The following is a 114,985-nucleotide window of genomic DNA, read 5'->3' on the forward strand; positions in this document are numbered from 1 at the left end:
CCTGAAAATGGGCATTGGCCGCGCGTATAAAGCACCGAGCCTTTACCAGACCAACCCGAACTACATTCTCTACAGCAAGGGCCAGGGGTGCTACGCCAGCGGCAACGGCGTCGGTTGTTACATGATGGGTAATGACGATCTGAAAGCGGAGACCAGCATCAATAAAGAGATCGGTCTTGAGTTCAAACATGACGACTGGCTGGCCGGTGTGACCTGGTTCCGTAACGATTACCGCAATAAGATTGAAGCGGGTTACTCACCGATGGCGCAAACGGCGGCGGGCGCGACCAAAACCGATATTTACCAGTGGGAAAATGTGCCGAAAGCAGTGGTTGAAGGGCTGGAAGGTACGCTGAACGTGCCGGTTTCTGAAACGGTGGCCTGGAGCAACAACTTCACCTATATGCTGCAAAGCAAGAACAAAACCACCGGCGAGCGGCTCTCCATCATTCCGGAATATACGCTGAACTCAACGCTGAGCTGGCAGGTGACGCAGGATCTCTCTTTGCAATCGACCTTTACCTGGTACGGCAAGCAGCAGCCGAAGAAGTATGACTACAAAGGCCAGCGCGTGACCGGCTCTGCGACGAACGAAGTGAGCCCCTACAGCATTATGGGACTCAGCGGCACCTGGGACGTGAACAAAAACGTCAGCCTGACGGCCGGTGTCGATAATGTGTTTGATAAACGCCACTGGCGCGCGGGCAATGCCCAGAGCACCGGCGGCACTACCGGCTATATGTATGGCGCGGGCGCAGAGACCTATAACGAATCGGGCCGTACCTGGTTTATGGGTATCAACACCCATTTCTGATGAGAGCCTGACCTGCTAAAAAGAAAAGGCCCCGTCATTGCTGGCGGGGCCTTTTATTACTGATTACCTGGGTGTTGAATATCTAAAACTGTTATACCCCGCCCGGCGCTTATCTCCGGCACTCACTCTAAGGTGGTGTTAGCTCTTTGCTGGGGTGAATTCACAATAAGCCATCGGAAAATTCCTAACAAGAGGAAAATAATACCTGTACGTGAATATATGATTTCGATCATACTTTCTTGCTGCTGTTCATCTCCTGGCGTGATGAGCGTCACGATTATTTTTCACCCAGTCGTCAACCTTTTTAAAGGCGTAAAAATGGTGGGCCGGTTAAACAGACACTCTGCCCATCTCTCAGCACGATCGCCGCAAGTGTGCTTATTTTTTGCTTTAGTTGCCTGGAAATGCAGCAGCAGATATTATTTTGCACTGCGGAATTTGACTTAAATTCTGCGGAAGTTTACAAAAGATACCGCCTTTCCCCTATCCGACTTGCGTCTTTGCGGTTTTCGTCCAGGCTTCCCTTTCAGGCGCTGGAAAATTAGCAAGGAGCCGCCCGGTTCAGGTTTGCGCGCCACCGACGTTTCTATAATTTGCAGGCATCTGTGAGTGGAGTATCGAATGTTCTCTTTTGTCGCCCGCCAGGCGATTTTTGATGCAAATATGAACACAGTCGGCTACGAGTTGCTGTTCAGGGACAGTATGACCAACCGGTTTCCTGACGTCACACCGGAGTACGCCACTGCGCAAATTATTGTTGAACAGTTTCTTGGCGCACCGCTGGGGCGGTTAAAAGAGTACAGTGCGATTTTCGTTAACTTCCCGTATGAACTGCTGGTGCAGGGAATGGCGGAAACGCTGCCGAAAGATCGGGTGATTGTTGAGATCCTCGAAACCGCCGAGCCGACGCCGCTGCTGCTGGACAGTATCAAAAAACTCTCCGCGCAGGGTTTTCGCATTGCGCTGGATGATTTCGCACTCGGTGATACGTGGAATGAGTTCCTGCCCTTTATCCACATTATTAAATTCGACGTGCGCAATAATACGCCGGAGGAGATCGGCGGTTATATTCAGGGAAAAGCACATTTGTTGCGTGACACGCTTTTTCTCGCTGAAAAGGTGGAGACACAGCAGGAGTATGAGTGCTACCGAAATCTCGGCTGCACGCTATTTCAGGGCCACTTCTTCAGCCGCCCGGTGATCCATGCAGCCAACAAGCTGATCCAGAACCAGGCGATTACCTTAAGGCTGATGAAAGAGGTGAATGCCGATAAGCCCGATTTCACCCGCATCGAGGCGCTGTTAAAACAGGATCTTGCCCTCTCCTTCAAGCTGATGCGCTATGCGCAAAATATTGTCTTTAACGCGCGCGGGATTAAAAACGTCCGCAGCCAGTCGTTAAAAGATATTATTTTTTACCTCGGTGCCAATGAGCTGCGCCGCTTCGTGCTGGTCTCCTGCCTGACCTCGGTAAATAAAGAGGAGATTGGCGAGATTTATCAGCAGAGCCTGATCCGCGCTAAGTTCTGCGAGCTTGCGTCATCCCACTCCATTACGCGCCACTCGGCGGATGATGCCTTTATCGTTGGTCTTTTTTCGCAACTCGACAGCATTTTTGAAATGCCAATGGCCGATCTGATAGGCCAGATTGATATTTCCGACAATGTGATGATGGCGCTGAAAGCACAAAAAGGGCCGCTCTATCCCTATTTGCACCTGATTGAGCTGTATGAAAGCCATCAGTGGGAAGAGGTCAGCGCGCTGGGCCATCGCCTCGGTTTTCATCGCGGCACGGTGGCGGAGCTGGTCAAAACCGCAACCGAGTGGACGCAGGCGATCCCCTCAACCCGCCGCTGATTTTAGTTTCTTCGTCAAAAGGCCGATGTAATTAGCAGAACGCATCCCTTTGGACGAACACGATGGAATCACTCTCGATATATGGCTACCGCCTCGGCAACGATCATGAGGTGGAATATCTGCCGTTTAAAAAGCGCCTGATTAACCACGCTTCGCCAGGCCAGGCCGACTATTTACGCGCCACCATGGCAAACCTGCTCCACTTTCTGCTCACGCACGCCGTCGGTCGCGTGGTGGCAGACAGAACGCTGCAAACGCAGGTGTGGGAAAATAACGGCCTGAGCTGCTCCAGCCAGCGGCTGTGGCAGGTGATGAATAACCTGAAGCGTAAACTGGCAGCGTTTGATCTGCCCGAGGATTTTATTCTGCGCGTCGAGGGCAGAGGCTATCTGATCCCCGAAGAGAGAGTGCTGCAACTCTACTGCCGCCGAACCTTTTTTACCGCCTGCGAACACGCCTCGCGGGCGTGATGCGTTAATAGCCGACGATGCCCCCTATTTTTATCCGCCTTATCCGGCCATTTATGCTAACGTTGTGCCGCCGCAGGCGATGCGGCACCCTCCACTCCCCCTGCTGGCAAAATTGAATGAGGCTTTATGAGAATTGGTATCGCGTTTCCCGTGCTGGTATTTATTGTCGCCGTGGTATTTCTGACCTGGTTTATTGCGGGCGGCTACGCCACACCGGGCGTTTAATATTAAGAGCTCTCCCGGCAGCGTTATTCAATACGCCACATTACTTGCCGCTCACCCACGTTAATTTGTGATCCTGCTCGCCTTTTGACGGGTGTAGAATGCCGGGCACGCAAGTTCACCGGAGCGGTTAATGAATATCATCGAAATCATCATGTCGGCGGGTCGGGTATCCGTAGATGTCGCCCTCTATACCCTGCTGCCAATCATGGTGGTGATGCTCATCATTATGAAATACCTCGAGGAGAAGGGCGTGCTGGACGCGATTGTCCGCCTTACCTCCCCGGCTCTTAAACCTTTTGGCATCAGCGGGATGGGCATTTTTGCCCTTATTCAGCTTAACTTTGTCAGCTTTGCTGCTCCGCTCGCCGCGCTGGCGATTATGGAGCGACGTGGAACCTCCGATCGTCATCTCGCCGCCACGCTGGCTATGGTCTTTGCCATGGGCCAGGCAAACGTCTTCTACCCTCTTACCCCCTTTGGTCTGCACTGGGGCGCGGCGATTGGCATTTCGCTGATTGGCGGGCTGGCGGCCTCGTCGTTTACCTATTACCTTGCCGGGCGCAGGCTCTCCAGCGCCACGCTGCGTGACGAAGAGGGTGAGCTGGCGCAGGAGAAGCCGCGCGCCGGGTTAATCGCGGTGATTAACGGCGCGGGTGCGGATGCGATCCGCTTATCGCTCGGCTCACTGCCGATGCTGCTGCTGTCGCTGACGGTGGTCGGGATATTAAAAGCGGCGGGCGTGGTGGAAGCGCTGACTTCGCTACTGACGCCGCTGATGTCTTTCTTTCACATCTCGACGGTCTACGTGTTGCTGACGCTGACCAAATGTCTGGCTGGCGGTACCGCTTACTTTGGCGTTGCATCCGAGATGGCACAGCACGGGCAGTTGACGGCGGCGCAGATTAACGCCTCGGCGGGCTTTCTGATACAAACCCTCGATCTGCCGGGGATCGGGATTTTTCTCGGTATCGCCAGCCGTTTTGTACGCCTCTTCCGCTTCGCGCTCGCGGGCGCGATTGTGGGCATTCTGCTGCGTACGCTGCTGCACGCGCTGCTGTTTTAAACCTCACCTGGCCGTTAAAACTTCGACCTTCTCCCCTTACCGTCAGGCTGGCTACAAATGAAGCAGGTTGTGCTATTTTTGGGAGGGGCAAGAGGGGAGGACAGGGTATGAAGTTCAATGATGAGCTCACGGGACTCATTGGATTAGCCATTGGTGCAGCGGTGATTGGCCTGGTTGCGGCGCGCGAGTCTCTCAGTCGGGACAATATTGTGCGTGAAATTGAGCGGCAAGGACGGGACCGGGGAGATGGCGTTGAGGAAGAGGTGTTTCTCAAAGCCGCGGAGCTGGTCAGTAAAGGCGTGTAGCCACGCCCTTTAATCACAACAGGCGAGTTTGTCACAGCGGCAAACTCGCCTGTTTGTTTCTATTTCACCGTCCCTTTAACACCGTGCGGCTCAGCGCGCTGATACTGCGGGGCAATATTGACGGCACCGCCCAGTTTTGCGGCAGCGTGCCACGGCCAGCGCGGGTCATAAAGCATGCCGCGTGCCAGCGCCACCAGATCCGCCTCGCCTTGTTGCAGAACCGTTTCTGCCTGCTCTGCTTCGGTGATCAGCCCTACGGCAATAACCGGCATCTTTGTCCTTTCGCGCAGCGCTTTGGCAAACGGCACCTGATAACCCGCTTTTACGCTGATCTGCTGTAGCGGAGAGAGCCCGCCGCTGGAGACGTGCACATAGTCGCCGCCGGCCGCTTCAATCTGTTCGGTGAGCGCTGCGGATTGTTCGATATCCCAGCCCCCCTCCACCCAGTCGGTAGCCGACAGGCGGAGCCCGACCACAACGGAAGCCGGAACCGCTTCACGCACTGCGCGGAACACTTCCACGGTGTAACGCAGGCGGTTTTCAAGGCTGCCGCCATATTCATCGTCGCGTTCATTAGAGAGCGGCGAGAGGAATTGATGCAGCAAGTAGCCATGCGCCGCATGGATCTCAATGACCTCAACGCCAAGCTTCACCGCGCGCAGGGCGCTGTCGACAAAACGCTGCTTCACGCGTGCCAGATCCGCTTTGCTCATCGCATGCGGAGGTCGCTCTGTTTCGTCATAAGCCTGAGCTGAGGCAGAGAGTGTTTCCCATCCGCCCTCCTCCAGCGATAGCTGGTTACCGCCCAGCCACGGCGCGCTGGTCGAGGCTTTACGCCCGGCGTGACCGAGCTGAATACCGATTTTGATCGGTGAGTAGCGGCGAATATCCTCCAGCACCACGCGCAGCGCCTCTTCGGTGGCATCGTCCCACAACCCAAGATCCTCTGGCGAAATGCGCCCTTCCGGCTCAACGGCGGTTGCTTCAATAATCAGTAGCCCCGCCCCGGAGAGCGCAAGGTTGCCGAGATGAATGCGATGCCAGGCGGTCGCTTTACCTTCGTCAGCCGAATACTGACACATCGGTGCGATCACAATACGGTTATCCAGCGTCACACGCCCAAGAGTCACTTCTGAAAATAATTTGCTCATATCTCATCCTTTTCCGGCTTCGTTTACTGCACAACTGCAAGCATTTGCGCGCAGTAAAGAGAAGAAACTGTCAGCCAATTACCATAGCTTGTCTTTGGCGGGATGTGCCGTTAGTGGCAGGCTGAACGATATTCAGGCAATCAATGGTTTGGTTAACTTTATGAAAGCTAAGTTGAAAATAATTTTCTGTTTTTGAGATAAAACCGCATATATCGCGACACACAAGGGGACAATATCCTGCCGCTGAGGGGGTTATTATTGCGCTGAGTCGTTTTTTAACCGCCAGCGCAAGGCAAAAGATGCCTGAATTTTTTTCAGCATCAGCGCAATCATATAGCGATCTTTATTGCAATGGTGATTAAAAGGCGGCGAGCAAATATCTTCAGCCAGGCAGTACGAAGTATTAACACTGACTATTGCACATTAACCTGAGCCGTTCCCAGCGAAGAAAGATCTGAAAGTGAGATTTTGCCGCTAACTGAGAATATTCTCAGTTAGGATGGATATAAGTGAAACTTTCTGTCGCTTATTGCGACGTTGTTGAACAAAGCACATACGCAATGTTTAAGTAATCCTACAGTGTTGCTGAAATCGCTTCCCTTCTAACCTATAAGCTATTTTCTTAATACCACTTAAGTTTCAACCAGGGCTTAACTTAAAAATAACCCTTAAATGACCCTGCCTTTATCGCGGTCCGATCTTACTAAATTTCTTAAGGCAACATAGCTACCCAACATCAAGGGTTGCAATTTCCTCACGCTATTTGATAAAACACATAATCCTAAGTTGATTTTTATCTCTTTATCACTAAAAATTAATTCCGATCGATTTTCATTTACCCGCACACGGAGTGACATCATGTCAGAAGCACTTAAATCGTTAAATAACATTCGCACTCTGCGAGTTCAGGCGCGTGAAGTTACGCTCGAAACGCTGGAAGAAATGCTGGAAAAATTGTCCGTGGTTGTAGAAGAGCGCCGCGAAGAAGAATCTTCTTTACGTAAAGAGCAGGAAGAGAAAGAAGCTAAACTGGCGGCATTCCGTCAGAAGTTGCTGGATGAAGGTATCGACCCAACCGAACTTTTATCCTCTTTGAAAGGTCAGGCGACTAAAACCAAATCCGTTCGCGCACCGCGTCCTGCTAAATATAAGTATATTGACGAAGACGGCACCGAAAAAAGCTGGACCGGCCAGGGCCGTACGCCGAAAGTCATCGCGAAGGCGCTGGAAGAAGGCAAAAAGCTGGAAGACTTCTCCATCTAAAAGGCAGGGCGATAATAATATCGCCCTCTTTTTTATCTGCTCTGCAACGTCCTCATTTCCTTTGCAAATACGGCATTACACCTGTTTTTATCAGGGTTTTAGTAAATAGTGCCTGCGCAGATCTCCCTCTTTCCCTGTCGCCAAAAATTTATACTGCTAATGCAGGACTTCGCTCACCGCTACGCGAGCGCGGTTTTTCGCTGGCATCTAATGTGCGCCAGGCTTCGCTATTCGTAATGATGACAGGCGTTACCGTGTCATAACCTTCCGCGGCGATAGCCAGCAGGTCGAATGTCATTAATAGTTGTCCCTGTTTTACCGCCTCTCCCGTTTGTACCTCGACACAAAAATAGTTCCCGCCCAGCTGCACAGTATTAATCCCGACGTGAATCAGGATCTCTGCCCCGGCGTTAGAGCAGATGCGTATTGCATGCCTGCTGGCATATGTGGTGGCGATATAACCATCCACCGGCGAATAAACGCGTCCTTCATCCGGAATAATCGCAAAACCCGGCCCAACGCTGCCTGCAGAAAAGACGCCATCATTGACCTGGGCAAGTGAGATCACCTCGCCTGAAACCGGGGCGATAATTTGCTCTGTAATATCAGAAACCGGTTTCGGAGAAGGCGGAAGACGCCTTACTGCTATATTTTCTCCGCCTGAAGATTCCACCTGGCTCACCGGCAGCGAACTCTCTTCAACCCATGTCAGCAGGATTAATCCCAGGCTGCCTACAAATGCGAGGCTGCACGCAAGAATAAAGGTGATAAACCCTTCGCCATAAAAAACCGGGAATGTCAGTAGCCCGGGCATTGCCATAGTGATAGCAAAACTTTTGCCGTAGCCAACCATTGCACCGCCAAATGCCGTGACCACCAGCACGCATATAAACATTTTCTTACGTTTTAACGTTACGCCATAAATAGCCGGTTCGCTGAGACCAAAAAGCGAAGGAATAATTGCGCTGCGGGTCAATGCTTTCAATTTAGTGTTACGGGTACGCAGATTGACCGCCAGCAACATAGCGGAGCAGGCAAATATTGCCGGGCCGCACGCCGCCAGCAAAAAACTCTGCCCCATCACCGAAATATCATTAATAAAAAGCACAATAAATGCCTGATGAATACCGAACATCACCAGCAGCGGCCAGGCGGCCGCCATTAGCACGCAGGTAAAAATGGGGCTGAAGCTATAAAGCGCACTAAATAGTGCGCTAATTGCCTGGCTTATACTCACCCCCACCGGAAAGAGGAGCAGTAAGATTAAGGGCACGACAATAAGAATCAGGAAACAGGGCGTCACTGTGGCGCTTTTTGCCGCGTCAACATAGTGATCGATCACCCGCTCAACGCGCGCTATTAACCAGACACTGGCAATGACCGGGATCACCGCGCCGCTACTGTTCATTATCCTGAAGGGTAGTCCCGGAAAAGCCTCTTGTTGCCCGCCTGCCGAAAGCCCGATGCCCAGCGGCGAGAGAGAAGCGCCCGCCATCGCGACGGCAATAAACAGATTGGCCTTAAATTTACGTGCGCAGAGGATTGCGAGAAAAATGGGCAGAAAGTTGAAAGGGCTTTCGGCAATGGCAAACAGAGTAGCGGCACTTTGTCTGCCAGGGTTCAGCCATCCGGCATCGACACAGATGATGAGAATACCTTTCAGGATCCCTGCGGCCATCATGATGCCCAGAAGCGGCATCGTTATATCGGCCAGACCATCGAGCCACCTCACCAGCTGCGCGCAGCCCGCCCCTTCATACTGCCCGCTCTTTTTTTCAGTGCCGATTAAACCGCAGCGCACGCTCAGAGCGTGGAACACTTTCGCCACGCGATTGCCAATAACGACCTGTAACCGATCGCCCTCACTTACAACGGTGAGCACGCCATCCAGCGCCCTGAGCTCCGCCAGTTTCACTTTACGATTATCGATAACGGTGATGCGTAAGCGCGTTGCGCAATGGATTACCGTTACGACGTTACTTTCGCCCCCCACCATCCGCAGAATATTGTCTGCCAGAACCGTGCAATTCATTCTTCTTCTTCCGTTTTATCAAACAACCTGAAACGTCGTTTGTCGCCGCTGTCCTTTGACGAGTGAGCAAAAGGGCCATCGCAGTGCAGCGATGACCGTTTGTAGCGTAACAAGGGATACCTGACTAAATCGGCTCGCTCAGCGTGGCACCGTTGCTATGGATCACATCGCGATACCAGTAAAAGCTTTTCTTGCGCTGACGCGTCAGGCTGCCGTTACCGCCATCGTCGCGATCGACGTAGATAAAGCCGTAACGTTTTGACATCTGCCCCGTTCCGGCGCTCACCAGATCGATCGGCCCCCAGCTGGTGTAACCAAGCAGTTCAACGCCATCTTCAATCGCCTCGCGAACCTCCACCAGGTGGGAGTGAAGATAGTGAATGCGATAGTCATCCCGAATCGAACCATCCAGCTCCGGTACATCTTTCGCTCCAAGGCCGTTTTCCACGATAAAGAGCGGCTTACGGTAGCGATCGTAGAGTTCGTTGAGCAGAAAACGCAGGCCCTTAGGGTCGATCTGCCATCCCCACTCCGACGCAGAGAGAAAGGGGTTGGGGATCATATTGAGGAGCGTGCCGTGGCCGCGCTGATAGAGGTCGGGCCGTGCTGCCGCACAGCCGCTCATGTAATAGCTGAAGGAGACAAAATCGACGGTCTCTTTGAGATCGTCCCTGTCCTGTGGTGTCACACACAACGCAACGTTATTTTCGCGAAAATAGCGCGCAATCCAAGCCGGGTACTCCCCTCGCACCTGAACATCGCCGAAGAAAAGCCACTCGCGGTTCTCCTGCTGCGCTTGCAAAAGATCCTCCGGTTTACAGCTGATCGGGTAGCGTACCGCCCCCAATAGCATGCAGCCGATCTTCACATCCTCAATGATTTCATGGCACGCTTTGACGGCCCGCGCACTGGCGACCAGCTGATGATGAAGCGCCTGATAAATCTCCTGTTTACTGCGCTCACCCATCAAGCCTGCGCCGGTAAAAGGGGCGTGCAGCGCCATATTGATCTCGTTAAAGGTGAGCCAATATTTCACTTTATGGCGGTAACGGGTAAACACCGTGCGCGCGTAACGTTCAAAAAGATCGATAACCTGCCGGCTGCTCCAGCCGTCATACTTTTTCACCAGACCAAAGGGCATTTCATAATGTGAAAGGGTGATCAGCGGCTGAATTCCGTGCTGCGCCATTTCATCGAAAAGCCGATCGTAGAACGCCAGCCCCTCCTCGTTTGGCTCCGTTTCATCACCGTTCGGGTATATTCGCGCCCAGGCAATCGAGGTGCGCAGGATGGTAAATCCCATTTCAGCGAAGAGTTTTATGTCCTGCGGGTAGCGGTGGTAAAAATCAATGGCGATATCTTTGAGATTGCCATTTGTGCCCGGGCGCACGGCAATCTCGCTATCGATTCCCCCGGGTTGCAGATCGGCGGTTGAGACGCCTTTTCCCCCCTTATTCCATGCGCCCTCGATCTGGTTGGCAGCGACCGCTCCCCCCCATAAAAACCCGTCGGGAAATACCATTTTCATCGCTTCTCTCTCCTTGTTGTCATAGCGCCTCGACGCGGAACGTCGAACGACAGGCGAAAAAAAACCTGATTCCCTTAATGCCAGGCAGGCATTAAGGGGATCAGGTTTCGCTCGGTTTATTGATGGCGATCCGGGTGGACTTTTATAACGAATCCCATTATTTGGCTCAAGCGCTCAAAACGGGAAATGTGATGATAATCAAGGATGAGAGGGAGAGTAAAATAACGATAAATTGATGAAGACGCCCATTCGGGCTGCTTCATCAATGCGGGGGTAAAGCGTTAATCTGCTTCTAACGCATCCTGGATAGCATCGGCAAGCGTAGCGACTTCTTGCGAGACATTACGTAAATCCATCTGGCTGCGAATACCAGAATTTGCCGTGGTTGCAGAGACGGCCGCTTTCGAAATTTCCAGTGCTGCCTGTACGGCCAGTAACCGTTTTCTGTTTTCCAGCGCGTCATTGCCGGTCGCGCCATCGAGATCAAAATATCCTTCTAACACTGTTTGCTCCTCAAATTTCATTTCCAGTGGTCGGATATAACACCATCAGGTGCAGCAGGATGCAATCACATCCCTTTAAGATGTGAATAAAAACACCGCCTGGCAGGTAAAGGGGTAAAAAAAAAGCCGCTCGGGCAGAGCGGCGCAGAAACATTATCAGGGTTAATAGGGGTTAATGATGATAGCTAGTCAAATCATAGCGTTATATTAAAACCCTGGCACAATATTGAGATTTATCCTGGAGGCGTCTGAGAGCTAAATTATTAATAAAGATAATGATATCGAGCTATGCGCAGCAGAATCGTGTATGGTTGCCGGCCATTCATCAGGAAAAAATCTATGTCACAACGCAAAGATGCCAAAAGCCGCCGTAACTACCTCGTAAAATGTTCCTGCCCTCACTGCTCACAACATTCCGAACACAGTTTCTCCCGCGTCCAGAAAGGGGCAATGTTAATGTGCCCGCACTGCAGCAAAATTTTCCATCAAGATAAAAACGCCCTCGCTCAGGCGACAAGCTGAGTCTTCTCTCACCTTGGGTGAGAGAAATAAGGCCCGCACGGGCGGGCCTTAAAACATGTGATTTAAGAAAAAAACGTCACGATTATGCCTGGTGCTCAATCACCTTCTGGCTATTCTCAATAGCGATTTTGCGGGGTTTTTCACTCTCCGGGATCTCCTGGTAAATGGAGACCTCCAGAATGCCGCTCTCTAATTTCGCGTTGCTCACTTTGGCATGATCGGGCAGCGAAAAGCTAAGGCGGAAATCCGCACGCCGTATGCCTTTATAGATCCAGCCCTGCTCCTCCTCGGAAGCCTCTTCACTGCGCTTACCGGAAATATGCAGGTTGCCCCCTACCGTCTCGATTTCCAGCTCCTCCTCCTTCCAGCCAGGCACGCTGACGTGCAGCAGGTAGTTATTGGCATCGACTTTTTTCAGATCGTAGGCAGGCGTCGCCGCCACAGGCGTGTTGCCGGTGAGCTGGCTAAAAAGCGAATCAATACGATTAAAACGATCGGCAAAAAGCGAATCTGAAAAGCCAGGGAGTGCTGACAAGGTTCTGAGTGCCATAAGTTAACCTCCTGAATAATCAATTCAAAAGCTCAAGTTAAAGGCAAGCCTTGCTTGTCCGCTAATAAAAATAATGCCATCGGAACGTTTTTCAAGAGTGGGTAAAAATTTTTTTTGCGGCTGTGCAATGTGCAGAAAAAGCAGTGGGGGAAAACCGTACGCGGTCCCGGGAGCGGCGGGAAGATGGTACGCCCTACAGGGTTCGAACCTGTGACCTACGGCTTAGAAGGCCGTTGCTCTATCCAGCTGAGCTAAGGGCGCATTACGCGAATGCCACCACCTTTACGGTGGAAACGCCTGGAATTATACGGTGAGCACCAGGTGAGTCAATGTATTTTAGGCTGGTTGCCTGCGAAGTGAACGCGCCTGCGCGTTTTCCCGGCAATCCGCCAGTTTATGCGACGTTACGCCTACGTCCCCGCCTTAACCCTGCCTTACTTCTTGGGAAATGTCTCAGGAAGCTTTAAGTATCTGTACCTGTTTCTGCATGAATCAGATTGTAAAAATGTTGATCTTAACAGGGCATAAAACAGGACATGCAGTGTGTGTTTGCTGCTGGCAAAGCCTGAATGGACAGGGCGTTTTAGCCGAAGAATAAAATACGTTGGCGAGGGAAAAATGCGAAAACGTATCCGTAGAGAAAAACATCGCAGCGATAAACCGACACATCGGGTTCTACCTTACCGGGGCGCAACGCCTCCCCTTTTTGATACGCTGGAACAACTCGTCCAGCAACTCAATTTCGCACTGCCGGAATATATGATTAGCCAGACGCTAATCTCCACCGATCACTATTTGAGTTATGCCTGGCGCAGTTGCCTCTTCTCCGGTAAACGAAATGCAGTCTTTCCATCGCTTGAGATGGCAAACCACCAGCTTTGCGAACCCTATCTGTCGCACTTAATTGTGGATATGGAGACCCTGACCACCTCCCGGCTGGAGGCGCTGGAAACCCTGCGGCAGCCCAACTTATGTAATCGCGGTTTGCATATCTATCTCTTAACCTCAAAAGACGATCCGGCACAAATGAGCTTTCTGCGCGCAGCAGGCCCTTTTCATGTCATTGCCCGCGATCTCTCCGTTGTTCCGTTCCGCCAGGCACTGCTGGTGCCCCCTGAAAGAAGTATTCACGCTCCGCTCTTTCCGGCCACAGAGTGGAAAATTCTCTCTTCTCTGGCGCGAGGACTAACCATGAAACGCATCGCAAGACAACTTAACCTCCCTTACCATCGCGTTGTTTACCGACTCAATACCCAACTTAAGCTGCTTGGCCTCCCCGATCGACAAAGTCTTATTCATCTCCTGCATCGTCTGACCCTCAACAGGCATCACCCGACGCTATGAATGAAGCCTCTCCTCAGCTTGTCTTATGGGTAAAAGAGAGAAGAAAGCGCACCTGGTCAGATCTTTTTTAACAAAAAGATCACAATTAAAACTAATCCTGGGACCGGAGAAAGCACCTGCCTTTCTCTGGTATCCGCTCTCCACAATGCTTTGCTCACGCCAGCTGCGAATAATATGCCGCTCATCTTCTTAACAGGTTGAAAACAATTAGATTGTTATTTTGTTTTGCTCGCCGTAAAAATCATAATTCCCTAAAACAAGAAAAATTGATAACAGATAGATTCAAATATCTTTTATGCTCTTTTATTCCTCAGGATTTCCTGTCGGCAAATAACTCACGCTAACTCATAAGACCTCTCCATACATACTTACCAGGTATAATTGATCTAGCGCATTAACTCGCATGCCATTTCTCTTGCGTTAATCCGGAATAGATTATTTTTCCCCTTCGCAGTCTGCGAGGGAAAATAGTCTGGCAGACACAAGGATGCTACCGGTTTTCCCATGAAAATTATCTTCGTCACAGAAAACGTCAACGGCAATTACTCCTCTTAACGTCTGTGGCACACCTGCGTAGACGAGGCATAAAAAAACAATCAGAGGCTAAAAAAGATGAAACCGGCTTCCGTCATTATTATGGATGAACATCCTATCGTCAGGATGTCGATAGAAGTTCTGTTGCAGAAAAGCCAGAATGTGAACGTCGTTCTGAAAACAGATGACAGCCGCAGTGCGCTTGATTTTATTCGCGCCAATAAGGTGGATCTGGTTATTCTTGACATTGAATTACCGAAGACTGATGGTTTTACTTTATTAAGAAAAATCAAAGCAGTAAGAGAAGATGTCAACGTGCTTTTTCTCTCTTCAAAATCAGAGTCGTTTTATGCCGCACGTGCAATCCGCGCAGGCGCGAATGGTTTCGTCAGCAAAAGAAAAGATCTCAACGATATTTATAATGCGGTAAAGATGATTCTTGCCGGGTACTCTTTCTTTCCTTCTGAAACGCTTAATTACATTAATCATCCCGGCAAACGAAAAGGGGAAACACGGGATATGCCGCTCTCTAATCGCGAAGTCACGGTATTACGCTACCTGGCTAACGGTTTTTCGAACAAAGAGATTGCGGAGCAATTGATACTTAGCAACAAAACTATTAGCGCTCATAAATCAAATATCTTCTCTAAGCTTGGCGTTCATACCATCGTTGAGTTGATTGATTATGCCAAGGCGCACGAGCTGTTATAAAAAAGGCCGCAACAGATGCGGCCTTTTCTATACGCTCTTTTAAAAAGAAAGCTTAATAATAATTAATGGTAAACGTGGCATCTGATTTAGCAATACCAGGCGTGGGATTATTCACCAGCGCAATGTAATTGGCAAAAAACTGCAAAAGCGAATTGCCATTACGATCCACGATAATTGCCTGGCTGGGTACCTCAAGATCTAAAGGCGACAGATCGTGGTCACGCAATTGGATCGCTACCTGATGCGCCAACTTACCGTCGCTGAGAGCTAACCATGCAGGATTGCTGGCGGCTTTTCCCGAAAATGTTATCGAAACACTTCCCGGCGGGCACCCTTTCAATTTCACCGAAAAAGCCACCGGCGTGGTGATATTTCCAGCCATCCGCAGTTGCCTGATCGGCCAGCGTCCTAACGAGACCGTTTTTTGGCTATCGCTGCTTTCCACCGCGCATCCGGCGTTAATAACTCTGGCGCGCAACTCAATGTTGGTTTGCGCAGCGGCGGCATTCAGCCCGTAGCCGAGTAGCAAGACAAAGTGTAAAAACCGGGGCATTACGGCTCCTTAATTATATTCCACGTGTAAAAACCCGCGCGCGCTGAAAGGCCCCTCTGCCGGTTTCTTGCCGGTAACGCTGACGGGCCAGGCTCGAATGCCGACCCGTGCCGCAGCGTTCTTATCAAGCTGAAGCGGGATCACACTGAAAATACTATTGGGCGTAAAGGGCTGGCCCGATTCATTGGCGACCACAAAACCGAGATCCGGATTATCGGAGAGCAGAATGTGATTGGCCGACTTCTCCGCTTCGAGCCGCACCGAGATATTTGCCTGGGCTTTAACATTCGTACAGTTGATGGAAACGGTGCGACTTTGCGGTGTCACACCGCGCGGGCGATTCCCTGCTCCGGCCTCGCTAAACAGCGCGGCACGAATATCGCCAAAATCAAACTCCACTACCTGCCCGGCATTCACCTCGCAGCGCTGCGGGACTTCCACCACGCCGCCCAGGCTAATGGTGTAGACCGGCGTGATCAGCGGATCGTTGACGCCGGTGGTGACATACACAGTAAAGAGGGTCTGCTGCGGGATAGTCACCCGGTTCATAAAGCGTTCGGTCACCCGAAGCTTGAGCAACAACTGTGAATCCATCACGCCAAATGGGCGCTGCTTCGCCACATTCGGCTCCTGCCCCATGCGGATATAGTTATCCGGCGGATAAAACTCACCGGCGTAGCTGTCGTGAATGCGCATTGCCGCCTGCAAATGGGGAGAAATTTGCAGATAGCGGTAACCGTGCGCAGTAAATTCCACCGGGAAACGCGTCACGTAACTGCGGTAGGTATGGGTTTGTCGGGTTCCCGCCGGGCAGATTGCCCGTACGCCGATCCACGCTGATTTCTCCGATCGCGTAACCACTTTATTTAGCTGGTTATTGCTGCTATCGAAGCTGTTCGACAAATCGTAAGTAATATCGGTAGGTGTGCCTTTGGCATTGTAACAACTGGCGGCGAAAGCCTGCGTTGTCGCAAGCCATAACACGCCCGCAAAAATAGATCGCATCGCGTTATCCTTTACTGACACAGTCTGCACTGGCAAGGGTGATGGGCTGCTGAAGGCTGGCTTCTGGTAAGGCGTACGGGGCGAAACAGTGTTCATGAGCGCGCTCCCCCCACTGCACCAGCAGCTCTCCACGCAGCGGTAATCCACTTAAAAAAACCTGTCCCTCCTCGCCCACCATGCTGCTGACGCCGCTGTCGCGCTCCGTGACCAGCGAGCCAAAGGGTACCGCGCGATCGCCAAGCATGACGGTCAGCAGCGCACGCACGCCGATGCGGGTGGTGAAACTGGCGCGCACTAATGCGCCCTGGGTGGGGACCACACTGCCGACATTACTCTCAATATCGGTGTGATCGCTGAGCGTAGCCGTATCGAGCGCCACGCGGTTATGGCGATAAACGGTGGCATAAGGAACGACGGCGTAACCGCGCCAGTCGGTCGTGATTGCGGGCTGATTCTCAATACGTACCCCCTGCGCGCCCGGCGCTTTTATCAGCACATTGGTGTCGCCAAGCGGCTGAGCAAAGGTGAGGCCATCGGCATGAGCTACCGCGCCGCCAGCGAACTGCCAGTTATAGTCGCGCTGCTGTTTATCGTAGTTGTAGCCGAGGTTGAGCCTGCCCCATGCTGCCTGCCAGTGCGCGTTGGCACTGCCGTTATAACCGCGGGAATTACTGCTCCCCTGATTAAGGTTGTAGCTGAGGTTGCTACCGTCGAGCAGTGTCCCGCCGATGCCGGTCTGCCAGCTGGACTGCCCGCTGCTGCTGCGGTTGAAGTTGGCGCTGGCGTAGACGTTTCGCGCCGCACCGCCGCCCGATCCAAGCCCCAGGGCGCTAAAGGGAACAGAGATATTGAGCGCTGCAATTCGTTCCGCCCGCTTGTCGCCGGAAGCGTAGCTCCACGACCACGACAGGGCATAGCTTACTCCTCGCCAGCCGTCGGCATAGCCAAGCTGCAACCAGCGCTGGCTACTCGATTTATCCCAGTATGTCTGCTGCATGCCGGAGAGATAGAGAGATCCGTAATCAGTAAAGCTATGGGTGATATTGGCCTGCACGCGCCGTTTTTTGTTCGCGCTCTCTTCTCCCGATGGCCTCATTTCGCCGCCCGCAGTTTTGCTGGCCGGATAAGCCACCTCGTCCAGGGTGTGAAAACCGCGCGTGGAGTAGCGCCACGCCAGAAACTGAAAGTGCGTACCGAGTTGATTGAGAGATTTGGCATACATAAAGCGCAGCGACTCGCCCTGCTCTTTACGGTTGTTGGCAAGGCGGCTGCGCGCATGGGTCAGATCGAGTGAGAGTGCACCCAGCTCGCCCAGATTCACGCCTGCACCGCTGGCGAACGCAGCGTAATCGCCGGCAAGCTGCGTCCCCCCGTAAAGGGTATAGCCATCTGCCAGACCCGCAACGATTGTCCCTTGAGTAAAAAAGGGTGAAGCGTACTGACGATTACCGCTGCGATAACGCCCGGCCACCACATCATATTTGATGCGTCCTTCACGCTGCAGCAGCGGTAGCGTCGAATAGGGCACGCTATAACGCTGTTGGCTGCCATCTTTCTCCTCCAGCACAACGTCAAGATCGCCGCTGGAGGAGGTTGGATTGAGATCGGTGATGGTAAAAGGCCCGGCGGCAACCGTGCTTTGATAGATGACATAGCCATTCTGGCGAATGGTGAGCCGCGCAGGCGTTCGCGCAATGCCGCGTACGGTGGGCGCATAGCCCTGCTGGCTATCAGGGTACATGGCGTCTGCCGAAAAGAGGCGCAGCCCGCGAAAACCAATACTGTCAAACAGCGCATTCTGCGTGTTGCTGTCACCCATCACCAGCTCGCCTTTCAGCGGTACAACTGTCCGCTGTAACCAGCTGGCGATATTTTCCCAGCGCCTGCTTCCAGCGCCTGCGCTGCGCCAGGCTCCATTATTACGCAGCCGCCAGGGGCCATAATTCAGCCCGCTCTGCAGGGCAAAAAAATAGCTGTCACTCTGCGTGCCGTGGTTGCCGCTAAAGCTGTAATTAAACAATGCAGCGGGAATGCCTTCATCCCAGGATTCCGGTGGAATGTAGTCGCGGGCGCGAAGATGCATTGAGGCCTGCGGCAGGCCGATATCGAGCCGCATAGTTGAAAAGGTAAAGGCGGTTTGTGCCCCCGGGATAGCCTGGCTTATGTCAATACAGTCGCGATCCTGCTGTAGCTTCATCGCAGGAAATGCAGCCATATTGACGCCGATCCGCTCTAACAGCGCTGCTGAAAAACAGGGCATTAACCCGCCCGATGCACCGCCTGCAGCGCTGTTCGCCCTGCGCTCAAAGCGGATATCCTGGGTGGCAATAAATTCATCGTTACGCCAGATATCGACGCGGTAACTGCCCGGGCGCTGATACCCTTTTTCCAGCAGCGACAAATCAGCGACCGAGCCGGGATCGTCAGATAAGAAAGCCGGATTGAAGTAACGTTCAGCATAGAGATCCAGCGGACATAGCGCGGCCAGCACCGAGAGCGCGAACCGCCGCGGAGGAGATTTTATGGTCATAAAGGTTTACCACTCGCCCGTCTAACGCAGGCTAACTGTTCTGACTGGCGTAACGGCACCGTAGTCATTGACTGTCTGAAAAGTGAGATCGCCCCGCGCATCGGGCGGCAGCGCCACCTGCGTACTCTTTTTTGGCGCGACCATGACGTTGTTTACCTTCCGCTGGTTGATATGCATATTCACCAGCGAAAGATAATAGGACGAGGCATTGGCGATCTTCAGGGTGTTCCCCTCGAGCGCAAAGCTCAGCGCCTCCGGTGCCTCTTGCACCAGATCGGTGAGCGTTGAGGGGCGCACAAAGAGCTTAATGCGTGACAAAATCGCCAGATGCAGCACGTTTTTGCCCGCCAGACTCTCTTTTTCCACCGAGGGAATCGCTTTGACATTGAGCCAGAACAGTGATTCGCGGTCGCCGGGAAGCGGTGGACCGACATAAATAATTCGTAACGTATTTTCACTGTTTGGTTCACTGACAAATAATGGTGGGGTAACAGCAAATGTTTTTACTTTCTGCCCCTGCTCATCTTCAATCCATGAATTAATCAAAAACCGGGAATTGTTATCACTATTATTCACCGCGAGCGAAGTCTGTTTCGCCTCGGCCGGATATATAACTCGGGTAGCACCTAAAGAAATACCACCTTCTGCATTTACGGCACTGGAAATAAGAAAAACAGCCGCAATACTCATTCGTAATAAATTCTGCATGGTCAACTTTCTTGTAATAAGAATATTCAAGACAAAATAAACAGATGTCCACAAGAACTCATCCCTGAGAGTGTAGCCTCCTGTCCCCCATTTCTTATTCGTATTTCATAATAAACATCGTGTCAGCATTGGCCGAACCTGGCGTCACCTCTGCCGCAGTCGCTTTATAACGGGCGGCGAATTGCAACGTATTGCTTCCACTCGCCAGGTTTTGCGCAGCCGAGAAAGTTGCGCCGTCGGGCTTCAGCGTTTGGGAATTACTGTCGAGGATCTCGATAGCCACCCCTTTCGCACTGGTGCCGCTGTCGCCCGCAGTGAGCGCCAGCAACGTCGGATCGACATTATCAACCCTTCCTGCAAACGCGACAGAGGCCTGCGTGGCAACGCTGCGATCGCAATCATTCACCGTCAGGGTAAACGGCACCAGAGGCGTCGTATCACCGACATTGCTAAACAAGGTCGTGTGATATTGGCCCATGGCAACGGTTTGGCTGTTCGACTGCACGCTAATCGCGCAGGCAATCTGTACCAGTTCACCTTCAAAATGAATATTGCCTCCCGGAATAACAACCGGCCCGCGGGCTGGCGCTAAACCAGAAAACATCATCATGCTCGCTGCAAGCGAAATAACTATGGGTCTGGTTTTCATTTCATATCCTTATAATTCGTCCAGCGATCTTCATCATCCTGACAAATTTCGCTGATGACTGAAGGCATTTAATGCCCGAAAGATATTCTCCTCCATGAAAATACATACGAAATAGTCCTTATTTCGCGTTTCCACCTGGTCAAGTAAAATGAAGTCAAGGTATTTAATTATCATAATTACTTGCTGCTCTAATAAATTAGCCTTGTCGCAAATTTTAAAATAGACACAAATGCTGCATTTCCCCTAAGTGGTTTCTTAAGAAGATATAAGAAACAGCCCTGCCATATTTTATTTATGTCATCTGAAATAGGGGTGAATACCGCATAGACGCAGGCTTAACCTTACCTTTCTTAGGGGTGATGAGTTGTTTCGTTTTTGTTAAATCAAGCCAAAAACCTCGCCCCTGCTGCTGCTTAGCCAGTGAAATCCACAAACGGTAACTGACAGCGCGGCGTGCTTCTGACAGAATAGCGCGCATCCCCTTTAGTCAATTTAACAGATGGATTTTCTCCCTGATGGCAGCAAAAATTATTGATGGTAAAACGATTGCGCAGCAGGTGCGCTCTGAGGTTGCTGAAAAAGTTCGTGCCCGCGTTGCCGCCGGTTTTCGCGCTCCGGGCCTGGCCGTCGTTCTGGTTGGCAGCAATCCGGCATCGCAAATTTATGTCGGCAGTAAACGCAAAGCGTGCGAAGAGGTGGGATTTGTCTCCCGCTCTTACGATCTGCCGGAAACCACCAGCGAAGCGGAACTGCTGGGTCTGATTGATAAGCTCAACGCCGATAGCGCAATCGATGGCATTCTGGTGCAGCTGCCGCTGCCTGCGGGTATCGACAACGTTAAAGTGCTGGAGCGTATCGCGCCTGATAAAGACGTGGACGGCTTTCACCCCTACAATGTCGGACGTCTGTGTCAGCGTGCGCCGCGTCTGCGTCCCTGCACGCCGCGCGGGATCGTCACCCTGCTTGAGCGTTACAACATCGACACCTTCGGCCTGAACGCCGTGGTGATTGGCGCGTCGAACATTGTTGGCCGCCCGATGAGCATGGAGCTGCTACTGGCCGGCTGTACGACCACCGTAACGCACCGCTTTACTAAAAATCTGCGCCAGCATGTGGAAAACGCCGATCTGCTGATTGTCGCGGTGGGCAAACCGGGCTTTATTCCCGGCGAGTGGATTAAAGAGGGCGCGATTGTCGTGGATGTCGGCATCAATAGGCTGGAAAATGGCAAAGTGGTCGGGGATGTGGTGTTTGAAGAGGCCGCTGCGCGTGCCTCTTACATTACGCCAGTGCCCGGCGGCGTAGGTCCGATGACCGTGGCAACCCTGATCCAGAACACGCTGCAGGCGTGTGAAGAATATCACGATGTAAAAGGCAATTAAGATGGCAACATTTTCCCTTGGTAAACACCCGCACGTTGAGCTGTGCGATCTGCTGAAACTGGAAGGCTGGAGCGAGAGCGGCGCGCAGGCGAAGATCGTTATCGCCGACGGTTATGTGAAGGTCGACGGCGTGGTTGAAACGCGTAAGCGTTGCAAAATTGTCGCCGGGCAAACCGTGACCTTTGACGGACAGAGCGTCACCGTCACCGCGTAACCCTCCTGTGCCCGATGGCGCTTTGCTTATCGGGCCTACGCTTTCCCCGCTTGCATCCTGCGGCAATTCTGCCCGATGGCGCTGCGCTTATCGGGCCTACAATTTCCCTGCTTGCATCCTGCGGTGATTCTGCCCGATGGCACTTTGCTTATCGGGCCTACAATTTCCCTGCTTGCATCCTGCGGTGATTCTGCCCGATGGCGCTTTGCTTATCGGGCCTACAATTTCCCTGCTTGCATCCTGCGGTGATTCTGCCCGATGGCGCTGCGCTTATCGGGCCTACTCTTTCCCCGCTTGCATCCTGCGGCAATTCTGCCCGATGGCGCTGCGCTTATCGAGCCTACGATCTCTGCATGGTGATTCGATCTGCGTAGGCCGGATAAGGTGCAGCCGCCATCCGGCAATGCCCATCCAATGCCCATCCAACGCCCATCCAACGCCCATCCAATACCCCTCATCGATAACGGTCAATTACCGATCAACCTCAAAGAATCACCAATTCCTCTGGCTGAACACCAAATTTCTGTTGCGGCGTTTTAAGAGTTATCTCACGATAAGTAGAACGTTCTACTAAAACGTTCTACTAACAAAAATAACGCGCAAAACGCGCAACTTCGGGGGAAGTCAGCATGAGTCTGATATCTGGATTTGTTAAATCGCTCTCTAAATTGTCGATGATTGGTCGCGCCTTAATGCTGCCCATCTCGCTGCTACCCGCTGCGGGTCTGTTACTGGCCTTCGGCGATAAATTCCACCTGCCGTTAATGATGAATGCCGGTGGCGTCATCTTTGACAACCTGCCCATGCTCTTCGCCATTGGCTCTGCGGTCGGCCTGGCCTCGGAATCGGGTATTGCTGCGCTTTCGGCGGCGGTCTCGGTCTTCATCACCAATATCACCATCGGCACCATGCTCGGCATTACGCCCGAGATGGCCTCGCAGGGCGGCAAATATGCGATGGTGGTCGGCATCCCGACTTTACAGATGGGCGTCTTTGGCGGTCTTATCTGCGGTATTCTCGCTGCCTGGTGCTACAACCGTTTCCATACTTTGCAGTTGCCGGAGTTTCTCGGCTTCTTCTCCGGTAAGCGTTTTGTCGCTATCGCCACCGCCTTTCTGTCGTTCTTGCTCGGCCTGCTGCTGCCCTATGTCTGGCAACATATTCAGGCCGGTATTGATGCGCTGTCGGTGGTGGTCAACGGTGATAACCAGGCGGCATCGACCTTTATTTTTGGCCTGGTCGAACGCGCGCTGATCCCGCTGGGCCTGCACCACATCTGGTACCCTTCTTTCTGGTATTCATTTGGCGATTACACCACTCAGGCAGGCCAGGTGATCCACGGCGATCAGACGATCTGGTTCAAAATGCTGGAAGAGGGTGTGAAATCCTTTAGCAGCGACAGCTACCACGACGCCGGTAAGTTTATGCAGGGCGAGTTCCCGCTGATGCTGTTTGCGCTGCCAGCGGCCTGTCTGGCGATGTACCACGAAGCGCATACGCGTAACAAAAAGATCGCCTTCGGTATTCTCTTCTCCGCCGCGCTGACCTGCTTCCTGACGGGCATCACCGAGCCGGTTGAGTTCACCTTTATCTTTGTGGCACCAATCCTCTACGTCTTTAACGCCATCATGGCGGGCCTGGCCTATATGTCGATGTACCTGCTGCATGCGCATATCGCCAAATCCTTCTCCGCAGGCTTTATCGACTACCTGTCGTTCGGCATTCTGCCGTCGTTTAACGGCTATCAAACTAACTACCTGAATGCGGTGATTGTCGGTATCCCGATGGCGGTGATCTACTACTTCACCTTCCGCTTTGTGATCCGTCGTTTTGATGTCAAAACCCCGGGGCGCACGGACGTAACGGCGACAGCAGATGATAAAACCGACAACGAACTGGCGGGCGAAATTATTGGCCTGCTGGGTGGCGCGCACAATATCGCTTCTGTCGGCTCCTGCATCACCCGTCTGCGTCTGGAAGTAGCAGATAGCCAGAAAGTGGATAAAGATGGGCTGAATAATCTTGGCGCGCGCGGCGTGGTGTTTGTCGGCGACAGCGGCATCCAGGTCATTTTTGGCGCAAGGGCACAATTTATCGCCCAGAGCATGTCCACGCAGATCGGCAAAGCATAAGATAACGGCCTGGCACGCACCGGCGTGTCAGGCCCGGCTGAGCAACATTAACGACAGGGAGCAGCGTTGAAGAAAGTCAGCATTATTGATGTGGCAAAGCACGCGGGCGTCTCCGTTTCCACGGTCTCGCTGGTGCTGCGCCAGAAAGGGAAAATCTCCGACGCGACCATCGAAAAAGTGCAGGTAGCGATTGCCGCACTCGGGTATGTGCATAACGTCGCGGCGGCGAACCTGCGCGCCAACACCTCAAATCTTATCGGTCTTATCCTCCGCGACTTCAGCGACAGCTTCTCAATCAAAGTAATGGCCAGCATCGTGCAGGAGCTGGAAAAGCACGGCTTTATGGTCTTTCTCGGCCAGCCGCTGAATGATGGCGAGCACCTCGAGCGCAGCCTGCTCTCCTTTAAACAGCAGGGCGTGGCGGGCGTGATTTACCTCTCGTGTGATACGCGGTCACTCACTCTGCCCGCACAACTGCAACAGTGCGCGCTGCCGCTGGTGGTGGTCTCGCAATCGCTGCTGGAAGAGCCCTGCGATCTGGTGATGCGTGATAACCGCCAGGCCGCCGCGCTGGCGACCCGCTATCTGATTGAACGCGGTCATCGCAATATTGCCTATATTGGCGGTATTGAAGGGGATGTGATCCGCCAGCAGCGGCTGCTCGGTTTTCGCCACGCCATGGCGCAGCACGGCCTGGTACTGCGCGACGGCGCGACGCCCGCCTGCCACGGCGACACGGAAGCCGCCAGCCGCGCAACTCGTCAGCTACTGGAACAGCACAACACCATTACCGCCCTGCTCTGCCACTCACCCGATGCGATGATTGGCTCGATAAGCGGCATCCATCACACCGGGCGCACCGTCGGGAAAGATCTCTTTTTAACCCAGCAGGTGGCGCTGGTCGGCTTTGAAGATATGCTGCACATCAATCTCACTTCGCCAGCGTTTACCTACGTCTCCTCCGCCAGTGAAGAGAGCGGACGCCAGGCCGCCGGGCTAATGATGCGCAAGCTCAAGGAGCCGCAGTTACAGACGCAGCGCATAACCCTCTCCGGGCAGCTTATCGTGCGTGAATCTGCCTGACGCGCAAATCAGGCGTGAAGAGGGCGCGTTTTGGCTATAATCCCTTTTTTCTCAGCGAGATGCTTTATGCCAACTATCGTCACTCACGCTGCTGTCCCGCTCTGTCTCGGGCTTGGGCTCGGCAGTAAAGTCATCCCTCGGGGGTTGCTGCTGGCAGGAATGGGACTTGCGATGCTGCCGGACGCCGATGTGCTGGCGTTTAAATTCGGCGTCGCTTACGGCGATGTTCTCGGCCACCGCGGTTTTACCCACTCCCTGCTCTTCGCCTTTGTCGTTCCGCTACTGGTGGCCTGGCTTGGGCATAAGCGCTTTAAGGCAAGCCTCGCGCGCTGTTGGGCATTTTTAACCCTCTCCCTGCTGTCGCACAGCCTGCTGGACTCCATTACTACCGGCGGGAAAGGGGTTGGCTGGCTCTGGCCCTGGTCTGATGAACGCTTTTTCGCACCGTGGCAGGTGATCAAAGTCGCGCCGTTCGCCCTGTCACGATATACCACGCCCTACGGGCATCAGGTGATCCTATCTGAACTGATGTGGGTATGGCTGCCGGGCGTGGTGGTGATGGGATTATTGTGGTGGCGCAGACGGTAAGGTCTGTAGAAAGAAAAAGCCGCCATCCGGCACAGTGCGGATGGCGGCTTCGATAAGCGGACAGCGCGAGCGGCTGTCCGTTTTGCGGGATTACTTACGGCGCCAGGTGGTGCCCTGCGGGCCATCTTCCAGCACGATGCCCATCTCGTTCAGGCGATCGCGCGCGGCATCGGCCGCTGCCCAGTCTTTCGCTTTACGCGCGTCCAGGCGCTGCTGAATAAGCTGCTCAATCTCTGCAACTTCGCCGTCATCCGCCTGCGCGCCGCTCTGCAGGAAGAGATCCGGGTTCTGCTCCAGCAGACCCAGCACGCCCGCAAGCTTACGCATATGTGACGCCAGCGCGTTTGCTGAATGAGCATCTTCCGTTTTCAGGCGGTTCACTTCACGCGCCATATCAAACAGCACCGAGTAGGCTTCCGGCGTGTTGAAGTCATCATCCATCGCTTCAATAAAGCGCGCTTCAAAAGCTTCACCGCCCTCAGCCGCGACTGACGCATCGGTTCCGCGCAGCGCAGTGTAGAGACGCTCCAGCGCCGAGCGGGCCTGCTTGAGGTTCTCTTCGCTGTAGTTAAGCTGGCTGCGGTAGTGGCCGGACATCAGGAAGTAGCGAATGGTTTCCGCATCGTAATATTTCAGCACGTCGCGCACGGTAAAGAAGTTGCCCAGCGATTTTGACATCTTCTCGCGGTCAACCATCACCATACCGGAGTGCATCCAGTAGTTAACGTACTCGCCATCGTGCGCACAGGTCGACTGGGCGATTTCGTTTTCATGGTGCGGGAACATCAGATCCGATCCACCGCCGTGAATATCAAAATGCGCCCCCAGCTGTTTGCAGTTCATCGCCGAGCACTCAATGTGCCAGCCCGGACGCCCTTCGCCCCACGGCGACGGCCAGCTCGGCTCGCCCGGCTTGGACATCTTCCACAGCACAAAATCCATTGGGTTGCGTTTGATATCCGCCACTTCGACGCGTGCGCCTGCTTGCAGTTGATCAAGATCCTGACGCGAAAGCTGGCCGTAGTTCGGATCGCTCGGCACGGAGAACATCACATCGCCATTATCCGCCACATAGGCGTGGCCGCGCGCCAGCAGCCTCTCGGTGATCTCAATGATTTCGTGAATATGGTGCGTCGCACGCGGTTCGTTATCCGGGCGCAGAATATTGAGCGCATCAAAATCGGTGTGCATCTCGGCGATCATACGATCGACCAGCGCCACGAAATCTTCGCCGTTCTCATTGGCACGTTTGATGATCTTGTCGTCGATATCGGTGATATTGCGCACATACTTCAGCTTATAGCCGAGGAAGCGCAGGTAGCGCGCGACGACGTCAAAAGCGACGAAGGTACGGCCATGACCAATGTGACAGAGATCGTAAACAGTGATACCACACACGTACATGCCGACTTCCCCGGCATGGATAGGTTTGAATTCCTCTTTTTGGCGCGTCAGTGTATTAAAAATTTTTAACATCGAAGATTCCATGTAGACGTGTGTGTGCGTGAAAACCGTATATATTACCTGTAATTCAAACCCGAAGCAGCTCACTTTGCAAGGTGATCCAGCCTCGCGGTTATGCTATAACAAGCCACTATCTCTGACCCAAACGCGGGTCTACGCACCACACTATCAGAACAGGATGCAATAATGGTTACTTTCCACACTAATCACGGCGATATCGTAATCAAAACCTTTGATGACAAAGCGCCTGAAACAGTTAAAAACTTCCTGGACTACTGCCGTGAAGGTTTCTACAACAACACGATTTTCCACCGTGTGATCAACGGCTTTATGATTCAGGGCGGCGGTTTTGAACCGGGCATGAACCAGAAAGTCACGAAAGACGCGATCAAAAACGAAGCTAACAACGGTCTGAAAAACACCCGTGGCACGCTGGCAATGGCGCGTACCCAGGCTCCGCACTCCGCAACCGCACAGTTCTTCATCAACGTCGCGGACAACGACTTCCTGAACTTCAGCGGTGAAAACCTGCAGGGTTGGGGCTACTGCGTTTTCGCAGAAGTGGTTGAAGGTATGGACGTGGTCGACAAGATCAAAGCGGTCTCTACCGGTCGCAGCGGCATGCACCAGGACGTTCCGAAAGAAGATGTGATCATCGAAAGCGTGGACGTCAGCGAGTAATTCGTGGCAACACTCTTTATCGCAGATCTCCATCTGCACACTGAAGAACCGGCGATCACCGCCGGTTTTCTCCATTTTTTAGACGGCGTTGCCCGTGAGGCCGACGCGCTCTACATTCTGGGCGATCTGTTCGAAGCCTGGATTGGTGATGACGATCCCAACCCGCTGCACCAGCGCGTCGCAGCCGCCATCCGCGCCCTTGTCGACAGCGGCGTCCCCTGCTATTTCATCCACGGCAACCGCGATTTTCTACTCGGCAAACGCTTTGCTCGCCAAAGCGGCATGCAGCTTCTTCCGCAGGAAAAAGTGCTCAACCTCTATGGTCGTAACGTGCTGATTATGCACGGCGACACGCTTTGCACCGACGATGCTGGCTACCAGGCTTTCCGCGCCAAAGTGCACCAGCCGTGGCTACAAACGCTGTTTCTCGCCCTGCCGCTGTTTATTCGCCACCGCGTGGCGGCAAAAATGCGTGCTGGCAGCCGTGCAGCCAACAGCAGCAAATCGCTGGCGATCATGGATGTCAACCAGCAGGCCGTTATCGAGGCGATGGAGAAACATCGCGTCCAGTGGCTGATCCACGGTCACACCCACCGCCCGGCCGTTCATCAACTGGCCGCAAATGATGCGCCCGCCTGGCGCGCTGTACTGGGTGCCTGGCACAGCGAAGGCTCAATGATTCGCGTCAGCGAAAGCGACGTAGAACTCGTGCAATTCCCCTTCTGACATACGAACTGGCTTACCGATAAATCAAGCAAACTTCATTGCGCAACCGTTTTCCTTGCCTTTTTTCCATGCTATTCTCTCTGCCCTCTGAAGTAGTCTGAAGCACACCCACAGGAGTTTTGAGACGCATGTCTTTAAGCAACCAACCGGCGCGCATCGCCATTGTTATGGGTTCTAAAAGCGATTGGGCCACCATGCAATTCGCCGCAGAAATCCTCGATACCCTGAATGTCCCGCACCACGTTGAAATCGTCTCTGCCCACCGTACGCCCGATAAACTTTTCAGCTTTGCCGAACAGGCTGAGCAAAACGGCTTTCAGGTGATTATCGCTGGTGCCGGCGGCGCGGCGCATCTGCCGGGCATGATTGCTGCCAAAACGCTGGTGCCGGTGCTGGGTGTGCCGGTACAGACCGCAGCATTAAGCGGCGTCGACAGCCTCTACTCCATCGTGCAGATGCCGCGCGGTATTCCCGTCGGTACGCTGGCGATTGGTAAAGCGGGCGCGTCAAACGCGGCGCTGCTGGCAGCGCAGATCCTCGCCCAGCATGATGCAGAGCTGCATCAGCGCCTGGCCGACTGGCGTCAGGGGCAAACCGATGAAGTGCTGGATAACCCGGATCCACGGGGTGCGGTATGAAGCAGGTCTGCATATTAGGCAACGGTCAGCTTGGGCGCATGCTGCGCCAGGCAGGTGAGCCGTTAAGCATTGCCGTCTGGCCGGTCGGTCTGGACGACGCGCCGGAAGCGGTGCCGTTTCAGCAGAGCGTGATTACCGCCGAGATTGAGCGCTGGCCGGAAACCGCATTAACCCGCGAGCTGGCGCGCCACCCGGCGTTTGTGAACCGCGACGTGTTCCCGGTTATCGCCGATCGCTTCACGCAAAAGCAGCTGTTCGACAAACTTAACCTCGCTACCGCGCCGTGGCAGCTGCTGGCCGATAAAAGCGAGTGGCCAGGCGTGTTCGAGCGCCTGGGCGAACTCGCCATCGTGAAGCGCCGCGTTGGCGGTTATGACGGTCGCGGCCAGTGGCGTTTACGCGCAGCCGATACCGAGCAGTTGCCCGATGAGTGCTACGGCGAGTGCATCGTTGAGCAGGGGATCAACTTCTCCGGCGAAGTGTCGCTGGTCGGTGCCCGCGCCCACGATGGCAGCACCGTTTTTTATCCGCTGACCCACAACCTGCATCAGGACGGGATCCTGCGCACCAGCGTGGTCTTCCCGCAGCCAAATGCTAAACAGCAGCAGCAGGCAGAAGCGATGCTGTCGGCGATCATGCATGAGCTGAACTATGTCGGCGTGATGGCGATGGAGTGTTTCGTTACCCCTGGCGGGCTGCTGATCAATGAGCTGGCACCGCGCGTGCACAACAGCGGTCACTGGACGCAAAACGGTGCTTCGATCAGCCAGTTTGAGCTGCATCTGCGCGCGATAGTCGATTTACCCCTGCCGCCGCCGGTGGTCAACAGCCCGTCGGTGATGATCAACCTGATCGGCAGCGATCTCAACTACGACTGGCTGAAGCTGCCGCTGGTGCATCTGCACTGGTATGACAAAGAGGTGCGCGCCGGGCGTAAAGTGGGCCATCTCAACCTGAACGACAGCGACACCGGCCGCCTGAGCGCGACGCTGGAAGCGCTGGTACCGTTATTGCCACCCGAGTACGCCAGCGGCATTGCCTGGGCGCAGTCGAAGCTGTAAGGGTAACAAGTGCCGGATGGCGGCTCACGCCTTATCCGGCCTACATTACGTGATGCCGATGGTTTTTGTAGGCCTGATAAGCGAAGCGCCATCAGGCATTTGCCGCACCGCACTTGATTGCCGGATGGCGGCTTACGCCTTATCCGGCCTACATTGCATGGTGCCGATGGTTTTTGTAGGCCTGATAAGCGAAGCGCCATCAGGCATTTGCCGCATCGCACTCGATTGCCGGATGGCGGCTCACGCCTTATCCGGCCTACATTCCGTAATGCCAATGGTTTTGTAGGCCGGATAAGCGTTAGCGCCATCCGGCAAAATTCCCCCACGCTCGCCACATTCCGGCGTAAAATCGGCCCCAGTTTTTGCAGAAGGACGCCCGATGAACGACGCCACCGATTATCTCGCCATCCTGCGGGATAACACGCCCCTTATTGATCTCCGCGCCCCGGTTGAATTTGCCAAAGGCGCGATGCCCGCCGCCATCAACCTGCCGCTGATGAACGACAGCGAACGCGCTGCCGTCGGCACCTGCTATAAACGCGACGGTGCAGAAGCCGCGTTGCGGCTCGGCCACAAACTGGTTAATGGCGATACCCGCGAGCAGCGAATTGCGGCATGGGTCGAAGCCCATAAAACCTCGCCACAAGCCCTGCTCTGCTGCGCGCGCGGCGGCCAGCGCTCGCATATTGTGCAGCAGTGGCTGCGCGAGCGACAGATTGATCTACCGCTGGTCGCAGGCGGCTATAAAGCATTACGCCAGGCGGCAATTGATGCGACGCAGGTGCGCATTCAGCGCCCGCTACTGCTGGTGGGCGGCTGTACCGGCAGCGGCAAAACCCTGCTGGTGCGCGAGCACCCTAACGGAATCGATCTGGAGGGGCTTGCCCACCATCGCGGTTCATCGTTTGGCCGCACGGCTAAGGCGCAGCACGCGCAGGCGACGTTTGAAAACCACCTGGCGGCCGCGCTGCTAAAAGTGTCGCCGCCGTTCTGGCTGCTGGAAGATGAAGGCCGGGCGATTGGCGCAAACCATCTGCCCGAAGCTCTGCGCGAGCGTATGGCGCAATCGCCGCTGGTGATTGTCGACGATCCGTTTGAGTTGCGCCTTGAGCGGCTGCGCGAGGAGTATTTTGTGCAGACCCTGCAGGCTTTTATTGACCGTGACGGTGAAGAGGCAGGATGGGAGACTTACGCGGAGTATCTGCGCCACGGGCTGTTTGCCATTCGCCGCCGGCTCGGGTTACAGCGTTATGAGCAGCTGACTGTGCATCTGGAAGCGGCGCTGGCTGAGCAGCGAAGCCGCGGCACCACAGAGGCGCATTTCGCCTGGCTCGCCCCGTTGCTGGAGGTCTATTACGATCCGATGTATCGCTACCAGCTGGAGAAACGCGCGCCGATTGTCCATTTTCGCGGCACATTCAAAGAGGTATCTGCCTGGCTGGCAGCACAGTGAAAAGCGCCGGATGGCGCTAACGCTTATCCGGCCTACATACCGTGATGCCAATGGGTTCGTAGGCCTGATAAGCGAAGCGCCATCAGGCATGTGCCGCACCGCACTCAATTGCCGGATGGCGGCGGTGCCTTATCCGGCCTACATATCGTGATGCCAATAGGTTTTGTAGGCCTGATAAGCGAAGCGCCATCAGGCATGTGCTGCACAGCACTCAATTGCCGGATGGCGGCGGTGCCTTATCCGGCCTACATACCGTGATGCCAATGGGTTTGTAGGCCTGATAAGCGAAGCGCCATCAGGCACATCCCATTTGGGTCTAATGTCGGTCGCGTTTATCGGCCCGTTTCGCCAGCCAGTCGCCGACGACCTGCACAATCTGCACCAGAATAATCAGCGCCACGACGGTGACAATCATCACCTGGGTTTCATACCGGTAATAGCCGAAACGAATCGCAAGGTCGCCGACCCCGCCGCCGCCGACAATCCCCGCCATCGCGGAATAGCCAATCAGGCTGACCAGCGTAATGGTTAAGCCGCGTAACAGCCCGGCGCTCGCTTCCGGCAGCAGCACGGTGCAGATAATGCGCAGCGGGCTGGCACCAAAAGCTTCCGCCGCCTCAATAATCCCCTTGTCCACTTCGCGCAGCGCGCTGTCCACCAGCCGCGCATAAAAGGCGATAGCCGCCACCGATAATGGCACCGACGCCGCGATAGGCCCAATGGTGTTACCGAGCAGCCACTGCGTCAGCGGCAGGAGCAGCACCAGCAGGATGACAAACGGCACCGAGCGGATAATGTTCACCAGAATCGAGCTCAACAGGTAGACGGCGCGGTTTTGCCAGAACAGATGCCTGTCGGTGACGAAAATCAGGAAACCGAGCGGCAGGCCGCCGACAATCGCCAGCACCGTTGAGATGCTGAGCATCTGGAATGTTTCGCCAAAGGCGAGGCTCAAATCAGCCATTAAATCATCCACGGATCACCTCCACCTGCGCCGTCCGGCTGTGTATGTACGCCACGGCATCGCTGACTGCCTGCGGGTTCTCCGCCGTCAGTTGCACCACTAAAATGCCCAACGCGCGCTCACCGATATACTCGATTTTGCCGTGCAGAATATTGACCGCCACGCCGAATTTCACCGCCGCGTCCGAAAGCACCGGCTGCTCGGCGGAGTCGCCAATAAACAGCACCTTCAGCAGCTGGCCGGGAAGATGTTCATGCAGACGCGCGGGCAGCGTCAGGTTCAGGGTGTGCGACACCAGTTGCTGCGTAAACGGGTGCTGCGGATGGGCAAAAATATCGAACACCTCGCCCTCTTCCACCACTTTGCCCGCCGACATCACCGCCACGCGATCGCAGATGGTTTTGATGACATTCATCTCATGGGTGATCAGCACAATGGTGATCCCCATCTGCGCGTTAATCTCTTTAAGCAGCGCCAGAATGGTGGCAGAAGTTTCCAGATCCAGCGCGGAAGTCGGCTCATCGCAGAGCAGCACGTCCGGGTGGTTGGCGATGGCGCGCGCAATACCGACACGCTGCTTCTGCCCGCCGCTAAGCTGCACCGGGTAGCGATTCGCTTTATCGCTTAAGCCTACCAGTGCGAGGATCTCCGCCACGCGTGGCGCAATTTTACCCCGCTCCCACCCCGCAGCCTTCAGGCTGAAGGCGACGTTCTGCGCCACCGTGCGGGTATGCATCAGGTTGAAGTGCTGGAAAATCATGCCAATGCGCTGGCGCGCCTGGCGCAGCGTCACGCCCTCTAAATCAGAAATGGTGACGCCGTTAATATTGACTCGCCCTTCGCTTGGGCGTTGCAGAGCATTAAGCGTGCGCAGCAGGGTACTTTTGCCAGCGCCGCTGGTGCCAACAATGCCGAAAATCTCTCCGGCAGCAATGCGCAGCGAGACCGCCTCGACGGCACGCGTCGCGCCGCTGCCACCGCGCCCGGCCGGAAAATCGACGCAAACGTTATCTAGTTCAATCATGCCAACCTCAAACGGCAAAAAACAAAAGGCAGGCCGCAGCCTGCCTGGTCATCAATCCGCTGTTATTGTTTATCCGCGCTCTGCATCCAGTCGGGTTTCTGGAAAGCGGCAAAGATATTTTTCGGATCGTCGATCACCGCGCGGTAAGCCGGGGATTTCACCGCCGTCACGATATCTTTCGCGAAGGGCTTGTCGGCATCTTCACTGCGCACAGCAATGATGTTTTTCAGGTTCTCGTCGAGCTTCTCCTGCTTGATCGCCGACGAGAGATCCATCCCGGCGGCGACCGCAAAGTTGCCGTTTACCAACGAAGCGGTGACGCCATCGAGCGTACGCGGCAGCTGCGCGGCTTCCAGCGGTTTAAACACCAGCCCTTTCGGGTTGCTGGCGATATCGCGCTCGGAGGCTTTGGTCGGATCGATAGACTCTTTGATGGTAATCAGCCCCAGCGATTGCAGGAAGCGTAGCCCGCGCGCCAGGTTGGTAGGGTCGTTTGAGAGGGTGATGATGTCGCCCTTCTTCAGCTCATCGAGGCTTTTGATTTTGTGCGAGTAAAAGCCCATCCCGGCGGTCGGCACGGCGATCAGCTTGCTGAGCTTGAGGCCTTTATCGGCGGTGAATTTGTCGAAATAGAGGCTGTGCTGGAAGAGGTTGGCATCGATGCTGCCGTTAGCCAGCGCCATGTTTGGCTGCACGTAATCGCTGAATTCGCGCACCACAACTTTGTAGCCCTTCTCTTTCAGCGAAGGGGCAATCGCCTGTTTCACCATATCGCCATACGGACCCGGCGCGACGCCGAAAACGATGGTGTGTGGATCGCTATTGGCCTGCGCGAAAGGCAGACCGCAAACCAGAAGTAGTGCGCCAAAAAGCGCGCGTAAACCGAGACGAGGTCCCATACATTCTCCCTGATGGTAATGATGTGCTGTGTGACGCGGCGTGCAGTGCGTCGCGTTCGGTGTGTGCCTTGTTGATAAGGCCGGGGAATAAGATGGCACAAAGCCAGCGCAGCGGTAATTGAAAAAAATTCAACTTGTCAGGGAGAGAGAGGAGAAATGCCGGATGGCGGCGATGCCTTATCCGGCCTACGTAGGTGCAGCGCTCTGCTATGCGTAGCCTGATAAGCAAAGCGCCATCAGGCATTTGCGGCAACCCTGCACAATGCCAGACCGATTGCCGGATGGCGGCGATGCCTTATCCGGCCTACGCTGGTACATTTACGTAGGCCTGATAAGCGAAGCGCCATCAGGCAGTTGCGGCCTGCGTATCAGGCAGGCCGCACAGGTGTCGATTAGAAATCGTAACGCAGACGAACCAGGTTCATATCGCCCAGGTTGTCGGTGCTGGAGGTAAATACGTGTTCATAATCAACACGGAAACCATAATCCAGCTGCACGGTTACACCCACGCCATTATCAATACGCTGATAATTACGGCCGTTGGCGAACTCCAGGCGGTCACCCATCACGTACGGCTGAATGTATTTCACCGCGTACTGTGCGATCGGGAATTTATACCCGGCAAAATACTCAACGCCCCACGCATCGCCCGCGAAGTAGTTATGCACATCCTTCTTCTTGGTCAGCATGAAGTTTTGATACCAGCCGCCGCCCAGCGAGAAGGTCCAGTTATCCGGGGTCCAGCTCAGCGCGGTGCCAAGGATGTTCTGATCGTAGGTTTTGCTGTCGCCGGTAGAAGGCTGACGCATATCCGCACGGGTGTAGTTCCACGCCGCGCCCCAGGTCAGATCGTCGGTCAGGTGATAATCCAGCCCCAGTGAACCGCCGCTCTTACGTTTGTAACGGTTGCCGTCGGTCGCCAGGTAATCATCGCTGAACAGATAAGAAGCATAGATATCCGCCTCACCGACGGTTTTCTTATATTTCAGCATTTTGCGTGAACGATAAGAGCCGTCGTAATCGCCTTTGATGCCGTTACCCGGTGCCTGCGCCAGCATGTCGTAGTCCCAGATATCGGTTTTCGCGCCGACCACATCGTAATAAACGCTGTTCTGCTGACCGAATGTCAGCGTACCCCAGGTCTGGCTTTTCAGACCGGTGTAGAGCATACGACGGGTGGTGTTGTGCGCGGTTTCCGCGTAGTGGTTATCCCAGTCGAACAGTTTCGGGATATCAACGCCCAGCTCGTAGTAGCTGACCCAACTGATGTCATCGAACAGGTAGTAATCCGCTGCGAAACGGAAGCGGGAGCCGCCGTCAAAACCGTTACGTTTATAGGCGTTTTTGCCATCGTTACCGGTCATATTCTGGAACTGCGGACGAATCGATCCGCCGACGGTGAAGTTCAGGCGGCTAAGGGGATCGCCGGCCTGCGGGTTTTGTTTCAGAACAGTAATTTCTGCTTGTGCTGTGAAAGACGCCAACGCCACTGCTGCGCCAATGGCTGTCGCCAGGGCGCTTGTTTTTATTTTCATTGTTTTTCCTTGGGAATAGATACAACTAACTGTTAATTAGCGCGCGCATCATAGCTTTTATAAGATTCTGGTGGGCGAAGTTTTTTTAATGTTTTGTGCTACTAAACAACTATCGTTTAATTGTTTACACGTTGAAATAGTGCGACACCGATTGAATTATCGGTGCCGCTTTTTCAGGCAGGATTAACCACTAAATTGACGGAACAGCGCTTTGCCCTTTAACAAGCGGCTGCCTAACCACCCGCCGCACAGGGAGAGCAGCAGCGCCCCGCAGAGCGGCAGCGTGATCCACAGCCGCCAGTCGGGCTGCCACGGGAAGTCAAACACACGGGTTTGCAGCAGCGCCAGCGCCGTTTCCGCGCCGATGGCGGCGACCAGCCCGGAGACCAGCCCCAGCAGCGCAAACTCACACCACAAGGTGGTGCGCAGCAGCCGTTTGCCCGCTCCCAGCGTGCGGTAGACCACCAGCTCCTGATGACGCTGACGCATGCCGACCTGCACCTGCGCCAGTAGCAGTAACACGCCGCAGGCGGTAACCAGCACCACCATCACTTCCAGCGCCCGGCTCACCTGCTCCAGCACCTGGCTGACCTGTTTTAAAATCGCGCCAATATCAAGCAGGCTGATGGTCGGGAAGGCGCGGTTAAGCTGCGTTAACATGCCGTTGTTCCCCTCCAGCCGGAAGCTGGTGAGCCAACTATGCGGCTGCCCGTCGAGCGCACCCGGCGGGAAGATAAAGAAGAAGTTGGGCCGCAGGCTCTCCCAGTCCACCTTACGCAGGCTGGAGATTTTTGCGCTGAACGCCTGGGTATCGCCGGTAAAAGTCACCGTGTCGCCCAGCTTCAGACCAAGCCGCTCGGCAAGCCCCTCCTCCACCGAGACTTCACCCGCTTTTGGCGGCCAGCTGCCTGCGGTCAGCGGGTTGTGATCCGGCCGCTGCTGCTGCCAGGTGAGGTTAAGTTCGCGGTTCAGCGCCTCGTCGGCGTTGCCCTCCGTCGACTGGCCGTTAATCTGCGTCATTCTCGCCCGCACAATCGGGTAGAACGCCGCCGGGATCACCTGATGCTCAGCCAGGAAGGTTTTCAGCGGCGCGATCTGCTCCGGGGCGATGTTAATCAGAAAGTAGTTCGGGCTTTCGGCCGGTAACTGCTGCTGCCAGCGATCGAGCAGATCGCCGCGCAGCACCAGCAGCATCGCCAGCAACATAAACGAGAGGGAGAAGGCCGACAGCTGGCTCAGGGTCGACCACGGCTGGCGCAGCAGGCGATTCACCGCCAGACGCAGCGGCAGTGCTTTCAGAGTCAGGCGCTTCAGCACATTAAGCAGCAGCCAGCCGACCACGCCGCAGAGCATTGCCAGCACCACCGCCCCCGCCAGCACCGCCCACAGCAGCATGCTGCCGCCCATCAGCCAGGCGAGGAGCAGCACGGTGATAATCGCTACTGCCGGAAGATAGATCTTAAGCGGCCAGACATTCGCTACCGCGTCGCGCCGTAACACTCGCAGCGGCTGCGTCGCCAGCAGCAGACGATAGGGACGCAGCCCCACCAGCAGCGAGATCACCACGATTGCACCGATGGCCCACAGCCACGGCCAGTAGCTTGCGGGCGGCAGCGCAGCGGGCAACACCGGCTTGAGAAGGAGCATCAGCACCTTTTCAAACAGCAGCCCCAGCGCGCCGCCGGTGATCACCGCCAGCCCAAGCAGCAGCGCCCACTGGCCGACAATCAGCTTTTGCAACTGTGCGCGACCGGCACCGAGGGTTTTCAGAATCGCCACCAGATCGTAGCGGCTGCGGCAGTAGTGGCTCATCGCCACCGCAACGGCGGCGACCGCCAGCAGTAGCGTCAGCAGTGCCGATAGCAGCAAGAACTGCTGCGAACGCTGTAAGGATTTGCCCAGCGCGCCGTCATCCTGCTCCAGCCCATACCAGCGCTGATCCGCGCCAAGCTGCGGCAGCAGCCACGTCTCATACTTTTCTAACTGCGCGGGTGTGCCGGCAAACTTCACCCGCCAGCTGACGCGGCTGCCCGGCAAGACGGCCCCGGTTTTTGCCACATCGGCGCTGTTCATCAGCAGGCGCGGGGCCATCTGGAAGGGGTTAAAACCGGAATCGGGCTCCTGCGTCACTTCGCCAGCGATGCGCAGCGTGGCATCGCCCACCTCAATCGTGTCGCCCGGTTTCACATTCAGCAGCGCCATCAGGCGCGGAGCGAGCAGCGCCGTGCCCGGCTGCGGCTTCAGCCCGGCGGGCTGCGTCTCCAGCTCGCCATAGAGCGGGTAGCGATTATCCACCGCTTTAACACTTGCCAGCTGCGGCGTGTCGCCAGCAAACGTCATGGTGCTGAAGCTCACCTGCTCACTCACTTGCAGACCGCTTTTACGCGCCTCTTCAAGCCAGCCAGGCGGAATTTCACGCGAGCTGCGCAGGGCGCGGTCGCCCGCCATAAAATCGCGGCTCTGCTGGCTTAAGCCCTTCTCCATGCGATCGCCGATGGTGCCGAGCGCCAGCACGCAGGCGACCGCGAGGCTCAGCGCCATCCAGACAATCAGCAGCGACGGCGAGCGCCACTCGCGCCAGAACCAGCGGGCAATCATGCTTCCTCCCGCAGTTCGCCGTTGACCAGCCGCAGACGTCTGTCACAACGCGCCGCCAGCTGTGCATCATGGGTCACCAGTAGCAGCGTAGTGCCGTAGTGTTGGTTCATTGAGAAAAGCAGGTCAGCGATTTTGTCGCCCGTTTGTCGATCGAGATTGCCGGTCGGCTCATCGGCGAAGAGCACCGCCGGGCGACCATTGAAGGCGCGGGCCAGCGCTACGCGTTGCTGCTCGCCGCCGGAGAGCTGTGCCGGAAGGTGGTCGAGGCGTTTGCCAAGGCCCAACTCCTCGAGTAAAGCTTTAGCGCTGCTGCGGCTTTCGCTGCTCTTCTCGCCGCGCAACAGCGCAGGCAGTTCCACGTTTTCCAGCGCGTTAAGGGTCGGGATCAGCATGAAGGATTGAAAAACAAACCCGACATTTTGCGCACGTAACTGCGCGCGCGCCTCTTCGTCCATTTTGTGTAAGGGTTTGCCGAGCAGATGCACTTCGCCGCTGCTGCCATCATCCAGCCCGGCGAGAATGGCGAGCAGCGTCGACTTCCCGGAACCGGACTCGCCAATCAGCGCAATGGTTTCAGCTGGTTTGACAACCAGCTCAACTCCGGTAAGGATTGAAAGCTCCTGCTCCCCCTGACCGACGGACTTCTTAAGATGATGAACTTCAACAATGTTTTCCGCTGGCATTTGCCCTTCCTGTTTTTGCTTTTGTTAACCTTTCGCGCCGCGGCGGCGGACACGCTACTGATTCTTGGCGACAGCCTGAGTGCGGGCTATCGGATGGCGGCAACGGCGGCCTGGCCTGCGCTGCTCAATAACAAGTGGCAGCAGCAGCCTGTGGTGGTGAACGCCAGCATTAGCGGCGACACCTCGCAGCAGGGCCTTGCGCGCCTGCCCGCGCTGTTAAAAGAGCATAAACCGCGCTGGGTGCTGGTCGAACTCGGCGGCAATGACGGCCTGCGCGGTTTCCCGCCGCAGCAAACGGAACAGACGCTGCGCCAGATTATCCAGACGGTAAAGAGCGCCGATGCGAAGCCGCTGCTGATGCAAATACGGCTGCCCGCCAACTACGGTCGTCGTTATACTGAGGCCTTTGGTGCCATTTACCCGAAGCTTTCCAGCGAGCTGGATGTTCCTCTGCTGCCCTTTTTTATGGAAGAAGTCTATCTGAAACCGCAGTGGATGCAGGATGATGGTATTCACCCCAATCGCGATGCCCAGCCGTTTATTGCCGACTGGATGGCCACGCGACTGGCTCCTTTAGTTAATCACGCCTCCTGAATATTCAGGCGCGTCCCCAGGTAAAGTTATGCAAAAAACGGTCTTAATAACAGGATGTTCCAGCGGTATTGGGCTGGAGAGCGCGCGCGAGCTAAAGCGTCAGGGGTTTCGCGTGCTGGCGGCCTGCCGTAAAGCCGACGATGTGGCGCGGATGGATCAGGAGGGATTCACCGGCGTGTTGCTCGATCTTGATGACGCGGCGAGCGTAGATCGCGCGGCAGACGAGGTGATCGCCCTGACCGGCAATCGCCTCTATGGCCTCTTCAATAACGCCGGTTACGGCGTCTATGGTTCCCTTGACGCCATCAGCCGTGAACAGCTGGAGCAGCAGTTTTCCAGCAACTTTTTCGGCACTCACCAGCTCACGCTGCGCCTGCTCCCGGCCATGTTGCCGCACGGCGAAGGGCGCATTGTGATGACTTCGTCGGTGATGGGCCTGATCTCCACGCCCGGTCGCGGTGCCTATGCCGCGAGTAAATATGCGCTGGAAGCCTGGTCCGACGCGCTGCGTATGGAGCTGCGCCACACCGGCATTAAAGTGAGCCTGATTGAGCCTGGCCCCATCCGCACGCGTTTTACCGATAACGTCAACCAGACGCAGCGCGATAAACCGGTAGAAAACCCCGGCATCGCCGCACGCTTTACCCTCGGCCCGGAGGCGGTGGTCGCCAAAGTGCGCCATGCTTTTGAGAGTAAACGGCCGAAATTGCGCTACCCCGTCACGCTGGTAACCTGGGCGGTCAGCCTGCTGAAACGGCTGCTTCCCGCGCGCATGATGGATAAAATTTTGCACGGATGAGTTGAAGGCGCGTGTCGCGTCCCCATCTCATTCTTACTTGTTTAAACAGAGAAATTGCCATGTCCGTACAGAATATCGTCAATATTACCGAAGCGAACCTGCAACAGGTGCTGGAACAGTCCGTTGCGACCCCGGTGCTGTTCTATTTCTGGTCCGAGCGCAGCCAACACTGTCTGCAATTGACGCCGGTCCTGGAAACGCTGGCCGCGCAGTACAACGGGCAGTTTATTCTGGCGAAAGTGGATTGCGATGCCGAGCAGATGGTCGCTTCGCAGTTTGGCCTGCGCGCCATTCCAACGGTCTATCTCTTCCAGAACGGCCAGCCGGTCGATGGTTTCCAGGGCCCGCAGCCGGAAGAGGCGATCCGCGCCCTGCTCGACAAAGTGCTGCCGCGTGAAGAGGAGCTGAAAGCGCAGCAGGCGATGGAATTGATGCAGGCAGGCAACCACACAGAAGCGCTGCCGCTGCTGAAAGAGGCGTGGCAGCTCTCTAACCAGCAGAGCGAAATCGGCTTCCTGCTGGCGGAAACGCTGATTGTGTTAAACCGCGCAGACGAAGCGGAAACGGTGCTGAAAGCCGTCCCGTTGCAGGATCAGGACACCCGCTATCAGGGGCTGATCGCGCAGATCGATCTGCTGCGCAAAGCGGCCGATACGCCGGAAATCCAGCAACTGCAACAGCAGGTTGCTGACAACCCGGAGGATGCGGCGCTGGCAACCCAGCTGGCTTTGCAACTGCATCAGGTCGGGCGTAACGAAGAGGCGCTGGAGCTGCTGTTTAACCACCTGCGTAAAGATCTGGGTGCGGCGAACGGTGACGCGCGCAAAACGCTGCAAGAGATCCTCGCCGCGCTCGGCACCGGCGATGCGCTGGCGTCAAAATACCGTCGTCAGCTCTACTCGCTGCTTTACTGATCACCCTGCTAAATTTGGCGATCGGGCTGCTTTCGTCGCCAATTCGGGCTAAGATGGCATCAAATTAAACAGGAGGTTTTTTTTGATGCCAATCGTCATTATCGTTCTTATCGTCGTCGCGCTGGTTATTGTCTTTTCCGGTGTAAAAATTGTCCCCCAGGGCTTCCAGTGGACCGTGGAACGCTTTGGCCGCTTTACCCGCACACTGCAACCGGGTCTTAGCCTTGTCGTGCCGTTTATGGATCGCATTGGTCGTAAGATCAATATGATGGAGCAGGTGCTCGACATCCCTTCCCAGGAGATCATCTCCAAAGATAACGCCAACGTCACCATTGACGCCGTCTGCTTTATTCAGGTTATCGACGCGCCGCGCGCCGCCTATGAGGTGAGCAATCTGGAGCTGGCGATCGTCAACCTGACCATGACCAACATCCGTACCGTGCTCGGCTCAATGGAGCTGGATGAGATGCTCTCCCAGCGTGACAGCATCAACACCCGCCTGCTGCACATTGTCGATGAAGCCACCAACCCGTGGGGCATCAAGGTAACGCGTATCGAGATCCGCGATGTGCGCCCGCCGGCGGAGCTGGTCTCCTCGATGAACGCGCAGATGAAAGCGGAGCGTACTAAACGCGCTTATATCCTGGAAGCCGAAGGGATCCGCCAGGCGGAGATCCTGAAAGCCGAAGGGGATAAACAGTCGCAGATCCTGAAAGCTGAAGGTGAACGTCAGTCTGCCTTCCTGCAGGCGGAAGCGCGTGAGCGTTCGGCGGAAGCGGAAGCCCGCGCCACGCAGATGGTTTCTGAAGCGATCGCCTCCGGCGATATCCAGGCGGTGAACTACTTTGTGGCGCAGAAATATACCGAAGCGCTGCAACAGATTGGCTCTGCCAACAACAGCAAAGTGGTGATGATGCCGCTGGATGCCAGCAGCCTGCTGGGTGCCATTGGCGGTATTGCTGAGCTGGTGAAAGATAGCGCCAACGAGCGTAAAAAATGATCGCCGAACTGCTGCTTGAACATACCTATCTCGCCTGGCTAACGCTGGGTGGGCTGCTGCTCGCCGCCGAAATGCTCGGCGGTAACGGCTATCTGTTATGGAGCGGCATTGCGGCGGTTGCCACCGGTTTGCTGGCGTGGGTCATCCCGTTTAGCTGGGAGTGGCAAGGGGTGCTCTTCGCCCTGCTGACGCTGCTGGCCGCCTGGCTCTGGTGGCTGTGGTTGTCAAAACGCGTAAAACAGCAAAACCCCGCCGACGCCTCGCTCAACCTGCGCGGGCAACAGCTGCTCGGTCGCCGTTTCACGCTCGATAATGCGCTGGTCAACAGTCGCGGACATATGCGCGTGGGCGACAGCTCATGGCCGGTCTGCGCCGATACCGATCTCGCCGCCGGTACGCGCGTCGAGATTATCGCCATTGAAGGTATTACGCTGCGGATCACCCCCGTAAGCGACTAACTTAACCCAAGGATCCCGGCTATGGGCCCGCAAAAACAGCTCGCGCTGGGCATCCTGCTCGCGCTTGGCGCCAGCGCATCCGCGCTGGCCTCTTCCGATATTGATGATTGCACGTGGGGCAGCCCCGGCTGCTACCTCTCCACGCCCCCGGTTATCGCTATCCACACCGATACCCGCGACAACCTGCTGCGCCTGCTGGGCGACAGCAAAGGCCTCTATCCGCTGCGCCAGCCGATGCCAGCAGATGTTACCCGCAGCCGCAACGTCTACTTCGGTGTGCATCACGATGACGCGCCGCCTGCCGCCGCGACAGAAGCCTCAAGGCTTGCCGCCACGCTGCGCCAACAGATGAACGCGCTGGGCGTCGCGAGCGACAACACGCTGCCGCCCGCCCTGCTGCGCCTGATTGCCGACGGCAATGACGCGCAAACCGCAACAGCGGTGGATGACGCGGGCAGCGACGGTGAAACCCGTTTTGTCTCACAAAATAACGAGACGCTCTCCGCCTTCTTCGCCGCCCTGCTTGAGGATAAATCCCTGACCGCGCCACAGCGCCAGGCGCTGGCGACTGCGCGCATCGCGGCTAATGAATCTTCGCAGAGTATAGAGGCGATCAGCGCCCTCTCCTTCCCGGAGAATTCCGCCGCGGCGGGTTTTCGCACCTATCTTCAGGCTGCTAACAGCTTCTATGCCGGTGATTATGCCGCCGCCGAGCCGCTTTTCGCTTCGTTGACAAAGAGCGCGCAGCCGTGGCTTGCCGAAACGGCGAGTTACATGCTGATGCGTAATGCGCTTAACGCCAGCAGCGAAAATGCCAACGGCGAATATGGCGATTTTGACGTTGCGAAAATTGATAAGCCCCACGCTGAGCAGGCGCGAAGCGCGGCGGAAAGTTATCTCAAGCAGTGGCCGCAGGGGCGCTATGCCGCTTCGACGCAGGGGATGCTGCGCCGTATTGACTGGTATCTTCAGCAGTGGGACAGCCTCGCAATGCGTTATGAAAACGCGCTCTCAGCCGCCACCAGCGGCGATGCGCTGGTGACGCTTATCAACGAGAGCGACAACAAGCTGCTGAGTAAGGATGTTAGCTGGGGAGGCGATGCGTTTGTCAGCGCGCCGAATGCCTCGCTGATGACCTTTATTGCCGCCCTGCGCTGGATGCGCGAATCGCCCTGCCGTGAAAACACGCCCTGTATCGATAAGGCCTGGCTTGAGAGCCATAAAGCGGAGTTCGACAACAACCAGCGCAGCGCGTTATGGAACTATCTCCGTCTGCAACTGGCTTACAGCACGCAGGATTACGCTGCGGTGGTCAGCGGTATCACCCCGGCAAAAGCGCTGGCGGAGCATGACGTACTCGCCTTCAGCGAACAGGTGCTGTATGGCGATGCGCTGATGGCGCAAAAAACCTGGCCGGAGGCGCAAAGCCACTGGCTGCACCTGCTCGATTTAAGCCATGACGTCGAACAGCAGCAGTTGTTGCAGGCCAAACTGGCGGCCACGCTGGTGGCGAGTGAGAAGGTCGATGAGATTTTCGCAGCGAATAGCCGGGTCACTAACCTGCGCTTTCGCTCGCTGGTGCTGAAAACCAAAGCCTCGCGCCCGCTGCTGCTTGCGCAGGCACAACACGGGCCGAACAGCGAAGAGCGCACGATCGCCCTGCACACCTTGCTGATGCGCGATTTGACCGCCGGAAACTATGCCGACTGGTTACAGGATAAAAAGCTGATCGCCGCCATTACACCGCCGGTAAAAGACGAGGCCTTCTCGGATGTCGATCTCAACGTCTTTAACTGGCAAGGCAGCGATGAGGCGAGCCGCTACACCTGTGCTCCGCTGGAGAAGACCGTCACTATGCTGAGCAAAACACCAACGGACGGGCATGCGCTGAACTGCCTCGGCGAATTTTTCCGCACTACGCAGGCGAGAGTCTCGTTGGGCGCCGAACTCGGCGGCAATGATGCCCTCGACGGTGCCACCACCACTAAAGCGCTGCCCGGCGTGCCGCAGCGGCTGACCGCCTATCAGCAGGTAATTAACGACCCGAAAGCGGAGCCGGAAGATAAGAGTTACGCCCTCTACCGCGCGGTGATGTGTTACGCCCCGTCGGGCTATAACGATTGCGGCGGCGAGGACGTAGATAAATCGGTGCGCAAAGCCTGGTTCCAGCAACTGAAGAGCCGTTACCCCGGAAGCGTATGGGCCAACGAACTCCGCTACTACTGGTAATCGCGCTTGCTGCCCTGCTCGCTTCATTAAGCCCGGCGAAGGGGCAGGAGCAGGCGTTCTGGCTCTGGTCCGGCGTGCGCCCCGGCGAGGCGCTGCGCCAGGCCGATGTGGTCTACCTCCATCAGGGCGAAGTGGTGATCCACGGCGGTAAAACGGTGTTTGAGCGCAAAGGGCTGCCCGTTAACCGGCTGGTCTTTCCGCGCATCTGGTTAACGGTGCGCTTTGCCACCCTCGACGTGCCGGATACGCTGCTGCTGCGCCTCAACAGCCTGCTGGCGCGCTGGCAGGCGGCGGGAAACGAGGTTATTGGCTTGCAGATTGATTTCGATGCCGCCACCTGGCGGCTGGATGAGTACGCCCGCTTTCTGCAACGGCTGCGGCACACGCTGCCCGCGCACTATGCGCTGGGGGTAACCGGTCTGCTGGACTGGGCGAAAACCGGCAGCGTCGCCACGCTGAATGCCTTGCCGGTGGATGAACTGGTGGTGCAGAGCTATCAGGGACGCCGCACGGTGGCGAACTTTACCGATTATCTGCCAGCGCTCGCTGGCCTGCGCATTCCGTTTAAACTGGGCGTCGTGCCGGGCGGGATTTGCGATGAGCAAGAGATTGCGAAGCTTGCCGCCTCGCGCTGGTATCGCGGTACGGTGACCTTTCTGCTTAACCCTTCGCGCGGTGATGACAGCAGCCGGAAAGGTTGTCCATAATCGGGCAATCAGATCCCTCGTCGCCGGGGCAGGCTTCCGCCAGCGTCAGCAACTGGGTGCGCATCGCCTGCAATTCGCTGATATGGCGCTCGATCTCGTCCACTTTCTGTAACGTGCGGGCTTTTACATCGGCGCTGTGGCGAGCGGGATCGTTAAACAGATTCACCAGTTCGCCACACTCTTCGAGGTTAAACCCTACCTGGCGCGCCTGGCGCAGCAGCGTCAGCTCATTGAGATGCTGCTGGTTGTAGCTGCGATAGCCGTTTTCCCCGCGCAGCGGCGGCGTCACCAGCCCTTTCTGCTCATAAAAACGGATCGCTTTACTGGTTAAACCGGTCTTTTTTGCCACATCGCTGATATTCATCATCTTCCCCATTATTTACACACGGCAAATAGTGCGACGCCTGTTATGAGGCTGGAGAATGATATTAATCCTTGCGGTACCGCAAAACAAATATATACATGTTGCAAATATTTCTATTTGCCGATCCGCCGCTTCGCTATACCATAGCGCGGGATTTTCAAATAATGATAAAAGTTCGACACACAGGAGTTGTTTATGAGTGATATGGCTTTTTGCCGCGGTTGCGGAAAGGAGATACATAAAGAAGCGGTTGCATGTCCGAGCTGCGGCGCGCCGCAGAGCACTGCTGGCAAGAAAAGCCGCATCTCCGCTGCGCTGTTCGCCTTCTTCCTTGGCGGCTTCGGCGCACACAAATTCTATTTAGGTAAACCGGGCCAGGGCATTCTTTATCTGCTGTTCTTCTGGACCTGTATTCCGGCAATCATATCCTTTATCGAATTTATTATTTACCTGTGTAATTCCGACGAAGAATTCGCGCGTAAATATGGCTGAGTATTAACCGCCAAATGATGCCAGACCCCGCTCAATGCGGGGTTTTTTATTTCTGGCGGCGTTTTTTTGCCGCGTGAGCTATTTTGTGCCGCCCTGAACTTGACCTTCCCCTCGCGGGAAGGTTTAAGCTTGTTACTGTTATCAAACGTCTCATCCCTGAGGAGAACGCGTATGTCTCATACCATAGAGCTAAACCTGGATGGCCTCTCCTGCGGCCATTGCGTTAAACGTGTAAAAGAGAGCCTGGAAAAACGCCCCGACGTTGAGGCGGCCGATGTCACCATCGAGCATGCCCAGGTGACGGGCAGCGCCAGCGCCGAAGCGCTTATCGCAACCGTTGAAGAGGCCGGGTACGGCGCGAGCGTCAGCCACCCAAAGGCTAAACCGCTGGCAGAGTCATCACTCCCGTCGGAAGCACTGACAGCGGCCACTCCAGAGCTTCCGGCAGCACACGATCTTGATGACAGCCAGCAGCTGTTGATCAATGGCATGAGCTGCGCCAGCTGTGTCTCCCGGGTACAAAAAGCCTTACAGGAGGTTCCGGGCGTCACGCAGGCACGGGTAAACCTGGCGGAGCGCACTGCGCTGGTGATGGGCAGCGCGCCCGCCGCAGAATTAGTCAGTGCCGTTGAGCAGGCAGGCTACGGCGCGGAAGCGATTGAAGATGATATTAAGCGGCGCGAGCGCCAGCAGGAGACGGCGCTCGCCACCCTGAAGCGCTTTCGCTGGCAGGCGATTGTCGCCCTGCTGGTCGGCGTACCGATCATGCTTTGGGGGATGCTCGGCGACAATATGATGGTCACCGAGGCCAACCGCTCGCTGTGGCTCGGCATCGGCGTGCTCACGCTGGCAGTAATGGTGTTTGCCGGTGGGCACTTCTACACCAGCGCGTGGAAAAGCCTGCGTAACGGCACCGCGACGATGGACACGCTGGTTGCCCTTGGCACTGGCGCGGCCTGGCTCTACTCGATGAGCGTCAATATCTGGCCGCAGTGGTTTCCGATGGAAGCCCGCCACCTCTATTACGAAGCCAGCGCGATGATTATCGGTCTGATTAACCTCGGCCATATGCTGGAAGCGCGCGCCCGCCAGCGCTCATCAAAAGCGCTGGAGCGGCTGCTCGACTTAACCCCGCCAACGGCGCGGGTCGTTACCCCTGAGGGTGAAAAAAACCTCCCGCTGGCCGAAGTGCAGCCGGGCATGACGCTGCGCCTGACCACCGGCGATCGCGTGCCGGTGGATGGCGAGATCCGCGACGGCGAGGGATGGTTTGATGAAGCGATGCTGACCGGCGAGCCGGTGCCGCAGCAAAAAGGCGCGGGCGAGACGATCCACGCCGGCACCGTGGTGCAGGATGGTAGCGTCCTGTTTACCGCCAGCGCCGTGGGCAGCCACACCACGCTGTCGCGCATTATCCGCATGGTGCGCCAGGCGCAGAGCAGTAAACCGGAGATTGGCCAGCTCGCTGACCGTATTTCAGCGGTGTTCGTTCCGGTGGTCGTCGCCATCGCCCTGCTGAGCGGTGCCATCTGGTATCTCTTCGGCCCGGCACCGCAGATTGTCTATACGCTGGTGATCGCTACAACCGTGCTGATTATCGCCTGCCCCTGCGCCCTCGGGCTGGCGACGCCGATGTCGATTATCTCCGGCGTCGGCCGTGCGGCGGAGTTTGGCGTGCTGGTGCGCGATGCCGATGCGCTGCAACGCGCCAGCACACTCGATACGCTGGTGTTTGATAAAACCGGCACCCTGACGCGCGGCAAGCCGGAAGTGGTGAGCATCACCGCGCTGGAGGGGGATGAAATGAGCGCCCTGCGCCTGGCGGCGGCGCTTGAGCAGGGTTCCAGCCACCCGCTGGCGCACGCGATTGTGGAAAAAGCCGCAACTGAGGCGCTGGCGGAAGTGAAGCAGTTCCGCACTCTGCGCGGGCTGGGGGTCAGCGGCGAGATTGACGGGCAGCGCGTGCTGCTCGGCAACCAGGCGCTGCTGGCGGAACAGCAGATCGATACGCGCGCGCTCGATGAGGAGATTGCCGCGCATGCAAGCCGTGGCGCGACGCCGGTGCTGCTGGCAGTAGAGGGCAAAGCGCGGGCGCTGTTCGCCATTCGCGATCCGCTGCGTGACGACAGCGTGCAGGCACTGCAACGCCTGCACCGCGCCGGTTACCGTCTGGTGATGCTGACCGGCGATAACCCGACCACCGCAAATGCCATTGCCAAAGAGGCGGGCATTGATGAGGTGATTGCCGGAGTATTGCCGGATGGCAAAGCCGAGGCGATCAAACAGCTCCAGCAGCAGGGCCGCCAGGTGGCGATGATTGGTGATGGCATCAACGATGCTCCGGCGCTGGCGCAGGCCGATGTCGGTATTGCGATGGGCGGCGGCAGCGATGTGGCGATTGAAACGGCGGCCATTACGCTGATGCGCCATAGCCTGATGGGTGTGGCCGATGCGCTGGCGATTGCCAACGCCACGCTGCGCAATATGAAGCAGAACCTGCTCGGGGCGTTTATTTATAACTCCCTTGGCATCCCGATTGCCGCCGGAATTCTCTGGCCGCTGACCGGCACGCTGCTCAACCCGGTGGTGGCCGGAGCGGCAATGGCGCTCTCCTCGATTACGGTGGTGAGTAACGCCAACCGGCTGCTGCGCTTTACCCCGCGCGACTAAGCCCCGCCCCGCCGCCACCTGCGGCGGGGTTTACACCCTCCCGCTTCGCGCGTTAGCATGCCTTTTTACTCTCAGGAAGCGCGTATGAGCCTGTTTCAACGATTGAAAGCTTTTCTTTTCGCGCTTCGTCAGCGCCGCTACCCCTGGCCTGCATTAGACGTTGAGTTGCCCGGCGACCGGCACCTTCACCTGGTCGGCAGCATTCATATGGGCACCCACGGCATGGCGCCGCTGCCCGCCGCGCTGCTGCAAAAGGTGCGCGAGGCCGATGCGCTGATTGTCGAGGCGGATATCGCCGGTTCCGACTCACCGTTTGCTAACCTTCCTGACGCCGACCCGCTCGACACCCGCCTCAGCCCGGCGCTGCTCGCTTCGTTAGAGAGCACGCTGGAGAGCCTGTCGTTAAGCCGTGCGGCATTTGAGACGCGCCCGGCCTGGCACATCGCGCTGGTGTTACAGGCAACGCAGGCGCAGCGGCTCGGGCTACGTTCCGACTACGGCATCGACTACCAGTTGCTCCAGGCCGCACAGCGTTTCAACGTGGCGATCATGGAGCTGGAGGGCACCACCAGCCAGCTCGATATTTTGCGCCAGCTGCCGGACGAGGGTAGCGAACTGTTGCAGGACACCCTCACCCACTGGCATGAGAATGCGCGCCTGTTACAGGTGATGATGAGCTGGTGGCTGGAGAGCCCGCCGCGCGACGAGAACCTGAGTCTCCCCTCAACCTTTAGCCAGCCGCTGCACGATGTGCTGATGCATCAGCGTAACCGCGCATGGTGTGACTATCTGTTCCGCCTGCCGCCGGGGCGCTATGTGGTGGCCGCAGGCGCGCTGCATCTCTATGGCGACGGCAATCTTCCCGCGCTGTTAGCGGAAAAAATGGCCCATTAGCGCAAGATGCTACTATTTTCCCCGGTGGGTGCAGGCGTATGCTTACGGCGTGAAAACGCTTAATAAGAAGGATTATTATGACGCCCGCCGTAAAGTTACTGGAAAAAAATGGCATCGCTTTTCAACTCCACAGCTACGATCACGACCCTAACGAGACCAACTTCGGCGATGAAGTGGTGCGCAAGCTGGGGCTGGATGCCGACAGGGTTTATAAAACGTTGCTGGTGGCGGTCAATGGCGATATGAAGCAGCTGGCCGTGGCGGTGACGCCGGTTGCCGGTATGCTCGATTTGAAGAAGGTTGCTAAAGCGCTGGGCGCGAAAAAAGTCGATATGGCGGATCCGATGGTAGCGCAGCGCACCACCGGCTATCTGGTAGGCGGCATCAGCCCGCTCGGGCAGAAAAAACGCCTGCCGACGCTGATCGATGCGCCCGCACAAACCTTCGACACCATCTATATCTCTGGCGGCAAGCGCGGGCTGGATATTGAACTGGCGGCGAGCGATCTGGCGAAACTGCTGGGTGCGCAATTTGCCGATATCGCCCGCCGCGAGTGAGGCGTTACTGCCAGCTTACTTCGCCTTTCGGTTCGTAAGCATTCACATCCAGCGGTGAGTTGTTCTGGATGAACTCTTTCAGCACTTCAGCATCGATAAAGCCGGTGTTCACATATCCGGCTTTATCATCCAGCCGCGGATAACCATCGCCGCCGGTGGCGTTGAAGCTCAGCGTTGCCAGACGGTAGCTTTTCGCCTCATCCAGCGGTTCGCCTTTGATCTTCACATCGCTCAGTTGGCCGCCTTTCGCCACAAAACTGACGTTGGCAAACTGCGGGTAAGCGCCGGAATCGGGCTTCATCTGCGCCACCGCTGTCAGGTAATCAAGCAGCTCTTTACCACTGAGATTAACGTAAGCGACGGTGTTGCCGAACGGCTGCACTTTCAGCACATCTTTATAGGTGATATCGCCCGCTTCGATGCTGTCACGTACACCACCGCCGCTCATCACTGCCAGATCCGCGCCGGTGCGCGCCATCTGCGCGGCGAGAAGAACCCGCGCCAGGTTGGTCTGCACAAAGCGCACTTTGCTGCGATCCCCTTCAAGACGGCCGGTGGTACTGCCAATCTTTACGCCCAGCTGCGCTTTGCCTTTGTTCTGGAACGGCGTCAGCAGCGAGAGCATCTGCGCGTTTTCGGCAATTTCCGGCGTGTAGAGCACGCGTTCGCTCTTGCCGTTGTCGTAAGTCACTTTCTTCTTCAGGTTGACCGGAATGAGCTGGTAGCGCACCAGTTTCATCTCGCCGTTACGGAACTGGAAATCCGCGCGACCAACATATTTACCCCACTCATGGGCCTGCACAATCCAGGTGCCGTTTTGCTGATCCGGTGCGCACGGCGTGCCGGGCACATAGTCGACCTGTTTTTTATTCTCGGAGGCCATGCAGACCGGATCCTGTGAGTGACCGCCCACAATCAGCGCCAGCGCCCCTTTCGGCAGGCTGCGCGCCATTTCGACGTCGCCCGGCGCGTTGGAACCATGCTCGCCGTTGTCGTAGTGCCCCATATGGGTGGTGGCGATAATCACATCCGGTTTTTCATTTTGATTCAGTTCATCAATCACCAGCTTCGCTTCGGCAGCCGGTTTGCGGAACTCGATATCGGTGAAGTACTCCGGATTGCCGATTTTGGCCGTGTCGTCGGTAGTCAGGCCGATGACGGCAATTTTCAGCCCTTCACGGTTGAAGATCATCCACGGCTTAAAGAGGCGCTGATTGGTGCTCTTCTGGTAGATATTGGCGGAGAGGAAGGGGAACTTCGCCCACTTCTCCTGCTGGCGCAGGACGCTCATCGGGTTGTCGAACTCGTGGTTGCCGACCGCCATTGCGTCATAACCAATAAGGTTCATACCGCGGAAATCGGGTTCGGCGTCCTGCAAATCGGACTCCGGGACGCCGGTATTGATGTCACCGCCTGAAAGCAGCAGCACGCTGCCGCCCTGCGCCGCCACCTCTTTGCGAATACCGTCCACCAGCGTCTTCTGCGCCGAGAGGCCATATTCGCCATACTCGCTGCGCCAGAAGTGACCGTGGTGGTCGTTCGTGTGCAGGATGGTGATGTTATAGGTTTTATCCTGCTCGTAAGCCTGCGCCGGCAGGCTTAATGCGCCCATCGCCGCCAGCAGGCTCAGCGTAATGCTCTTTTTTAACACGCTCATGCTTCTCTCCCTGACCCCATTGGTGAAAGGAGAAAATACAGCGCTCGTCAATAATAGACAAATAAGTTCTGGTGACTTTGATGGGCAACTTTTTTTGCGCGTTATTTTCTATTTCCCGCCAGCGTCTTCACTCTTCGCAAAAATGGCGTAACCCGAATCTTGCAGAGGCGTGAGCGCAATAAGCGTAGCGATGCGCGGTTGCATTGAATGACCAGGCAGAAAGCGCATCTTCCCCTGTTTGCACAGGATGATCACCATATTCGCTCACCATCACCCTGACTTCCCTGCCTTTCTGCATGGGGAAAGCCCTGGTTTCATAAGCCGCCTAACCTTTAAATCTGCGTCAGTGACCTTAATTATGTTATGACAGAGCCGGTTGGACATTTTTTTCATCCAGATTGCTGTTTTCTTCATAATTCAACAATTATTAACAAACGCGACCGGCAAAATTGTCATAAACTGTTACTTAGCTATCGGTCGACGACCGTGGGATCCACGCATCAACGAAAGGAGACGGAATGCATCACGCCACACCGCTTATTACCACCATTGTCGGCGGGCTTGTGCTCGCTTTTATCCTCGGCATGATTGCCAACAAACTGCGCATTTCCCCTCTGGTGGGCTACTTATTAGCGGGCGTGTTATCGGGGCCGTTTACGCCAGGTTTTGTGGCGGACACCAAACTGGCACCTGAACTCGCAGAGCTGGGCGTGATCCTGCTGATGTTCGGCGTCGGCCTGCACTTCTCCCTGAAGGATTTGATGGCGGTAAAGGCCATCGCCATTCCCGGCGCGATCGCACAGATAGCCGTGGCGACGCTGCTGGGTATGGCGCTCTCTGCCGGGCTTGGCTGGTCGCTGATGACCGGCATCGTCTTTGGTCTCTGTCTCTCAACCGCCAGTACCGTTGTGCTGCTGCGCGCCCTTGAGGAGCGACAGCTGGTAGATAGCCAGCGCGGGCAGATTGCCATCGGCTGGCTGATCGTTGAAGACCTGGTGATGGTGTTAACGCTGGTGCTGTTGCCAGCGGTGGCGGGCATGATGGAAAAAGGTAACGTCGGCCTCGCCTCGCTGGCGGTAGATATGGGCATCACCATCGGTAAAGTGGTGGCCTTTATCGCCATTATGATGCTCGTTGGCCGCCGCCTGGTGCCGTGGATCATGGCACGCAGTGCCGCGACCGGCTCCCGAGAACTCTTTACTCTTTCGGTGCTGGCGCTGGCGCTCGGTATCGCTTTCGGCGCGGTCGAGCTGTTTGATGTCTCCTTCGCTCTCGGCGCTTTCTTCGCTGGCATGGTGCTTAATGAGTCCGAGTTGAGCCACCGCGCGGCCCACGACACCCTGCCGCTGCGCGACGCTTTTGCCGTGCTCTTCTTCGTATCCGTCGGCATGCTCTTCGATCCGATGATCCTGGTCGATCAGCCGCTGGCGGTGCTGGCAACCCTGGCAATCATTGTCTTTGGTAAATCGGCGGCGGCTTTTCTGCTGGTGCGCATGTTTGGCCACTCGCCGCGCACCGCATTAACCATCGCCGCCAGCCTCGCGCAGATTGGTGAGTTCGCCTTTATTCTTGCAGGGCTGGGGATGGCGCTGGATCTGCTGCCGCAGGAGGGGCAAAACCTGGTGCTGGCAGGGGCGATCCTGTCGATTATGCTCAACCCAATCCTGTTTACCATTCTGGAGAAGTATCTCGATAAGACCGAGACGCTGGAGGAGCAGACGCTGGAAGAGGCGACGGAAGATGAGAAGCAGATCCCGGTTGATATCTGCAACCATGCGCTGCTGGTCGGCTTTGGCCGTGTCGGCAGCCTGCTCGGCGAGAAACTGATTGCCCAGGGCATTCCGCTGGTGGTGATTGAAACCTCGCGCACGCGGGTGGATGAGCTGCGCGAGCGCGGTATCCGCGCGGTGCTGGGGAATGCGGCGAATGAAGAGATTATGAATCTTGCGCATCTGGATTGCGCCCGCTGGCTGCTGTTGACCATCCCGAACGGTTATGAAGCGGGTGAGATTGTCGCCACCGCGCGCGAGAAGTGCCCGAACATTGAGATTATCGCCCGCGCCCATTATGACGATGAGGTGGATTACATCAGCGAACGCGGTGCAAACCAGGTGGTGATGGGTGAGCGCGAGATCGCCAACACGATGTTGAATATCCTGGCGAATACGCCAGCAGGAAATGAAGCCGCGGAAACCGCGTAGGCCGGATAAGCGGTACGCGCCATCCGGCAATTGGCCTGGCATGTTGCATTGGTGGGATCGTTCCGTTCACCAGGCGTTCGGGTGTTTCATTAACCTCTTATGCGGTGAACGGGATAAGGGAAGCGGCCGCGCTCCCCTTATCAATCCCCGCGGCCCCGCGAGGAAATCGGTGCTGCGCACTGCGCTCACCTCCCGCGTGCCTGACTGCGGCCGGCTCGACTCGACATCCTGTCTCGGTTCGCCTCTGTCCGCCATCCATGGCGTCCAGACCTTGTCATTCCCGCTTCGTTTCGCCGATTTCAGCGGGGACACAACACCCTCGCTGTCATATTAGAGATAAAAGCAAAGTCGGTATCGCTGATAGATTGCCGGATGGCGCTGGCGCTTATCCGGCCTACGCCGTTTCAGCGGGCTCCGTTTTTGTAGGCCGGATAAGGCATAGCCGCCATCCGGCAATCGGTGCCGCGGTGAGAATGCCGGATGGCGCTGGCGCTTATCCGGCCTACGCCGTTCCAGCGGGCTACGCTTTTGTAGGCCGGATAAGGCGGAGCCGCCATCCGGCAAGGGTGACGCGGTGAGAATGCCGGATGGCGCTCACGCTTATCCGGCCTGGGCCGTTTCAGCGGCGTCGTTACCGGCCTTTCCTTAACGCTCCCAGTACGCCTCTTCGAGGCTATCTTCCCGCTCCGGCAGGCCGCGGGTTAAGCGCGGGGAGTGCTGGTTCAGCACCTGGTAACTGACGCGGTTCGCATATTTACACACCTGCGCCAGCGACGAGTAGGTCAGCCAGCTAAAGTTATGCTTACTGGAGTTTGGCACGTTGTTACGGTGATAGTTATTAGCGGTAATGTCATGCAGCAGCGCCGCCAGCGCGCCATCGCCTGCGCCGTTGGTGTTCATGATCTTCTCAGGCCCGCCCATATAAGGGGCGATATGGGAGTAGATGCGCAGCGGATGCTCGCAATCCTTATGGCGGATCGCACGGCTAAACTCATACTGGTTAAATTCAGCAATCGCGCCCGGCAGCAGCGGGTGCTGGGTTTTGCGCTTCGCCTCATCTTCGGTAAAGCCCGCCATATATAAGCCGACAGGCCCGGCGGTGCAGAGCACCAGATCGACCCAGTCCAGCGCTTTATCCGCCGCCATCAGCGGATCGCTCTCACCGGTCAGGGCGTGCCCCTCCTCTTCATTCATCGCCAGAATCGAGACGTTCTCTTTGAGGAAGTCGCGCCACCACGGCACGTTGTCAGCGATAACGTATTTGGTACCCAGCGTCAGCACCACCGGCACATTGTGCTTTTTGGCATAGGCCACCGCCTGCATGGTCGCCTCCGGCATCGGTTCACCGGGTTTACAGCGCACTAAATAGGAGGAGAGCACCAGCGCGGAGGCACCAGCAATCACCTCTTCGGGAATACTTTCCGGGCGCAGTTGGTTCATATGACCGGGGCTGATGGCGAAGGTGCGCTCACCGCTGTCGCTGACCAGCGTAAAGCAGCGGCCAATTGCACCCTCAACGCCCTGCAGGTAGTTAAGATCGGTACGGCTGGAGGTGTTGCAGAGGTAACGGTAAGCGTAACCGCCGATTTGCACGTTATCGCACATCACGCCCAGCAAAACTGAGCGGTCATCGGCCAGCACCGAGTAGTTGTGCAGGGTGTTGCCAATGGTGCCGCCCGCAAACTGGTGGGTAATCAGATTATTGCTCACCAGTTCCTGATAGAGCGCTTCGGCGACATCATCGGCGATCACCAGCGAATGACCAGCACTGAGGCCGAAACGTGCGATAAACGCATCATCCACTTTCGCTTCGATATCCACCAGCGTCTGGTCGATGCCGACCACCCAGCTGGTGCCGGTTTCGCTCTCAGGCTGGATTTGCTGCAATAAGGGGTCGCGGGCGTTGACGGGGAAATAGTGTTTGGACTTACGTTTACCGGGAAATTTCATCTTTGTGCTACGTGCAATACATTCGGGCCGTGCATGGTATCACACTCGGCCCGCGCAGCGATCAGCGATATTTGGCCGTTAAGTTGACCATCATCTCAATATGCTCCGGTGAATCATTCAGCGCAGGAATGTATTCATACTTTTCGCCCCCGGCTTCGAGGAAGAACTCGCGGTTCTGCACGGCGATCTCCTCCAGCGTCTCCAGACAGTCGGCGGCAAAGCCCGGTGACATCACCTGAATGTGCTTCACGCCCTTCTCACCGAGCATTTTCAGCGTCTCATCGGTGTAAGGCGTCAGCCACGGTTCGCGGCCAAAACGCGACTGGAAGGTCATCATCACCTTCTCCGGCGGCAGGTCGAGAGCGGAAACCAGCTCACGGGTGGTATCGCGGCAGCGCTGCGGGTAGTCATCCCCCTGCGCGGCGTAACGCTGCGGAATGCCGTGATAGGAGAGCAGGAGCAGATCCGGTTCGCCATGCTGCGCAAACGAGGCGCGCACGCTGTTAGCTAACGCTGCGATGTAGTCTGCGTTATCGGCGTAGTCGCGAATAAAGGAGATGCCGGGGATAAAGCGTTTTTTGCCGAGAATACGCGCCAGCTCATCCCAGACGGCGGCAACCGTCGAGCAGGAGTATTGCGGGTAGAGCGTAAGCACAACGATATGTTCAACGCCCTGCGCCATCAGCGCCTCGACCGCGCTCTCCAGCGACGGTGAACCGTAGCTCATGCCGAGCGCGACGGGAACACCCGGCAAACGCGCCGCCAGGGCTTTTTCCTGCCTGCGGCTGTAGACCATCAAGGGTGAGCCCTCTTCCATCCAGACGGATTTGTAGAGTTTCGCCACGCGGGGAGAACGAATAGGCAGGATCACGCCGCGTAACAGCGGCCACCACAGCAAGCGGGGCGCATCGACCACGCGTCTGTCGCTTAAGAACTGCCGCAGATACCGTTTAACGGCCTGGGGGGTGGGTGCATCGGGGGTGCCGAGATTGGCCAACAAAATGCCCGTTTTTGCCTGACTCATTCGCGCCTCTTAACCATTTAACTGGTTGATTATTGTAGCCGAAAAGCGGGTAAACGGAACCAATTGCTGTGATTGATAGTTTCCCCCAGCATATAGCCGGGGGAAATGGAAATTACCCGAGGATTTTTTCCAGCTCAGCGCGTACGTCGCTAACCGCTTTGGTGCCGTCAACTTTAACGTACCGGGTGTTACCCGCTTCCGCTTCTTTCTGATAGTAACCGATCAGCGGAGCCGTCAGCTGATGGTATTCGACCAGGCGCTTACGCACGGTCTCTTCCTGATCGTCTTTACGGGTGGTCAGCTCGTCGCCGGTCACATCATCTTTCCCTTCCTCTTTCGGCGGGTTGTATTTGATGTGGTAAACGCGGCCAGAGGCGGCGTGAACGCGACGACCAACGATACGATCGACAATCAGCTCGTCCGGTACGGCGAATTCCAGCACGAAATCGACGTTGATGCCGGCTTCTTTCATCGCATCCGCCTGCGGAATGGTGCGCGGGAAACCGTCCAGCAGGAAGCCGTTGCGGCAATCTTCCTGGGCGATACGCTCTTTCACCAGCGCAATAACCAGCTCGTCGGTGACCAGCTTGCCAGCGTCCATGATATCTTTCGCCTGTTTACCCAGCTCGCTGCCAGATTTCACTGCGGCACGCAGCATATCACCCGTAGAGATTTGCGGAATACCGTATTTCTCCATGATGAACTGCGCCTGAGTTCCTTTACCTGCGCCCGGAGCGCCCAGCAGAATAATACGCATTGCGAAAATCCCCTCAAATGTTGGTTCAATTTTTCAAAAGCGCTAAAAGATACCATCAAGAGGAGGCAGGCTCAAGAAAGGCGCGGACGCTGAAACGGTAATGCTACCTTTTTCTTAACCGGCAAAAGCGGGAATAAAAAAGGGAGGCGCGGTGGCCTCCCTGTGGCTGCTTACGAAACCAGCAGCTGGTTCATGCGGCGAATAAACTGGTTTGGATCTTCCAGCGTACCGCGTTCGGCGAACAGCGCCTGGTCCAGCAGCAGTTCAACCCACTGGTTAAACTGGCCTTCGTCCTGGGTATCCGCCGCGCGTTTCACCAGCGCGTGATCCGGGTTCAGTTCGAAGATGTATTTCACTTCCGGCGCGCTCTGACCAGCAGCGGCAAACAGCTTCGCCATCTGCGTGCTCATCTCATCAGCATCGGTGACCACAACTGCCGGCGTGTCGGTCAGACGGTGAGTCAGACGCACCTCTTTCACGCGCTCGCCGAGCAGAGTTTTCACACGCTCAACAAACGGCTCCAGCGCTTTTTCCGCTTCTTTGGTGGACTCATCCACTTCGTCAGCCAGCTTGTCCAGCGAGGCATCGGCTTTCGCCACAGACTGGAACGGCTTACCGTCGAACTCGGTCAGGTAGCTCATCATCCACTCATCAATGCGGTCGGAAAGGAGCAGTACTTCGATGCCTTTCTTACGCAGCAGCTCAAGGTGCGGGCTGCTCTTCGCCGCGGCGTAGCTGTCGGCGGTGATGAAGTAGATCTTCTCCTGGCCCTCTTTCATGCGCGAGACGTACTCTTCCAGCGACACGGTCTGCGCGGAGGAGTCGTTGTGCGTGGAGGCGAAACGCAGCAGTTTGGCGATGGTTTCCAGGTTGCCGCTGTCTTCGCCGGTCCCCTCTTTCAGCACCAGGCCGAACTGCTGCCAGAAGGTCTGGTATTTTTCCGCGTCATCTTTCGCCAGTTTTTCCAGCATCTGCAGCACGCGTTTGGTCAGCGCGGTGCGCAGGCTGCGGGTGACGCTGCTGTCCTGCAGAATTTCACGGGAGACGTTGAGCGGCAGATCGTTGGAGTCGACCAGCCCGCGCACGAAACGCAGGTAGTTCGGCATAAACTGCTCGGCTTCGTCCATGATAAAGACGCGCTGCACGTAGAGTTTCAGGCCGTGCTTGTGATCGCGGTTCCACATATCCCACGGTGCCTGCGACGGGATATAGAGCAGGCTGGTGTACTCCTGCTTCCCTTCAACGCGGTTATGGCTCCAGATCAGCGGATCGCTGTAATCATGGGAGATATGTTTGTAGAACTCGTTGTACTCGTCATCTTTGATTTCAGACTTGTTACGCGTCCACAGCGCCTGCGCTTTGTTGATCTTCTCCCAGGTAACAACGGTTTCGCCGTCTTTCTCTTCCTGTTTTTCGATCTCAACCGGCAGCGCGATATGGTCGGAGTATTTGCTGATGATGGAGCGCACGCGCCAGTCGTTGAGGAAATCATCTTCCCCTTCGCGCAGATGCAGGGTGATCTCGGTACCGCGATCGGCTTTGGTGATATCGGCCACGGTGTATTCGCCCGCGCCTTCCGATTCCCAGAAGACACCGTTTTCAGCGCTTTCGCCCGCTGCGCGGGTGCGAACGGTCACTTTGTCGGCAACGATAAATGCCGAGTAGAAACCCACGCCGAACTGGCCGATCAGCTGGCTATCTTTCGCCTGGTCGGAACCCATCGACTCGAGGAAGGCTTTGGTGCCGGATTTAGCAATTGTCCCCAGATGGTCAATCACTTCATCGCGGTTCATACCGATACCGTTATCGGCGATGGTCAGGGTACGTTTCTCTTTATCAAAGGAGACGCGCACGCGCAGGTCGCCGTCGCCTTCATAAAGATCGGGTTTGGAGAGCGCGCGGAAACGCAGTTTATCCGCCGCATCCGAGGCGTTGGAGATAAGCTCACGCAGGAAGATTTCTTTGTTGGAATAAAGAGAGTGGATCATCAAATGCAGAAGCTGTTTTACTTCTGACTGGAAGCCACGTGTTTCTTGTCCTTTCATTGGGAAAACCTCAACAATGCCATTTACAAGGTGGAAAAAGCGTTGAGGGAGAAGTGGGGATAACGGCGGGGAATTTCAAGCGGAGGCAAAAATTTCTGCCCCCGTCTGGTTAAAAACGAATCTTGTGACGCCCGGCGAGAGAGTGGGAAAGCGTGGTGCCATCCACCATCTCCAGCTCGCCGCCCACCGGCACGCCGTGGGCGATACGGCTGGCTTCCACGCCATATTGCCCGCACAGCTCGGCAATATAGTTGGCGGTCGCCTCCCCTTCCACCGTCGGGTTGGTGGCGAGGATCACCTCCTGAATCTTTTCAGATTCGAGGCGCTGCTCGAGCCGGTCGAGACCGATATCATCCGGCCCGATACCATCCAGCGGCGACAGGTGGCCCATCAGCACAAAGTAGCGACCGGAAAACTGCCCCGTTTGCTCAATGGCGTAGATGTCCGCCGGGCTTTCCACCACGCAGATTTGACCGTTTTCCTGACGTCGCGGGTTGGTGCAGATGTTGCACACCTCCTGCTCGGTGAAGGTGCGGCAATCCGCGCAGTGACCAATCTCCGACATCGCCCGGGTGAGCGCCTGCGCGAGGCGCATGCCGCCGCTGCGATCCCGCTGCAGCAGCGTAAATGCCATGCGCTGCGCCGACTTCGGGCCAACGCCCGGCAGACAGCGCAACGCTTCCATAAGCTGCGTTAACAGCGGACTGGTTTGCATCAGAACGGCATCTTAAAGCCTGGCGGCAGGGACATACCGGAAGAGACAGAGGCCATCTTCTCTTTCTGCGTCTCTTCAATGCGGCGTGCAGCATCGTTGAATGCAGCGGCGACCAGATCTTCCAGCATCTCTTTGTCGTCTTCGAGCAGGCTCGGATCGATCTCCACGCGACGGCAGTTATGCGCGCCGTTGATGGTCACTTTCACCAGACCCGCGCCTGATTCGCCGGTCACTTCCAGCTGCGCGATCTCTTCCTGCACTTTCTGCATCTTTTCTTGCATCTGCTGGGCCTGTTTCATCAGGTTACCCAGACCGCCTTTTCCAAACATAGGCTTCTCTCTTTAGCTGTGGTGACTGACCAGGTTGATAAGTCACATTCAGGGTTGAAAACGGGAAGTATCGCTCTTCCTGTCAAAGGGGGCGGATGCTCTCTTCATCCAGATCCGCATCGAAAAAGCGCTGCAGGGTCTGGATATTGCTATCCGCAATAATCGACTCGCGCGCCTGCGCGAGCTTCTCTTCATAGATTGCCTGACGCCACTCCAGCGGCGTACGCACCGCCGGATTATCATCTTCAATAATAGTCAGTTCAACCGTCGAACCGTGCAATTCGCTAAGCGCCTCGCCGAGCGTCTTCACCGCGCCGGGCGAATGGAGATGGCGCTGGGCGCTGCGAAGATGCAGGCAGATGCGCGCGCCATCCTGCTCTTTCCAGGCATTCAGCGCCACCTGCTCGACCAGTTTAGGCAATTTCAGCAGACTCACCTCTTTTGCCCACGCGTCGCGCTCGATCGCCTCTTCCGCCAGCTTCTTCGCCAGCTCCGGCGTTTTCTCGTGCTCAAGCGCCTTTTTCAGCGCTTTTGGCGTGGCGATGACCTCTTTTACCGTCTCAACGACGGTGGTCGCTTTCCAGCGATAGGCCTCTTTTTTCACCGGCTTGTTGTCGGCCGTTACTGCCGCCGGGCGGGACTGTACGCGCTCGGTGACAGAGGCGAGCCTCTCCAGCGCGGCGTTACTCACCGGCCGCGCGCGGGTTGCGGCTGCCGGTTCACTCTTTTTTGCTTTGTCTGCTCCCTGCGCCTGCTGCAGCTGTCTGCGCGCCGCCAGCACCTGGCTGGTGGAGGGCGGCAGCGGAACATCTTGCTGGGGGGCGGGCTGCGCCTGCGGTGCAGGAGCCACCTGCTGCGGCGACATCACCGCTGTCGGTGCGACCGGCGCAAACGAGGCTTGCTGCACCTCTGGGGCAGGCAGCGGCGCGCGCGGGTGGAACGCCAGCGCGCGCAGTAAAGTCATCTCAACGCCCATGCGTCTGTCGGGGGCGAAGGGTAACTCTTTGCGGCCAATCAGCAACGTCTGGTAGTAGAGCTGAATATCGGCAGGCGGCACGGTGCGCGCGAGTTCGCGCAGACGGTGCTCCACCGATGCCATATCGCTGCCGAGTGCCGCCGGGGTGAGCTGAACCATGGCGATGCGGTGCAGCAGGCTCTGCATCTCCAGCAGCAGCGCGTCCCACTCGACGCCACGCGAGGCGGCGTCATGCACCAGCGCCATTGCCCGCTCGCCGTTGGCGGCAATCACCGCTTCCACCAATGAGAGCGCCTGATCGTCATTCAGCGTGCCGAGCATGGCGCTGACTACCGCAGCGGAAAGCTGGCCGTTGCCGCTGGCGATCGCCTGATCGGTCAGGCTCAGGGCATCACGCAGGCTGCCGTCGGCAGCGCGCGACAGCAGTTGCAGCGCGCGCGGCTCAGATTCGATCTTCTCGTCAGCGAGAATATGTTCAAGCTGGGTGCGGATCTGATCGACATCCAGCGCTTTAAGATGGAACTGCAGGCAGCGGGAAAGAATGGTGACCGGCAGTTTTTGCGGATCGGTGGTCGCCAGCAGGAATTTAACGTGCGCGGGCGGCTCTTCAAGGGTTTTCAACAATGCGTTGAAGCTGTGACGCGAGAGCATGTGCACTTCGTCAATCAGATAGACTTTGAAGCGGCCACGCGCCGGCGCGTACTGGACGTTGTCCAGCAGATCGCGGGTATCTTCCACTTTGGTGCGCGACGCGGCGTCGATCTCAATCAGATCGACAAAGCGGCCCTGCTCGATTTCACGGCAGTTATCGCAGACACCGCACGGTGTCGCCGTAATGCCGGTTTCGCAGTTAAGCCCCTTCGCCAGCAAACGGGCAATAGAGGTTTTTCCGACGCCGCGGGTGCCGGAGAACAGATACGCATGATGAATGCGTCCTGATGTTAAGCCGTTCGCCAGTGCGGTCAGCACATGCTCCTGGCCGACGACGTCAGCAAAAGTTTGCGGTCGCCATTTTCGGGCTAAGACCTGATAACTCATTGGCAGGCTCTGAAACGCTGGAAGGTGGATTCACGAGGGGTAATGCTAACACAGCATCGGCTGAGAATGCACTTCATCCCTCAGGCGTGAGGGATGAAGGTACGCGGGATCAATGCCCCGGGAACGAGACCAGGCTGTAGCTAGTAACACCCTGTTTTTTCAGGCGCTCTTCGCCGCCCAGGTCGAACAGATTGATAATGAACGCCGCGTCGGTGACTTCGCCACCCAGACGGCGGATCAGTTTCACCGTCGCTTCGATGGTGCCGCCGGTTGCCAGCAGATCGTCGACCACCAGCACGGTGTCGCCAGGCTGGATCGCATCGACATGGATCTCTAACTGATCGGTGCCATACTCCAGCTCATAACTCTCGCTGATGGTTTCACGCGGCAATTTACGCGGCTTACGCACCGGCACAAAGCCAACGCCGAGGCCTAACGCCACCGGCGCGCCGAACAGGAAGCCACGCGCTTCGGTACCAACAACTTTAGTGATCCCGGCGTTTTTGTAACGCTCAACCAGCAGTTCAATGCTGAGGGCGTACGCCTTCGGGTCTTCCAGCAAACTGGTGACATCACGGAACAGGATGCCCGGCTTCGGGTAATCCTGAATGCTTTTGATGCTGTTTTTGAGAAATTCAAGCTGCTGCGCAGTCGCTGTCATGGATATTTGCCTGATAGAAACGGTATTACTCACGGGACGTACGAGAAAGGCTCAATTGGCCCCTGGTTACGCTTTAACCAGTCGACCCCGTGCTCGAAAACGCTCGAATTTACTGGCAGTGAGCGAGAATTGCAACTGCCATCGCAGCGCATTAGGTTTTTTGTTGCTTTGCATCAACCACCGGTATCCGCCACAGGAAAATCAGCAGACACGCAAGGATGATCAGCAGCAAAACGCGCACCCACATCATCTTCACGAAATAGAGTGAGACCGCGAAGGTCAAAAGCGTAATAACAATCGCGCGCGGCTTTGCGCCGGGCGGCATGGCGCGATACTGCTGCCAGTGCCGCAGGTAGCTGCCAAACCAGGAGCGGTAGAGCAGCCAGTGATGAAAACGCGGCGACGATCGGGCAAAACACCAGGCGGCCAGCAGAATAAAAGGCGTGGTCGGTAAAACGGGCAAAACGACACCCAGGGTGCCGAGCACTACCGCCAGCCAGCCAATGATGATTAAAATAGTGCGTTGCATAGTGCTAATCGTTGCCGGAATAAGCGGCTAATGTACCATAATCGCCGTGAAAAAGAGGGAATGAGAGATGAAAAGCGACGCGCTTTTAGAGAGGCTCGAGCAGCAACTCGCCCGGTTACGCCAGCAGGCCGCGCCGCTGGCGGATCACTTCACCGTCAGCGCCCGTTTTGACCGCCATCTTTTTCAGACAAAAGATACGCGCATGCGTGCTTATCTTAATGAGACGGATAAAAACCTGGCCGCGTTGCGCGAGACCGTGGCGCGTAACCATCTGCCGCAGGCGCTCTGGCTTGCGGAGCATTTAACCGCACAAATCGCCGCGCTGACGCGGGAAAGCGCCGTCTGGCCGCTGCGCCAGTGGGATCACGCCTCGCCCGGCATTACGCGCTGGCAGCGGCGGCGCTTGCAGCATCAGGAGTATGAGCGCCGCCTGCAGGCGATGAAAAACGAGCGTAACGTACGTTTAGCGTCGGTTACTACACTTGCCGAACAGCAGAAGCTGCATAAAGAGGTGGAGGCACTGGATGTCCGGCTCGGCCGCTGTCGCAAAGCGCTGGAGAATATTGAGCGCGTGCTGGCACGTTTAACCCGTTAACCAAGGAGAGAAGATGTCGCTGGAAAATGCCCCGGATGAGGTCAAGCTGGCGGTCGATCTGATTATGCTGCTTGAACAGCATGAGATCGCCCCCGATCTGGTGTTAAAAGCGCTGGAGATCGTCAAACGGGATTTTGAACAGAAGCAGTTACAGCTAGCCGCCCCCCTTCCCTGAGGAAGAGGGGCTAACTATTAAGGCGCTTCAGGGGTCGGATCGTCGCCCTTGATCTCGCGCTTCACTTCCGTTAACTCATCGCCCTTCTCATTGCGCAGGTGCACTTCGAGCTGGTTGAAGGCGATATTGATATCGTTTTCCCGGCACATGCGATCGATGGTGCGGTTAAGCTCATCCACCGTATAGCTGCGATCGCGCAGTTCACGCACATAGAGACGCAGCTCGTGATCCAGCGTGCTCGGCCCGAAGGTGGTAAAGAAGACCGCCGGTTCCGGGTCGTGCATCACTTTCGGGTGATCCATTGCCGCTTTCAGCAGCACCTTCTTCACTTTCTCCAGATCGGAGCCGTAGGCCACACCGATACGGATCACCACGCGGGTGATGGTATCGGAGAGCGACCAGTTGATCAGCCGCTCGGTCACAAAGGCCTTGTTCGGGATAATCACCTCTTTGCGATCGAAGTCGGTGATGGTTGTCGCACGAATACGGATCTTGCTGACCGTGCCGGAGAAGGTACCGATGGTGACGGTATCGCCGATACGCACCGGGCGCTCAAAGAGGATAATCAGGCCGGAGACAAAGTTACCGAAGATCTCCTGCAACCCGAAGCCGAGACCGACCGACAACGCCGCCGCCAGCCACTGCAACTTATCCCACGAGACGCCAAGCGATCCGAAGACCGTTAGCGCTCCGACTGCGATAATGACGTAGTTCAGAATGGTGGTGACGGCGTAGGAGGAGCCCTGGCGCATATTGAGCCGCGACAGGACTAACACCTCCAGCAGACCCGGCAAGTTGCGGATCAGAGCCCAGGCTACCACAAAGGCGATAATCGCAAACAGCAGGCTGCCGAGGGTGACGCTCCTGGTCACCGCAGCCCCCGCTTCGGTGCCGTTGTAGTGCCACAGCGTAATGCTGTCGAGGTAGGCAAACACGGTGATCAAGTCTGACCAAATCGCCCAGAAGACCACGCCAAACAGCGCCACCATCACCAGCATGGTGATGCGCAGTGTCTGCTGGTTAACCTGCTCCAGCGCAATGGTCGGCTCTTCCGGCGGCTCGGCACCTTCCGCGCCCTCTTTTACCATATTCTGGCGACGCGCCAGCGCACGGCGATAGGCAATACGCCGCGCCGCTACGCTCAGCCCGCGCAGCACCGTCTGGTAGAGCAGGTTCCAGATAATCACCAGATAGACAGTTTCAATCCAGCGCCCGGCAAGGCGCAGCGTGGTGTAGAAGTAACCGGTGGCGGTGAGCACCATTAAGGCAATCGGCACAATCGCCAGCACCGTAACGGTGACCAGGCGCAGCGCGTGGGACTCTTTATCGTGCCAGCTTTCGCGGAACATCGGCCACACCAGCGCGGTGATCACCAGCAGGTTCAGCAGAATGACAAACTGCCCGAGCACGTCATCCATCAGATGCAGCGGCGACAGCTCCGCGACCACCGACCAGAAATGGAGCGGCAGCAGCGCAAGGCTGATACGCACAATCTGCCGCCGCCAGTGGCTGGTCAGCTGCGCTGGCATACCAAAGTGGTTAACGGCAACGCCCTCTTTCTCCAGCACTTTCCAGCACAGGCCAAAGACCAGCCAGAAGAGCGCCAGCTTCTTACTGAATGCCCACAGCAGCTCGCTAATATTGAGCTGCATGGTCAGCAGAATCAGCCCCGCCGCCAGGATAAGCAGGCAGATCGGCAAGGCGCGGATCAGATCGATGAGGATCGCTTTTGGCGTATGCAACTGGCTGTCGCTGCGTAGCTGCCCGACCTGCTCCGCCAGCTTCGCCTGGTAGTTTTTCAGCCAGCGCAGACGCCAGCGGATCAGTCCGGCAATCAGTAATAGCGGCAGCCCGGCGAGAAACGCGATCGCCACCGCCGGCAGCGCTTTTTCCCAGTTGACGGTAATGTGGGTGCCTTTGACCTCATCGCGCAGCGTTTGCGGGAAGGCTTTGAACCACTCCCAGTCCATCGGCTTGTTGCTGTTCACCCAGAAGATTTGCTGGGTCAGGATCTCTTGCAAGCTTTTCGATACGCTCATCAACTGCTGCTGATTGACCTGCAGGTTAATGGCCATCATCAACTGATTGCCAAGTTGCTTGTTCAGTTGATCGAGCAACTCACGGCGCATATCGACCACCTGCAACAGCGCGTCGTGCACTTCGTCGTTGACTTCGCTCTGGTGGCCCTCTTCCAGTTTGGCGACGAAATTCTCGTTCTGGAACAGCGCGTCACGCTTCTGGTTGATGTCGAACTGCTCGAGACGCAGATCCGCAATGCGGTTGGTCATATCCTCAAGCTCATCGGCTGAGGGCAGCGTTTGCTGTTGCTGATAGAGGATGCGCGACAGCAGCAGGCTCCCCTTCAGCACCGAAATTTGTTCTTTAATATTGCGCTCGGATTGCAGCGCGCGGTCAAGCCAGTTTTTCACTTTGATGTTCTGCTGCACCAGCGCATTGCCGCTTTCGGTGGCTTCAATCAGCTTCTGGCTAAGCTGGTGGTTGATCTCCAGCTCCTGGCTCACCAACGGGTTCGCCTGAATGCGCGCGGTATCATCCGGCGTTACCGCCTCCTGCGCCGTTTTTTCTGTCAGCGTCAGGCGTTTGCTGTTAACTGCTTCCTGCAATAACTGAAGCTGGTGTTCGAGGCGGTTACTGTTTGCAGTGACATAATCCCGCTGCTTTTGCAGCGTATCCTGCAAGGTGGTATTGCCTTCCAGGCTTTTGCGCAGCTGTTCAATCTGCGCATTGAGCAGGGTTTGCTGAGCCTGTAACAGCGTTTGCTGCGTCGGGCGCAACGCCCCTTCACCGGCAACCGTGCCGTTCAGGCGGTTGCGGATCTGCTGCAACTGCTGCGAGGCGCTGTACATGGCGTTCTGCACGCGCTCCGGCTGTGTCTGCAATGACACCAGTTGGCTGTTGTAGTTGGAGAGATCGTTCTGCGCGGTTTGCAGATCTTCAAGCAGTTGCGAAACGCGCGACTCCAGCTGGCGCAGCGAGAGCGTGGCAAGGGTTTTGCGCGTCTCCTCATCGCTGTCTTTATCATTCAGCGCGTTAAGAGCCTCGGTTGCCTGACGCAGCTGTTCCGGTGCTTGCGCGACTTTCTGCTTCAGCAGCGCGGTCTCCTGCTTGATGCGATCAATTTTATCCAGCGTATCAAGAGTCTCGTTGAGATCCTGAATAACCAGCTTCTCCTGCGCGGAGTGATCTTTTTGCTTATTGAGTGCGTCGAGCTGATTCTGCACTTCGCTGCGCGAAGGCAGATCGCTTCCGCTCTGTGCGGATGCCGCCAGGCTTGAGAAGCTGATAAAAAAAAGAAACAGTGCGGCGGCAAATGCTGCGAACGGGTTAGGTGTGCGATTGGTGTGCAACATAATTTGAGCGATCGTTGTCTGTTCGGGAAAGCGGCCGGAGTAGCCACGCGCGAAGAATATCACGCGTGCAGACAACTACCTAGAAGAGTGAGCGGCCTCCAGGAGAAATCCTGGCGGACTGCTTATGCCTTGAGAGCTGGCGCGTCGTCGCGCAGCGTCGGGCAGAACTGGCACATCTCCAGCAGGATGGCGACGTAGGCGCGCGCCTCTTTTTTCAGATCGAAAGATTGCGGCGCAAAGAGCCAGTTTTCCATAATTCCGGAGACATAGGCGCGCATCAGCACCGCGACACGGCGGGTTAAAAGATTGGCGGGCAATAATTTCGCCTGAATACATTCAGTGAGCGTATTTTCAATGCGATCGTAACTTTCCAGGCATAAATCGCGCTGCGCCTCCTGCACCACCGCCATTTCGCCGACAAACTCGCATTTATGGAAGATGATCTCCATCATCAGGCGACGCCGCTCTTCGACAACGGTGGCTTCAAGGATATAAACCAAAATTTCTCTTAATACTGAGAGTGGATCGCCAGGGAATTTTGCCCGATACTCAGTTTCAAGATCTCCAATACTGGATTCCGACAGTTCCCAAATTTCACTAAACAAATCTGACTTGTTTTTGAAATGCCAGTAAATCGCGCCGCGAGTTACTCCTGCCGCCTGCGCAATTTCAGCCAGCGAAGTTGATGAAACGCCCTGCCGGGAAAACAGCCGCATGGCGACATCAAGGATGTGTTGTCGCGTCTCAAGCGCCTGTTGTTTGGTTTTTCGTGCCATATGTCGGTGAATTTACAGGAGTCAGATTTACATACATTTGTGAATGTTTGTACCATAGCACGACCATAATATAAACGCAGCAATGGGTTTTTGGGCCTTTGATCCATTGATCAATTTGAAATCGGACACTCGAGGTTTACTTATGAACATAAACAGAGGGCTAACGCCTCTGGCGGTCGTTCTGATGCTTTCGGGCAGCTTAGCGCTTACAGGATGTGACGATAAACCTGCGCAGCAGCAGCAGGGAGCCGGCCAGGCGCCGGAAGTCGGCGTGGTAACGGTGAAAGCAGAACCTCTGCAGATCACCACCGAGCTGCCGGGTCGCACCACTGCTTATCGCATTGCTGAAGTCCGTCCGCAGGTTAGCGGCATTATTTTGAAGCGCAACTTCACCGAAGGCAGTGACGTCGAAGCGGGTGTCTCGCTCTATCAAATTGATCCAGCAACCTATCAGGCTGCCTACGACAGCGCGAAAGGCGATTTAGCCAAAGCGCAGGCGGCGGCGAATATCGCGCAGATGACCCTGAACCGTTATAAGAAACTGTTAGGCACCAAGTACATCAGCCAACAGGATTACGATACGGCGCAGGCAGACGCGCAGCAGGCAAACGCCACGGTTATCGCCGCAAAAGCTGCGGTCGAGAACGCGCGCATCAACCTGGCTTACACCAAAGTCACCTCCCCAATTAGCGGCCGCACCGGTACCTCTACCGTTACCGAAGGTGCGCTGGTGCAGAGCGGGCAGACCACTGCGCTGACCACCGTGCAGCAGCTTGACCCGATCTACGTCGATGTCACCCAGTCCAGCAACGATTTCCTGCGCCTCAAGCAGGAGATGGCTAACGGTTCGCTGAAGCAGGATAACGGCAAAGCGAAAGTTGAACTGGTGACCAACGACGGCATGAAGTATGACCAGACCGGTACCCTTGAGTTCTCCGGCGTGACCGTCGATCAGACCACCGGTTCTATTACCCTGCGCGCCGTGTTCCCGAACCCGGACCACACGCTGCTGCCAGGCATGTTCGTGCGCGCCAAGCTGGAAGAAGGGGTTAACCCGAACGCCCTGCTGGTTCCGCAACAGGGTGTGACCCGTACGCCGCGCGGTGACGCAACGGCGATGGTGGTAGGTGAAGGCGACAAAGTTGAAATCCGCAATATCACCGCGACCCAGGCCATTGGCGACAAGTGGCTGGTTACCGATGGCCTGAAAAGCGGCGATCGCGTGATCATCGAAGGGTTACAAAAAGTCAAACCTGGCGTGCAGGTCAAGGCCCAGGAAGTGACATCTGACAAAAAAGAGCAAGCCCAGGCCAACGGCCAGTCAGAGCAACCGAAGTCTTAACTTAAACAGGAGCCGTTAAGACATGGCTAAGTTTTTTATCGATCGCCCCATATTTGCGTGGGTTATCGCGATTATCATCATGCTGGCGGGGGCGCTATCGATCCTCAAATTGCCGGTGGCGCAGTATCCAACGATTGCGCCACCTGCGGTTCAGATCACCGCTTCTTACCCGGGTGCTGATGCGAAAACGGTGCAGGACACCGTAACGCAGGTTATCGAACAGAACATGAACGGTATCGATAACCTCCTTTATATGTCCTCCACCAGTGACTCCTCTGGTACGGTCCAGATCACCATCACCTTTGATTCCGGTACTGATGCGGATATCGCGCAGGTTCAGGTGCAGAACAAACTGCAGCTGGCGATGCCGCTTCTGCCGCAGGAAGTGCAGCAACAGGGCGTGAGCGTTGAGAAATCATCCAGTAGCTTCCTGATGGTGCTCGGTATGATCAGTACCGACGGCTCAATGAAGCAGGAAGATATTGCCGACTATGTGGGCGCGACCATTAAAGATCCGGTCAGCCGTACCAAAGGCGTGGGTGACGTTCAGCTGTTCGGCGCGCAGTATGCGATGCGTATCTGGATGGATCCGAACAAGCTCAATAACTTCCAGTTGACGCCAGTCGACGTGATCACGGCTATCAAAGCGCAGAACGCCCAGGTCGCGGCCGGGCAGTTGGGCGGTACGCCGCCGGTGAAAGGGCAGCAGCTGAACGCCTCGATCATCGCGCAGACCCGTCTCACCTCGACCGACGAGTTTGGCAAAATCCTGCTGAAAGTGAACAGCGATGGCTCGCAGGTTCGCCTGCGCGACGTGGCGAAGATTGAGCTGGGCGGCGAAAGCTATGACGTTGTCGCACGCTACAACGGTCAACCAGCGGCGGGCCTGGGTATCAAACTGGCAACCGGTGCGAACGCACTGGATACCGCAGAAGCGGTACGCGCAACCATTGCCGGTCTCGAACCTTTCTTCCCGCACGGCCTGAAAGTGGTTTACCCGTACGACACCACCCCGTTCGTTAAGATCTCCATTAACGAAGTGGTTAAAACGCTGGTTGAAGCGATCGTGCTGGTCTTCCTGGTCATGTATCTGTTCCTGCAGAACTTCCGCGCGACGCTGATCCCGACCATTGCGGTGCCGGTGGTGCTGCTGGGTACCTTCGCCATTCTTAACGCCTTCGGCTACTCGATAAACACCCTCACCATGTTTGGTATGGTGCTGGCGATAGGCCTGTTGGTGGATGACGCCATCGTGGTGGTGGAGAACGTCGAACGTGTGATGATGGAAGAGGGTCTGCCGCCTAAAGAGGCGACCCGGCGTTCGATGGATCAGATTCAGGGTGCGCTGGTCGGTATTGCGCTGGTGCTGTCGGCGGTATTTATTCCGATGGCCTTCTTCGGCGGCTCTACCGGCGCAATCTATCGTCAGTTCTCCATTACCATTGTTTCCGCGATGGTGCTGTCGGTGATTGTCGCGTTGATCCTGACGCCGGCTCTCTGCGCCACCATGCTGAAACCGGTCGCCAAAGGCGATCACGGCGAGCATAAAAAAGGCTTCTTCGGCTGGTTTAACCGCATGTTCGATAAGAGCACGCACCACTACACCGACAGCGTAGGCAATATCCTGCGCAGCACCGGTCGTTATCTGCTGCTCTATATCGTTATCGTTGCGGGCATGGCGGTGCTGTTTGTCCGTCTGCCGAGTTCGTTCCTGCCTGATGAAGACCAGGGCGTGTTTCTGACCATGGCCCAGCTTCCTGCCGGCGCGACGCAAGAGCGTACGCAGAAGGTGCTGGACGAAGTGACGAAATACTATCTGGAGAATGAGAAAGCCAACGTTAACTCGGTCTTTACCGTTAACGGCTTCGGCTTCTCGGGCCGCGGGCAGAACACCGGTCTGGCGTTCGTTTCGCTGAAAAACTGGGACGAGCGTGCGGGTGAAGAGAACAAAGTTCCGGCAATTGCAGGTCGTGCCAGCGCGCACTTCTCACAGATTAAAGATGCGATGGTCTTCGCCTTTAACCTGCCGGCAATTGTTGAACTGGGTACCGCAACCGGCTTCGACTTCCAGCTGATTGACCAGGCTAACCTCGGTCACGATAAGCTAACGCAGGCGCGTAACCAGCTGTTTGGCGAGATTGCGCAGCATCCGGATCTGCTGGTGGGCGTGCGTCCTAACGGCCTGGAAGATACGCCGCAGTTCAAGATCGATATCGATCAGGAGAAAGCGCAGGCGCTGGGCGTGTCGATTAGCGACATCAACACCACGCTGGGCGCAGCCTGGGGCGGCAGCTACGTGAACGACTTTATCGACCGCGGTCGTGTGAAGAAGGTTTACGTTATGTCGCAGGCGAAATACCGCATGCTGCCAAACGATATTGGCAACTGGTATGTGCGCGCAACGGATGGTCAGATGGTGCCCTTCTCCGCGTTCTCCACCACGCACTGGGAGTATGGCTCACCGCGTCTGGAGCGTTACAACGGTCTGCCGTCAATGGAACTGCTGGGCCAGGCTGCACCGGGTCGCAGTACCGGTGAAGCGATGGATCTGATGGAGCAACTGGCGAGTAAATTGCCAACCGGCATCGGTTTCGACTGGACCGGCATGTCCTATCAGGAACGCCTCTCCGGCAACCAGGCACCGGCGCTGTACGCCATTTCGCTGATCGTCGTCTTCCTCTGTCTGGCGGCACTCTATGAGAGCTGGTCGATTCCGTTCTCGGTGATGCTGGTGGTTCCGCTTGGCGTTATCGGTGCCCTGCTCGCGGCGACGTTCCGCGGTCTTGGCAACGACGTTTACTTCCAGGTGGGCCTGCTGACAACCATTGGCTTGTCGGCGAAGAACGCGATACTTATCGTCGAATTCGCCAAAGATCTGATGGATAAAGAGGGCAAAGGGCTGATTGAAGCGACGCTTGAGGCGGTCCGTATGCGTCTGCGTCCGATTCTGATGACCTCGCTGGCGTTTATCCTTGGGGTACTGCCGCTGGTTATCAGTTCCGGTGCGGGCTCCGGCGCGCAGAACGCCGTAGGTACAGGCGTAATGGGCGGGATGATCACCGCGACCGTGCTGGCCATCTTCTTTGTTCCGGTATTCTTTGTGGTGGTTCGCCGCCGCTTCAGCCGCCGCAGCGAAGATGTTGAACACAGCCACAAGGTTGAACAGCACTGATCCTCTCTGCTGATATAAGAAAAGGCCGCGCATAGCGGCCTTTTTCTTTTTTTACAACGTTGTGCTTTCCAACTCATCGGATCATTAAATACGTTATTGTTTAAGTGATTAATTTATGCGTTACCATTAAGGCATATAATCACTGTGTATTTGCGAATGTGCTATATTTTCCAGTAATAATCTTAATTTCTCTTAATATTACTTTAAGTCAGAAAAATCCTGGCAGAAAAATATTCTTATAAGTGGAATAATCGGACTCATGCTAACTTAATGAATTGTAAGGCAGTCCGCTGACTGACTTAGCCTTATGAGACGATTCGCATCGCTACTTTTCGCTGTGCCGCGCCGCTTTTCCCGCAGGAAGAGATATTATTTGTAATTTTTCGTGATAGCTCAATGAAATCCTATTCATAGTGGCTTATAGTTATATCAACGAACATAAATCAGCATATGTCTCTGGTCAGAGCAGAAGTTCCCATCCTGAATCAGCCTTTGGTTAGTAAAAAAATTACCACTCAGAAGGGGATGCGTTATGGACGAATACTCGCCGAAAAGGCATGATATTGCGCAGCTTAAATTTCTCTGCGAATCGTTGCACCAGGAGTGCCTCGCCAATCTGGAAGAGAGCCATCATGGATGGGTTAACGACCCCACATCAGCCATCAACCTGCAGTTAAATGAGCTGATTGAGCATATTGCAACCTTCGCGCTGAATTATAAAATTAAGCACGATAAAGATAATAAACTGATTGAATTGATCGACGAATACCTTGATGACACGTTTATGTTGTTCAGCAGTTACGGTATTAATACACACGACTTACAGAAATGGCGTAAAACAGGCGGTAAGCTGTTTCGCAGTTTCGACAATGTAAGCAAGGCGAATCCAGTAAGTCACTCTTGTTAATTTTTCAACACTAAGGTGAAGACATGTCCGAAAAACCATTAACAAAAATTGATTATTTGATGCGTTTAAGGCGCTGCCAATCAATTGATACGCTTGAACGCGTTATTGAAAAAAATAAATACGAACTGACCGACGATGAGCTTACCGTGTTTTATTCAGCGGCCGATCATCGTCTGGCTGAACTGACCATGAATAAGCTTTATGACAAAATCCCCTCGTCGGTGTGGAAATTTGTTCGCTAATTCTTCTCAATGTTAAGAGATGTTATTTCTGCCACAGTCAATCGTTCAACCTCCGTACCAGGTACACTCTAAAAAATGAATGATGAAAAACAGAAAATGATCGCCGGTCTTCCCTACCGGGCGGGCGACGACACTCTGCGCGCCGATCGGCTGCGCGCACGGCAACTGCTGCACCGTTACAATCACTCCAGCCCGGATGAAAAAGCAGAACGTAAAGCGATTCTTGCCGATCTGCTCGGGCAGAGTGAAGGGGCCTATATCGAGCCCACTTTCCGCTGCGACTACGGTTACAATATTTTCCTTGGCGAAAGCTTTTACGCTAATTTCGATTGCGTGATGCTGGATGTCTGCCCGATTCATATTGGCGATAACTGCATGCTGGCCCCGGGCGTTCATATCTATACGGCGACGCATCCGCTTGATCCTGTCGAGCGAAACAGCGGCGTGGAATATGGCAAGCCCGTTAACATTGGTCACAATGTGTGGATTGGCGGACGCGCGGTAATTAACCCGGGCGTTACCATCGGCGATAACGCAGTAATCGCCTCCGGCGCGGTGGTGGTGAAAGATGTACCTGCTAATGTGGTGGTCGGCGGCAATCCGGCACGCATTATCAAACATCTTGCTGAATCAACCGTGCAGTAACTGTTATCTTTTTTTGTGGCAGAACTGTTACTTTTTTCACACTGGACGGCAACTTAAAATAGCGTGTCCACCTGCAAATCAGTATCAATAAAGGCCCAAGATGAAAGAAATACAGCGGCTGCTCACCGAAACGATTGAAGAGATCAACCAGCGCGAGAAACGGGACAACCGACCGCGCTTCAGCATCAGTTTTATTCGCAACCATCCGGGTCTGTTTATCGGCATGTATCTGGCGTTCTTTGCGACCCTGGCGGTGATGCTGATGTCCGACACCCTTATCGGCTCCGTCTGGCTGCTGGTGGTGCTTTTCATCGTTCTGAACGGTTTCTTCTTCTTTGATGTCTACCCGCGCTATCACTTTGAAGATATCGACGTGCTCGACTTCCGCGTCTGCTACAACGGCGAGTGGTATAACACGCGCTTTGTGCCGCAAAGCCTGATCGACGCCATTATGCAGTCGCCGAAAGTCAGCGCTGAAGAGAAAGCCCAGTTGGAAAAGATGATAACGCGTAAGGGCGATCTGTCGTTTTATGACATTTATACCCTCACCCGCCCGGCATCTGCGCAGCCCACCGCGTCGGTGGCTCAGCACTCTGCCGGTTAAGCACGCATGCTGCCGCGCCTGACCGCGCGGCACGCTCTTCTCTCCCCTCCTCCCTCTTTTTCAGGAATATCTCTCCTTTGCGATTTGTGGTCTGATAAAAACCGACCGCCACCCGCCTCCTCAAGGAGAAATGATGAGCCAGCTGAATCAATTTCAACAACCTGTCGGCGAGGCCCTGCCCGACTGGCAGCCCCGCCCTTTTCCGCAACGTCTCACTTTTGAAGGCCGTTTCTGCCGCCTCGAACCGCTCAGCGTCGATCATGCTGCCGCGCTGTTTCAGGCGCACCAGCAGGCGCCGGATAACCGAAGCTGGACCTGGCTCACCCGCGAGCCGGAACAAAACGAAGCGGAGTATCGCCACTGGGTTGAGAGCAACTGTGCGCTGCGCGATCCCATCCATTTTGCGGTGATCGATCTGCGCACCGGCAAACCGGTCGGTAGCCTGGCGCTAATGCGTATAGATACTGAGAATGGGGTGATGGAGGTGGGGCACGTGCATTTTTCGCCGCTGCTGAGCCGCACGCCAGCGTCAACGGAAGCGCACTGGCTGTTAATGCGTTACGCCTTCAGCACGCTCGGCTATCGCCGCTATGAGTGGAAGTGCCACAGTCTGAATGAACCGTCGCGCCAGGCGGCCCTGCGGTTAGGCTTCCAGTTTGAGGGGCGCTTTCGCCAGGCGATGGTGCGTAAGGGACATAACCGCGACACGGACTGGTTTTCGATTATTGATGGCGAGTGGCCCGCCGTTGACCAGGCGCTGCAACGCTGGCTTGCCGCCGATAACTTTACCGCCGACGGCAAGCAGCGCGCTTCGCTGGCATCGCTTCGCGCTTAACGTCTCTTCTTCTTACCCTGCACCGCTTTAAAGCGCGGGTTCGATTTGCAAATCACATAGATACGCCCCTTGCGCCGGACAATCTGGCAGTCAGGGTGGCGTTGCTTTGCGCTGCGCAATGAATTGAGTACCTGCATGGTTTACGCCTTCTTATCGTTAAAGAACCGGCCATAGCGCTGCTGGAATCGTGCCGCGCTGCCTTCACTGGAGATCACTTTCTGCTTACCGGTGTAGTAAGGGTGCGACGCAGACGAGACCTCAATGGTGATATAGGGATATTTCACCCCATCCAGTTCAATTTCCCGATCCGTTCGGATGGTCGAACCCACTTTGAAGTATTCGTTGGCGCTGGTGTCGTGAAACACCACGGTGCGGTAATGGGGATGGATATCAGGTCGCATAATTCACTCATCTGTTTTGTTATAACATAACAAAAGTCTATCGGAGATGTTTCGCCATTTCAAGCAGCGCGCGTTATGCGTTTTTCGCAAAAGCACATGATCCTGCGCGGTCATAAATTAGAAAAGAAGGTTATTGGTTCAATTTTCTCGCCTGAGGCAAGCTGAGTAAAAACCCGCTAACAGGAGAAGATCATGCGTTGTTGTTGCCGCCCAATCCCGAACCTGACACATCCCCCTTTATCGACTATTTGCGGAGAAAACAGTGAACGCAGCCACCTTACCGGTTCTCGATCTCGCCCGTTACACCAGCAGCGCTGAACGCGATGCCTTCCTCGCCGACCTGCGCCACGCCGCGCGCGACATCGGCTTTTTCTACCTGATTAATCACGGCGTCGACGACGCTTTACAAAATGCCGTGCAGCGGGAAGCGCGCCGCTTTTTCGCTCTCACCGAGGGGCAAAAAGAGCAGGTAGCGATGATCCACTCGCCCCACTTTCGCGGCTACAACCGCGCCGCATCGGAGATCACCCGCGGCCAGCCGGACTGGCGTGAGCAGTTCGATATCGGCGCCGAGCGCCCGGCGCTGTTACTGAGCGACAGCGATCCGCGCTGGCGGCGGTTACAGGGGCCAAACTTATGGCCAGACGCCTTACCGACGCTGAAGCCCGCCCTGCTTGAGTGGCAGCGCGCCATGACATCGATGGCGCTGCGCCTGCTGCGCGCCTTTGCCGAAGCGCTGCAACTTCCCGCCGATGCGTTTGACGAACTGTATGGCAGCAAGCCCAACGAGCACATCAAATTGATCCGCTATCCCGGCCAGCACGCCACGCAGAGCGCGCAGGGCGTCGGGGCGCACAAAGATTCCGGTTTCCTCAGCTTCCTGCTGCAGGATGAGCAAAAAGGGTTACAGGTGGAGGTCGCGCCCGATCGCTGGATCGACGCCGCGCCGCGAGCTGGCAGCTTCGTGGTCAATATCGGCGAACTGCTGGAGCTGGCGACCAATGGTTATCTGCGCGCCACGGTGCACCGGGTGGTTTCCCCGCCGGCCAATCGCGAGCGGCTCTCCATCGCTTTTTTCCTCGGCGCACAGCTGGAAGCCAATGTGCCGCTCTACACCCTCCCCCCTCATCTGGCACAGGAGGCGCGCGGGCCGGAGAGCGATCCGCTCAACCCGCTGCTGCGCGATGTGGGCTGGAACTACCTGAAAGGCCGACTGCGATCCCACCCGGACGTGGCGGAACGTTACTACCGCGATGTGCTGCGTAACCGCACAGAACAGCTGATCGCCTGACCCTAACTACAAGGAATACACCATGAAATATGTCGCATTGACGCTGGCAGGTGCCGCGCTGTCTCTCTCGCTGGCGGGCTTCGCCGCCCAGGCCGCTCCCTTACGTGTCGCCGCCGACCCGGTGCCGCACGCCGAGATCCTTAACTACATTAAAACCCTCGATCCGAAACTCGATCTGCAAATCGTCGAGCTGAGCAACGGTGCCAATGCCAACGAGCTGCTGGCGAATGGCGACGTCGACGCCAACTACTTCCAGCACCTGCCCTATCTGAAAGATCAGGAAAAGGTGCTGGGTAAGCCGTTTGCCGTGGCGGCGACGGTGCATATCGAGCCGCTTGGCATCTACTCGCGCAAATACAAAAACTTTACTTCACTGCCGGATAACGCCACCGTTGCCGTACCCAATAACCCCACCAACCTGAGTCGCGCGCTGTTTCTGCTGCAAAGCCAGGGGTTGATAAAACTCGACGCTAAATTTACCGATCCGGCCACCACCCAGGCGACGCCGAAAAACATTGCTGAAAACCCGAAACACCTGAAGATCCTTGAGATCGAATCCCCGCAGATCCCGCGCTCGCTGGATGATGTCGATTTGGCAGTGATCAACGGCAACTATGCGCTGGAAGCGGGGCTAACCCCGGCAAAAGATGCGCTGGGGCTGGAGAGCGCGGAGCATAACCCCTACGCCAATATTCTGGTCACCACGCCACAGCTTGCCAACGATCCGCGCATCAAAGCGCTGGCTAAAGATCTCACCTCACCGCAGGTGGCCGAGTTTATTCGCAAGCGTTATCACGGTTCGGTGATCCCGGTTGCGCCGCAGTCATGATTGCCATCGAAGGGCTGAGTAAAATCTATGCCGGAACAGGCCGACCGGCATTAAAGGATCTCTCGCTGCACGTACCGAAGGGGGCGATCTACGGCATCCTCGGGCGCAGCGGTGCGGGAAAAAGCACGCTGATCCGCTGCCTTAATCTGCTGGAGCGGCCCACGGCGGGCCGCATTATCGTCGACGGCTGCGACATCACCCGGCTTGATAACGCCGGGCTGCGCGCGCACCGCCTGCGTACCGGCATGATTTTCCAGCACTTCAACCTCCTTCATGCGCGCACGGTGGCGCAAAACATCGCCGTGCCGCTGGAGATTGCAGGCGTGCCGAAAGCGCAGCGCCAGTCACGCATCGAAGAGTTGCTGTGGCTGGTGGGGTTGAGCGACAAATCGCACGCTTACCCTTCGCAGCTTTCCGGCGGACAGAAGCAGCGCGTTGGCATCGCCCGCGCGCTGGCTACCCGGCCGCAGGTGCTATTGTGCGATGAAGCGACCAGTGCCCTCGATCCGCAAACCACCGCTTCGGTGCTATCGCTGCTGGCCGATATCAACCAGAAGCTGAATCTGACGATTGTGCTGATCACCCATGAGCTGGAGGTGGTGAAAACCCTCTGCGATCACGCGGCGCTGCTGGAGGATGGCGAGCTGATTGAGCATGGCAAAATCGCCGATCTGCTGATGACGCCGCGATCAAAACTGCGTCAGTCGCTGTTACACGATCCGCAAAGCGAGCAGGCGTTTCTTGCCCGCCACGGTTTTAACGGGAGGCCATTATGCGTGGTGGCATGAGCTGGGACGAACTCTGGCCGCTGCTGGCGAACGGCACGCTGGAGACGCTCTATATGGTCGGGCTGGCGGCGCTCTTTACCGTGCTGATTGGCCTGCCGCTTGGCGTGTTGTTATTTATCTCGCGCCGCAATGGCCTGGCACCGATGCCGACGCTGAATGCCGTACTCGGCAGCATCGTCAATGTCGGCCGCTCACTGCCCTTTATTGTGCTGCTGATTGCGCTGATCCCCTTCACGCGCCTGTTGATCGGTACCACGCTGGGCAGCACGGCGGCGATTGTGCCGATCACCATCGGCGCCTTTCCCTTCTTTGCGCGCTTAACGGAAAACGCCCTTGATGAGGTGGAGTATGGCCGTATCGAAGCGATCCTCTCAATGGGTGGCAATCTGTGGCATGTGATTGGCAAAGCGCTGCTGCCCGAAGCGCTCCCCTCGCTGCTGGCGAGCATTACGCTAACGGTGGTGATGCTGATTGGTTTCTCATCGATGGCGGGAGTCATTGGCGGCGGCGGACTGGGCGATCTCGCCATCCGCTACGGTTATCAACGCTTTAACGATCAGGTGATGGTTGGAACGGTGGTGATCCTGGTGGTGCTGGTACAGGGCGTACAGATGGCAGGAGAGAGGCTGGTGCGCCGCCTGGCGCACCGACGTTAAGTTACTTTTGCGCCTCTTTCGCCAGCAGCAGCGTGGTGAGCGCAAAGGAGAGCACCAGCGCAATCGCCACCCCCGACAGCGCAAAGATAAAGTAGGGGCCAATGTAGGCTGGCAGGCTGAAGATGCTCGACAAAATATAGCCGTAGAGCCGCACGCCGAAGAAGGCGATAAACGCCGAAGCCAGGGAACTGGCGACGGTGGCGGCGATAAAGGCTTTTTTGTAGCGCGTTAAGACACCAAACAGCGCCGGTTCGGTAATGCCGAGCAGCGCCGAAATGGCCGCCGACAAGCTGACGCTCTTCTCCTGGCGATCTTTACTCAAGCGCCAGATGGCAAAGGTTGAGCCTGCAATCGCCATATTGGCCATAAACATCATCGGCATCAGCATGTCATACCCGCGATCGCTGAAGTTTTGCAGCGCAATCGGCGTCATGGCATGGTGCATGCCGGTGAGGATCGCCACCGGGCGAATCGCCCCCACCACCAGCCCGGCGAAGCTGGCCGAGATACTGAACAGCCCTTCAATAAACAGCGCCAGCCCTTTGCCGAGCCAGATGCCGATGGGGCCAATCACCACCAGCGCCGCCAGCGCACCGAGGAACAGCGTCAATGTTGGCGTAAAGACGGTCTTCAGCACCTCCGGCATAATGCTGTCCACCCAGCGATGGATATAGCTAAGCGCCAGCACCGAGAAGATCACCGGGATCACGCTTGCCGAGTAGTTAAAGACGGAAACCGGGATGGCGTTAAGCAGCCAGAAGGCGCTGACCGCCCCCTCCTGATGCGCCGCCAGCGCTTTTGCCGCCTCGATAAGCGAGGGGTACATCAGGCAGGCCGCGACCGCTGCCGCCAGATATTCATTGGTCTTGAATATTTTTGCCGCCGAGACCGCAAGGAAAAAGGGCAGGAAGTAGAAGACGCCGCTGGCAATCAGATCGATAACGATCACCGTATCGCTTTTCGCCGAGATGACATTGAGGGCAATCAGCCCGGCCAGCAGCCCTTTGATCATCCCCGCCCCGGCAATGGCGGGCACAATCGGCCCAAAGACGCCGGAGACCGTATCCATAAACAGCGACACCAGGCTTTTGCGCCCCTTCTCTTTCGCGGTCGGCGCTACGGGCGCGTCGCCCAGCGCGGCGAGAAGCTGTTCGTACCAGCTGTTAACCTGCGGGCCAATCACAATCTGGAACTGATCGCTTTGCAGCTGCGCGCCCAGCACGCCGGGCACTTTTTTAATCTCCGCCTGCTCCACTTTATTGTCATCCACCAGCGAGAAGCGCAGGCGCGTCATACAGTGCCAGACGTTATGAATATTATCCCGCCCGCCCACCAGGCGAATAATATTGGTGATGGCTTCTTGCGTGCCCATAAAAACTCCTGCCGGATGTGTTGTTGTTTTAGTGATTGCTAACAAGGGTAGAGAAATGCCGAAAGCAAAACAAACCAATAAAATATGAAATCCGTCACACTTTGCTGCTATCAAGCATTCATTAACGCAACAAAGCGCAAATTGGTCTGGTTTTTAATTACATTAAGAGGGGAAAGCTGACCAAAATATTTATTCGAAAAAAGCGTTTACCTCGCGGCGAAATTAGGGTGAAGATAGTGGCCATTCCCCGCTTATATTTCGCTGTAAAGGAGTTCCCGTGACGCCAACGCTTATCCAGAATATCGACTGTTTTATTACCCGTCCCGACAGGCATAACCTGGTCGTCGTGCGGGTAACAACCGATAAAGGTGTCATCGGCCACGGCTGTGCGACCTTTCAGCAGCGCCCGCTGGCGGTCAAAACGGTGGTGGATGAGTACCTGAAGCCGCTGCTGATTGGTCGCGATGCCAATAACATTGAAGATCTGTGGCAGATGATGAGCGTCAACGCCTACTGGCGTAACGGCCCGATCCTTAATAACGCCATCTCCGGTGTTGATATGGCACTGTGGGATATCAAAGGCCAGCTCGCCGGAATGCCGCTCTATCAGCTGTTGGGTGGGAAGTCCCGCGATGCTATCGCCGCTTACAGCCACGCCAGCGGTGAGACCCTCGCCGAACTCTTCGAGTCGGTTGATAAGCTTGTTGCGCAGGGGTATCGGCATGTGCGCTGCCAGCTCGGTTTTTATGGCGGTACGCCTTCGCAGCTGCAAACGCCGGAAAACCCGACGCCGGGTGCCTATTTCGACCAGCAGGAGTATATGCGCAACACCGTCGCCATGTTTAAAGCGCTGCGCGAGAAGTATGGCGACAGCCTGCATATTCTGCATGACGTGCATGAGCGCCTCTTCCCGCAGCAGGCGGTGCAGCTGGCGAAGCAGCTTGAGCCTTATCAGCCCTACTTTATTGAGGATATTCTGCCGCCCGCGCAGAGCGGCTGGCTCGATCAGGTGCGCCAGCACAGCAGCGCGCCGCTGGCGATGGGCGAGCTGTTTAACAACCCGGCGGAGTGGCACGATCTGATTGTGAACCGCCGCATCGACTTTATCCGCTGCCATATTTCGCAGCTTGGCGGCATCACCCCGGCGCTGAAGCTGGCGGTGTTCTGTCAGGCCTTCGGCGTGCGCCTGGCCTGGCACGGCCCGGGCGATATGACGCCCATCGCGGTGGCGGTCAATACCCATCTCAATATCCATCTGCATAACGCCGCGATTCAGGAGTATATCCCGCGCTCCGCCACCACGGATGCGGTTTTCCCCGGTGCGCCGCAGGTGAAAGCCGGCTTTGTCTATGCGCCGGAGAAACCGGGCATCAGCGTTGGGTTTAATGAAGAGGAGGCGCGCGCCTGGCCCGTCACCTACCGCCCGCACGAGTGGACGCAGAGCCGCCTCACCGACGGCACCCTGCACACGCCGTAACTCAGCCGCCGCCCTGGCGGAAGGTCAGGTTTTCGCGGTTATGCGGGATGACATAGGTACAGCTGTAGTTGATATCGATAATGTCGCTGATCTCGTAGACCTGGCCGCCCTCAAGAATGCCGCGATTGCTGATATGCATCGCCGGGCTGCCCTTTTTACAGCCGAGCAGCGCGGCCTGTTCGCGGCTGACGTTCACCGCCCGGTAGGTGGTGAGCAGGTGGGAAATCTGATACCCCTTGCTTAATACATACTGCTGCAATGAGCGCTCAATTACCTGTTGATTGAGATCGGCAAAACCCTCCACCGGCATACGTGAAATCTCAATCTGCACCGCCTGCTCGTCAACAAAGCGCAGGCGGCAAAACTGCCAGATAAAGCTCTCATCGCTCAGGCCAAAGATCTGCTGCTCATCGCGGTTCGGCCGCTTCTTATGCAGGCTTACCATGCGAAAGCGGATCTGATCGAAGCGCTTCTCGGTGATTGAGTTGTAGACCAGCGGGTTGTTGCGCGCCTGTTCATTAATCCAGATGCCGGAGCCCTGCACAATGCGCACCACGCCAATGCTGGCAAGCTTCTCCAGCGCCTGGCGGATGGTGAAGCGCGACACGCCATACTCCTGCGCCAGCTGCCGCTCCGGGGGGAGTTTGCGCGGGCCTGGCGCGCTGTTCTGGTAAATTTTGCTGAGCAGATCCTGCGTGACAAACTCTTTTTTCTTCATCCACCCCTTCCCAACGCGAACCGCCACCGGCGCATGTTATAGCCTCAGACCGGTAAAGATACCCGATGTCATGCGGGAACAACATGCCCGGCGCGGAACCGGCATTTACGCCTGCTGCCAGCGCAAGCGGTAACGCACTCGCTCCTCCTGCAAAATAAACTCCGGCGAGACGCTCGGGCTCCAGGAGTCATCCCCGCCGACGCCCATATGGAAGGCGTCAAGGTGCAGCCAGCAGCCCGCCTCTTCGCGCAGCAGATGGTGGTGCGTCGTCTCCCGCAGTTGAGTGTCGCTGTAGCAGCCGAGGGAGAAGTGGAACCGCCCCTCCAGCTGATGCGCGCCACACTGCAACAGCCGGGTATCGCAGCGCAGGCCATTTTCGCCGGGGAAGATATAGGGCGTATGCAGCGCCGCCAGCGGCTGCGTCCAGCGCCCCTGGCAGGCCGCGAGTTTACGGTCCGGGTAGTTTTCATGAGGGCCAAGACCGAGCCAGCTCACCTCTGCCGGGCGCTCAGCCAACTGACACACCAGCCCGATGCGCGCCGGTGGCGGAATATCATTCGCCACCACCACCTCAATATCAGCCTGTAACCCGCCGGTCCTGTCAATCCGCCACGTTTTCTCGCTGATAAAGGCGCTTTTCCCGGCACCGATCCAGCGGTGCACCGTGCGCAGCGTTACCTCTTGTGCGCTCTCCTGCACCTCAAAGCTCAACAGCTCGGCGTGCAGATCGTACATTCCCGCCGCTTTCCAGCGCTCCACCCAGGCATTAGGATCGATGCGCGTCACTTCACTGACGCCGATATCGTTATCGAGCGGTGCGCGGGCAAAGCAGTCGGTTACTGGTGTCAGCAATGTCTCCTGCCCGTCGCGCCACCACTGCATCAGATTGCCGCTTTGGCGGCAGAAGGCCCAGCGCTGGTTGCCCTGCTTAACGGTGTAGGTTTCATCACTGACCTCGAGCGTCGGTCGCTCGCTCTGTTTATCAGGCAACGCAACCCAGAGCGGTGCAGGCAAGCGCCACTGATCCCAGGCGCAACGATGCCAGGCCGCAGACCAGGCCGTCGCCTCGCGCTGGTAAACCTCGACGTTGAGCCACACTTCGCCCGGCGCGGCGGCCAGCTCCGGCAGGTCAAGCGCGATCTGCACCTTGCCCTGCGGCGCAATGACCAGCGCGGTTTCGCCCTGCGCCAGCACCTCGCCGTCGCGCTCAATGCGCCAGCGCAGCACTTCATTATCGCTGGTGCGGAACAGGTATTCGCTGGTCACTTCAATGGTCAGCGGTGAAGAGCTAAGCAGAGAGAACTGGAAGAACTGCTGCGCGCGCTGCGCTTCGAACAGCGCCGGATGCGGGGTACGATCCGGGAAAACCAGCCCGTTCATGCAGAACTGCCGGTCGTTCGGCGTATCGCCAAAATCGCCGCCGTAGGCCCAGAAAGGCTCCCCGTCTGCGCCCATTTTTGTCAGCGCCTGGTCAACCCAGTCCCAGACAAAACCGCCCTGCAAACGCGGCGCGGCGCGAAACGCCTGCCAGTATTTGGCGAAACCGCCAAAGCTGTTGCCCATCGCATGGGCATATTCACAGAGGATCAGCGGCCGGGTCTCATTGGGCATGCCGATCCACTTTTTGATCGACCATTTTGGTACGGCCGGGAAGGGCTGATCCTGGTCGACGCGGGAATACATCGGGCAGATGATATCCGTCGCCGCGCTGTTCGCCCCACCCCCTTCGTACTGCACCGGGCGCGTTGGGTCGGTGCTCTTCAGCCAGCGGTACAGCGCATCGTGGTTCGCGCCATGCCCGGATTCATTGCCCAGCGACCAGATGATGATCGACGGATGGTTGCGGTCGCGCTGCACCATGCGCGTCACGCGCTCGCTCATCGCCGGTAGCCAGCGCGGATCGTCCGCCAGGCGGCTCATCGGCACCATGCCGTGCGTTTCAATATTGGCCTCATCCACCACGTAGAGACCGTAGCGATCGCAGAGGCGGTACCAGAGCGGGTGATTAGGGTAGTGGGAGCAGCGCACGGCGTTGAAGTTGTGCTGCTTCATCAGCTCAATATCGCGCCGCATGGTCGCTTCATCCACCGCCTGGCCGTGTTCCGGATGGTGCTCGTGGCGGTTAACGCCGCGAATCAGCAGCGGCTGACCGTTAAGTTTCAATAAACCCTGGTGGATCTCAACGTGGCGGAAACCGACATCGCAGGCTTCGGCTTCGACACAACTGCCCTGCGCATCGTAAAGGGTCAGCGTCAGGCGATAGAGGTTCGGCGTCTCCGCGCTCCACAGCAGCGGCGACTCAACCGGCAGCGACAGGCTCAGGCGCTCCGCCCAGTTGCCGCGCTCATCGACCACCGCGCTGCCGGGCGTCTGTTCGCCAGAGGCGATCTTTTCGCCATTGCGCCACAACACCGCCGCCACGCGCGATCCGGCAAACTCCCCTGCCAGTTCCACCGTCACCTGCACGCTTGCGCGGGTAAACTCCGCGTTGAGCGCAGTGGTGTAGTGGTAATCAGCAATGTGCAGCGCCGGTTTGTGTTGCAGCGAGACGTCGCGGAAGATGCCGCTCATGCGCCACATATCCTGATCTTCGAGATAGCTGCCGTCGCACCAGCGCAGCACCATCACCGCCAGGCGGTTTTCACCTGCGCGCAGCACCGCGCTGAGATCGAACTCCGCCGGCAGGCGGCTATCCTGCGAGTAACCAACCCACTGCCCGTTGCACCAGAGATGAAAAGCTGAATTGACGCCGTCAAACACAATCCGCGTCTGCCCCCCGGCGATTGCCTCGGCGTCCATGTTAAATGTGAGCGAGTAACAACCGGTTGGATTCTGCTGCGGAACGAACGGTGGATTAACGGGGATCGGATAGGTCACATTGGTATAGATGGGCGTATCGAAGCCCTGCATCTGCCAGTTGGAGGGCACCGGCATTGCCACAGCATCGGCGCAATCCTGCTCCAGCCACTGCTCAGGCACCGCTTCCGGTGAGGCGAAAAAACTAAACTGCCAGATCCCATTCAACGAGCGATGCGCTGTGGAGTCTGCTTCATCGCGCGCGGCGGTTTCATCGCGCCAGCTGCGCATCGGAGCATGCGCCGCCAGGCGATGCCAGTGGGTAACAACCGGGTTTTCCCAGTCGCGGCGGGAGAGTAGTGAAGCAAGGGTGGATGGCATAACAACCTCTTTTGCGAAGCGCTCACAATTTTTAGCACAATGGCGCAAACCGGGCCGCAGGTAAAGGTGCAGAGCGGCTGAAAGCGAAGAGGATCACAAAAGCTTAGCGGCGATGGAGTAAAGCCACCTGCTCCGCCAGCTGTTGCAGACGCCGGGCCAGCGCTTCACCGCTCTCTTTTTGCTGCGACAGCGGCGCGCTGGAGTAGCGCCCGACCAGAGTGACCGGCAGGCGTATCTGGCAAAAGCCGTCGCCCTGCGCCTGGTTATCCAGCAGCCAGTCAACGCTACGCGCGCCCGCCTCTTTGAAGGCCTGGCGCACGGTGGTGAGCGGTGGCGAAAACCAGGCGCTGTCGTCGGTATCGTCATAACCGACCACCGAAATCTGCTCCGGGACGGCAATGCCTTTTGCCGCGCAGGCGCGCAGTACGCCAAGTGCCATCTGATCGTTTGCCACCAGTACCGCCTGCGGCAGTTGCGGCCCGGCCAGCAAGCGCTGCGCCTTTTCAAACCCGGAGGCCGCGCTCCAGTCACCGTGCGCGCAGGCGAAGGGAGACAGCTTTGCTTCCTCCAGCGCCGCCAGCCAGCCGCTAAAGCGGGCGCGTGCCGAAACCGAGCTCTCCGGCCCACCGAGCAGCGCAATGCGCTGGTGGCCCAACGCCCGCAAGTGCTCAACCCCGAGGCGCGCGCCCTGAGCGGCATCAAACACCAGGCTGTTGACCGACGCCGTGTCGCTGACATCGAGAAACAGCACCGGCACCGGTGCTGCCTGCGCCGCCAGTTGTTGCGCCAGCGCATCGTCGAGCGGGACGTTAATCAGCACCCCTTCAACCCTTTGCGCCAGCAGCTCCTGCAATGCCGCCGCGCAGCTTTGTGCATCGTGCTGTTCAACCATTGAGATCATCACGCTGGCTCCCGCCTGCCCGGCGCGGCTCTTGACCGCCGAAGCGATTTGCGACGGCGCATGCAATGCCAGATCGGTGGTCACTAAGCCGAGGGTTTTGCTGCGTTTTCCCGCCAGCTGCTGCGCGCCGCGGTTGGGTACATAGTGCAGCGCCGCCATCGCCGCCTGCACCTTTTCACGGGTACGCGCAGAGACATGGGCCGCATCGTTGATCACGCGGGAGACGGTCTGGTAAGAGACGCCGGCATGGCGGGCGACATCATAGAGAGTGATGGTTTTCATAAGCTTCCGGGCCACTGCGAATTTTAGGCAGTATACCCGCTTCATCGCCCGTTGCCTGCGCGCGGTGACGGCAAGCAAAAAGAAATAACGACGAGCCACAAACGGCTCGCCGTAAACATCATCCTTAATGCTTTATTGAGATGGTTGCTGTTATTATTTGAACCATCATCACACTTTTATTTGCAATTAAAATGATGGTTTCATGACAAGTGTGTTACTGCTGGCGGGGAATGGGGAATCCTTTCAGTGAAATAATAAAGCTGTTCCCTTCTTTTTTAATTTTAGCGCCAGCATCACACCAGTCCGATGCAATGCGAAAGAACTCATCTGTGCCAATATTCCAGTCCAGACGAACTTGTTTAACGAACCCTGAGCGCAGCAGCTCGCACGCTTCACGGTAACTGTGGGCGATGGAAAGCAGTTGTTGGTTCATTTTCTCTTCTTCAGAAGTTTGCGTAGTGCTTTGATTTCTTTGGTTGTAAGTGGCGTTGCGCTCTCTTCTTCCGTGTGCTGGCTGTCGACCTCTTCCTCCGATACGCTCTCCTCTTCCACTGCCTCAAACGCCAGCAGGAGAAGCTTTTGCGTCGCCGAACCTAAATTCTCATTGTTGACTTCAGCATAATGGCGAAGTTTCTCTTTTAACGCTTCATCAATTCTTACGTTTAATACAGCGCTGGTCATGATTATCCCTTCTGGTGTGAATAAACACGCTAATTAATACACGAACTTAGGTGGTCGATCCACAAATATATTTCAGAAATATAACAAGCCGAAATACCCCATAAATAATTTGCACGAGAAAGATGACATAAATATTAAATTAATATTTCAATATTATGACAATTTTAATATATGGGTGAGAAATTACTTAGAAGAGATAATTAAATGACAGCCCAGGCGGGCTGTCGGAGCAGGGCATCAACCGTAGAGGCGGTTCCAGTCATCGCGGGTGATCTCCCACAACTCGGTCTCTAACTCGCCCGCCACATAGTGGCCTGGCTGACGGCGAACCAGCCGCATACCGCTGCTGTGCGAGATCTTTCTCGACCGCTCGTTAGCCACCGCTTTTGGCGCGCGCAGCACCTCGCGGTTCAGGCCATTGAACCAGTAATCGGTTACCGCGTGGCACGCTTCGCGCATATAGCCCTGCCCCTGCCACTCCGGCGCCAGCCAGAAACCGCGGTTGTTATCCGGCGTGTTCATCAGGCAGATAACACCCATTAACTCACGCTCATCCTCTTTACGGCGCAGCGTCCAGAACCAGCCTTCACCGGCGCGGCTCGCCGCCAGCGCGACGTTATCGACATAGTGCTGCGCGGCGCCTTCCGGGTAGGGCCACGGCACGCTGGCAATCAGGTAACGCACGATCTCCCAGCGCGGAAAAATGCGCTGGATCTGCTCAGCATCGGCAGATACCAGCGGTAGCAGGCGTAATCTTTCGGTCTCCAGAATGGGTGTGGTCATAGGCTCTCTCCCTTCAGGCCGAAAGCGTCGGCCTGTGATAACTCAGCATCCCTTAACTTCATCTGCCTGTAAACCTGACAAAAATGGCTAGGCGGCCGGTTTTACTTCTGCAACGGGAGCGGGTCGCGGTGCGAAGCGAAACCACGGCAGGCAGAGCTGGATCAGCGGGCCAATGGTCAGCGCATAGAGCACCGTGCCGACGCCAAGCGTGCCGCCCAAAAGCCAGCCAATCAGCAGCACCGACAGCTCAATCACGGTACGGATGCTGCGCACCGACCAGCCGGTGCGCGCATGCACGCCGGTCATCAATCCGTCGCGCGGCCCGGAGCCAAACCCGGCACCGATATACATCGCAGTAGCAATCGCATTGACCAGGATAGCACTGGCGAGCAGCGCGCTGCGCGGCAGCAGTTGATCCAGCGTTGGGATCATCGCCAGCGCGGCATCGGCCGCCAGCCCTATCACCACCACATTACTGATGGTGCCAAGCCCCGGGCGCTGGCGCAGCGGGATCCACAGCAGCAAAACCAGCGCGCCGGTGGCGATCATCACCGTGCCGATATCCAGCGACAGCAGTTTCGCCACGCCCAGGTGAAAGACATTCCACGGATCGGCGCCAAGATCGGCGCGCACAAACATGGCGGTAGAGAGGCCGTAAAGGGATAACCCGAAATAGAGTTGCAGTAATCGACGCAGCATAGATCTTCTCCGCTTGGACAGGCTTCCATCTTCCCCGGAAATGGACTTATGATTAATGTCCAGTTTTCAGATAGTGGACTGCTTATGTCATCCCGTCGCTTTGGTAGCCAGTCGTTGCTGCGCCTGTTAGGCCACTGGCAACAATCCTCGTCCCGCACCCCACTCTGGCGTCAGCTTGCCGATGCGCTGCGCCTGTTGATCCTCGACGGCAGGCTGGCGCTGGATACCCGTCTGCCCGGCGAGCGGGAGCTGGCAACCACGCTCTCGGTGAGCCGCACGACGATTGCCAGCGCGCTGGCGCACCTGCGCGAAGAGGGCTATCTGGAGAGCCGCCACGGCAGCGGCTCGCGGGTGATCCTGCCCGATAACCGCGCGATACCGACGCGCAGCACCGCTGGCGCAGCGCTCGATCTCTCCACTGCCGCCCTCAGCGCCGGGCCAGAAATTCACCAGGCCTACAGCCACGCCTTAACGGCGATAACGCCTTATCTTTCGCATACCGGCTATGGTCAGCTTGGCGTGCTGGCGCTGCGCGAAGCGATTGCCGCACGCTATACCGCGCGAGGTTTACCAACCCATGTCGATGAAGTGATGGTCGTTAATGGCGCGCTTAGCGGGCTGGCGCTGGTGTTGCGTATGCTGACCGGGCCAGGCGATCGCGTGGTGGTCGATCACCCCACTTACCCGCTGGCGATTGCCGCAATTCAGGGGGCGTCGTGCAGGCCGGTTGGCGTCTCTTTGCCGCAGCGCGGCTGGGACACCGACGGTTTTGCCGCCACGCTGGCGCAGACCGCGCCGCGCCTTGCCTACCTGATGCCCGATTATCACAATCCGACCGGGCGCTGCATGGATAGCGCGACGCGGGAAACCATCGCCGCTATTGCCGCCCGTACGCGCACCACGCTGGTAGTGGATGAGACGATGGTCGATCTCTGGTACGAAAACGCCCCGCCGCCGCCACTTGCCGCGTTTGATAAACATGACTCGGTAATCACGCTCGGCTCGGCGGGGAAAACCTTCTGGGGCGGTTTACGGCTGGGATGGATCCGCGCCTCTGCGCGCACCATCGCCCACCTGGCGCAGACGCGCGACTCGCTGGAGCTGGGCTCACCGCTGCTGGAACAGCTGGCAACGCAGTGGCTTATGGCGAACGAAAGCGATTTTCTACCGGCGCGCAGGGCGATGCTACAAGCGCGCCGCGACCGCTGCGGCGAACTCATGGCGGATCTCTTCCCCGCGTGGCATTTTCAGCCACCGGAGGGCGGGTTATCTTACTGGGTCGAGCTGCCAGACCGGCTGGCAACGGCCTTTGCCGCGCGCGCCGAAACCGAGGGCATTCATCTCGGTGCCGGGACGCGTTTCGGCCTCGACGGCGCGTTTGAACGCAACCTGCGCATCCCCTTCGCGCTGGAGCCAGAAGTGCTTGAGGATGCGCTGCTGCGCATAAAACCGCTGTGGCACGCGCTCAATCCGGCGGCACCGTCGTTTAAGCGCAGCGTGGTGTAAGCATCAGGAAGCGGGCGGAGTCAGCGGGGCGAGCGCCTCGCTTTTCACCCAGCCGGTAGTACTTTTACCCTCGTCACTCACATACTCGACCTGCGTCCACTCGCCCTGGGTTTTCAGCACGCCGACCACATCATCCTGCACGACAAAGGCTTTTCGCCGCGTCTTCTCTTCAGGTTGACGATAGAAGTAGAGCCGTTCGGCGCGCACCTGCGCCATCGACTGCCAGTCGGTATCACGGGTTTTACTCAACCCCAGACCATCATTAATCAGCGGCAGCATGGCATTGACGCAGCCGTCATGGGACTGCCCGCCGGGCACGGTGAGCGTCACACCGTCTGCTGTTGCCGCAAGGTGCCCCGGCAGCACTGCCGAAGACCAGGAGGCGATTTTCGCCTCGCCCTGTGCCGACACCTCTCCCGCCAGCGCAAAGGCGCAGGTGCGCGTTACGCCAACACCGAGAGTTTCGCTGTAGTAACCGGTGACCTTGCCCTGCGGCGAGACCGCAAGCTGTAACGCTTCATAAATGCCGGAGTGCAGCGTGGCCGCCATACCGGATGTCGAAACAAGGAGGGTTAATAAAATGAAGGGATTGCGCATAGTGCTGAGCCTCAGGGCGATAAGTGCAGGGATTCTACACGCTTGCGCGACGCTCCCGGTATCCCCAAAAAAGGCTATGGTTGAGAGTACCGTTCCAGGCTGGAGAAGTGAGATGAGTGAGAAAAAACGGGCACAGTGCCACTGCGGTGCGGTGGTGTTTAACGTGACGCTGCTCGACGGCTTTAACAACGCGCGGCGCTGCAACTGCTCCTACTGCCGGATGCGCGGCGCGGTGGCTGTCACCGCGCCGCTGTCTGGCATTGATATTATTCAGGGCAGAGAGAAGCTTACCGAGTACCGCTTTAACACCGGAGTCGCCGTCCACTTCTTCTGCTCTGTGTGCGGCATCTACACCTTCCATCAGCGCCGCTCTAACCCCGATCAATATGGCGTTAACGCGGCCTGCATTGAAGGCGTATCGCCGTTCGATTTCGCCGAAATCTCGGTATCCGAAGGGGTCAATCACCCGTCGGATGGGGGCGGTAACAGCGGCGTTGCCGGGTATCTGCGCTACACCCCCGCCGGGAAATGAAGCGGTTTACCTACTCCCGCAGCCACCAGGTGCACTCATAGGGTCTGAGGGTGCCCGTGGCGGGCAGCTGCGCGCCATCCGCGTAGTTGCCGTAGAGCAGACGCCAGCCCGCTTCATTGGGCAGACACGCTTCGCTCAGCGCCAGCGGCTCGCCGCTGAGGTTGGCAATTACCCGCAGGGTTTGCGTCTCATCGTGCCGCTGGTAGCACCAGCACGTCGGCGAATCAGGGTCGAGATCCTGATAATCGCCAAAGGTAAGCACTGGCAGTTTTTTGCGCAGCGCGATCAGCTCCCGGTAGGTATGCAGCACCGAATCGCTATCCGCCATCTCACTGACCACGTTGATTTGTCGGAAGTTATCCGCCACGTCAATCCAGCTTTCGCCATCGGTAAAACCGGCGTTCTCGCTGTCATCCCACTGCACCGGCGTTCTGCCGTTATCGCGGGATTTGTGCGCCAGCACCGCCAGCACATCTTTTTCATCCTGATGCAGGCGCAGGATTTTGAACATATTCAGGCTTTCGACATCGCGGTACTGATCGATGCGGCTGAAGTGCGGATTGGTCATGCCAATCTCTTCACCCTGGTAGATATAGGGCGTCCCCTGCATGCCGTGCAGCACCATCGCCAGCATTTTCGCCGAAACGGTGCGCAGCGCCCCATCATCCCCTAGCCGGGACACGATGCGCGGCTGATCGTGGTTACACCAGAAAAGCGCGTTCCACGCCAGTTTGTGCATTCCGCGCTGCCATTCGGCGAAGATCCGCTTCAGGGCAACCCGATCCGGCGGCGCAAGCCGCCACTTCTCTCCCTGCGGATAGTCGACTTTCAGGTGGTGAAAGTTGAAGGTCATCGACAGCTCTTTGCCATCCAGCCGCGCATAGCGCTGGCAGTGCTCAAGCCGCGTGGAGGACATTTCGCCCACCGTCATCAGCCCGCGCGGCTGAAAGACATCGCGGCTCATCTCTTCGAGAAAGTCATGAATCGCCGGGCCGTCGGTGTAGAAACGGCGCCCGTCGCCCTCATCATCATCCGGCAAATCGGGGTGCTTGGAGACCAGGTTAATGACATCCAGCCGCAGCCCGTCCACACCCTTATCCGCCCAGAAGTGGCAGACCGCTTTCAGGGCATTGCGCACTTCCGGGTTCTCCCAGTTGAGATCCGCCTGCTGGGCAGAGAAGGAGTGCAGATAGTACTGCTGCGTCTCCTCATGCCAGCACCAGGCGCTACCGCCAAACTTGGAGTGCCAGTTATTGGGCAGCCGCCCCTCTTTGCCGTCGCGCCAGATATAGAAATTGCGCCACGGGCTGTTACGGTCGCTGGCGGCAGCTTTGAACCACGCATGCTCCGTGGAGGTATGGTTAAACACCATATCCATCACCACCTTGATGCCGCGCTGATGGGCGGCGTCGACCAGCGCCTCAAAATCCGCCATGGTGCCAAACAGCGGGTCGATGGCGTAGTAATCCGCCACGTCATAGCCGTTATCGACCTGCGGCGAGAGGTAAACCGGCGTCAGCCAGATGGCGCTCACCCCGAGCCACTGGAGATAATCAAGGCGACGCACAATGCCCTGAAGATCCCCGAGGCCATTGCCGGTACTGTCCTGAAAACTGCGCGGGTAGATCTGGTAAATCACGCCGTTTTGCCACCACGGAACATTACGTTTGTTCATTGCGTCGATCCCTTTTTCACACCACCAGCAGCTTGCCCGCTGCCTGCTTACGTTTATAGATAACCGTGGTCAGCACGAGCGGGATCACAATCGCCACCAGCATTGCCAGACCATAAATCGCCCAGTACTGGGTTTTCACCGAGAGGATGGCCGGTAAACCGCCGACACCAATACCGTTTGCCATTACGCCGGTTAGCCCGCAAATCAGCCCGGCGCAGGCACCGCCTACCATGCCGCAGAGCATCGGGAAGCGATACTTCATGTTGATGCCGTACATTGCCGGTTCCGTCACGCCAAGATAGGCGGAGACGGCGGCGGGGACGGAGATCTCCCGTTCATTAACCTTCTTGCTCACGAGGATGATGCCAACCACCGCGGAACCCTGTGCAATGTTGGAGAGGGCGATAATCGGCCAGACCGGCGTACCGCCGAGGTTCTGGATCAGTTGCAGGTCGACCGCCAGCGTAGTCTGGTGCACACCGGTGATTACCAGCGGCGCATAGAGGAAGCCAAACAGCGCGGAGCCAATCGGCGCAAACGGCCCGGTCATCAGATGGCTGACGCCCCAGGCGATGCCGTTACCGACCACACGGCCGAACGGCCCGATGATGGTATGCGCGAGGAACACGGCAATCAGCAGCGAGAGCACCGGCACCACTACCAGCGTCAGGTAATCCGGCACGATGCGTTTAAGCTTCAGCTCAATCCACGCCAGCGTCATGCCGGCCAGAATCGATGGAATAACCTGCGACTGGTAGCCCACTTTATCGATGGAGAACCAGCCAAAGTTCCACACTTCCGGCATCTGCTGCCCGAGCAGATAGGCGTTCATCAGCTGCGGAGAGACCAGCGTAATCCCCAGCACGATACCGAGGATCGGCGTGCCGCCCATCTTCTTCACCACCGACCAGCAGATACCCACCGGAATGTAGAAGAAGATCGCCTCGCCAATCAGCCATAAGAAGTCGTAGATGCTTTTCCACACCGGCGACGCTTCGGTGAGCGGCGCGTCGTTGAACAGCGGCAGATCGCCAATCAGGTTACGGAAACCAAGAATCAGACCGCCGCTAATCAGCGCTGGCAGCAGCGGAAAGAAGATCTCCGCAAAGTGGGAGATGAGGCTCTCATGCCACTTCATATTCTGCCGCGCCACGCGCTTGGCGCTCTCTTTGTCGGTGCCGCTCACCTGCGTATGTTGCAACAGCAGTTGATACCAGTCGCCGACATCGGTGCCAATCACCACCTGAAACTGCCCGGCGTTGGTAAAGCAGCCCTTCACCATCGGCAGTTTTTCAATCTCGGCGGGTTTGGCTTTTTTCGGATCGTTAAGCACAAAACGTAAACGGGTAATACAGTGACTGACGGTAGCGACGTTCTCTCTGCCGCCAACCAATTCAATAAGTTTATCAATATCCTGGGGGTTACTTTTTATCGCCATCTTTTCTCTTCCAGCAGGTTTTGATGAGTGAGCTGTTGTTATTACAGCTTTTCGCAAAAACTCTTACTCTAAACCGAGCGATAAAGACCATAGCGGCAACCTACCCATCCGCCTAGTTGGAACGTTCCAATTTTAGCAGGCGATCACAAAATAAATGGTGAAGCGCAGCGGCACAGAGAGGTGCCTTAGGGGATTCATTAATGCTAGTATCGCCGGGTCCGATCTTCAGGAGGCCCGTGCGGGAATGAGTGATAAAAAGCTAACGTTAAACGACATCGCCAAACTGTGCGGCGTCGGAAAGTCCACGGTCTCGCTGGTGATCAACAACAGCGATAAAGTGAAAAAAGCGACCCGTGAGCGCGTTGAAGCGATTATCAAAGAGCAGGGTTACACCCCGTCGAAAGCCGCCCAGGCGCTGCGCTCGCAGCGGGAAAAGATCATCGGTGTGATCGTCACGCGTCTCGACTCCGCCTCGGAAAATCAGGCCATTCGCGCCATCCTGCCGCAGATCTACCAGCATGAGTACGATGCGATTTTAATGGAGAGCCTGCTCGACCCTACCCTGCTTGCCTCCCACCTTAACGTGCTGGCGCAGCGTAATGTCGAAGGGGTGATTCTGTTCGGCTTTTCCGGTGTCGATAAGAACCTGGTAAAAGGGTGGAAAGATAAGCTGGTGCTCATCTCCAGCGCCCTGCCGGAGGTGGCGTCGGTAGTCTACGATAACGTCGGCGCGGTCAATGTGCTGATGGAGAAGATGCGCGACGCGGGCCACCGCAGCGTCTCCTATATCGGGGTCACCACTAACGATCCGACCACCGGGAATATCCGCTATCAAACCTACCTTGAGCGTTGTGCAGCGTTTGGCATGACGCCGCACGCGGCGCTCGGCGATCTCAGCTATCAGAGCGGTTACGACCTGGCGAAAGAGCTGCTTACCGCCGAGAGCGGCGCGCTGATTTGCGCCTCTGACACTATCGCCATGGGCGCGATTAAATACATTCAGCAGCAGGGGTGGAAGATCAAAGTCGGCAGTATCGGCAGCACGCCGCTGATGACCTTCCTGCAACCCGATGTACTGAGCGTCAAAATGGGCTATCAGCAGGCGGGGCTGAAAGCCTCGCAGCTGCTGCTGGAGATGCTGCATGGAACGCGTACGCAAGAGCACATTGTTATCCCCTGCACCTTCCAGTAATGCCCAACGGAAAATGACGCCTTCGTCAGACGAAAGCGTCAATCGCCCGCCTTAACGGTAGACCAGCCCGCCATCAATCAGGATCGCTTGACCGGTGACATAGTCGGAATCCGGCCCGGCGAGGTAGGCCACCAGCCCGGCCACATCTTCCGGCGTCTCCGCACGGCCCAGCGCAATGCCCTCGACATATTTCTTGTAGGTCTCACCCAGCGGCGCGCCGGTGATATCGGAGAAGCGGCGGTCAATCTCCTCCCACATACCGGTGCCGACAATCCCCGGGCAGTAAGCGTTAACGGTAATGCCGCGGCTGGCATACTCTTTTGCCGCCGTCTGGGTTAAGGCGCGAACGGCGAATTTGGTCGCCGAGTAGACGCCCAGCATCGCGAAACCATCATGTCCAGCAATTGAGCAGGCATTGATGATCTTCCCCTTCTGCTGACGGTCGATAAACTTCTTCGCCGCCGCCTGGATGCCCCACAATGTCCCCTGCACGTTGATGCGCATAATGCGATCCACCTCTTCCGGGGTGACATCGGCAAGCGGCTGCACCTGCGCAATACCGGCGTTATTGACGATAATGTCAAAGCCGCCCAGCGCCTCTTCGGCGTGATCGATCGCCGCATAAACCTGGTCGCGCTGCGAAATATCGGCGACAAAGGTCGCCACTTTACGACCCAGCGCCTGCACCTCTTTCGCCACGGCCTCAAGGTTGGCGGCGTTCATATCCACCAGCATCAGCGACGCCCCCTCTTTCGCAAGGCGAAGCGCAATCCCACGTCCAATTCCCTGGCCTGCGCCGGTTACCAGCGCCACTTTATTATCAATCGTCATGCTTTCTCTCTTATGGTTTGAGTTACAACTGCGCCGCAACAGGCTGTCGCGGCAAACTTCACTACGTATTCATTGGTGCAGCGCGCGCCCGTCGGCGGCGAGGATCGCTTCATGCATCGCTTCAGAAAGGGTCGGATGAGCAAAGATCGCCTGGTGCAGGCTCTCCTCCGTCGCCTCCAGCGTATGGGCAATGCCAAATCCCTGAATCTGCTCCGTCACATCGCTGCCCACCATATGCGCGCCCAGTAACTCGCCGCTCTGCGCATCAAACAGGGTTTTGACAAAGCCCTGCGGTTCACCAAGCGCCAGCGCTTTGCCGTTGGCCTGATAGGGGAAGACGCCGACGCGGATCTCGCGCCCGCTGGCACGCGCGCGCGCTTCGGTTAAACCGAGGCTGGCCACCTGCGGCCGGGTGTAGGTGCAGCGGGGAATAAAATCAGCGCTGGCGGGTGCCGCGACGGGCAGCCCGGCGAGCGCCTCAACGCAGCGCACCCCCTCATAGCTCGCTTTGTGCGCGAGACACGGTGCGCCCGCGACATCGCCGATGGCGTAGAGGCCGAAAACATTAGTGCGACCGCGATCGTCGACCTGAATAAAACCGCGCGCCATCTCAACGCCGAGCGCTTCAAGGCCAAGGTTTTCGATATTCGGCTGGATACCGGCGGCACAGAGCACGCGATCCACCTCCAGCATCTGCTCGCCGTCGGCGGTTTTCAGCAGGCAACTGACGCGATCGCCGTTGACCGTCGCCGAGCGGATCTGCGCCCCGGTGAAGATCTGCATTCCGCGTTTCGCAAACTGCTGCTGCACCAGCGCCGAGACATCGCGATCCTCCAGCGGCAGGATCTGATCTGCCAGCTCCACCAGCGTCACGTCACAGCCGAGATCGTTATAGAGACTGGCGAACTCCGCACCGATGGCACCGGAGCCGATCACCAGCAGCGAACGCGGCAGCGCGGCGGGGTTGAGCGCGTCGAAGTAGGTCCAGATATGGCTTTTATCCGGTTCAATACCCGGTAGCGCACGCGGACGCGCACCGGTCGCGAGAATGATGTGATCGGCGCGGAACTCCTGCTCGCCGCCGTCGATACCGCGCACCGCCACCCGCCCCTTCTCCAGCAGGCGGCCTTCGCCGTTGATCACCGTGACGTTGTGCTTTTTCAGCAGGAAGGCGACGCCGTCGGTCAGCCGCTGCGACACCGAGCGGCTGTACTCCACCAGACGGCGGATCTCAAAAGCGATCTCGCCGACGCTAAACCCCAGCCGATCGGCGTGGCGCATGGCATGCCCGACCTCAGCGCCGTGCAGCATCGCTTTGGTCGGAATGCAGCCCCAGTTAAGGCAGATGCCGCCAAGATGCGTCTTTTCCACCAGCGCGGTGCGCAAGCCTAACTGCCCGGCGCGGATGGCGGCGACGTAGCCGCCCGGCCCGCCGCCGATAATCAGCACATCAAAGCTGTTATTCACCGCGCGCCTCCTCAACCAGCATCAGAGAAGGGGTTTCGATAGCGCGTTGCAGATGTTGCATAAAGGTCGCGCCGACCGCGCCGTCAATCACCCGGTGATCGCACGACAGCGAGAGCGTCAGCCGCTCGCGCGCCACGATCTGCCCTTCATGCACCACCGCGCGGGATTCCGCAGCCCCCACCGCCAGAATCGCGCACTGCGGCGGGTTGATAATGGCGTCGAACTGGCGGATGCCGAACATGCCGAGATTGGAGATGCAGAAGGTGCCGCCCTGAAAATCCTCCGCTTTCAGCGTGCCCGCTTTGGTGCGCGTCACCAGTTCATGGAGTTGCCGGGAGATGGCTCCCACCGTTTTGCGGTTCGCCTCGCGCAGAATTGGCGTATAAAGCCCGCCGGGCAGCGCCACGGCGATGGCGATATCAGCGGTGTGAAAACGGCGAATGGTCTGCGATGCCTCGTCATACTGCACGTTCATCTCCGGCACGCTCATCAGCGCCTGGGCGCAGGCTTTCACCAGCAGATCGTTGAGCGTCACTTTTAGCGACGGCAGCGCGCTGTTGACTTCCCGGCGCAGCGCCTGAATACGCGTCAGATCGACCTCGCTGACGAGGCGAAAATGGGGCGCGTTGCGTTTGGACTCCTGCAAACGGCTGGCGATAGTGCGCCGCATCGCCGAGAGCGGCTGGCTGTCGTACGCCGCGCGCTCCTCAACCGCTTCTGCTGCTGGGGAAACGCTCTTCTCACCGCTGCCGCGCAGCGCGGCTAATGCTTCGACATCGGCGCGGCTGACGCGCCCGGCGGATCCTGAGCGGCGGCAGTCATGCAGATTGATGCCCAACTGGCTTGCCAGACGGCGCGCGATGGGTGTTGCCGGGATCTGGCTATCATCCTGGGTGGTGTGGCGCGGTTTTGCCTTCACCGCCGCGCGCGCCTGCAACTCGGCGCTGCCGCCGCCCGCGGTAATGGCTGCCTGCAAATCGGCGACTGAGATGCGCCCGTCGCGGCCAGAGCCGCTCACCTTACTCAGGTCGATGCCCTGCTTTTTCGCCAGACGCAGGGCATGCGATGTGGCATTCACCTGCGTCTCATCAGTTTCGCCGCGCAGCGCCGCCGGGATCGCATCCTGCGCGACGGGTTTTGCTGGTGCAGGCGCTGAAGGTTCAGCCGGGGTGGTCGCTGTTGGTGCGGGCGTCGACGGCGCGGTTTCTGCCGCTGGCTGCGGCGCACCGCTGTTGAGGCTGGCGGCAAAAGCGTCGAGTTCGCTGTCGCTTACCTGCTCATCGGCCACCAGCGCCAGCACTGCGCCCACCGGCAGCGTATCGCCCGGCTGAGCCAGCACCCGGCGCAGTACGCCGTCCCACGGCGCTTCCAGCACGTTGGTTATCTTGCTGGTTTCAATTTCACAAATATCCTGCCCCTGGCTGAAGGCGCTCCCCTCTTTAATCAGCCATTGAGCCAGCGTCCCCTCTTCCATCGAGAGCCCCCATTTGGGGATCTCCAGCGTGCGGATTGTGCTCATGGTTACGCCTCCATCAGTTGTCGAACGGCGGCCTCAATGCGATCCACATCAGGGATCCAGAGTTTTTCCAGCGCGGGGGAGAAGGGAACCGGGGTATGCGGCGGAGTAATTAACACGATCGGCGCTTTCAGGAAGTGGAACGCCTGCGAGGCGATCAGCGCCGCCACATCATGGGCGAAGCCGAAGCGGGCAGCGGACTCATCGACAATCACTACTCGCCCGGTAGAAGCAACGGATTCGAGAATGCCCTCCTCATCCAGCGGCGAGACGGTGCGCGGATCGACCACCTCCACGGAGATGCCCTCTTTCAGCAGTTTGTCCGCCACATGGTTGGCTTTATGCACCATCGCCGAGAGGGCAATAATGGTGACATCCTCCCCTTCGCGGGTGTAGTTGGCCTGGCCCAGCGGCACGGTATAGCTCTCGTCCGGCACCTCGCCTTTCATGTCGTAGAGCATCTTGTGTTCGCAGAAGACCACCGGATCGTCATCGCGAATCGACTGGATCAGCAGCCCTTTGGCGTCATAGGGCGATGAGGGCACTACCACTTTCAGCCCCGGCGTGGTGGCGAAAATGTTGTAGGGGGACTGGGAATGCTGCGCGGCAGCCGAAAAACCGGCCCCGATCATGCCGCGCACCACCAGCGGCGCTTTCGCCTTGCCGCCGAACATATAGCGAAATTTCGCCGCCTGGTTGTAGAGCGCATCGTGGCTGACGCCGAAGAAATCCATAAACATCAGCTCCGCCACCGGGCGTAAGCCGGTGACCGCCGCGCCAGCAGCCATACCGATAATCGCTGATTCAGTGATTGGCGTATCGATCACCCGCTCCGAGCCAAACTGGGTCCACAGCCCTTTGGTAACGCCGAGTACGCCACCGAAGGCCTCCACTTTCGCCTCTTCCGGCGCGTTGCCGCCGTGGCCGCCGCGCAGATCTTCACCGATCAGCACCACGCTTTCGTCGCGCGCCATCTCTTGCGCCAGCGCGTCGCGGATCGCTTCGCGGTAAGTTTTGATTGTCATGACGGGCTCCTCAGTAAGAGACGTAAACGTCGGTCAGCAGGCTTTCCGCCACCGGGTAGCCAGCGGCACGGGCTTTGATCACCGCATCGTCGACCTGCGCTTTCACTTCGGCGTCGATCGCCTCCAGCGCCTCGCGCGTAAGCTTTTCTGCCGTTTTGCTGGTGAAGATTTTCAGCGGATCGTGATCGGCGCGCAGGCGCTCAATCTCCCCTTCCCCACGGTAAAGCCCCGGATCGCCCTCAAAGTGGCCGTGCCAGCGGAACGCTTTCGCCTCAATCACGCTCGGCCCGCCGCCTTCACGGGCGCGCTTCACGGCTTCGGCCGTCGCTTCGTAAACGGCAAAGAAATCGGTACCGTCAACGGTGACCGCAGGCAGACCAAACCCGGCGGCGCGCCCGGCGATATCGCGGCCGCCAACGGCGTAGTTATGCCCGGTCGCTTCACCGTAACCGTTGTTTTCAAAGACGAAGATGGCGGGCAGTTGCAGCACCACCGCCATGTTGATGGCTTCAAACACCAGCCCCTGGTTGGAGCCGCCGTCGCCGGTAAATGAGACGGCGACGCCGCCGTTATTGCGGGTTTTCGCCGTCAACGCCGCGCCAATCACCAGCGGTGGCGCACCGCCGACAATGGCGTTCGCGCCGAGCATCCCTTTCGAAAGATCGGCAATGTGCATCGAGCCACCCTTGCCGCGACACAGACCGGCGTCTTTACCAAAGATCTCCGCCATCATCGCGTGGATATCGCACCCTTTGGCGATGCAGTGGCCGTGCCCGCGGTGGGTAGAGCCGATGTAATCCGTCTGCTGTAAGTTCTCGCAGACGCCGACGGCAATCGCCTCTTCGCCGGTATACAGGTGGATGAATCCGGGAATGTCACCGCTGGTGTTTTCAGTGTGCAGGCGCTCCTCGAATTCACGTATTTCACGCATTTTGCGATAAGCCTTTAACAGCTGTTGTGTGTTCAGCTCCATAGCTCCGTCCTCAGGTTGTATACCCGCGAGCGCCAGCACGGCGACCGGCAGGGGTTGCGGAAGTGGGGTTACTCTATAAGCGGGTCTTAAGGGGGGATAACCCCCCAATTGGGGGGGAGAGCGGGACTAAAAGAGATAAATGCGATAAGGGTCAAGTTCTGGCAGGTTACAGGCGGGTGTCAGTTACTTACACTTAGCAGCGACTTTCGTGAACAGGGGCAGGCTCGTATGAAATCGTTGACCTCAACAGACTCTCTGCTTGCGGCCAGCTATCGCGAGGAACCTTTCCGCTTCACGCGCCGGCTGCCGCTGATCCTCACCAAATTAACTCCACCCCGCTCGCCGGGCGTATTGCTTGAGCGTGACCGCCTGCTGGCCAGGCTGGATGAGGCCGCCGACGGCGCACTGACGCTTCTCTGCGCCGCGGCCGGTTCCGGGAAAACTACCCTGCTGGCGCAGTGGTATCGCCGTCGCCGGGAGCAAGGTGACGCCATCGGCTGGCTAAGCCTGGAGGAGGATGAGAACGATCCGGCGCAGTTTGCCCGCTACCTGGTCACCGCCCTGAAACCGCTCTATAGCGGCTGGGGCGAGGCGCTCGAACCCTTTTTGCAGGGCGATATGACGCCGGATCTCTCAGTGTTGCTGGCGGAGTTGACCAACCAGCTGCACCGCTGCCCGCACCCGGTGTGGCTGATCCTTGATGATTACCACGCCCTGACCCACTCCGCGCTGCACGAAGGCATAAGCTGGCTGATCAACCACGCGCCCGATTCGTTGCACCTGATTATTGGCAGCCGTTTTCGCCCGCCGCTGGCCCTGAGCCGCCTGGCGTTACAGGATGCGCTCAACGAACTGCACGACGAGGATCTGCGTTTCACCCTCGCCGAAGCGCAGGACTACCTCAGCGACGCCGCCCGCACGGCGATCCCCGGCGCGCATGATGTTCAGCGGCTGATGCTTGCCACAGAGGGCTGGGTGGCCGGGATCAAGATCGCCGCGCTGGCACCGGACTGGCACCACGATCCGCAGCGCTTTCTGGCCCGTATACCTTCCGGCTCGCGCACGCTGGCGCGCTATCTCGACGAGGTGATCTTTACCCCGCTGCCGGAGGCGGTGGTCGAGTTTCTGCTGGAAACCGCCATTCTTAACCGCCTCACCCCGGCGCTGTGTGATGCGCTGACCGGGCGCGATGACGGCGAAGCGATGCTTGGCTGGATCCAGCAGCATAATCTCTTTATCACCGCGCTGGATGAGCACGGCGGCTGGTTTCGCTATCACCACCTGATGCGCGACGCGCTGCTGGCCCGCTTGCAGCAGAGCGAACCGGCGCGCGTGCGGCAGCTGCATGAGCGCGCCAGCAACTGGTTTGCCGGGCAGCAACTCTGGGCCGAGGCGGTGCGCCACGCGCTGGCAGCGGGAAAAAGCGGCGCGCGGCATGCCGAAGCCAGCGCGCAGTCCCTCGCCGAAGAGGGGGATATCGACACGCTGGTGCGCTGGATGCACTTTCTGCCGCTGACGCCCGATCCGTCGCGCATTGATTTGCAGCTCAATCTCGCCTGGGCGCTGGCGCACCACTTCCGCTTTCAGGCTTCGCGCGAACTCCTCGACGGTATTGAAGCGATGGCGCATGACGCCGCGCTGTCGCACAGCGTGCGGGTCAAGCTGCGGGTGGTGCGGGCGATTTGTGAAGCCTTTGCCGAGAATATTGAACTGAGCGTGGCGCTGGTGGAGCCGCTGCTGGCGGAGATCCCCTGCGGTGACCGCTGGGTGGATGGGCTGGTGTGCAACATTCTCAGCTACTGCCACCTCGTCAATGCCCGGCCGGGTCAGGCGCTGGCGGTGCAGAGCCGGTTGCCGGAGCTGAAGTTGGCAAACCGCAATCTGTTTGTTGATGTCTGGCGCGCCTTTGTTATCGCCCAGGCCCATTTACGCCAGGGCAATCTGGCTGATGCAAAACGGGTTGCTGCGCAGACGCTACAGGCCGCCGAGGCGCAAACCGGCAGCAACTCCAGCAGCGGCGCAACGCTGGCACCAATTCTGGCGGAGGTTGCCTGGGAGCGCGACGAGCGGCAGGATATCGACGCCCTGCTGGCGCTGCGCCTTGAGATGATCGAGACCTTTTGCCCCCCGGAAGGGCTGAGCCGCTGCTTTATCGTGCTCTCACGCCAGGCGGCGCTTAACGGCCAGCTTGCGGAGGCGAAACGGCTTCTCACCTATGGCGGCGAGCTGACGCGCCAGCGCCACTGGCTGCGCGCGCAGGCGGCGCTGCTGGCGGAAACGGTTGAACTGCATCTGCGTGATGAAGCGCTCTCCCCTGCGCTGGAGACGCTGGACGCGCTCCGGCAACTGCACAGTGAAGATGTTGAAAACGGGGCGATCGGCTTTTATCGACGGGTCAGCGAAAGCCGCATCGCCCTTGCTGAAGGTCATGCTCATCAGGCTGCTGCTGCCTTTGCAGCGCTGGCCGACGAGCAGCAGCAGCGCGGCGAAGCGCTCTCTGCCCTGCGCTTACGTCTGGCGCAGGCCGTTGCCCTCTGGCATGCCGGGGCGTATGAACAGGCGGGTGTGGTTTTCACCTCGCCGCTGCAACAGGCGCTTGAGCGAGGTTTACTGCGCAGCCTGCTCGATCTCGGTTCGGTATTAGTAGGGCTGCTCGACGAGTTGCTTGCCCGCCAGGCCACGCCGGAGGCGCTCCGGCAACAGGCTGCAACCCTGCGACAGCAGGCGGTGGAGCTGTTTGGTTTACCGCCGAAACGGCACGATGAGGCGGAAGAGACGCGCTATCTCACCGAGCGCGAGCAGCAGACGCTTGAGCTTATCGCCAGCGGTCACTCGAACAAGGAGATTGCCCGCGTGCTGGGGATTTCGGCGGAGACGGTCAAATGGCACTTAAAACAGATGTACGAGAAGTTGCAGGTCAGCAGCCGAATGCAGGCGGTAAACCAGGCGCGGGAGTGGAAGTTGCTGAAAGTGGAGTAGTGCGGCGCGCTGCGTAACAGCGGCTGAAATGGGTGGGGGCCCTGCCAGCTACATCCCGGCACACACGTCCTTTGCCCTGGCTGCTTCCTTCCGGACCTGACCTGGTGAACAAAGTAGCATTGCGGGAGAACCAACAGGGCCCCCATTGAGAGCGAAGGTTGATAACCAACGCGCTGGCGCATTATCCCCATCCGGCAGGGCAATTGCAACCCATAGGCTGACGGATGCTGGTTTCTTGCGCAATCGCCCCTTCACAGCGGGTAAATCGCTGTTTATGCTGCCCCCTTCTCTGCTCAGGAGCATGTGATGGATACGCAAGACTCTTTTCCCCGCCGGGTTTGGCAAATCGTCGCCGCCATTCCGGAGGGTTATGTCACTACCTATGGCGAGGTGGCGAAACTGGCCGGTTCGCCGCGCGCGGCACGCCAGGTCGGCGGCGTGTTAAAGCGCTTACCGGAGGGCAGCACGCTGCCGTGGCATCGGGTGGTCAATCGTTATGGCGTTATTTCGCTGAGCGGGCCGGATCTGCAAAGGCAACGTCAGGCACTGCTGGCTGAGGGCGTAGTGGTGTCGGGAAGTGGCGAGATTGATTTGAACAAGTATCGCTGGCGCTATGAGTAGCTCCTCCCCCGCAGGAGAGGAGCAAAACGCACGCAGATTAGTACTGGGTCGGCGCCGGAGTAGCGTTAGACGGGGTAACCTGGGTTGGTGAGGTCGACGGAACGGTGTTCGGTGTACCACCGCTCTGCTGCAGCGGAACCGCAGTCTGCTGAACCGGAACCAGCGTCAGGTCGACTTTGGTGCCGCCCTGGTTGATAACCGGCTTAACCGAGTCGGTGATAAACACCATCTTGTTGTCGACGGTGATCGCTGCACTCAGCAGGATACGCGCGTTCGGCTGGATGTCGGCCGGGTTAAACGGCAGGACATAGCTGTACGGCGGCTGTTTGCCATCGGTGCGTACCGCTTTCTGCGCCAGCACTTTCGACGGCGCGTTGGCCTGGGTGGCATCAGAAACAGTAACGGTTAACACCGCATCCGGCGGCAGCGCCACTTTCTGACGGATCCAGACCGTACCGGTCACGCTTGGCTGAGCAATCGCCGCTTTATTCGTGGCGGACGGCGCATTGGGATTAGGTGCCGGCGTTGGGATATCGCCGCCTTTTTGGGCGCACGCCGATAACGCGACTGCGACTGCTAAACCACTTAACATGGGCACGAGTTTCATTGATCTCTCCTTATCTTCAATGCACCTGCAGGCGCAGCGCCTGCCAGATGTGTGGCTAAACCTTCGTAACCTGAACAAGTGTGGCACATATACCCGATATATTCCTGTAAACACCCATTCATTCAGATTATTGCACCCATCGGACCACTCCATTTTCCAGGTTATACTCAGGCAATATATGCTACGTCAGCCGCTATTTATTTGAGGAATTGTATGAGTCAGGCGCTATCTAATCTGCTGGCATTATTGAATCTGGAAAAAATTGAAGAGGGGCTGTTCCGTGGGCAGAGCGAAGATTTAGGTCTGCGCCAGGTCTTTGGCGGCCAGGTCGTTGGGCAGGCGCTCTATGCGGCGAAAGAGACCGTTCCGGCAGACCGCCTGGTGCACTCTTTCCACAGCTACTTTTTGCGCCCCGGCGATAGCCAGAAACCGATTGTTTATGACGTGGAAGTGCTGCGCGACGGCAACAGCTTTAGCGCCCGCCGCGTGGCGGCGGTGCAGAACGGCAAGCCGATTTTCTATATGACCGCCTCCTTCCAGGCTCCGGAGCCGGGTTATGAGCATCAAAAAACGATGCCCGCCGCGCCCGCGCCGGATTCGCTCAAGTCGGAAACGGAGATCGCCCGCGATCTTTCGCACCTGCTGCCGCCCGGCGTGAAAGAGAAGTTCCTCAGCGACAAGCCGCTGGAGATCCGCCCGGTTGAGTTCCATAACCCGCTGAAGGGCCATGTGGCCGATCCGGTGCGTCAGGTGTGGATCCGCGCCAACGGCGTGCTGGATGAAGATTTCCGCATCCACCAATATCTGCTTGGCTACGCCTCGGACTTTAACTTCCTGCCGGTGGCTTTGCAGCCGCACGGCGTTGGTTTCCTTGAGCGCGGCATGCAGGTGGCGACCATCGACCACTCAATGTGGTTCCACCGCCCGTTCAATATGAATGACTGGCTGCTCTACAGTGTGGAGAGCACCTCCGCCTCCAGCGCGCGCGGCTTTGTACGCGGCGAATTCTATACGCAGGATGGCGTGCTGGTGGCCTCCAGCGTGCAGGAAGGGGTGATGCGTAACCGCAACTAAGCCGGTTGCGTTCGTGCCAAAAGAAAAGCCTCCGCATGCGGAGGCTTTTTTATGCTCAGGAGATACTCAACTTATCAGGCGTTGTAGGCGTTTTCGCCGTGGCTGTTAACGTCCAGCCCTTCACGCTCTTGTTCTTCCGGTACGCGCAGGCCAACCGTCATATCCGCCAGTTTGTAGCCGATGAAGGCGACCACCGCAGACCAGACGATGGTGATGCCCACGCTCTCGAGCTGCACCAGCACCTGGTGGCCCATGGTGACGCCGGAGGCGAAGCCTACGCCGCCAAGGGAGGTGGAGGCGAAGATGCCCGTCAGGATACAGCCGATAATGCCGCACACACCGTGAACGCCGAAGACATCGCACGGGTCATCGACACGCAGCATACGCTTCAGCGCCGTCACGCCCCAGAGACCCGCCAGACCGCACACCAGACCGACAATCAGCGCGCCGCCGACACCGACATAACCACACGCTGGGGTGATGCCAACCAGACCGGCAATCGCACCGGAGCAGGCACCGAGCAGCGAAGGCTTACCGCGCATTGCCCACTCGCCAAAGACCCAGGAGAGGATCGCGGCAGCAGTGGCAACCACGGTGTTCACAAAGGCCAGCGCGGCAATTTCGTTGGCGCTACTTGCCGAACCGGCGTTGAAACCGAACCAGCCAACATAGAGGATCGCGGTACCGATAAAGACCATCGGCAGGTTGTGCGGTTTAAACGCCTCTTTGCCGAAGCCGACGCGTTTGCCAATCAGATACGCACCGACGAGGCCTGCAATCGCGGCGTTAATGTGCACCACCGTACCGCCCGCAAAGTCGAGCGCGCCGTGGGTTGCCAGCAGACCGCCGCCCCATACCATGTGCGCAATCGGCACATATGAGAGCGTCATCCACACCACCACAAAGATCAGCACCGCAGAGAAGCGAATACGCTCGGCGAGCGCGCCGACGATAAGCCCCACGGTAATGCAGGCGAAAGAGCCCTGGAAGGCGACATGGATGTATTGATAGATGCTGCCCATCACGTCGGTGAGGGCAATATTTTTCAGCATCACCCAGTTGAAGCTGCCGAAGAAGCTGTTGCCTTCACTGAAGGCCAGCGAGTAGCCATAGACCACCCAGAGAATGCAGACCAGCGCGAAGGTGACCGCCACCTGGGTGAGCATTGAGAGCACGTTTTTGCCACGGATCAGGCCGCCGTAAAAGAGCGCGATGCCCGGAATGGACATAAACAGCACCAGCGCGGTGCAAATCATCATAAAACCGTTATCGGCTTTATCCGCAACGGCCGGCGCGGCAAGCGCCAGGCCCGGCAGCAAAGCCAGCGAGGCAAGGGTAGCTTTTACTGTTTTCATTCTCATTTTTCCGATCCCTATCACTGTGTGTCAGCTATTACAGCGCCGCTTCGTCGGCTTCACCGGTACGAATACGGATCACGCGTTCGAGTTCGGCAACGAAAATTTTGCCGTCGCCAATTTTTCCGGTGTAGGCCGCTTTGCTGATGATATCGATCACCTCATCAAGCTGATCGTCGGCGATCGCCACGTCGATTTTTACTTTTGGCAGGAAGTTGACGCTGTACTCCGCACCGCGGTAAAGCTCGGCATGCCCCTTCTGACGGCCAAACCCTTTTACTTCCGTCACGGTCAGCCCCTGAATACCAATCGAAGAGAGCGCTTCACGCACATCTTCAAGTTTGAATGGCTTAATCACCACGGTTACCAGCTTCATAGATTCCCCTCACTCGACATTCGCAAATGGACGCAGCCAACATGAGGAAAGTATTGCAAGGGGTGTGCCAGAAATGTGAAGGCGCGCGTTTTCGTGCAATAAAGAGACAAAACCAGAAGCGGTGATGGGCGGCGCAAGCGCGCAGATGAAGCACAAGCGGCGGTAAAAAGAAAAACGCACCATGACGGTGCATGGTGCGTTGCATTTTTGCACCACCAGGCGCAGGCGCGCGCGGGGTGCTTAGTTTTGGTGCATCAGGCGCTGAGTGACTCTTCCCGCGTGCTCGCCGCCAGCTCTTCACCAGCTAACTGCAACTGGTACATCTGATAGTAGCGCCCTTTCGCCGCCAGCAGCTGCTGATGGGTACCGCGCTCAACCGCCTGTCCGCGGTGCAGGACCAGGATGGTTTCCGCTTCGACAATGGTCGATAAGCGGTGAGCAATCACCACCAGCGTGGTCTTCTCGCGGATCGCCGCCAGCGCCTGCTGGATCGCCTGCTCGGTGCCGGAGTCGATATTCGCCGTCGCTTCATCCAGGATCAGGATCTGCGGCGCATCAACCAGCACGCGCGCCAGCGCCAGCAGCTGTTTCTGCCCGACGGAGAGATTATTCCCCTGCTCGCCAAGGCGGGTGTAGATCCCTTCACTCATGGTGCGCGCCAGATCGGCGAGCTGGACGATCTCAAGCGCTTTCCAGACGCGCGCTTCGCTGATATCCCGCCCAAGAGTAACGTTGGCGAAAAAGCTGTCGGCCAGCACCACCGGATCCTGCTGCACCATCGCGACGCCTTTGCGCAGCGCGCTGTGGCCTAGCGTGGCAAGCGGGCGACCGTCGAGGCGGATCTCCCCCTGGGTTAACGGGTAGTAGCCCATCAGCAGGCTGGCGAGGGTACTTTTACCGCTGCCGGTGTGGCCGACCAGCGCGACAAAGCTGCGCGGTTCCACATGCAAGGAGATATCCTGCAACACCAGCTGATCTTCGCGGTAGGCGAAGGAGAGGTTTTCAATATCGATCGCCCCACTATGCAGCGGCGTCTCGTCATCGCCGTAGTTCTGGCGCGGCCGGTCCATCAGTTCGAAAACGCGCTCACCGGCGACCACCGCCTGTTGCAGCATCGACTGCTGCGTCGTCAGCTCGATCAGCGGCTCGTTAAGGCGGCCAAGGTAGCTGATAAAAGCGTACAGCACCCCAACCTCCACCGTGCCGACGGTCGAGAAGCCAAACAGCATCAGCAGGCCGCAGAGCACCAGCGCGGAAAAGAGGCTCAGCAGTGGGCGCAGCAGAAAGCCATCAAGGCGCAGGGTTTGCATCCGCGCCAGGTAGTGCGAGCGGCTCGCTTCGCTCATGCGCTCGCCGAAGCGCGCCTGCTGGCGGAACTGCTGGATCACGCTCATGCCGTTGATGATTTCGTTAAAGCCATCGTTGATGTCGGCAAGATAGGCGCGCATACGCCGCACAATCGGCGTGCTGAAACGCTGATAGATCAGCATCACGATAATCACCGCCGGGAAGATGCCCATCGCCACCAGCGCCATACGCCAGTCGAGGCTGAACATCGCCACCAGCATCGCACCAATCAGCGCCGCGCTGCGCAGCACGGTGGCGACCACCGTTACGTAGAGATCGCGGATCACTTCGGTGTCGTTGGTCACGCGCGAAATAATCTGCCCTACTGGCTGAGTGTCGAAGGCGCTGAGCGGCTGGCGCAGCGCGGCATCCATCACATCGGTGCGCAACTGCTGCACCACGCCGACCGCCGCCTGGTTAAAGAGCAGCGCCTGGGCGTAGTGTAGCCCTGCGGCCAGCAGTTGCAGGCCAACATAAGCCGCTGCCAGCCCGGCGATCAGCGCGAGCGGCAGGTAGCTCTTCGCCACCATATTATCGATAAAGTAGCTGATCAGCGCCGGGCCGGAGACTTCGGCAATCGCCGCGACCCACAGCATCAGCACCGCTTTACTGAGCGGCTTGCGCCACGGTTTGCCATAGACCAGCAGACGTTTTAGCGTCGGCCACTGGCGAGAGAAGTTACGCATCCTCGGCCTCCTGCGGATGGTCGTCCAGCGCCGCTTCCAGCTGCTGATACCGGTACATGTCGCGATACCAGCCATGCTGGCGCGCGAGCTGCTCATGTTGGCCGCGCTGGGCGATATGGCCATGTTGCATAACAATAATCTCACTGGCTTCCGTCAGCGCCGACAAGCGATGCGCGCTGATAATTACGGTGCGCCCTTCGCCCCACTGGCGCAGATTGTGCAAAATCTGGTGTTCGGTGCGCCCATCCACCGCAGAGAGGGCGTCATCAAGAATAAGAATTTCGGCATTCAGCAACAGCGCACGAGCGATGGAGATACGCTGTTTCTGCCCGCCGGAGAGCATTACGCCGCGCTCGCCCACTTCGGTGTCGTAGCCCTGCGGCAGGCGCAGAATGTCGTCATGGACGCTGGCAAGCTTCGCCACATGCTCAATCTCCTCCTGCATCGCACCGGGTCTCCCAAGAGCGATGTTATTGCCGATGGTGTCGGAGAAGAGAAACGGCGTCTGGTTGACGACAGCAAGACGGCCGCGCCAGCTATCCAGTTTCAGCTGCGTGAGCGGAATATCGTGGAAGCGGATATCGCCCGCATCAACATCAAAGTGGCGCTGAATCAACGCCAGAAGCGTACTTTTCCCCGCCCCGGTCGGGCCGCAGATGCCGAGCATCTGGCCTGGCTCAAGGGTCGCGCTGACGTTGGTCAGCGCTGCGCCGTCGGTTTGCGGATAGTGAAACTCGCGGATTGAGAGCGTTAAGGTGCCGCGTTCGGCGGGCACGCTTTCCGTGCCGTCGTTCACCACCGGCGCTTCCGCCAGCATATCGCGGATGCGGCTATAGGCTGCGCTGCCGCGCTCGACGATGTTAAACATCCACGCCAGCGCCAGCATCGGCCAGATCATCAGCCCAAGATACATGGCAAAACTGGTCAGCTCGCCGAGGGTCAGCGAGCCGTGCACCACCATCCAGCTGCCGCCACCAATCGCCAGCATGTTTGCCATGCCGATGGCGATATAGATAGTTGGATCAAAGCGCGCATCAACGCGCGCCACGCGCATGTTTTTCGCGCCGGTATCCGCTGCTTCGCTGCCAAAGAGCGCCGACTGGCGATCTTCCAGGCCAAAGGCTTTGATCATGCGGATGCTGGTCATGCTCTCCTGGGTGCGATCGTTTAACGCAGAGAAGGCCGCCTGCGCGGCTTTGAAGCGGCTGTGCAGCTGATCGCCGTAGCGCTTGATCACCAGCGCCATAATCGGCATCGGTAATAACGACAGCAGGGTTAGCTGCCAGCTGATCTGGGTTGCCATCACAATCAGCACCACGCAGCCCATCACCAGCGAGTCGACCAGCGTTAACACCCCTTCCCCGGCGGCAAACACCACGCGATCCACGTCATTGGTGGCGCGCGCCATTAGATCGCCGGTGCGGTGGCGCAGATAAAATTCCGGGTGCTGGCGGCTGAGCTGGCGGT

General features: G+C 57.3%; 105 protein-coding genes, 1 tRNA gene, 1 other RNA gene and 1 other annotated feature (2 of these 108 cut by a window edge). Of the genes, 52 read left to right on the forward strand and 55 right to left on the reverse strand.

The annotated features are described in order from the left end of the window. The 6 genes from EH164_RS16390 to EH164_RS16410 all read left to right on the forward strand — a co-directional run. Window positions 1-814, forward strand: partial view of a TonB-dependent siderophore receptor gene (locus EH164_RS16390; protein ID WP_124969266.1) — the final stretch only. 1,439 nt of this gene lie to the left of the window's left edge; the window shows 814 of its 2,253 coding nt (coding positions 1,440-2,253); its start codon lies off the left edge, out of view; it ends in the stop codon at window positions 812-814. A 621-nt stretch (window positions 815-1,435) separates the two neighbouring features. Beyond that, window positions 1,436-2,671, forward strand: coding sequence for an EAL and HDOD domain-containing protein (locus EH164_RS16395; RefSeq protein WP_124969268.1), 1,236 nt, complete (start codon window positions 1,436-1,438; stop codon window positions 2,669-2,671). Window positions 2,672-2,733: 62 nt separating this feature from the next. Next, window positions 2,734-3,141, forward strand: a complete 408-nt coding sequence (locus EH164_RS16400; protein ID WP_124969270.1) for a helix-turn-helix domain-containing protein — start codon at window positions 2,734-2,736, stop codon at window positions 3,139-3,141. A gap of 126 nt (window positions 3,142-3,267) precedes the next feature. Then, entirely contained in the window at window positions 3,268-3,366 is a 99-nt protein-coding gene (locus EH164_RS22605) for a YoaK family small membrane protein (protein ID WP_023479085.1), read from the forward strand. Between the two features lie 130 nt (window positions 3,367-3,496). Further along, window positions 3,497-4,429: a nucleoside recognition domain-containing protein gene (locus EH164_RS16405; RefSeq protein ID WP_124969272.1), complete on the forward strand. Its 933-nt coding sequence runs from the start codon at window positions 3,497-3,499 to the stop codon at window positions 4,427-4,429. Window positions 4,430-4,536: 107 nt separating this feature from the next. Further along, complete coding sequence (locus tag EH164_RS16410) at window positions 4,537-4,734, forward strand: hypothetical protein (protein ID WP_124969274.1); 198 nt, start codon at window positions 4,537-4,539, stop codon at window positions 4,732-4,734. Between the two features lie 59 nt (window positions 4,735-4,793). On the opposite strand, the gene EH164_RS16415 is transcribed toward EH164_RS16410, so the two are convergent. After that, on the reverse strand, window positions 4,794-5,885 hold the full coding sequence (locus tag EH164_RS16415; protein ID WP_124969276.1) for an NADH:flavin oxidoreductase/NADH oxidase: 1,092 nt from the start codon (window positions 5,883-5,885) through the stop codon (window positions 4,794-4,796). Window positions 5,886-6,743: 858 nt separating this feature from the next. On the opposite strand from EH164_RS16415, the gene EH164_RS16420 reads away from it, so the two are divergent. Beyond that, the gene (locus EH164_RS16420) at window positions 6,744-7,148 is read left to right on the forward strand and encodes an H-NS family nucleoid-associated regulatory protein (protein WP_023479043.1); all 405 of its coding nucleotides are present in this window, start codon (window positions 6,744-6,746) and stop codon (window positions 7,146-7,148) included. A 148-nt stretch (window positions 7,149-7,296) separates the two neighbouring features. Here the strand turns inward: EH164_RS16420 and EH164_RS16425 are convergent, their stop codons facing one another. The 3 genes from EH164_RS16425 to EH164_RS16435 all read right to left on the reverse strand — a co-directional run bounded on the left by EH164_RS16425 (window position 7,297) and on the right by EH164_RS16435 (window position 11,211). Beyond that, on the reverse strand, window positions 7,297-9,180 hold the full coding sequence (locus tag EH164_RS16425) for a glucose PTS transporter subunit IIA (protein WP_124969278.1): 1,884 nt from the start codon (window positions 9,178-9,180) through the stop codon (window positions 7,297-7,299). A 124-nt stretch (window positions 9,181-9,304) separates the two neighbouring features. Beyond that, window positions 9,305-10,708 (reverse strand): glycoside hydrolase family 1 protein, encoded by a 1,404-nt coding sequence (locus EH164_RS16430; RefSeq protein WP_124969280.1) that lies wholly within the window; start codon window positions 10,706-10,708, stop codon window positions 9,305-9,307. Window positions 10,709-10,989: 281 nt separating this feature from the next. Further along, window positions 10,990-11,211: a hypothetical protein gene (locus tag EH164_RS16435; protein WP_023479079.1), complete on the reverse strand. Its 222-nt coding sequence runs from the start codon at window positions 11,209-11,211 to the stop codon at window positions 10,990-10,992. Window positions 11,212-11,550: 339 nt separating this feature from the next. On the opposite strand from EH164_RS16435, the gene EH164_RS22795 reads away from it, so the two are divergent. After that, window positions 11,551-11,733 carry a YnfU family zinc-binding protein gene (locus tag EH164_RS22795; RefSeq protein ID WP_023479047.1) on the forward strand — a complete coding sequence of 61 codons (183 nt, stop codon included), beginning with the start codon at window positions 11,551-11,553 and terminating at the stop codon, window positions 11,731-11,733. Window positions 11,734-11,815: 82 nt separating this feature from the next. Here the strand turns inward: EH164_RS22795 and EH164_RS16445 are convergent, their stop codons facing one another. Further along, window positions 11,816-12,283, reverse strand: a complete 468-nt coding sequence (locus tag EH164_RS16445) for an Hsp20 family protein (RefSeq protein ID WP_023479051.1) — start codon at window positions 12,281-12,283, stop codon at window positions 11,816-11,818. Between the two features lie 184 nt (window positions 12,284-12,467). Beyond that, window positions 12,468-12,544 (reverse strand) — tRNA-Arg (locus tag EH164_RS16450). A 357-nt stretch (window positions 12,545-12,901) separates the two neighbouring features. Here EH164_RS16450 and EH164_RS16455 point away from each other — a divergent pair. Further along, window positions 12,902-13,627, forward strand: coding sequence for a response regulator transcription factor (locus tag EH164_RS16455; RefSeq protein WP_071789467.1), 726 nt, complete (start codon window positions 12,902-12,904; stop codon window positions 13,625-13,627). A 612-nt stretch (window positions 13,628-14,239) separates the two neighbouring features. Continuing rightward, window positions 14,240-14,872: a fimbria biosynthesis transcriptional regulator FimZ gene (gene fimZ / locus EH164_RS16460; protein ID WP_023479072.1), complete on the forward strand. Its 633-nt coding sequence runs from the start codon at window positions 14,240-14,242 to the stop codon at window positions 14,870-14,872. 52 nt (window positions 14,873-14,924) lie between these two features. Here fimZ and sfmF read toward each other — a convergent pair whose 3' ends face one another. The 5 genes from sfmF to fimA all read right to left on the reverse strand — a co-directional run bounded on the left by sfmF (window position 14,925) and on the right by fimA (window position 20,317). After that, on the reverse strand, window positions 14,925-15,425 hold the full coding sequence (gene sfmF / locus EH164_RS16465; RefSeq protein WP_124969282.1) for a fimbria assembly protein: 501 nt from the start codon (window positions 15,423-15,425) through the stop codon (window positions 14,925-14,927). A 9-nt stretch (window positions 15,426-15,434) separates the two neighbouring features. Then, complete coding sequence (gene fimH, locus EH164_RS16470) at window positions 15,435-16,430, reverse strand: type 1 fimbria D-mannose specific adhesin FimH (protein ID WP_124969284.1); 996 nt, start codon at window positions 16,428-16,430, stop codon at window positions 15,435-15,437. Between the two features lie 4 nt (window positions 16,431-16,434). Next, the gene (gene fimD, locus EH164_RS16475; RefSeq protein WP_124969286.1) at window positions 16,435-18,960 is read right to left on the reverse strand and encodes an outer membrane usher protein FimD; all 2,526 of its coding nucleotides are present in this window, start codon (window positions 18,958-18,960) and stop codon (window positions 16,435-16,437) included. Window positions 18,961-18,981: 21 nt separating this feature from the next. Next, window positions 18,982-19,668: a type 1 fimbria chaperone FimC gene (gene fimC, locus EH164_RS16480; RefSeq protein WP_124969288.1), complete on the reverse strand. Its 687-nt coding sequence runs from the start codon at window positions 19,666-19,668 to the stop codon at window positions 18,982-18,984. Window positions 19,669-19,762: 94 nt separating this feature from the next. After that, on the reverse strand, window positions 19,763-20,317 hold the full coding sequence (gene fimA, locus EH164_RS16485) for a type 1 fimbrial major subunit FimA (protein WP_124969290.1): 555 nt from the start codon (window positions 20,315-20,317) through the stop codon (window positions 19,763-19,765). 515 nt (window positions 20,318-20,832) lie between these two features. On the opposite strand from fimA, the gene folD reads away from it, so the two are divergent. The 5 genes from folD (at window position 20,833) to EH164_RS16510 (ending at window position 25,716) form a co-directional block, all read left to right on the forward strand. Then, a complete protein-coding gene (gene folD, locus EH164_RS16490) occupies window positions 20,833-21,699 on the forward strand; it encodes a bifunctional methylenetetrahydrofolate dehydrogenase/methenyltetrahydrofolate cyclohydrolase FolD (protein ID WP_124969292.1) in 867 nt (288 codons plus the stop codon). Between the two features lies 1 nt (window position 21,700). Beyond that, window positions 21,701-21,913, forward strand: coding sequence for a ribosome-associated protein YbcJ (gene ybcJ, locus EH164_RS16495; RefSeq protein ID WP_023479056.1), 213 nt, complete (start codon window positions 21,701-21,703; stop codon window positions 21,911-21,913). A 629-nt stretch (window positions 21,914-22,542) separates the two neighbouring features. Beyond that, window positions 22,543-24,045 (forward strand): PTS transporter subunit EIIC, encoded by a 1,503-nt coding sequence (locus tag EH164_RS16500; RefSeq protein WP_124969294.1) that lies wholly within the window; start codon window positions 22,543-22,545, stop codon window positions 24,043-24,045. 66 nt (window positions 24,046-24,111) lie between these two features. Beyond that, entirely contained in the window at window positions 24,112-25,128 is a 1,017-nt protein-coding gene (locus EH164_RS16505; protein WP_023479039.1) for a substrate-binding domain-containing protein, read from the forward strand. Window positions 25,129-25,194: 66 nt separating this feature from the next. Next, window positions 25,195-25,716, forward strand: coding sequence for a metal-dependent hydrolase (locus tag EH164_RS16510; RefSeq protein WP_124969296.1), 522 nt, complete (start codon window positions 25,195-25,197; stop codon window positions 25,714-25,716). Between the two features lie 90 nt (window positions 25,717-25,806). Here the strand turns inward: EH164_RS16510 and cysS are convergent, their stop codons facing one another. Further along, the gene (gene cysS, locus EH164_RS16515; RefSeq protein WP_124969298.1) at window positions 25,807-27,192 is read right to left on the reverse strand and encodes a cysteine--tRNA ligase; all 1,386 of its coding nucleotides are present in this window, start codon (window positions 27,190-27,192) and stop codon (window positions 25,807-25,809) included. 174 nt (window positions 27,193-27,366) lie between these two features. Here cysS and ppiB point away from each other — a divergent pair, with 174 nt between their 5' ends. The 5 genes from ppiB to mnmH all read left to right on the forward strand — a co-directional run bounded on the left by ppiB (window position 27,367) and on the right by mnmH (window position 31,739). Further along, window positions 27,367-27,861, forward strand: coding sequence for a peptidylprolyl isomerase B (ppiB, locus tag EH164_RS16520; protein WP_023479044.1), 495 nt, complete (start codon window positions 27,367-27,369; stop codon window positions 27,859-27,861). Window positions 27,862-27,864: 3 nt separating this feature from the next. Further along, window positions 27,865-28,587 carry a UDP-2,3-diacylglucosamine diphosphatase gene (gene lpxH, locus EH164_RS16525; RefSeq protein ID WP_124969300.1) on the forward strand — a complete coding sequence of 241 codons (723 nt, stop codon included), beginning with the start codon at window positions 27,865-27,867 and terminating at the stop codon, window positions 28,585-28,587. 128 nt (window positions 28,588-28,715) lie between these two features. Further along, window positions 28,716-29,225 (forward strand): 5-(carboxyamino)imidazole ribonucleotide mutase, encoded by a 510-nt coding sequence (gene purE, locus EH164_RS16530; RefSeq protein ID WP_124969302.1) that lies wholly within the window; start codon window positions 28,716-28,718, stop codon window positions 29,223-29,225. Next, the gene (gene purK, locus EH164_RS16535) at window positions 29,222-30,286 is read left to right on the forward strand and encodes a 5-(carboxyamino)imidazole ribonucleotide synthase (protein WP_124969305.1); all 1,065 of its coding nucleotides are present in this window, start codon (window positions 29,222-29,224) and stop codon (window positions 30,284-30,286) included. The genes purE and purK overlap by 4 nt, the downstream gene beginning before the upstream one ends. 379 nt (window positions 30,287-30,665) lie before the next feature. Beyond that, a complete protein-coding gene (gene mnmH / locus EH164_RS16540; protein WP_124969307.1) occupies window positions 30,666-31,739 on the forward strand; it encodes a tRNA 2-selenouridine(34) synthase MnmH in 1,074 nt (357 codons plus the stop codon). Window positions 31,740-32,055: 316 nt separating this feature from the next. On the opposite strand, the gene EH164_RS16550 is transcribed toward mnmH, so the two are convergent. The 6 genes from EH164_RS16550 to ybbA form a co-directional block, all read right to left on the reverse strand. Beyond that, complete coding sequence (locus EH164_RS16550) at window positions 32,056-32,715, reverse strand: methionine ABC transporter permease (RefSeq protein WP_124969311.1); 660 nt, start codon at window positions 32,713-32,715, stop codon at window positions 32,056-32,058. Then, window positions 32,708-33,727 (reverse strand): virulence-associated ABC transporter ATP-binding protein SfbB, encoded by a 1,020-nt coding sequence (sfbB, locus tag EH164_RS16555; RefSeq protein ID WP_124969313.1) that lies wholly within the window; start codon window positions 33,725-33,727, stop codon window positions 32,708-32,710. Before sfbB ends, EH164_RS16550 begins: the two co-directional genes overlap by 8 nt. A gap of 62 nt (window positions 33,728-33,789) precedes the next feature. Continuing rightward, window positions 33,790-34,626 (reverse strand): MetQ/NlpA family ABC transporter substrate-binding protein, encoded by an 837-nt coding sequence (locus tag EH164_RS16560; RefSeq protein ID WP_124969315.1) that lies wholly within the window; start codon window positions 34,624-34,626, stop codon window positions 33,790-33,792. Window positions 34,627-35,018: 392 nt separating this feature from the next. Further along, window positions 35,019-36,161: a porin gene (locus tag EH164_RS16565; protein ID WP_124969317.1), complete on the reverse strand. Its 1,143-nt coding sequence runs from the start codon at window positions 36,159-36,161 to the stop codon at window positions 35,019-35,021. 183 nt (window positions 36,162-36,344) lie between these two features. Then, a complete protein-coding gene (ybbP, locus tag EH164_RS16570; protein ID WP_124969319.1) occupies window positions 36,345-38,759 on the reverse strand; it encodes a putative ABC transporter permease subunit YbbP in 2,415 nt (804 codons plus the stop codon). Then, a complete protein-coding gene (gene ybbA / locus EH164_RS16575) occupies window positions 38,756-39,442 on the reverse strand; it encodes a putative ABC transporter ATP-binding protein YbbA (RefSeq protein ID WP_023479090.1) in 687 nt (228 codons plus the stop codon). Before ybbA ends, ybbP begins: the two co-directional genes overlap by 4 nt. Between ybbA and tesA the strand changes: the two genes are divergently transcribed. The 7 genes from tesA to EH164_RS16610 all read left to right on the forward strand — a co-directional run bounded on the left by tesA (window position 39,413) and on the right by EH164_RS16610 (window position 46,143). Beyond that, on the forward strand, window positions 39,413-40,036 hold the full coding sequence (gene tesA / locus EH164_RS16580; RefSeq protein WP_164483652.1) for a multifunctional acyl-CoA thioesterase I/protease I/lysophospholipase L1: 624 nt from the start codon (window positions 39,413-39,415) through the stop codon (window positions 40,034-40,036). The two genes, ybbA and tesA, sit on opposite strands and share 30 nt — an antisense overlap. A 28-nt stretch (window positions 40,037-40,064) precedes the next feature. Beyond that, window positions 40,065-40,835, forward strand: a complete 771-nt coding sequence (locus tag EH164_RS16585) for an SDR family oxidoreductase (protein ID WP_023479062.1) — start codon at window positions 40,065-40,067, stop codon at window positions 40,833-40,835. Between the two features lie 59 nt (window positions 40,836-40,894). Then, window positions 40,895-41,749 carry a co-chaperone YbbN gene (locus tag EH164_RS16590; RefSeq protein WP_124969323.1) on the forward strand — a complete coding sequence of 285 codons (855 nt, stop codon included), beginning with the start codon at window positions 40,895-40,897 and terminating at the stop codon, window positions 41,747-41,749. 85 nt (window positions 41,750-41,834) lie between these two features. Beyond that, window positions 41,835-42,749: an SPFH domain-containing protein gene (locus EH164_RS16595; RefSeq protein WP_023479088.1), complete on the forward strand. Its 915-nt coding sequence runs from the start codon at window positions 41,835-41,837 to the stop codon at window positions 42,747-42,749. Beyond that, window positions 42,746-43,207 carry an NfeD family protein gene (locus EH164_RS16600; protein ID WP_206430680.1) on the forward strand — a complete coding sequence of 154 codons (462 nt, stop codon included), beginning with the start codon at window positions 42,746-42,748 and terminating at the stop codon, window positions 43,205-43,207. The genes EH164_RS16595 and EH164_RS16600 overlap by 4 nt, the downstream gene beginning before the upstream one ends. A gap of 21 nt (window positions 43,208-43,228) precedes the next feature. After that, window positions 43,229-45,436, forward strand: coding sequence for a hypothetical protein (locus EH164_RS16605; RefSeq protein WP_124969325.1), 2,208 nt, complete (start codon window positions 43,229-43,231; stop codon window positions 45,434-45,436). Beyond that, a complete protein-coding gene (locus EH164_RS16610) occupies window positions 45,406-46,143 on the forward strand; it encodes a DUF3142 domain-containing protein (protein WP_124969327.1) in 738 nt (245 codons plus the stop codon). Before EH164_RS16605 ends, EH164_RS16610 begins: the two co-directional genes overlap by 31 nt. Here the strand turns inward: EH164_RS16610 and cueR are convergent. Beyond that, a complete protein-coding gene (gene cueR, locus EH164_RS16615) occupies window positions 46,097-46,507 on the reverse strand; it encodes a Cu(I)-responsive transcriptional regulator (protein WP_124971521.1) in 411 nt (136 codons plus the stop codon). The two genes, EH164_RS16610 and cueR, sit on opposite strands and share 47 nt — an antisense overlap. A gap of 195 nt (window positions 46,508-46,702) precedes the next feature. On the opposite strand from cueR, the gene EH164_RS16620 reads away from it, so the two are divergent. The 4 genes from EH164_RS16620 to ybaK all read left to right on the forward strand — a co-directional run bounded on the left by EH164_RS16620 (window position 46,703) and on the right by ybaK (window position 51,120). Continuing rightward, a complete protein-coding gene (locus EH164_RS16620) occupies window positions 46,703-46,999 on the forward strand; it encodes a TM2 domain-containing protein (RefSeq protein ID WP_023479055.1) in 297 nt (98 codons plus the stop codon). 171 nt (window positions 47,000-47,170) lie between these two features. Beyond that, entirely contained in the window at window positions 47,171-49,669 is a 2,499-nt protein-coding gene (gene copA, locus EH164_RS16625; protein ID WP_124969329.1) for a copper-exporting P-type ATPase CopA, read from the forward strand. 84 nt (window positions 49,670-49,753) lie between these two features. Continuing rightward, the gene (locus tag EH164_RS16630; protein ID WP_124969331.1) at window positions 49,754-50,563 is read left to right on the forward strand and encodes a TraB/GumN family protein; all 810 of its coding nucleotides are present in this window, start codon (window positions 49,754-49,756) and stop codon (window positions 50,561-50,563) included. Window positions 50,564-50,640: 77 nt separating this feature from the next. Further along, window positions 50,641-51,120, forward strand: a complete 480-nt coding sequence (gene ybaK / locus EH164_RS16635; protein WP_023479038.1) for a Cys-tRNA(Pro)/Cys-tRNA(Cys) deacylase YbaK — start codon at window positions 50,641-50,643, stop codon at window positions 51,118-51,120. 4 nt (window positions 51,121-51,124) lie between these two features. Here ybaK and ushA read toward each other — a convergent pair whose 3' ends face one another. After that, the gene (gene ushA / locus EH164_RS16640) at window positions 51,125-52,777 is read right to left on the reverse strand and encodes a bifunctional UDP-sugar hydrolase/5'-nucleotidase UshA (protein ID WP_124969333.1); all 1,653 of its coding nucleotides are present in this window, start codon (window positions 52,775-52,777) and stop codon (window positions 51,125-51,127) included. 518 nt (window positions 52,778-53,295) lie between these two features. On the opposite strand from ushA, the gene ybaL reads away from it, so the two are divergent. Continuing rightward, entirely contained in the window at window positions 53,296-54,978 is a 1,683-nt protein-coding gene (gene ybaL / locus EH164_RS16645) for a YbaL family putative K(+) efflux transporter (RefSeq protein WP_124969335.1), read from the forward strand. A gap of 645 nt (window positions 54,979-55,623) precedes the next feature. Here the strand turns inward: ybaL and EH164_RS16650 are convergent. The 9 genes from EH164_RS16650 to EH164_RS16695 all read right to left on the reverse strand — a co-directional run bounded on the left by EH164_RS16650 (window position 55,624) and on the right by EH164_RS16695 (window position 65,002). Continuing rightward, window positions 55,624-56,928 (reverse strand): inosine/guanosine kinase, encoded by a 1,305-nt coding sequence (locus EH164_RS16650; RefSeq protein ID WP_023478263.1) that lies wholly within the window; start codon window positions 56,926-56,928, stop codon window positions 55,624-55,626. 61 nt (window positions 56,929-56,989) lie between these two features. Next, entirely contained in the window at window positions 56,990-57,952 is a 963-nt protein-coding gene (gene hemH, locus EH164_RS16655) for a ferrochelatase (RefSeq protein WP_124969337.1), read from the reverse strand. A gap of 112 nt (window positions 57,953-58,064) precedes the next feature. After that, on the reverse strand, window positions 58,065-58,709 hold the full coding sequence (gene adk, locus EH164_RS16660; protein ID WP_042713820.1) for an adenylate kinase: 645 nt from the start codon (window positions 58,707-58,709) through the stop codon (window positions 58,065-58,067). A gap of 170 nt (window positions 58,710-58,879) precedes the next feature. Then, complete coding sequence (htpG, locus tag EH164_RS16665; RefSeq protein WP_094419554.1) at window positions 58,880-60,754, reverse strand: molecular chaperone HtpG; 1,875 nt, start codon at window positions 60,752-60,754, stop codon at window positions 58,880-58,882. Window positions 60,755-60,863: 109 nt separating this feature from the next. After that, entirely contained in the window at window positions 60,864-61,469 is a 606-nt protein-coding gene (recR, locus tag EH164_RS16670; RefSeq protein ID WP_023478251.1) for a recombination mediator RecR, read from the reverse strand. Continuing rightward, window positions 61,469-61,798: a YbaB/EbfC family nucleoid-associated protein gene (locus tag EH164_RS16675; RefSeq protein ID WP_023478246.1), complete on the reverse strand. Its 330-nt coding sequence runs from the start codon at window positions 61,796-61,798 to the stop codon at window positions 61,469-61,471. The genes recR and EH164_RS16675 overlap by 1 nt, the downstream gene beginning before the upstream one ends. Before the next feature lie 82 nt (window positions 61,799-61,880). Further along, window positions 61,881-63,812: a DNA polymerase III subunit gamma/tau gene (gene dnaX, locus EH164_RS16680; RefSeq protein ID WP_124969339.1), complete on the reverse strand. Its 1,932-nt coding sequence runs from the start codon at window positions 63,810-63,812 to the stop codon at window positions 61,881-61,883. Continuing rightward, window positions 62,484-62,548: a sequence feature (DnaX frameshifting element), on the reverse strand. It overlaps the preceding gene by 65 nt. 109 nt (window positions 63,813-63,921) lie before the next feature. Then, complete coding sequence (apt, locus tag EH164_RS16690) at window positions 63,922-64,473, reverse strand: adenine phosphoribosyltransferase (protein WP_124969343.1); 552 nt, start codon at window positions 64,471-64,473, stop codon at window positions 63,922-63,924. A gap of 151 nt (window positions 64,474-64,624) precedes the next feature. Then, on the reverse strand, window positions 64,625-65,002 hold the full coding sequence (locus EH164_RS16695) for a DUF454 family protein (protein WP_124969345.1): 378 nt from the start codon (window positions 65,000-65,002) through the stop codon (window positions 64,625-64,627). A 67-nt stretch (window positions 65,003-65,069) separates the two neighbouring features. Here EH164_RS16695 and priC point away from each other — a divergent pair, with 67 nt between their 5' ends. Together priC and rsmS are read left to right on the forward strand one after the other, a co-directional pair. Then, entirely contained in the window at window positions 65,070-65,597 is a 528-nt protein-coding gene (gene priC, locus EH164_RS16700) for a primosomal replication protein N'' (protein WP_042717620.1), read from the forward strand. Between the two features lie 13 nt (window positions 65,598-65,610). Beyond that, window positions 65,611-65,772 carry a pleiotropic regulatory protein RsmS gene (gene rsmS / locus EH164_RS16705; protein WP_124969347.1) on the forward strand — a complete coding sequence of 54 codons (162 nt, stop codon included), beginning with the start codon at window positions 65,611-65,613 and terminating at the stop codon, window positions 65,770-65,772. Between the two features lie 17 nt (window positions 65,773-65,789). On the opposite strand, the gene mscK is transcribed toward rsmS, so the two are convergent. Both mscK and acrR read right to left on the reverse strand, forming a co-directional pair. Beyond that, complete coding sequence (gene mscK / locus EH164_RS16710; protein ID WP_124969349.1) at window positions 65,790-69,143, reverse strand: mechanosensitive channel MscK; 3,354 nt, start codon at window positions 69,141-69,143, stop codon at window positions 65,790-65,792. Window positions 69,144-69,265: 122 nt separating this feature from the next. Then, window positions 69,266-69,919, reverse strand: coding sequence for a multidrug efflux transporter transcriptional repressor AcrR (acrR, locus tag EH164_RS16715; protein ID WP_124969351.1), 654 nt, complete (start codon window positions 69,917-69,919; stop codon window positions 69,266-69,268). 142 nt (window positions 69,920-70,061) lie between these two features. Here acrR and acrA point away from each other — a divergent pair, with 142 nt between their 5' ends. The 7 genes from acrA to EH164_RS16750 all read left to right on the forward strand — a co-directional run bounded on the left by acrA (window position 70,062) and on the right by EH164_RS16750 (window position 77,666). Beyond that, on the forward strand, window positions 70,062-71,261 hold the full coding sequence (acrA, locus tag EH164_RS16720) for a multidrug efflux RND transporter periplasmic adaptor subunit AcrA (RefSeq protein WP_124969353.1): 1,200 nt from the start codon (window positions 70,062-70,064) through the stop codon (window positions 71,259-71,261). Window positions 71,262-71,283: 22 nt separating this feature from the next. After that, on the forward strand, window positions 71,284-74,433 hold the full coding sequence (gene acrB / locus EH164_RS16725; RefSeq protein ID WP_094419552.1) for a multidrug efflux RND transporter permease subunit AcrB: 3,150 nt from the start codon (window positions 71,284-71,286) through the stop codon (window positions 74,431-74,433). Between the two features lie 532 nt (window positions 74,434-74,965). Continuing rightward, the gene (tomB, locus tag EH164_RS16730) at window positions 74,966-75,340 is read left to right on the forward strand and encodes an Hha toxicity modulator TomB (RefSeq protein ID WP_023478264.1); all 375 of its coding nucleotides are present in this window, start codon (window positions 74,966-74,968) and stop codon (window positions 75,338-75,340) included. Between the two features lie 23 nt (window positions 75,341-75,363). Next, complete coding sequence (locus tag EH164_RS16735; protein WP_023478287.1) at window positions 75,364-75,582, forward strand: HHA domain-containing protein; 219 nt, start codon at window positions 75,364-75,366, stop codon at window positions 75,580-75,582. A gap of 75 nt (window positions 75,583-75,657) precedes the next feature. After that, a complete protein-coding gene (maa, locus tag EH164_RS16740) occupies window positions 75,658-76,227 on the forward strand; it encodes a maltose O-acetyltransferase (protein ID WP_124969355.1) in 570 nt (189 codons plus the stop codon). A gap of 100 nt (window positions 76,228-76,327) precedes the next feature. After that, window positions 76,328-76,831, forward strand: coding sequence for a YlaC family protein (locus tag EH164_RS16745; RefSeq protein WP_023478286.1), 504 nt, complete (start codon window positions 76,328-76,330; stop codon window positions 76,829-76,831). 133 nt (window positions 76,832-76,964) lie between these two features. Then, complete coding sequence (locus tag EH164_RS16750) at window positions 76,965-77,666, forward strand: GNAT family N-acetyltransferase (protein WP_124969357.1); 702 nt, start codon at window positions 76,965-76,967, stop codon at window positions 77,664-77,666. Here EH164_RS16750 and ykgO read toward each other — a convergent pair. Further along, window positions 77,663-77,803 carry a type B 50S ribosomal protein L36 gene (ykgO, locus tag EH164_RS16755; RefSeq protein WP_023478279.1) on the reverse strand — a complete coding sequence of 47 codons (141 nt, stop codon included), beginning with the start codon at window positions 77,801-77,803 and terminating at the stop codon, window positions 77,663-77,665. The genes EH164_RS16750 and ykgO overlap by 4 nt on opposite strands. Window positions 77,804-77,806: 3 nt before the next feature. Further along, window positions 77,807-78,067 carry a type B 50S ribosomal protein L31 gene (locus EH164_RS16760; RefSeq protein ID WP_124969359.1) on the reverse strand — a complete coding sequence of 87 codons (261 nt, stop codon included), beginning with the start codon at window positions 78,065-78,067 and terminating at the stop codon, window positions 77,807-77,809. Between the two features lie 262 nt (window positions 78,068-78,329). On the opposite strand from EH164_RS16760, the gene EH164_RS16765 reads away from it, so the two are divergent. Genes EH164_RS16765 through EH164_RS16780 form a run of 4 tightly spaced genes read left to right on the forward strand, consistent with a single transcriptional unit; the run spans window position 78,330 to window position 81,631 of the window. Further along, window positions 78,330-79,358: an isopenicillin N synthase family oxygenase gene (locus EH164_RS16765; RefSeq protein WP_124969361.1), complete on the forward strand. Its 1,029-nt coding sequence runs from the start codon at window positions 78,330-78,332 to the stop codon at window positions 79,356-79,358. A gap of 22 nt (window positions 79,359-79,380) precedes the next feature. Continuing rightward, window positions 79,381-80,187: a MetQ/NlpA family ABC transporter substrate-binding protein gene (locus tag EH164_RS16770; protein ID WP_124969363.1), complete on the forward strand. Its 807-nt coding sequence runs from the start codon at window positions 79,381-79,383 to the stop codon at window positions 80,185-80,187. Next, window positions 80,184-80,975, forward strand: coding sequence for a methionine ABC transporter ATP-binding protein (locus EH164_RS16775; protein ID WP_124969365.1), 792 nt, complete (start codon window positions 80,184-80,186; stop codon window positions 80,973-80,975). The genes EH164_RS16770 and EH164_RS16775 overlap by 4 nt, the downstream gene beginning before the upstream one ends. Continuing rightward, a complete protein-coding gene (locus EH164_RS16780) occupies window positions 80,972-81,631 on the forward strand; it encodes a methionine ABC transporter permease (RefSeq protein WP_164483653.1) in 660 nt (219 codons plus the stop codon). The genes EH164_RS16775 and EH164_RS16780 overlap by 4 nt, the downstream gene beginning before the upstream one ends. A gap of 1 nt (window position 81,632) precedes the next feature. Here EH164_RS16780 and EH164_RS16785 read toward each other — a convergent pair whose 3' ends face one another. Continuing rightward, complete coding sequence (locus tag EH164_RS16785; RefSeq protein ID WP_124969369.1) at window positions 81,633-83,003, reverse strand: PTS transporter subunit EIIC; 1,371 nt, start codon at window positions 83,001-83,003, stop codon at window positions 81,633-81,635. A 277-nt stretch (window positions 83,004-83,280) separates the two neighbouring features. Here EH164_RS16785 and EH164_RS16790 point away from each other — a divergent pair, with 277 nt between their 5' ends. Next, complete coding sequence (locus EH164_RS16790; protein WP_124969371.1) at window positions 83,281-84,480, forward strand: enolase C-terminal domain-like protein; 1,200 nt, start codon at window positions 83,281-83,283, stop codon at window positions 84,478-84,480. Between the two features lies 1 nt (window position 84,481). Here EH164_RS16790 and EH164_RS16795 read toward each other — a convergent pair whose 3' ends face one another. The 7 genes from EH164_RS16795 to EH164_RS16825 form a co-directional block, all read right to left on the reverse strand. Then, window positions 84,482-85,198 carry a GntR family transcriptional regulator gene (locus EH164_RS16795; RefSeq protein ID WP_042712883.1) on the reverse strand — a complete coding sequence of 239 codons (717 nt, stop codon included), beginning with the start codon at window positions 85,196-85,198 and terminating at the stop codon, window positions 84,482-84,484. Between the two features lie 105 nt (window positions 85,199-85,303). Beyond that, the gene (locus EH164_RS16800) at window positions 85,304-88,375 is read right to left on the reverse strand and encodes a beta-galactosidase (RefSeq protein WP_124969373.1); all 3,072 of its coding nucleotides are present in this window, start codon (window positions 88,373-88,375) and stop codon (window positions 85,304-85,306) included. 103 nt (window positions 88,376-88,478) lie between these two features. Continuing rightward, entirely contained in the window at window positions 88,479-89,558 is a 1,080-nt protein-coding gene (locus EH164_RS16805) for a LacI family DNA-binding transcriptional regulator (RefSeq protein WP_124969375.1), read from the reverse strand. Between the two features lie 214 nt (window positions 89,559-89,772). Beyond that, window positions 89,773-89,991 (reverse strand): hypothetical protein, encoded by a 219-nt coding sequence (locus EH164_RS16810; protein WP_023478265.1) that lies wholly within the window; start codon window positions 89,989-89,991, stop codon window positions 89,773-89,775. Beyond that, entirely contained in the window at window positions 89,988-90,239 is a 252-nt protein-coding gene (locus EH164_RS16815) for a hypothetical protein (protein WP_023478273.1), read from the reverse strand. The genes EH164_RS16810 and EH164_RS16815 overlap by 4 nt, the downstream gene beginning before the upstream one ends. 237 nt (window positions 90,240-90,476) lie before the next feature. Further along, complete coding sequence (locus tag EH164_RS16820; RefSeq protein ID WP_124969377.1) at window positions 90,477-91,022, reverse strand: GNAT family N-acetyltransferase; 546 nt, start codon at window positions 91,020-91,022, stop codon at window positions 90,477-90,479. A gap of 87 nt (window positions 91,023-91,109) precedes the next feature. Next, the gene (locus tag EH164_RS16825; protein WP_124969379.1) at window positions 91,110-91,721 is read right to left on the reverse strand and encodes a YitT family protein; all 612 of its coding nucleotides are present in this window, start codon (window positions 91,719-91,721) and stop codon (window positions 91,110-91,112) included. 84 nt (window positions 91,722-91,805) lie between these two features. Here EH164_RS16825 and EH164_RS16830 point away from each other — a divergent pair, with 84 nt between their 5' ends. Continuing rightward, window positions 91,806-93,227 (forward strand): PLP-dependent aminotransferase family protein, encoded by a 1,422-nt coding sequence (locus EH164_RS16830; protein WP_124969381.1) that lies wholly within the window; start codon window positions 91,806-91,808, stop codon window positions 93,225-93,227. 3 nt (window positions 93,228-93,230) lie between these two features. On the opposite strand, the gene EH164_RS16835 is transcribed toward EH164_RS16830, so the two are convergent. After that, the gene (locus EH164_RS16835; protein ID WP_124969383.1) at window positions 93,231-93,824 is read right to left on the reverse strand and encodes a hypothetical protein; all 594 of its coding nucleotides are present in this window, start codon (window positions 93,822-93,824) and stop codon (window positions 93,231-93,233) included. 112 nt (window positions 93,825-93,936) lie between these two features. Between EH164_RS16835 and EH164_RS16840 the strand changes: the two genes are divergently transcribed. Next, complete coding sequence (locus EH164_RS16840; protein ID WP_124969385.1) at window positions 93,937-94,356, forward strand: GFA family protein; 420 nt, start codon at window positions 93,937-93,939, stop codon at window positions 94,354-94,356. Between the two features lie 10 nt (window positions 94,357-94,366). On the opposite strand, the gene treC is transcribed toward EH164_RS16840, so the two are convergent. Further along, window positions 94,367-96,031 carry an alpha,alpha-phosphotrehalase gene (gene treC, locus EH164_RS16845; protein WP_124969387.1) on the reverse strand — a complete coding sequence of 555 codons (1,665 nt, stop codon included), beginning with the start codon at window positions 96,029-96,031 and terminating at the stop codon, window positions 94,367-94,369. A 16-nt stretch (window positions 96,032-96,047) separates the two neighbouring features. Then, a complete protein-coding gene (treB, locus tag EH164_RS16850) occupies window positions 96,048-97,469 on the reverse strand; it encodes a PTS trehalose transporter subunit IIBC (protein ID WP_124969389.1) in 1,422 nt (473 codons plus the stop codon). Window positions 97,470-97,713: 244 nt separating this feature from the next. On the opposite strand from treB, the gene treR reads away from it, so the two are divergent. Then, a complete protein-coding gene (gene treR / locus EH164_RS16855) occupies window positions 97,714-98,661 on the forward strand; it encodes a trehalose operon repressor TreR (protein WP_034811805.1) in 948 nt (315 codons plus the stop codon). Window positions 98,662-98,712: 51 nt separating this feature from the next. Here the strand turns inward: treR and EH164_RS16860 are convergent, their stop codons facing one another. From EH164_RS16860 to EH164_RS16880, 5 genes are all read right to left on the reverse strand, one after another. Continuing rightward, entirely contained in the window at window positions 98,713-99,492 is a 780-nt protein-coding gene (locus EH164_RS16860) for an acetoin reductase (protein WP_124969391.1), read from the reverse strand. A gap of 69 nt (window positions 99,493-99,561) precedes the next feature. Beyond that, window positions 99,562-100,959, reverse strand: coding sequence for a dihydrolipoyl dehydrogenase (gene lpdA, locus EH164_RS16865; RefSeq protein WP_124969393.1), 1,398 nt, complete (start codon window positions 100,957-100,959; stop codon window positions 99,562-99,564). Next, window positions 100,952-102,478 (reverse strand): 2-oxo acid dehydrogenase subunit E2, encoded by a 1,527-nt coding sequence (locus EH164_RS16870; RefSeq protein WP_124969395.1) that lies wholly within the window; start codon window positions 102,476-102,478, stop codon window positions 100,952-100,954. Before EH164_RS16870 ends, lpdA begins: the two co-directional genes overlap by 8 nt. A 2-nt stretch (window positions 102,479-102,480) precedes the next feature. After that, window positions 102,481-103,500 carry an alpha-ketoacid dehydrogenase subunit beta gene (locus EH164_RS16875; RefSeq protein WP_124969397.1) on the reverse strand — a complete coding sequence of 340 codons (1,020 nt, stop codon included), beginning with the start codon at window positions 103,498-103,500 and terminating at the stop codon, window positions 102,481-102,483. A gap of 10 nt (window positions 103,501-103,510) precedes the next feature. Then, entirely contained in the window at window positions 103,511-104,473 is a 963-nt protein-coding gene (locus EH164_RS16880; RefSeq protein ID WP_023478290.1) for a thiamine pyrophosphate-dependent dehydrogenase E1 component subunit alpha, read from the reverse strand. A 228-nt stretch (window positions 104,474-104,701) separates the two neighbouring features. Between EH164_RS16880 and EH164_RS16885 the strand changes: the two genes are divergently transcribed. Then, window positions 104,702-107,452 carry a LuxR C-terminal-related transcriptional regulator gene (locus EH164_RS16885; RefSeq protein WP_124969399.1) on the forward strand — a complete coding sequence of 917 codons (2,751 nt, stop codon included), beginning with the start codon at window positions 104,702-104,704 and terminating at the stop codon, window positions 107,450-107,452. A 39-nt stretch (window positions 107,453-107,491) separates the two neighbouring features. Here the strand turns inward: EH164_RS16885 and ffs are convergent. Next, window positions 107,492-107,588: signal recognition particle sRNA small type (gene ffs, locus EH164_RS16890), an RNA gene on the reverse strand. A 170-nt stretch (window positions 107,589-107,758) separates the two neighbouring features. Here ffs and EH164_RS16895 point away from each other — a divergent pair. Further along, complete coding sequence (locus tag EH164_RS16895) at window positions 107,759-108,073, forward strand: MGMT family protein (protein WP_023478280.1); 315 nt, start codon at window positions 107,759-107,761, stop codon at window positions 108,071-108,073. A 37-nt stretch (window positions 108,074-108,110) separates the two neighbouring features. Here EH164_RS16895 and EH164_RS16900 read toward each other — a convergent pair whose 3' ends face one another. Then, the gene (locus EH164_RS16900; RefSeq protein ID WP_023478266.1) at window positions 108,111-108,680 is read right to left on the reverse strand and encodes a YbaY family lipoprotein; all 570 of its coding nucleotides are present in this window, start codon (window positions 108,678-108,680) and stop codon (window positions 108,111-108,113) included. A 213-nt stretch (window positions 108,681-108,893) separates the two neighbouring features. Here EH164_RS16900 and tesB point away from each other — a divergent pair, with 213 nt between their 5' ends. Further along, a complete protein-coding gene (gene tesB, locus EH164_RS16905) occupies window positions 108,894-109,754 on the forward strand; it encodes an acyl-CoA thioesterase II (protein ID WP_023478293.1) in 861 nt (286 codons plus the stop codon). A 74-nt stretch (window positions 109,755-109,828) separates the two neighbouring features. Here the strand turns inward: tesB and amtB are convergent, their stop codons facing one another. From amtB to EH164_RS16925, 4 genes are all read right to left on the reverse strand, one after another. Beyond that, complete coding sequence (gene amtB / locus EH164_RS16910) at window positions 109,829-111,115, reverse strand: ammonium transporter AmtB (RefSeq protein ID WP_023478272.1); 1,287 nt, start codon at window positions 111,113-111,115, stop codon at window positions 109,829-109,831. A gap of 31 nt (window positions 111,116-111,146) precedes the next feature. Next, on the reverse strand, window positions 111,147-111,485 hold the full coding sequence (gene glnK, locus EH164_RS16915) for a P-II family nitrogen regulator (protein WP_023478250.1): 339 nt from the start codon (window positions 111,483-111,485) through the stop codon (window positions 111,147-111,149). Between the two features lie 254 nt (window positions 111,486-111,739). Then, window positions 111,740-113,518, reverse strand: coding sequence for a SmdB family multidrug efflux ABC transporter permease/ATP-binding protein (locus EH164_RS16920; protein ID WP_124969401.1), 1,779 nt, complete (start codon window positions 113,516-113,518; stop codon window positions 111,740-111,742). Continuing rightward, a protein-coding gene (locus EH164_RS16925) for a SmdA family multidrug ABC transporter permease/ATP-binding protein (protein WP_124969403.1) crosses the window boundary here: on the reverse strand, window positions 113,511-114,985 show its 3' portion. It continues 289 nt past the right edge of the window; only the last 1,475 of its 1,764 coding nucleotides appear in the window; its start codon lies off the right edge, out of view; the stop codon is at window positions 113,511-113,513. Before EH164_RS16925 ends, EH164_RS16920 begins: the two co-directional genes overlap by 8 nt.

Origin of the sequence: Kosakonia sp. CCTCC M2018092, from assembly GCF_003864115.1 — a bacterium.
Classification (GTDB): Bacteria; Pseudomonadota; Gammaproteobacteria; order Enterobacterales; family Enterobacteriaceae; genus Kosakonia; species Kosakonia cowanii.

Bases quoted from the DNA above. Each gene is read 5' to 3' on its own strand.
- EH164_RS16395 (WP_124969268.1), top strand. From the start codon at position 1,436: ATGTTCTCTTTTGTCGCCCGCCAGGCGATTTTTGATGCAAATATGAAC.
- EH164_RS16400 (WP_124969270.1), top strand. From the start codon at position 2,734: ATGGAATCACTCTCGATATATGGCTACCGCCTCGGCAACGATCATGAG.
- EH164_RS22605 (WP_023479085.1), top strand. From the start codon at position 3,268: ATGAGAATTGGTATCGCGTTTCCCGTGCTGGTATTTATTGTCGCCGTG.
- EH164_RS16405 (WP_124969272.1), top strand. From the start codon at position 3,497: ATGAATATCATCGAAATCATCATGTCGGCGGGTCGGGTATCCGTAGAT.
- EH164_RS16410 (WP_124969274.1), top strand. From the start codon at position 4,537: ATGAAGTTCAATGATGAGCTCACGGGACTCATTGGATTAGCCATTGGT.
- EH164_RS16415 (WP_124969276.1), bottom strand. From the start codon at position 5,885: ATGAGCAAATTATTTTCAGAAGTGACTCTTGGGCGTGTGACGCTGGAT.
- EH164_RS16420 (WP_023479043.1), top strand. From the start codon at position 6,744: ATGTCAGAAGCACTTAAATCGTTAAATAACATTCGCACTCTGCGAGTT.
- EH164_RS16425 (WP_124969278.1), bottom strand. From the start codon at position 9,180: ATGAATTGCACGGTTCTGGCAGACAATATTCTGCGGATGGTGGGGGGC.
- EH164_RS16430 (WP_124969280.1), bottom strand. From the start codon at position 10,708: ATGAAAATGGTATTTCCCGACGGGTTTTTATGGGGGGGAGCGGTCGCT.
- EH164_RS22795 (WP_023479047.1), top strand. From the start codon at position 11,551: ATGTCACAACGCAAAGATGCCAAAAGCCGCCGTAACTACCTCGTAAAA.
- EH164_RS16445 (WP_023479051.1), bottom strand. From the start codon at position 12,283: ATGGCACTCAGAACCTTGTCAGCACTCCCTGGCTTTTCAGATTCGCTT.
- EH164_RS16455 (WP_071789467.1), top strand. From the start codon at position 12,902: ATGCGAAAACGTATCCGTAGAGAAAAACATCGCAGCGATAAACCGACA.
- fimZ (WP_023479072.1), top strand. From the start codon at position 14,240: ATGAAACCGGCTTCCGTCATTATTATGGATGAACATCCTATCGTCAGG.
- sfmF (WP_124969282.1), bottom strand. From the start codon at position 15,425: ATGCCCCGGTTTTTACACTTTGTCTTGCTACTCGGCTACGGGCTGAAT.
- fimH (WP_124969284.1), bottom strand. From the start codon at position 16,430: ATGCGATCTATTTTTGCGGGCGTGTTATGGCTTGCGACAACGCAGGCT.
- fimD (WP_124969286.1), bottom strand. From the start codon at position 18,960: ATGACCATAAAATCTCCTCCGCGGCGGTTCGCGCTCTCGGTGCTGGCC.
- fimC (WP_124969288.1), bottom strand. From the start codon at position 19,668: ATGCAGAATTTATTACGAATGAGTATTGCGGCTGTTTTTCTTATTTCC.
- fimA (WP_124969290.1), bottom strand. From the start codon at position 20,317: ATGAAAACCAGACCCATAGTTATTTCGCTTGCAGCGAGCATGATGATG.
- folD (WP_124969292.1), top strand. From the start codon at position 20,833: ATGGCAGCAAAAATTATTGATGGTAAAACGATTGCGCAGCAGGTGCGC.
- ybcJ (WP_023479056.1), top strand. From the start codon at position 21,701: ATGGCAACATTTTCCCTTGGTAAACACCCGCACGTTGAGCTGTGCGAT.
- EH164_RS16500 (WP_124969294.1), top strand. From the start codon at position 22,543: ATGAGTCTGATATCTGGATTTGTTAAATCGCTCTCTAAATTGTCGATG.
- EH164_RS16510 (WP_124969296.1), top strand. From the start codon at position 25,195: ATGCCAACTATCGTCACTCACGCTGCTGTCCCGCTCTGTCTCGGGCTT.
- cysS (WP_124969298.1), bottom strand. From the start codon at position 27,192: ATGTTAAAAATTTTTAATACACTGACGCGCCAAAAAGAGGAATTCAAA.
- ppiB (WP_023479044.1), top strand. From the start codon at position 27,367: ATGGTTACTTTCCACACTAATCACGGCGATATCGTAATCAAAACCTTT.
- purE (WP_124969302.1), top strand. From the start codon at position 28,716: ATGTCTTTAAGCAACCAACCGGCGCGCATCGCCATTGTTATGGGTTCT.
- purK (WP_124969305.1), top strand. From the start codon at position 29,222: ATGAAGCAGGTCTGCATATTAGGCAACGGTCAGCTTGGGCGCATGCTG.
- mnmH (WP_124969307.1), top strand. From the start codon at position 30,666: ATGAACGACGCCACCGATTATCTCGCCATCCTGCGGGATAACACGCCC.
- sfbB (WP_124969313.1), bottom strand. From the start codon at position 33,727: ATGATTGAACTAGATAACGTTTGCGTCGATTTTCCGGCCGGGCGCGGT.
- EH164_RS16560 (WP_124969315.1), bottom strand. From the start codon at position 34,626: ATGGGACCTCGTCTCGGTTTACGCGCGCTTTTTGGCGCACTACTTCTG.
- EH164_RS16565 (WP_124969317.1), bottom strand. From the start codon at position 36,161: ATGAAAATAAAAACAAGCGCCCTGGCGACAGCCATTGGCGCAGCAGTG.
- ybbP (WP_124969319.1), bottom strand. From the start codon at position 38,759: ATGATTGCCCGCTGGTTCTGGCGCGAGTGGCGCTCGCCGTCGCTGCTG.
- tesA (WP_164483652.1), top strand. From the start codon at position 39,413: ATGAACTTCAACAATGTTTTCCGCTGGCATTTGCCCTTCCTGTTTTTG.
- ybbA (WP_023479090.1), bottom strand. From the start codon at position 39,442: ATGCCAGCGGAAAACATTGTTGAAGTTCATCATCTTAAGAAGTCCGTC.
- EH164_RS16585 (WP_023479062.1), top strand. From the start codon at position 40,065: ATGCAAAAAACGGTCTTAATAACAGGATGTTCCAGCGGTATTGGGCTG.
- EH164_RS16590 (WP_124969323.1), top strand. From the start codon at position 40,895: ATGTCCGTACAGAATATCGTCAATATTACCGAAGCGAACCTGCAACAG.
- EH164_RS16595 (WP_023479088.1), top strand. From the start codon at position 41,835: ATGCCAATCGTCATTATCGTTCTTATCGTCGTCGCGCTGGTTATTGTC.
- EH164_RS16600 (WP_206430680.1), top strand. From the start codon at position 42,746: ATGATCGCCGAACTGCTGCTTGAACATACCTATCTCGCCTGGCTAACG.
- EH164_RS16605 (WP_124969325.1), top strand. From the start codon at position 43,229: ATGGGCCCGCAAAAACAGCTCGCGCTGGGCATCCTGCTCGCGCTTGGC.
- EH164_RS16610 (WP_124969327.1), top strand. From the start codon at position 45,406: ATGGGCCAACGAACTCCGCTACTACTGGTAATCGCGCTTGCTGCCCTG.
- cueR (WP_124971521.1), bottom strand. From the start codon at position 46,507: ATGAATATCAGCGATGTGGCAAAAAAGACCGGTTTAACCAGTAAAGCG.
- EH164_RS16620 (WP_023479055.1), top strand. From the start codon at position 46,703: ATGAGTGATATGGCTTTTTGCCGCGGTTGCGGAAAGGAGATACATAAA.
- copA (WP_124969329.1), top strand. From the start codon at position 47,171: ATGTCTCATACCATAGAGCTAAACCTGGATGGCCTCTCCTGCGGCCAT.
- EH164_RS16630 (WP_124969331.1), top strand. From the start codon at position 49,754: ATGAGCCTGTTTCAACGATTGAAAGCTTTTCTTTTCGCGCTTCGTCAG.
- ybaK (WP_023479038.1), top strand. From the start codon at position 50,641: ATGACGCCCGCCGTAAAGTTACTGGAAAAAAATGGCATCGCTTTTCAA.
- ushA (WP_124969333.1), bottom strand. From the start codon at position 52,777: ATGAGCGTGTTAAAAAAGAGCATTACGCTGAGCCTGCTGGCGGCGATG.
- ybaL (WP_124969335.1), top strand. From the start codon at position 53,296: ATGCATCACGCCACACCGCTTATTACCACCATTGTCGGCGGGCTTGTG.
- EH164_RS16650 (WP_023478263.1), bottom strand. From the start codon at position 56,928: ATGAAATTTCCCGGTAAACGTAAGTCCAAACACTATTTCCCCGTCAAC.
- hemH (WP_124969337.1), bottom strand. From the start codon at position 57,952: ATGAGTCAGGCAAAAACGGGCATTTTGTTGGCCAATCTCGGCACCCCC.
- adk (WP_042713820.1), bottom strand. From the start codon at position 58,709: ATGCGTATTATTCTGCTGGGCGCTCCGGGCGCAGGTAAAGGAACTCAG.
- htpG (WP_094419554.1), bottom strand. From the start codon at position 60,754: ATGAAAGGACAAGAAACACGTGGCTTCCAGTCAGAAGTAAAACAGCTT.
- recR (WP_023478251.1), bottom strand. From the start codon at position 61,469: ATGCAAACCAGTCCGCTGTTAACGCAGCTTATGGAAGCGTTGCGCTGT.
- EH164_RS16675 (WP_023478246.1), bottom strand. From the start codon at position 61,798: ATGTTTGGAAAAGGCGGTCTGGGTAACCTGATGAAACAGGCCCAGCAG.
- dnaX (WP_124969339.1), bottom strand. From the start codon at position 63,812: ATGAGTTATCAGGTCTTAGCCCGAAAATGGCGACCGCAAACTTTTGCT.
- apt (WP_124969343.1), bottom strand. From the start codon at position 64,473: ATGACAGCGACTGCGCAGCAGCTTGAATTTCTCAAAAACAGCATCAAA.
- EH164_RS16695 (WP_124969345.1), bottom strand. From the start codon at position 65,002: ATGCAACGCACTATTTTAATCATCATTGGCTGGCTGGCGGTAGTGCTC.
- priC (WP_042717620.1), top strand. From the start codon at position 65,070: ATGAAAAGCGACGCGCTTTTAGAGAGGCTCGAGCAGCAACTCGCCCGG.
- rsmS (WP_124969347.1), top strand. From the start codon at position 65,611: ATGTCGCTGGAAAATGCCCCGGATGAGGTCAAGCTGGCGGTCGATCTG.
- mscK (WP_124969349.1), bottom strand. From the start codon at position 69,143: ATGTTGCACACCAATCGCACACCTAACCCGTTCGCAGCATTTGCCGCC.
- acrR (WP_124969351.1), bottom strand. From the start codon at position 69,919: ATGGCACGAAAAACCAAACAACAGGCGCTTGAGACGCGACAACACATC.
- acrA (WP_124969353.1), top strand. From the start codon at position 70,062: ATGAACATAAACAGAGGGCTAACGCCTCTGGCGGTCGTTCTGATGCTT.
- acrB (WP_094419552.1), top strand. From the start codon at position 71,284: ATGGCTAAGTTTTTTATCGATCGCCCCATATTTGCGTGGGTTATCGCG.
- tomB (WP_023478264.1), top strand. From the start codon at position 74,966: ATGGACGAATACTCGCCGAAAAGGCATGATATTGCGCAGCTTAAATTT.
- EH164_RS16735 (WP_023478287.1), top strand. From the start codon at position 75,364: ATGTCCGAAAAACCATTAACAAAAATTGATTATTTGATGCGTTTAAGG.
- maa (WP_124969355.1), top strand. From the start codon at position 75,658: ATGAATGATGAAAAACAGAAAATGATCGCCGGTCTTCCCTACCGGGCG.
- EH164_RS16745 (WP_023478286.1), top strand. From the start codon at position 76,328: ATGAAAGAAATACAGCGGCTGCTCACCGAAACGATTGAAGAGATCAAC.
- EH164_RS16750 (WP_124969357.1), top strand. From the start codon at position 76,965: ATGAGCCAGCTGAATCAATTTCAACAACCTGTCGGCGAGGCCCTGCCC.
- ykgO (WP_023478279.1), bottom strand. From the start codon at position 77,803: ATGCAGGTACTCAATTCATTGCGCAGCGCAAAGCAACGCCACCCTGAC.
- EH164_RS16760 (WP_124969359.1), bottom strand. From the start codon at position 78,067: ATGCGACCTGATATCCATCCCCATTACCGCACCGTGGTGTTTCACGAC.
- EH164_RS16770 (WP_124969363.1), top strand. From the start codon at position 79,381: ATGAAATATGTCGCATTGACGCTGGCAGGTGCCGCGCTGTCTCTCTCG.
- EH164_RS16775 (WP_124969365.1), top strand. From the start codon at position 80,184: ATGATTGCCATCGAAGGGCTGAGTAAAATCTATGCCGGAACAGGCCGA.
- EH164_RS16780 (WP_164483653.1), top strand. From the start codon at position 80,972: ATGAGCTGGGACGAACTCTGGCCGCTGCTGGCGAACGGCACGCTGGAG.
- EH164_RS16785 (WP_124969369.1), bottom strand. From the start codon at position 83,003: ATGGGCACGCAAGAAGCCATCACCAATATTATTCGCCTGGTGGGCGGG.
- EH164_RS16795 (WP_042712883.1), bottom strand. From the start codon at position 85,198: ATGAAGAAAAAAGAGTTTGTCACGCAGGATCTGCTCAGCAAAATTTAC.
- EH164_RS16800 (WP_124969373.1), bottom strand. From the start codon at position 88,375: ATGCCATCCACCCTTGCTTCACTACTCTCCCGCCGCGACTGGGAAAAC.
- EH164_RS16805 (WP_124969375.1), bottom strand. From the start codon at position 89,558: ATGAAAACCATCACTCTCTATGATGTCGCCCGCCATGCCGGCGTCTCT.
- EH164_RS16810 (WP_023478265.1), bottom strand. From the start codon at position 89,991: ATGAACCAACAACTGCTTTCCATCGCCCACAGTTACCGTGAAGCGTGC.
- EH164_RS16815 (WP_023478273.1), bottom strand. From the start codon at position 90,239: ATGACCAGCGCTGTATTAAACGTAAGAATTGATGAAGCGTTAAAAGAG.
- EH164_RS16820 (WP_124969377.1), bottom strand. From the start codon at position 91,022: ATGACCACACCCATTCTGGAGACCGAAAGATTACGCCTGCTACCGCTG.
- EH164_RS16825 (WP_124969379.1), bottom strand. From the start codon at position 91,721: ATGCTGCGTCGATTACTGCAACTCTATTTCGGGTTATCCCTTTACGGC.
- EH164_RS16830 (WP_124969381.1), top strand. From the start codon at position 91,806: ATGTCATCCCGTCGCTTTGGTAGCCAGTCGTTGCTGCGCCTGTTAGGC.
- EH164_RS16835 (WP_124969383.1), bottom strand. From the start codon at position 93,824: ATGCGCAATCCCTTCATTTTATTAACCCTCCTTGTTTCGACATCCGGT.
- EH164_RS16840 (WP_124969385.1), top strand. From the start codon at position 93,937: ATGAGTGAGAAAAAACGGGCACAGTGCCACTGCGGTGCGGTGGTGTTT.
- treC (WP_124969387.1), bottom strand. From the start codon at position 96,031: ATGAACAAACGTAATGTTCCGTGGTGGCAAAACGGCGTGATTTACCAG.
- treB (WP_124969389.1), bottom strand. From the start codon at position 97,469: ATGGCGATAAAAAGTAACCCCCAGGATATTGATAAACTTATTGAATTG.
- treR (WP_034811805.1), top strand. From the start codon at position 97,714: ATGAGTGATAAAAAGCTAACGTTAAACGACATCGCCAAACTGTGCGGC.
- EH164_RS16860 (WP_124969391.1), bottom strand. From the start codon at position 99,492: ATGACGATTGATAATAAAGTGGCGCTGGTAACCGGCGCAGGCCAGGGA.
- EH164_RS16870 (WP_124969395.1), bottom strand. From the start codon at position 102,478: ATGAGCACAATCCGCACGCTGGAGATCCCCAAATGGGGGCTCTCGATG.
- EH164_RS16875 (WP_124969397.1), bottom strand. From the start codon at position 103,500: ATGACAATCAAAACTTACCGCGAAGCGATCCGCGACGCGCTGGCGCAA.
- EH164_RS16880 (WP_023478290.1), bottom strand. From the start codon at position 104,473: ATGGAGCTGAACACACAACAGCTGTTAAAGGCTTATCGCAAAATGCGT.
- EH164_RS16885 (WP_124969399.1), top strand. From the start codon at position 104,702: ATGAAATCGTTGACCTCAACAGACTCTCTGCTTGCGGCCAGCTATCGC.
- EH164_RS16895 (WP_023478280.1), top strand. From the start codon at position 107,759: ATGGATACGCAAGACTCTTTTCCCCGCCGGGTTTGGCAAATCGTCGCC.
- EH164_RS16900 (WP_023478266.1), bottom strand. From the start codon at position 108,680: ATGAAACTCGTGCCCATGTTAAGTGGTTTAGCAGTCGCAGTCGCGTTA.
- tesB (WP_023478293.1), top strand. From the start codon at position 108,894: ATGAGTCAGGCGCTATCTAATCTGCTGGCATTATTGAATCTGGAAAAA.
- amtB (WP_023478272.1), bottom strand. From the start codon at position 111,115: ATGAGAATGAAAACAGTAAAAGCTACCCTTGCCTCGCTGGCTTTGCTG.
- glnK (WP_023478250.1), bottom strand. From the start codon at position 111,485: ATGAAGCTGGTAACCGTGGTGATTAAGCCATTCAAACTTGAAGATGTG.
- EH164_RS16920 (WP_124969401.1), bottom strand. From the start codon at position 113,518: ATGCGTAACTTCTCTCGCCAGTGGCCGACGCTAAAACGTCTGCTGGTC.